The sequence below is a fragment of the Streptomyces sp. NPDC003023 genome (assembly GCF_042888225.1).
Taxonomy (GTDB): domain Bacteria; phylum Actinomycetota; class Actinomycetes; order Streptomycetales; family Streptomycetaceae; genus Streptomyces.
Genome location: NZ_JBIAPL010000006.1, coordinates 159,903 through 275,245 on the forward strand (window position 1 = coordinate 159,903; position 115,343 = coordinate 275,245).

General features: G+C 72.1%; 89 protein-coding genes and 1 tRNA gene (2 of these 90 cut by a window edge). 45 read left to right on the forward strand and 45 right to left on the reverse strand.

Annotation, left to right across the window (positions count from 1 at the left end):
* The 3 genes in view from ACFYV1_RS21030 to ACFYV1_RS21040 are tightly spaced (at most 21 nt apart) and all read right to left on the reverse strand, a layout consistent with a single transcriptional unit that may run on beyond the window.
* Window positions 1–83, reverse strand: the start of a protein-coding gene (locus tag ACFYV1_RS21030; protein ID WP_389397033.1) for a hypothetical protein. The gene continues 148 nt to the left of window position 1, outside the view; the window shows 83 of its 231 coding nt (coding positions 1–83); its start codon is at window positions 81–83; the stop codon falls past the left edge of the window.
* Between the two features lie 21 nt (window positions 84–104).
* Window positions 105–2,441 carry a 4-alpha-glucanotransferase gene (gene malQ, locus ACFYV1_RS21035; RefSeq protein WP_389397034.1) on the reverse strand — a complete coding sequence of 779 codons (2,337 nt, stop codon included), beginning with the start codon at window positions 2,439–2,441 and terminating at the stop codon, window positions 105–107.
* A 10-nt stretch (window positions 2,442–2,451) separates the two neighbouring features.
* A complete protein-coding gene (locus ACFYV1_RS21040) occupies window positions 2,452–2,733 on the reverse strand; it encodes a hypothetical protein (RefSeq protein ID WP_389397035.1) in 282 nt (93 codons plus the stop codon).
* A gap of 241 nt (window positions 2,734–2,974) precedes the next feature.
* Between ACFYV1_RS21040 and ACFYV1_RS21045 the strand changes: the two genes are divergently transcribed.
* Complete coding sequence (locus ACFYV1_RS21045) at window positions 2,975–5,938, forward strand: beta-N-acetylglucosaminidase domain-containing protein (protein ID WP_389397036.1); 2,964 nt, start codon at window positions 2,975–2,977, stop codon at window positions 5,936–5,938.
* Window positions 5,939–5,998: 60 nt separating this feature from the next.
* On the opposite strand, the gene ACFYV1_RS21050 is transcribed toward ACFYV1_RS21045, so the two are convergent.
* Window positions 5,999–6,535 (reverse strand): HNH endonuclease, encoded by a 537-nt coding sequence (locus tag ACFYV1_RS21050; protein ID WP_389397293.1) that lies wholly within the window; start codon window positions 6,533–6,535, stop codon window positions 5,999–6,001.
* A gap of 285 nt (window positions 6,536–6,820) precedes the next feature.
* Here ACFYV1_RS21050 and ACFYV1_RS21055 point away from each other — a divergent pair, with 285 nt between their 5' ends.
* From ACFYV1_RS21055 to ACFYV1_RS21140, 18 genes are all read left to right on the forward strand, one after another.
* Window positions 6,821–7,891 (forward strand): mechanosensitive ion channel family protein, encoded by a 1,071-nt coding sequence (locus tag ACFYV1_RS21055; protein WP_389397037.1) that lies wholly within the window; start codon window positions 6,821–6,823, stop codon window positions 7,889–7,891.
* A 238-nt stretch (window positions 7,892–8,129) separates the two neighbouring features.
* Window positions 8,130–9,338 (forward strand): ROK family protein, encoded by a 1,209-nt coding sequence (locus tag ACFYV1_RS21060; protein ID WP_389397038.1) that lies wholly within the window; start codon window positions 8,130–8,132, stop codon window positions 9,336–9,338.
* Between the two features lie 65 nt (window positions 9,339–9,403).
* Window positions 9,404–10,741, forward strand: a complete 1,338-nt coding sequence (locus tag ACFYV1_RS21065; protein WP_389397039.1) for an ABC transporter substrate-binding protein — start codon at window positions 9,404–9,406, stop codon at window positions 10,739–10,741.
* On the forward strand, window positions 10,741–11,703 hold the full coding sequence (locus ACFYV1_RS21070; protein ID WP_389397040.1) for a carbohydrate ABC transporter permease: 963 nt from the start codon (window positions 10,741–10,743) through the stop codon (window positions 11,701–11,703). The genes ACFYV1_RS21065 and ACFYV1_RS21070 overlap by 1 nt, the downstream gene beginning before the upstream one ends.
* Window positions 11,704–11,714: 11 nt before the next feature.
* On the forward strand, window positions 11,715–12,620 hold the full coding sequence (locus tag ACFYV1_RS21075; RefSeq protein WP_389397294.1) for a carbohydrate ABC transporter permease: 906 nt from the start codon (window positions 11,715–11,717) through the stop codon (window positions 12,618–12,620).
* 12 nt (window positions 12,621–12,632) lie between these two features.
* On the forward strand, window positions 12,633–13,898 hold the full coding sequence (locus tag ACFYV1_RS21080; protein WP_389397041.1) for a 6-phospho-beta-glucosidase: 1,266 nt from the start codon (window positions 12,633–12,635) through the stop codon (window positions 13,896–13,898).
* The gene (locus ACFYV1_RS21085) at window positions 13,895–14,893 is read left to right on the forward strand and encodes an N-acetylglucosamine kinase (protein ID WP_389397042.1); all 999 of its coding nucleotides are present in this window, start codon (window positions 13,895–13,897) and stop codon (window positions 14,891–14,893) included. Before ACFYV1_RS21080 ends, ACFYV1_RS21085 begins: the two co-directional genes overlap by 4 nt.
* Window positions 14,894–15,118: 225 nt before the next feature.
* Window positions 15,119–16,498, forward strand: a complete 1,380-nt coding sequence (locus ACFYV1_RS21090) for a hypothetical protein (protein ID WP_389397043.1) — start codon at window positions 15,119–15,121, stop codon at window positions 16,496–16,498.
* Window positions 16,499–16,509: 11 nt separating this feature from the next.
* Window positions 16,510–17,541, forward strand: a complete 1,032-nt coding sequence (locus ACFYV1_RS21095; RefSeq protein ID WP_389397044.1) for a glutamate ABC transporter substrate-binding protein — start codon at window positions 16,510–16,512, stop codon at window positions 17,539–17,541.
* An 80-nt stretch (window positions 17,542–17,621) separates the two neighbouring features.
* Complete coding sequence (locus ACFYV1_RS21100) at window positions 17,622–18,965, forward strand: hypothetical protein (protein WP_389397045.1); 1,344 nt, start codon at window positions 17,622–17,624, stop codon at window positions 18,963–18,965.
* Window positions 18,962–21,625 carry a tetratricopeptide repeat protein gene (locus ACFYV1_RS21105; protein WP_389397046.1) on the forward strand — a complete coding sequence of 888 codons (2,664 nt, stop codon included), beginning with the start codon at window positions 18,962–18,964 and terminating at the stop codon, window positions 21,623–21,625. Before ACFYV1_RS21100 ends, ACFYV1_RS21105 begins: the two co-directional genes overlap by 4 nt.
* 3 nt (window positions 21,626–21,628) lie before the next feature.
* Window positions 21,629–23,128 (forward strand): protein phosphatase 2C domain-containing protein, encoded by a 1,500-nt coding sequence (locus tag ACFYV1_RS21110; protein WP_389397047.1) that lies wholly within the window; start codon window positions 21,629–21,631, stop codon window positions 23,126–23,128.
* Between the two features lie 251 nt (window positions 23,129–23,379).
* Entirely contained in the window at window positions 23,380–24,738 is a 1,359-nt protein-coding gene (locus tag ACFYV1_RS21115; protein WP_389397048.1) for a VWA domain-containing protein, read from the forward strand.
* Window positions 24,739–24,799: 61 nt separating this feature from the next.
* On the forward strand, window positions 24,800–26,119 hold the full coding sequence (locus ACFYV1_RS21120; RefSeq protein WP_389397049.1) for an FHA domain-containing protein: 1,320 nt from the start codon (window positions 24,800–24,802) through the stop codon (window positions 26,117–26,119).
* A gap of 182 nt (window positions 26,120–26,301) precedes the next feature.
* The gene (locus ACFYV1_RS21125; RefSeq protein ID WP_389397050.1) at window positions 26,302–26,706 is read left to right on the forward strand and encodes a globin; all 405 of its coding nucleotides are present in this window, start codon (window positions 26,302–26,304) and stop codon (window positions 26,704–26,706) included.
* Window positions 26,707–26,910: 204 nt separating this feature from the next.
* Window positions 26,911–30,303: an FtsX-like permease family protein gene (locus tag ACFYV1_RS21130; protein ID WP_389397051.1), complete on the forward strand. Its 3,393-nt coding sequence runs from the start codon at window positions 26,911–26,913 to the stop codon at window positions 30,301–30,303.
* The gene (locus tag ACFYV1_RS21135; protein ID WP_389397052.1) at window positions 30,303–33,107 is read left to right on the forward strand and encodes an FtsX-like permease family protein; all 2,805 of its coding nucleotides are present in this window, start codon (window positions 30,303–30,305) and stop codon (window positions 33,105–33,107) included. The genes ACFYV1_RS21130 and ACFYV1_RS21135 overlap by 1 nt, the downstream gene beginning before the upstream one ends.
* Complete coding sequence (locus ACFYV1_RS21140) at window positions 33,104–34,051, forward strand: ABC transporter ATP-binding protein (protein ID WP_389397053.1); 948 nt, start codon at window positions 33,104–33,106, stop codon at window positions 34,049–34,051. The genes ACFYV1_RS21135 and ACFYV1_RS21140 overlap by 4 nt, the downstream gene beginning before the upstream one ends.
* A gap of 460 nt (window positions 34,052–34,511) precedes the next feature.
* Here the strand turns inward: ACFYV1_RS21140 and ACFYV1_RS21145 are convergent, their stop codons facing one another.
* From ACFYV1_RS21145 to ACFYV1_RS21175, 7 genes are all read right to left on the reverse strand, one after another.
* Window positions 34,512–35,177, reverse strand: a complete 666-nt coding sequence (locus ACFYV1_RS21145) for a hypothetical protein (protein WP_389397054.1) — start codon at window positions 35,175–35,177, stop codon at window positions 34,512–34,514.
* A gap of 8 nt (window positions 35,178–35,185) precedes the next feature.
* Entirely contained in the window at window positions 35,186–35,626 is a 441-nt protein-coding gene (locus tag ACFYV1_RS21150; protein WP_389397055.1) for an acyl-CoA thioesterase, read from the reverse strand.
* 8 nt (window positions 35,627–35,634) lie between these two features.
* On the reverse strand, window positions 35,635–37,299 hold the full coding sequence (ettA, locus tag ACFYV1_RS21155; protein WP_389397056.1) for an energy-dependent translational throttle protein EttA: 1,665 nt from the start codon (window positions 37,297–37,299) through the stop codon (window positions 35,635–35,637).
* Between the two features lie 350 nt (window positions 37,300–37,649).
* Window positions 37,650–39,005 (reverse strand): LAETG motif-containing sortase-dependent surface protein, encoded by a 1,356-nt coding sequence (locus ACFYV1_RS21160; RefSeq protein ID WP_389397057.1) that lies wholly within the window; start codon window positions 39,003–39,005, stop codon window positions 37,650–37,652.
* 331 nt (window positions 39,006–39,336) lie between these two features.
* Window positions 39,337–39,792 (reverse strand): single-stranded DNA-binding protein, encoded by a 456-nt coding sequence (locus ACFYV1_RS21165; RefSeq protein WP_389397058.1) that lies wholly within the window; start codon window positions 39,790–39,792, stop codon window positions 39,337–39,339.
* A 120-nt stretch (window positions 39,793–39,912) separates the two neighbouring features.
* Complete coding sequence (locus tag ACFYV1_RS21170; protein ID WP_389397059.1) at window positions 39,913–41,793, reverse strand: GTPase; 1,881 nt, start codon at window positions 41,791–41,793, stop codon at window positions 39,913–39,915.
* Between the two features lie 6 nt (window positions 41,794–41,799).
* A complete protein-coding gene (locus ACFYV1_RS21175) occupies window positions 41,800–43,410 on the reverse strand; it encodes a dynamin family protein (RefSeq protein WP_389397295.1) in 1,611 nt (536 codons plus the stop codon).
* Window positions 43,411–43,725: 315 nt separating this feature from the next.
* Here ACFYV1_RS21175 and ACFYV1_RS21180 point away from each other — a divergent pair.
* Window positions 43,726–43,798 (forward strand) — tRNA-Arg (locus ACFYV1_RS21180).
* A 221-nt stretch (window positions 43,799–44,019) separates the two neighbouring features.
* Here the strand turns inward: ACFYV1_RS21180 and ACFYV1_RS21185 are convergent.
* The gene (locus tag ACFYV1_RS21185; RefSeq protein WP_389397060.1) at window positions 44,020–44,634 is read right to left on the reverse strand and encodes a flavoprotein; all 615 of its coding nucleotides are present in this window, start codon (window positions 44,632–44,634) and stop codon (window positions 44,020–44,022) included.
* Window positions 44,635–44,717: 83 nt separating this feature from the next.
* On the opposite strand from ACFYV1_RS21185, the gene ACFYV1_RS21190 reads away from it, so the two are divergent.
* The 3 genes from ACFYV1_RS21190 to ACFYV1_RS21200 all read left to right on the forward strand — a co-directional run bounded on the left by ACFYV1_RS21190 (window position 44,718) and on the right by ACFYV1_RS21200 (window position 48,603).
* Window positions 44,718–45,161: a cytidine deaminase gene (locus ACFYV1_RS21190; protein WP_389397061.1), complete on the forward strand. Its 444-nt coding sequence runs from the start codon at window positions 44,718–44,720 to the stop codon at window positions 45,159–45,161.
* 160 nt (window positions 45,162–45,321) lie between these two features.
* On the forward strand, window positions 45,322–47,247 hold the full coding sequence (locus ACFYV1_RS21195; RefSeq protein ID WP_389397062.1) for a DEDDh family exonuclease: 1,926 nt from the start codon (window positions 45,322–45,324) through the stop codon (window positions 47,245–47,247).
* A 693-nt stretch (window positions 47,248–47,940) separates the two neighbouring features.
* Complete coding sequence (locus ACFYV1_RS21200; RefSeq protein WP_389397063.1) at window positions 47,941–48,603, forward strand: DUF4142 domain-containing protein; 663 nt, start codon at window positions 47,941–47,943, stop codon at window positions 48,601–48,603.
* 194 nt (window positions 48,604–48,797) lie between these two features.
* Here the strand turns inward: ACFYV1_RS21200 and ACFYV1_RS21205 are convergent, their stop codons facing one another.
* Together ACFYV1_RS21205 and ACFYV1_RS21210 are read right to left on the reverse strand one after the other, a co-directional pair.
* A complete protein-coding gene (locus ACFYV1_RS21205; RefSeq protein WP_389397296.1) occupies window positions 48,798–49,298 on the reverse strand; it encodes a MarR family winged helix-turn-helix transcriptional regulator in 501 nt (166 codons plus the stop codon).
* A gap of 97 nt (window positions 49,299–49,395) precedes the next feature.
* Complete coding sequence (locus ACFYV1_RS21210) at window positions 49,396–50,400, reverse strand: PP2C family protein-serine/threonine phosphatase (RefSeq protein ID WP_389397297.1); 1,005 nt, start codon at window positions 50,398–50,400, stop codon at window positions 49,396–49,398.
* 341 nt (window positions 50,401–50,741) lie between these two features.
* Between ACFYV1_RS21210 and ACFYV1_RS21215 the strand changes: the two genes are divergently transcribed.
* Window positions 50,742–51,242 carry a nitroreductase family deazaflavin-dependent oxidoreductase gene (locus ACFYV1_RS21215; RefSeq protein ID WP_389397064.1) on the forward strand — a complete coding sequence of 167 codons (501 nt, stop codon included), beginning with the start codon at window positions 50,742–50,744 and terminating at the stop codon, window positions 51,240–51,242.
* 216 nt (window positions 51,243–51,458) lie between these two features.
* Here the strand turns inward: ACFYV1_RS21215 and ACFYV1_RS21220 are convergent, their stop codons facing one another.
* The 4 genes from ACFYV1_RS21220 to ACFYV1_RS21235 all read right to left on the reverse strand — a co-directional run bounded on the left by ACFYV1_RS21220 (window position 51,459) and on the right by ACFYV1_RS21235 (window position 57,712).
* Window positions 51,459–51,929 carry a DUF1772 domain-containing protein gene (locus tag ACFYV1_RS21220; RefSeq protein WP_389397065.1) on the reverse strand — a complete coding sequence of 157 codons (471 nt, stop codon included), beginning with the start codon at window positions 51,927–51,929 and terminating at the stop codon, window positions 51,459–51,461.
* 140 nt (window positions 51,930–52,069) lie between these two features.
* Window positions 52,070–53,650 (reverse strand): von Willebrand factor type A domain-containing protein, encoded by a 1,581-nt coding sequence (locus ACFYV1_RS21225; protein WP_389397066.1) that lies wholly within the window; start codon window positions 53,648–53,650, stop codon window positions 52,070–52,072.
* Between the two features lie 211 nt (window positions 53,651–53,861).
* Window positions 53,862–54,749 carry an ABC transporter permease gene (locus ACFYV1_RS21230; RefSeq protein WP_389397067.1) on the reverse strand — a complete coding sequence of 296 codons (888 nt, stop codon included), beginning with the start codon at window positions 54,747–54,749 and terminating at the stop codon, window positions 53,862–53,864.
* Complete coding sequence (locus tag ACFYV1_RS21235) at window positions 54,746–57,712, reverse strand: alpha/beta fold hydrolase (protein ID WP_389397068.1); 2,967 nt, start codon at window positions 57,710–57,712, stop codon at window positions 54,746–54,748. The genes ACFYV1_RS21230 and ACFYV1_RS21235 overlap by 4 nt, the downstream gene beginning before the upstream one ends.
* A 352-nt stretch (window positions 57,713–58,064) precedes the next feature.
* Between ACFYV1_RS21235 and ACFYV1_RS21240 the strand changes: the two genes are divergently transcribed.
* Window positions 58,065–59,255 (forward strand): S8 family peptidase, encoded by a 1,191-nt coding sequence (locus ACFYV1_RS21240; RefSeq protein WP_389397069.1) that lies wholly within the window; start codon window positions 58,065–58,067, stop codon window positions 59,253–59,255.
* Window positions 59,256–59,358: 103 nt separating this feature from the next.
* On the opposite strand, the gene mmsA is transcribed toward ACFYV1_RS21240, so the two are convergent.
* Genes mmsA through iolC form a run of 5 tightly spaced genes read right to left on the reverse strand, consistent with a single transcriptional unit; the run spans window position 59,359 to window position 65,513 of the window.
* On the reverse strand, window positions 59,359–60,861 hold the full coding sequence (gene mmsA / locus ACFYV1_RS21245) for a CoA-acylating methylmalonate-semialdehyde dehydrogenase (RefSeq protein ID WP_389397070.1): 1,503 nt from the start codon (window positions 60,859–60,861) through the stop codon (window positions 59,359–59,361).
* 13 nt (window positions 60,862–60,874) lie between these two features.
* Window positions 60,875–62,743, reverse strand: coding sequence for a 3D-(3,5/4)-trihydroxycyclohexane-1,2-dione acylhydrolase (decyclizing) (iolD, locus tag ACFYV1_RS21250; RefSeq protein ID WP_389397071.1), 1,869 nt, complete (start codon window positions 62,741–62,743; stop codon window positions 60,875–60,877).
* The gene (gene iolB, locus ACFYV1_RS21255) at window positions 62,740–63,564 is read right to left on the reverse strand and encodes a 5-deoxy-glucuronate isomerase (RefSeq protein ID WP_389397298.1); all 825 of its coding nucleotides are present in this window, start codon (window positions 63,562–63,564) and stop codon (window positions 62,740–62,742) included. Before iolB ends, iolD begins: the two co-directional genes overlap by 4 nt.
* A gap of 15 nt (window positions 63,565–63,579) precedes the next feature.
* Entirely contained in the window at window positions 63,580–64,470 is an 891-nt protein-coding gene (locus ACFYV1_RS21260; RefSeq protein ID WP_389397072.1) for a deoxyribose-phosphate aldolase, read from the reverse strand.
* Complete coding sequence (gene iolC, locus ACFYV1_RS21265) at window positions 64,467–65,513, reverse strand: 5-dehydro-2-deoxygluconokinase (protein WP_389397073.1); 1,047 nt, start codon at window positions 65,511–65,513, stop codon at window positions 64,467–64,469. Before iolC ends, ACFYV1_RS21260 begins: the two co-directional genes overlap by 4 nt.
* Before the next feature lie 137 nt (window positions 65,514–65,650).
* On the opposite strand from iolC, the gene ACFYV1_RS21270 reads away from it, so the two are divergent.
* Entirely contained in the window at window positions 65,651–66,562 is a 912-nt protein-coding gene (locus tag ACFYV1_RS21270) for a sugar phosphate isomerase/epimerase family protein (protein ID WP_389397074.1), read from the forward strand.
* Window positions 66,563–66,775: 213 nt separating this feature from the next.
* Window positions 66,776–66,973 (forward strand): helix-turn-helix transcriptional regulator, encoded by a 198-nt coding sequence (locus ACFYV1_RS21275; RefSeq protein WP_389397075.1) that lies wholly within the window; start codon window positions 66,776–66,778, stop codon window positions 66,971–66,973.
* Window positions 66,974–67,058: 85 nt separating this feature from the next.
* Here the strand turns inward: ACFYV1_RS21275 and ACFYV1_RS21280 are convergent, their stop codons facing one another.
* Window positions 67,059–69,458 (reverse strand): MMPL family transporter, encoded by a 2,400-nt coding sequence (locus ACFYV1_RS21280; protein ID WP_389397076.1) that lies wholly within the window; start codon window positions 69,456–69,458, stop codon window positions 67,059–67,061.
* 163 nt (window positions 69,459–69,621) lie between these two features.
* Here ACFYV1_RS21280 and ACFYV1_RS21285 point away from each other — a divergent pair, with 163 nt between their 5' ends.
* The 3 genes from ACFYV1_RS21285 (at window position 69,622) to ACFYV1_RS21295 (ending at window position 73,126) form a co-directional block, all read left to right on the forward strand.
* Window positions 69,622–70,326 (forward strand): TetR family transcriptional regulator, encoded by a 705-nt coding sequence (locus tag ACFYV1_RS21285; RefSeq protein ID WP_389397077.1) that lies wholly within the window; start codon window positions 69,622–69,624, stop codon window positions 70,324–70,326.
* Window positions 70,327–70,467: 141 nt separating this feature from the next.
* Window positions 70,468–70,791 (forward strand): heavy-metal-associated domain-containing protein, encoded by a 324-nt coding sequence (locus ACFYV1_RS21290; RefSeq protein WP_389397078.1) that lies wholly within the window; start codon window positions 70,468–70,470, stop codon window positions 70,789–70,791.
* Between the two features lie 118 nt (window positions 70,792–70,909).
* A complete protein-coding gene (locus ACFYV1_RS21295; RefSeq protein WP_389397299.1) occupies window positions 70,910–73,126 on the forward strand; it encodes a heavy metal translocating P-type ATPase in 2,217 nt (738 codons plus the stop codon).
* A 614-nt stretch (window positions 73,127–73,740) separates the two neighbouring features.
* Here the strand turns inward: ACFYV1_RS21295 and ACFYV1_RS21300 are convergent.
* From ACFYV1_RS21300 to ACFYV1_RS21335, 8 genes are all read right to left on the reverse strand, one after another.
* A complete protein-coding gene (locus tag ACFYV1_RS21300; protein ID WP_389397079.1) occupies window positions 73,741–75,030 on the reverse strand; it encodes a citrate synthase in 1,290 nt (429 codons plus the stop codon).
* A 244-nt stretch (window positions 75,031–75,274) separates the two neighbouring features.
* Complete coding sequence (locus tag ACFYV1_RS21305) at window positions 75,275–77,491, reverse strand: ATP-dependent RecD-like DNA helicase (protein ID WP_389397080.1); 2,217 nt, start codon at window positions 77,489–77,491, stop codon at window positions 75,275–75,277.
* Window positions 77,492–77,786: 295 nt separating this feature from the next.
* The gene (locus tag ACFYV1_RS21310; protein ID WP_389397081.1) at window positions 77,787–78,506 is read right to left on the reverse strand and encodes a hypothetical protein; all 720 of its coding nucleotides are present in this window, start codon (window positions 78,504–78,506) and stop codon (window positions 77,787–77,789) included.
* Window positions 78,503–79,021 (reverse strand): SigE family RNA polymerase sigma factor, encoded by a 519-nt coding sequence (locus ACFYV1_RS21315; protein WP_389397082.1) that lies wholly within the window; start codon window positions 79,019–79,021, stop codon window positions 78,503–78,505. Before ACFYV1_RS21315 ends, ACFYV1_RS21310 begins: the two co-directional genes overlap by 4 nt.
* 107 nt (window positions 79,022–79,128) lie before the next feature.
* A complete protein-coding gene (locus ACFYV1_RS21320) occupies window positions 79,129–79,800 on the reverse strand; it encodes a hypothetical protein (protein WP_389397083.1) in 672 nt (223 codons plus the stop codon).
* 108 nt (window positions 79,801–79,908) lie between these two features.
* Entirely contained in the window at window positions 79,909–80,706 is a 798-nt protein-coding gene (locus ACFYV1_RS21325; protein WP_389397300.1) for a sugar phosphate isomerase/epimerase family protein, read from the reverse strand.
* A gap of 32 nt (window positions 80,707–80,738) precedes the next feature.
* Window positions 80,739–81,893 (reverse strand): dihydrodipicolinate synthase family protein, encoded by a 1,155-nt coding sequence (locus ACFYV1_RS21330; RefSeq protein ID WP_389397084.1) that lies wholly within the window; start codon window positions 81,891–81,893, stop codon window positions 80,739–80,741.
* Window positions 81,890–83,041 (reverse strand): Gfo/Idh/MocA family protein, encoded by a 1,152-nt coding sequence (locus ACFYV1_RS21335; RefSeq protein WP_389397085.1) that lies wholly within the window; start codon window positions 83,039–83,041, stop codon window positions 81,890–81,892. Before ACFYV1_RS21335 ends, ACFYV1_RS21330 begins: the two co-directional genes overlap by 4 nt.
* Window positions 83,042–83,180: 139 nt before the next feature.
* Between ACFYV1_RS21335 and ACFYV1_RS21340 the strand changes: the two genes are divergently transcribed.
* From ACFYV1_RS21340 to ACFYV1_RS21350, 3 genes are all read left to right on the forward strand, one after another.
* Window positions 83,181–84,254 carry a LacI family DNA-binding transcriptional regulator gene (locus ACFYV1_RS21340; RefSeq protein ID WP_389397086.1) on the forward strand — a complete coding sequence of 358 codons (1,074 nt, stop codon included), beginning with the start codon at window positions 83,181–83,183 and terminating at the stop codon, window positions 84,252–84,254.
* 535 nt (window positions 84,255–84,789) lie between these two features.
* Window positions 84,790–85,611: a sugar phosphate isomerase/epimerase family protein gene (locus ACFYV1_RS21345; protein ID WP_389397087.1), complete on the forward strand. Its 822-nt coding sequence runs from the start codon at window positions 84,790–84,792 to the stop codon at window positions 85,609–85,611.
* 223 nt (window positions 85,612–85,834) lie between these two features.
* On the forward strand, window positions 85,835–86,446 hold the full coding sequence (locus ACFYV1_RS21350; RefSeq protein WP_389397088.1) for a DUF6058 family natural product biosynthesis protein: 612 nt from the start codon (window positions 85,835–85,837) through the stop codon (window positions 86,444–86,446).
* On the opposite strand, the gene ACFYV1_RS21355 is transcribed toward ACFYV1_RS21350, so the two are convergent.
* Window positions 86,427–86,723: a DUF1266 domain-containing protein gene (locus ACFYV1_RS21355; protein ID WP_389397089.1), complete on the reverse strand. Its 297-nt coding sequence runs from the start codon at window positions 86,721–86,723 to the stop codon at window positions 86,427–86,429. The two genes, ACFYV1_RS21350 and ACFYV1_RS21355, sit on opposite strands and share 20 nt — an antisense overlap.
* Before the next feature lie 7 nt (window positions 86,724–86,730).
* Window positions 86,731–87,639 carry an EamA family transporter gene (locus tag ACFYV1_RS21360; RefSeq protein WP_389397090.1) on the reverse strand — a complete coding sequence of 303 codons (909 nt, stop codon included), beginning with the start codon at window positions 87,637–87,639 and terminating at the stop codon, window positions 86,731–86,733.
* 96 nt (window positions 87,640–87,735) lie between these two features.
* Here ACFYV1_RS21360 and ACFYV1_RS21365 point away from each other — a divergent pair, with 96 nt between their 5' ends.
* The gene (locus ACFYV1_RS21365) at window positions 87,736–88,671 is read left to right on the forward strand and encodes a LysR family transcriptional regulator (RefSeq protein WP_389397091.1); all 936 of its coding nucleotides are present in this window, start codon (window positions 87,736–87,738) and stop codon (window positions 88,669–88,671) included.
* A gap of 653 nt (window positions 88,672–89,324) precedes the next feature.
* Entirely contained in the window at window positions 89,325–91,148 is a 1,824-nt protein-coding gene (locus ACFYV1_RS21370; protein ID WP_389397092.1) for a glycoside hydrolase family 3 protein, read from the forward strand.
* Between the two features lie 72 nt (window positions 91,149–91,220).
* Here the strand turns inward: ACFYV1_RS21370 and ACFYV1_RS21375 are convergent, their stop codons facing one another.
* The 4 genes from ACFYV1_RS21375 to ACFYV1_RS21390 all read right to left on the reverse strand — a co-directional run bounded on the left by ACFYV1_RS21375 (window position 91,221) and on the right by ACFYV1_RS21390 (window position 97,608).
* Entirely contained in the window at window positions 91,221–92,654 is a 1,434-nt protein-coding gene (locus tag ACFYV1_RS21375) for a S28 family serine protease (protein WP_389397093.1), read from the reverse strand.
* An 89-nt stretch (window positions 92,655–92,743) separates the two neighbouring features.
* Window positions 92,744–93,157, reverse strand: coding sequence for a hypothetical protein (locus ACFYV1_RS21380; protein WP_389397094.1), 414 nt, complete (start codon window positions 93,155–93,157; stop codon window positions 92,744–92,746).
* Window positions 93,158–93,331: 174 nt separating this feature from the next.
* On the reverse strand, window positions 93,332–93,676 hold the full coding sequence (locus ACFYV1_RS21385; protein WP_389397095.1) for a hypothetical protein: 345 nt from the start codon (window positions 93,674–93,676) through the stop codon (window positions 93,332–93,334).
* 170 nt (window positions 93,677–93,846) lie between these two features.
* On the reverse strand, window positions 93,847–97,608 hold the full coding sequence (locus tag ACFYV1_RS21390; protein WP_389397096.1) for an ABC transporter ATP-binding protein: 3,762 nt from the start codon (window positions 97,606–97,608) through the stop codon (window positions 93,847–93,849).
* A gap of 285 nt (window positions 97,609–97,893) precedes the next feature.
* Between ACFYV1_RS21390 and ACFYV1_RS21395 the strand changes: the two genes are divergently transcribed.
* The 3 genes from ACFYV1_RS21395 to ACFYV1_RS21405 all read left to right on the forward strand — a co-directional run bounded on the left by ACFYV1_RS21395 (window position 97,894) and on the right by ACFYV1_RS21405 (window position 100,984).
* A complete protein-coding gene (locus ACFYV1_RS21395) occupies window positions 97,894–99,978 on the forward strand; it encodes a TerD family protein (protein ID WP_389397097.1) in 2,085 nt (694 codons plus the stop codon).
* Window positions 99,979–100,037: 59 nt separating this feature from the next.
* Entirely contained in the window at window positions 100,038–100,535 is a 498-nt protein-coding gene (locus ACFYV1_RS21400; protein ID WP_389397098.1) for an NUDIX hydrolase, read from the forward strand.
* A 71-nt stretch (window positions 100,536–100,606) separates the two neighbouring features.
* Window positions 100,607–100,984 carry a hypothetical protein gene (locus tag ACFYV1_RS21405; protein ID WP_389397099.1) on the forward strand — a complete coding sequence of 126 codons (378 nt, stop codon included), beginning with the start codon at window positions 100,607–100,609 and terminating at the stop codon, window positions 100,982–100,984.
* A gap of 81 nt (window positions 100,985–101,065) precedes the next feature.
* On the opposite strand, the gene ACFYV1_RS21410 is transcribed toward ACFYV1_RS21405, so the two are convergent.
* Window positions 101,066–102,760 carry a thiamine pyrophosphate-binding protein gene (locus tag ACFYV1_RS21410; RefSeq protein WP_389397100.1) on the reverse strand — a complete coding sequence of 565 codons (1,695 nt, stop codon included), beginning with the start codon at window positions 102,758–102,760 and terminating at the stop codon, window positions 101,066–101,068.
* The gene (speB, locus tag ACFYV1_RS21415; protein ID WP_389397301.1) at window positions 102,757–103,728 is read right to left on the reverse strand and encodes an agmatinase; all 972 of its coding nucleotides are present in this window, start codon (window positions 103,726–103,728) and stop codon (window positions 102,757–102,759) included. Before speB ends, ACFYV1_RS21410 begins: the two co-directional genes overlap by 4 nt.
* A 135-nt stretch (window positions 103,729–103,863) precedes the next feature.
* Between speB and ACFYV1_RS21420 the strand changes: the two genes are divergently transcribed.
* Complete coding sequence (locus ACFYV1_RS21420; protein WP_389397101.1) at window positions 103,864–105,303, forward strand: PucR family transcriptional regulator; 1,440 nt, start codon at window positions 103,864–103,866, stop codon at window positions 105,301–105,303.
* Between the two features lie 11 nt (window positions 105,304–105,314).
* On the opposite strand, the gene ACFYV1_RS21425 is transcribed toward ACFYV1_RS21420, so the two are convergent.
* Entirely contained in the window at window positions 105,315–105,740 is a 426-nt protein-coding gene (locus ACFYV1_RS21425) for a YybH family protein (RefSeq protein ID WP_389397102.1), read from the reverse strand.
* 66 nt (window positions 105,741–105,806) lie between these two features.
* Between ACFYV1_RS21425 and ACFYV1_RS21430 the strand changes: the two genes are divergently transcribed.
* The 3 genes from ACFYV1_RS21430 to tesB all read left to right on the forward strand — a co-directional run bounded on the left by ACFYV1_RS21430 (window position 105,807) and on the right by tesB (window position 108,353).
* Window positions 105,807–106,178: a winged helix-turn-helix transcriptional regulator gene (locus tag ACFYV1_RS21430; RefSeq protein WP_389397103.1), complete on the forward strand. Its 372-nt coding sequence runs from the start codon at window positions 105,807–105,809 to the stop codon at window positions 106,176–106,178.
* A gap of 127 nt (window positions 106,179–106,305) precedes the next feature.
* Window positions 106,306–107,463 (forward strand): acyl-CoA dehydrogenase family protein, encoded by a 1,158-nt coding sequence (locus ACFYV1_RS21435; RefSeq protein WP_389397104.1) that lies wholly within the window; start codon window positions 106,306–106,308, stop codon window positions 107,461–107,463.
* Between the two features lie 14 nt (window positions 107,464–107,477).
* A complete protein-coding gene (gene tesB / locus ACFYV1_RS21440) occupies window positions 107,478–108,353 on the forward strand; it encodes an acyl-CoA thioesterase II (protein ID WP_389397105.1) in 876 nt (291 codons plus the stop codon).
* Between the two features lie 208 nt (window positions 108,354–108,561).
* On the opposite strand, the gene ACFYV1_RS21445 is transcribed toward tesB, so the two are convergent.
* On the reverse strand, window positions 108,562–109,644 hold the full coding sequence (locus ACFYV1_RS21445; RefSeq protein WP_389397106.1) for a sensor histidine kinase: 1,083 nt from the start codon (window positions 109,642–109,644) through the stop codon (window positions 108,562–108,564).
* The gene (locus ACFYV1_RS21450) at window positions 109,641–110,315 is read right to left on the reverse strand and encodes a response regulator (protein WP_389397107.1); all 675 of its coding nucleotides are present in this window, start codon (window positions 110,313–110,315) and stop codon (window positions 109,641–109,643) included. Before ACFYV1_RS21450 ends, ACFYV1_RS21445 begins: the two co-directional genes overlap by 4 nt.
* Before the next feature lie 226 nt (window positions 110,316–110,541).
* Between ACFYV1_RS21450 and ACFYV1_RS21455 the strand changes: the two genes are divergently transcribed.
* A complete protein-coding gene (locus ACFYV1_RS21455) occupies window positions 110,542–110,835 on the forward strand; it encodes a hypothetical protein (RefSeq protein ID WP_389397108.1) in 294 nt (97 codons plus the stop codon).
* A gap of 249 nt (window positions 110,836–111,084) precedes the next feature.
* On the opposite strand, the gene ACFYV1_RS21460 is transcribed toward ACFYV1_RS21455, so the two are convergent.
* Together ACFYV1_RS21460 and ACFYV1_RS21465 are read right to left on the reverse strand one after the other, a co-directional pair.
* Entirely contained in the window at window positions 111,085–111,873 is a 789-nt protein-coding gene (locus ACFYV1_RS21460) for a phosphatase (RefSeq protein ID WP_389397109.1), read from the reverse strand.
* 82 nt (window positions 111,874–111,955) lie between these two features.
* Entirely contained in the window at window positions 111,956–112,549 is a 594-nt protein-coding gene (locus ACFYV1_RS21465; protein ID WP_389397110.1) for a TetR/AcrR family transcriptional regulator, read from the reverse strand.
* A gap of 88 nt (window positions 112,550–112,637) precedes the next feature.
* Between ACFYV1_RS21465 and ACFYV1_RS21470 the strand changes: the two genes are divergently transcribed.
* Together ACFYV1_RS21470 and ACFYV1_RS21475 are read left to right on the forward strand one after the other, a co-directional pair.
* Window positions 112,638–114,254: a carboxyl transferase domain-containing protein gene (locus ACFYV1_RS21470; RefSeq protein ID WP_389397111.1), complete on the forward strand. Its 1,617-nt coding sequence runs from the start codon at window positions 112,638–112,640 to the stop codon at window positions 114,252–114,254.
* Window positions 114,255–114,274: 20 nt separating this feature from the next.
* A protein-coding gene (locus ACFYV1_RS21475; protein WP_389397302.1) for an acetyl/propionyl/methylcrotonyl-CoA carboxylase subunit alpha crosses the window boundary here: on the forward strand, window positions 114,275–115,343 show its 5' portion. Its footprint extends 917 nt past the window's final position; the window shows 1,069 of its 1,986 coding nt (coding positions 1–1,069); the start codon lies at window positions 114,275–114,277; its stop codon lies beyond the right edge, outside the window.

Consider the following 115,343-nt stretch of genomic DNA (forward strand, 5'->3'; position numbering starts at 1 on the left):
AGCGCGGGGGACGACATGAGCAGCATCATCAGCGTCGTACCGGCCGCGACGGCGCCGGCGCGCAAGGCGTTCTTCTTGTCCACGGTCCCCAACGTAGCGAACGGCTATGACGGCCGCGCGTCCGGGGGTGCCGTACGGGCCGCGAAGACCTCCAGCAGGCGGTGCAGCCGGGGTGAGGCGGCAAGCTCCTCGAGGCCCACGGGGCGCCCCTCGGCGTCGGACACGGGCAGCCGCCAGTTCGGGTACTGGTCCCAGGTGCCCGGCAGGTTCTGCGGCCGGCGGTCGCCCACCGTGTCCGGCAGCCAGATGCCGACCATCCGGGCCGGTGTGCGCAGCAGATAGCGGTAGACGGCACGGATCCCGCCCTCCTCGTCGTCCGCGCCTTCGGGCAGCAGACCGAGGTCGCCGAGCAGGGCGAGCCACTCGGTCACGTCCGCCGTGTCCTCGGTGCGTTCCTCCTCCAGAGGACGGCCCAGCAGGCCCAGCCGGTGGCGCAGCTCCACATGGCCGCCGGTCAGCCGGGCCGCCGTGGACGGCAGATCGTGGGTGGTGGCGGTGGCGACGCAGCCCTCGCGCCACTTGGCGGGCGGCAGCGGCCGCCGGTCGCCGTCCCAGTCCCGCTCGAACCAGAGCACGGAGGTGCCGAGCACGCCCCGCCGGGAAAGCGCCTCACGCACTCCGGGCTCGACGGTGCCCAGGTCCTCCCCTATGACGACGGCGTCCGCACGGTGCGCTTCGAGGACGAGGACCGCGAGCATCGCCTCCGCGTCGTACCGCACATAGGCGCCTTCGGTCGGGGGGCTGCCCGCCGGTACCCACCAGAGCCGGAACAGACCCATCACATGATCGATGCGCAGGGCGCCCGCGTTGCGCAGGATGCCGCGCAGGAGTCCCCGGTACGGGGCGTAGTCCGACGCCGCCAGGGCATCCGGCCGCCAGGGCGGCAGCCCCCAGTCCTGACCGTGGGCGTTGAACGCGTCGGGCGGGGCGCCGACCGACATGCCCGCGGCGAACGCGTCCTGCTGCGCCCATGCGTCGGAGCCGCCGGGATGGACCCCGACGGCGAGGTCGTGGACGATGCCGACCCGCATCCCGGCCTCTCGTGCCGCCCGTCCGGCGGCGGCCAGCTGTTCGTCGGTCAGCCAGACCAGCCGGCTGTGGAAGTCGACCCGGTCGGTCAGCTCGGTCCTGGCCGCCGCCGTCTCCGGTGAGCGGGGGTCACGCAGGCCGGCCGGCCAGTCGTGCCACTGGGAGCCGTGCACCTCGGCCAGCGCGCACCAGGTGGCGTGGTCCTCCAGCGCGCGGCCCTGCTCGGCGAGGAAGGCGCAGTAGGCGGCGTGGCGTCCCGGACCGAGGGGGATGCGGTGCACGATCTCCAGCGCCTCGCGCTTGAGCTCCCAGACCGCGTCGCGGTCGATCAACGCACCCTTGGCGAGCACCGATTCACGCAGCTCCGCCCCCTTGTCACGCAACTCCTCCAGCCGCCGACGGGCGGGCGGGGCCGCGTACCCGTACTCGGGGACGTCCTCGACGCGCAGATGGACGGGGTCCGGGAAGCGGCGGGAGGAGGGGCGGTACGGGGAGGGGTCGGTGGGCGCCCCGGGTACGCCGGCGTGCAACGGGTTCACCTGGACGAAGGACGCGCCGAGGGCGCGTCCCGACCAGGTGGCGAGTTCGGCGAGATCGCCCAGGTCGCCCATGCCCCAGGAGCGGGCGGACAGAAGGGAGTAGAGCTGGACCAGGAAGCCGTGCGATCGCCCTTCGAGGCCGGGGGCGCCGTCCGGGGCGACGACGAGGGTGGCCCGGGCGGAGCGCCCGTCCGGCGCGTCCGCGCTCAACCGGTGGACACCGAGCGGCAGTTGCGGCCACGGCGCGGGGTCCGCATCGCCGTCCTCGGCCTCCGGGTCCCAGTGATCCGGGGCGGCAGGCCCCTGGGGTGGGTGGTCCGGCGTGGCAAGCCCTCGGGGCGGGCGAGCGGGAGCCGTGCCGGGGACGCCCAGGCGCAGCCGCACGGGCTCGACGCCGGCGTCGGGGTCGACGTCCGGGGCGGCGTCGGCGTCGGTGTCGGTATCGGGGGCGGCGTCGGTGTCGGGGGCGGCGCGGGGATTTTCCGGTGGGGCGGTCCAGGAGAGTTCCTCCCCCGACTCCAGCGCCACACGGAGCACCGTCCCGCCCGGCAGGACGCTCAGCTCCGGAGGAAGCCCCGGCCCCTGGCCGTCCGGGCCCTGCCACACGACCACCGTGCGCGGCAACAGCCGCTCCGTGGCCGCGCGCTCGGCCCGGTCGAGCGCCGCCCGCACCGCCTCCGGCGTGGACGCGTCGATGTCGAGCGCGGCGAGAACGGCCACGACAGTGGCGTCCGGGACCGCGACGGTGACGCCCTCGGACGGCGAGAACGTGGTGGCGACTCCGTGCAGCTCGGCAAGCCGGGCAAGGCCCATACGGACTCCTTCAGACTCCTGGCGACTCCGCACCGCCCGCCGTGCCGTGAGCGGTCGGCTCGCTGGTGAGAGGCGCGATGTCGGCGAGCGGCGGCTCGCTGGTGAGGGGGGCGGCGTGAGCGAGGGGGGGCTCGCTCGTGAGCGGAACGTCGCAGGCGAACGGCGGCTCGCTGGTGAGCGGAACCTCGTGTGCGAGCGGGCAGGCACTCGCGGCAGGTTTGGACGGGCCGGGAACCTGGCCGGGAACCTGTTTGGACAGGGCGGAGAGCAGCAGGTGTGCGGATGCGGCCACTTCGATCACTCCAAGCTGACATGAGGGGTCACAGCAGCCCTACCCAACGGGCGGGACCGCAGACGTACACGATCGGCCGACGTGTTCCGTGTCACATTCGCCTGCCTGTCATCAGGTGCCTCCGATCATTCACCACGCACGGCAAAAAGGGCACAACGGCCACGCACATTGACACTCCGACGGTGGTGGTGGTGGGCTCGAAACCGACCGGAATGGCAGGGGAGACCGAGGGGAGACGGCCGTGCGGCTCGGAGCCAGGAGGCGTACGGCGGCAGCCGTCGCGGTTGCCGTCATCGGCGGTCTGCTCGGCAGCGCGTCAGGCGCGCACGGCGCGACCCTCCATCCGCAGGAACCCGGCTCCCCGGCCGGCACCTCACAGGACCCCGAGGACTCCGCCGGGACCACCCCGTCCGTGTGGCCGCGCCCGCAGTCGCTGCGCGCCCAGGGAGAGGCGGTACGGCTGGGCGACGAGGCGACCGTCGTCGCCGACCCCTCCTCCGACCCGTACGCGGTCGAACTCCTCGAGGAGCGGCTGCGCGCCTCGGGCGTACGCACCGTGCACACCGGTCTTCCCGGCCACGGCCCCGTGGTGTTCGTCGGCGGCGGCGATGCCGCGTCGGCGCTGCGCTCCCTGCGCGCGCCGGAGCGCGCCGACCTCCCGTCCGGCGGGTACCGCCTCGCCGTGGGCCGGGTCGCGGGCCGGGACACGATCGCGCTCGACGGCGTCGGCGAGGACGGCCTCTTCCACGGCGTGCAGACCCTGCGCCAACTGGTGGACGGCAAGGGGTCCGTGGCGGGCGTCGTCGTACGCGACTGGCCGGCGACGGCGCTGCGCGGCATGACGGAAGGGTTCTACGGAGAGCCCTGGAACCCCGAGCAGCGGCTGGCGCAGCTCGACTTCATGGGACGTACCAAGCAGAACCGCTATCTGTACGCGCCCGGTGACGACCCGTTCCGGCAGGCCCGTTGGCGCGACCCGTATCCGGCGGCCCAGCGGGCGGAGTTCCGTGAGCTGGCGGATCGGGCGCGCCGCAACCACGTCACCCTCGCCTGGGCCGTCGCGCCGGCACAGTCGATGTGCCTGGCCGACGCGGGGGACGTGAAGGCGCTCACCCGCAAGATCGACGCCATGTGGGCACTCGGTTTCCGCTCCTTCCAGCTGCAGTTCCAGGACGTGAGCTACAGCGAGTGGCACTGCTCCAAGGACGAGGAGACCTTCGGTTCCGGACCCGAGGCAGCGGCCGAGGCGCACGCGCGGGTGGCGGGACAGGTCGCCCGTCATCTGGCGGAACGGCACCCGGAGGCGGAACCGCTGTCCGTGATGCCGACCGAGTTCTACCAGGAGGGCGCCACCGACTACCGGAGCGCTCTCGCGGAGCAGCTGGACGGCACGGTCCGCGTGGCGTGGACCGGGGTGGGCGTGGTGCCGCGGACCATCACCGGCCGCGAACTGGCGGGCGCACGGGACGCCTTCGAGCATCCGCTGGTCACCATGGACAACTATCCGGTCAACGACTACGCGCAGGACCGGCTGTTCCTCGGCCCGTACACCGGCCGGGAGCCGGCCGTGGCGACCGGCTCCGCCGCGCTGCTCACCAATGCGATGGAGCAGGCAGCCGCGTCCCGCATCCCGCTGTTCACCGCCGCCGACTACGCCTGGAACCCCAAGGGTTACCGGCCCCAGGAGTCCTGGCGGGCCGCGCTCGACGATCTGGCCGGCGGCGACGCCGAGGCTCTCGAGGCGCTGCGCGCACTCGCGGGGAACGACGCGTCCTCGATCCTGGACCCCGACGGCGAGTCCGCCTATCTGCGGCCGCTGCTGAACGAGTTCTGGCGTTCGCGCTCCACGGCCGACAGCAAGGCCAGGGATCGCGCCGCGACCGCACTGCGGGCGGCCTTCACGGTCATGCGCGAGGCTCCGGACCGGCTCATGGACACGGCGGACGGCCGGCTCGTGGCCGAAACGCGCCCATGGCTGACCCAGTTGGCCAGATACGGGCAGGCGGGCGAACTCGCGGTGGACATGCTCCAGGCGCAGGGCCGGGGCGACGGCGAGGCCGCTTGGCGTGCCTCGCTGGCACTGGAGCCGCTGCACACGGACACGGCCCGGAGCCGGGCCACCGTGGGCAAGGGTGTGCTGACCCCGTTCCTGGACCGGGCCGTGAAGGAGTCACAGGCGTGGACGGGCGCCGCCCAGGCGACGGCCGGCGGGCGGGGGGAGGACGTCGTGCACCTGGCACGGCCCCGGCCGCTGGCGGCCGTGACCGCCATGACCGCGCCCATGACCGGCTCGCCCCGGTCAGCGGAGTCCGCGGGCCGGCTCGAGGTGCATGTTCCCGGTGAGGGCTGGCGGTCTCTGGGGCCGCTGTCGGCCGGGGGCTGGACGCAGGCCGACGCCAAGGGGCTGCGGGTGGACGCCGTACGCGTCACCACCGGCAGCGGCGACCGGCCGGCCGTGCGCTCCCTGGTGCCCTGGTTCGCGGACGGACCGGCGGCCGGCCTGGACCTCGAACGCGAGACGACCGACGCCGAGATCGGCGGCGGGCCGCAGCGCACCGGCGTCCGGCTGACCGCACAGCGCCCGGGCGAGGTGCGCGGCGAGCTCACCGCGAAGGCACCGGCGGGCATCAAGGTCAGCGTCCCGAAGGAGACGACTGTGCCGCGCGGGGTGCGCACCACGGTGCCGGTGGAGGTCACGGTCCCCGAGGACACCCCTGCGGGCGAGTACCGGGTGCCGTTCTCCTTCGCCGGGCAGGAGCGCACTCTGACCGTGCGCGCCTTCCCCGCGACCGCGGGCGGTGACCTGGCGCGTCAGCCGGGAGCGAGGGCGTCCTCGTCCGGTGACGAGACGGCCGACTTCCCCGCCGCCGCCGCGATCGACGGCGACAGCGGGAGCCGCTGGTCGTCGCCGGCGGGCCCGAGCGCCTGGTGGCAGGTGGAGCTCGCCCGCCCGGCGCGGGTGGGACAGGTGGCGGTCCACTGGCAGGACGCGTACGCGACGCGCTACCGGATACAGGTCTCCGCCGACGGCAGGATCTGGCGCACGGCGGCGACGGTCACGGACGGCGCGGGTGGCCGGGAGTCGGTCCGCATGGACGCGAAGGACACGCGCTTCATCCGGGTGCAGGGGGACGAGCGGGCGACGGAGTTCGGGTACTCGCTGTTCACCGTGGAGGCGTACGCGGTCGCACCGGCCGCCGACTGACGGCCGGCCCCGCGCGGGGCCGGCGGCGCGACCGGGCCGGGTCGCGCCGCCGTCAGGTGTTCACGCGGAGATGCCGTCGATGCGGGTGATCGCGTCGTCCGCTCCGTACGGCTGGAGATAGGGCAGCCACCGTGGGTCCCGGTGCCCCGTTCCGATGATGCGCCACGCGAGCCCGCTCGGCGGGGCCGGCTGCTGGTGCAGCCGCCAGCCGAGCTCCCGCAGGTGCCGGTCGGCCTTGACGTGGTTGCAGCGGCGGCACGCGGCCACCACGTTGTCCCAGGCGTGCTGCCCCCCGCGACTGCGCGGTACGACATGGTCGACGCTGGTTGCGACGCCACCGCAGTACATGCAACGCCCGCCGTCGCGGGCGAAGAGCGCTTTGCGGGTAAGAGGAACGGGCCCCCGGTAGGGGACCCGCACGAACCGTTTGAGTCGCACGACGCTGGGCGCGGCGATCACGCGCGTCGCACTGTGCATGAAGGCGCCGGACTCCTCGAGGCAGAGAGCCTTGTTCTCCAGGACGAGGACGAGCGCGCGGCGGAGCGGTACGACGCCGAGGGGCTCGTACGACGCGTTGAGGACCAGGACGTGCGGCACGGTGGATGCCTCCTTGTACGCCGGCGGCGCGTGGCTCGCGCCGGGACGATCTGTCATCAGTTTCCACTCATCGCCGCTTCCTGCGCCACCACGTATGCGTAACGGGCTCGAGGTGTTTTCCGCCACAGGGCCGGTGTCCGGTTCCGCGTGCGGCCCGGCGCCCTTGGCGCAGGCCTGCCGGGGCGTCCGGTGAGCCTCGTCTCCCGGCCGCCGGAAGGCCCCGAAGAGGGCCGGACCCCCGGTTAGTGTTGTTGGTCTGCCATCGCAAGCCTGGAGGTTCCTCCCGTGACCGCCTTCTGGTCGTCCGCCCTGCTGAAAGCCGGCCCCTCCTCGGGCCCTGTCACGCTCGACGAGGCCGCGCAGCGCGCGGAGAACGCGGCCGGCTGGGTGGAGGAGAACTGGTCCACCTGGCTGAACACCGGACTGCGCATCGCGCTGATCCTCGTGGTGGCGCTGGTGCTGCGGATGCTGGTGCGGCGGGCGCTCACGAAGCTGATCGCGCGGATGAACCGCTCCGCGCAGGCCGTCGAGGGCACGGCGCTGGGTGGTCTGCTGGTCAACGCCGAGCGGCGCCGACAGCGCTCGGAGGCCATAGGGTCGGTCCTCCGTTCGATCGCGTCGTTCGTGATCCTCGGCACCGCGGGCCTGATGATTCTCGGTGCTTTCAAGATCGATCTGGCGCCGCTCCTCGCCTCCGCCGGTGTGGCGGGCGTCGCGATCGGTTTCGGTGCGCGCAATCTCGTCACCGACTTCCTCTCCGGCGTCTTCATGATGATGGAGGACCAGTACGGGGTCGGGGACTCGGTGGACGCGGGCGTCGCGTCGGGCGAGGTCATCGAGGTGGGGCTGCGCGTCACCAAGCTGCGCGGCGACAACGGCGAGATCTGGTACGTGCGCAACGGCGAGATCAAGCGCATCGGCAACCTCAGCCAGGGCTGGGCCACAGCGGCCGTCGACGTCACGGTCCGCTCCTGTGAGGATCTGGACCACGTCAAGTCCGTCATCGGCGAGGTCGCGGACGACCTGGCGAAGGCGGAGCCGTGGAACGAGCAGCTGTGGGGGCCCGTCGAGACGCTGGGCCTCACCGAGGTGCTGCTGGACTCGATGACGTTCCGGGTCTCCGCGAAGACGATGCCCGGCAAGGCGCTGGGCGTGGAGCGGGAGGTGCGCTGGCGGATCAAGCGCGCGTTCGACTCGGCGGGCATCCGGATCGTCGGCGGGCTGCCGCAGCAGGCGGAGCAGGCCGCGGCGGACCCGACCGCCGGGATGTCGGCCCCTTCGGCCTTCGCGTCGGAGCGGTCCCCGCAGTCGATCGCGGCTTCGCCGATAGCCCCGCCGGCGAACCTCTCGAAGTAGCCGGCCGCCGCTCGCGGATGAACGGGCCTGGGTGATCAGTCGGGCAAGAGGCCCGCACGAGACGCCCCCTTGGGTAACGCTTTGGTTGCCCGGGGGGCGTTTGCCATTGACGGGTGCCTGACCTGCGTCCTACTTTCGTTCCACGCAATAGGAAACTTTCCTAACAGTGCAGGTCGAACGGCGGGCCGGTTCTCGGACCCGGCCCGACGGCCGGGTCCGAGAGGCAGGTGCAACCGACGTGGCCGGAAACACGCCCGGTACTCCGCGCGTTCTGCGCGCCATGAACGACCGTGCCGCGCTCGATCTGCTGCTGGAGCACGGCCCCCTGTCCAGGACCAGGATCGGCAAGCTCACCGGCTTGTCCAAGCCCACCGCCTCGCAGTTGCTGGCCAGGCTGGAGGCCGCGGGACTCGTCCTCGTCACCGGCACCACTGAGGGGCGGCCCGGCCCCAGCGCCCAGCTGTACGCGCTCAACGGGCGCGTGGCCCACGCCGCGGGTCTCGACGTCACCCCCGAGCGCATCCGCGCGGCCGTCGCCGACATCACCGGCCGGGCCGTCGGCGAGTTCGAGCTGCCCACGCCGGGTCGGCGGGCCGACAGCGTCGTACGGCAGGTGACCGACGCCCTCGACGGGGCGGTCAAGGCCGCCGGACTGACCCGCGCGGACGTCCACCGCCTCGTCATCGGCACCCCCGGCGCCTTCGACCCGTCCACCGGTCGGCTTCGCTACGCGTCGCACCTGCCCGGCTGGCACTCCCCCACCCTGCTCGACGAACTGGCGGCCGCGCTCGTGATGCCGGTCGAGTACGAGAACGACGTGAACCTCGTCGCCGTCGCCGAGCAGCGCCTCGGCGCCGCCCAGGGCCACGAGAACTTCGTACTGCTCTGGAACGAGGACGGCCTCGGTGCCGCCGTGGTCATCGGCGGCCGGGTGCACCGCGGCTTCACCGGCGGCGCGGGCGAGGTCGGCTTCCTCCCGGTGCCCGGCACCCCGCTGGTCCGCCAGGTGACCAAGGCGAACAGCGGCGGTTTCCAGGAGCTGGCCGGCGCCCAGGCGCTCCCCCGGCTGGCCCGCGAGCTGGGTCTCGGCGCCGAGGAGATCGGCAGCGGCCCGCACGCCGAGGTCGCGACCGCCCTGGTGGCAAGGGCCGCCGAGGTCGACTCGGGGCCGTACGGGCGACTGCTCGACGCGTACGCGACGGGCCTCGCGACCGGTCTGGCTTCCATGGTGGCCGTGCTCGACCCGGAGCTGGTCGTCCTCTCCGGCGAGGCCATCACAGCCGGCGGCGAGCCGCTGCGGGCGCGTGTCCAGGCAGAGCTGACCGAACTCGCCGCGTCCCGGCCTCGTCTCGTGCTCGGAGCCGTACGCGGGCATCCGGTCCTGCGCGGCGCGCTGGAGAGCGCGCTGGCCACCACCCGCGACGAGGTGTTCGACACCTCCCGCTGACCGTACGACCCCGTACCCGCTTCTCCCCTTCCCCCGACCCGTCCTTGTCACAGGGAGACACCGCCATGCCCAGAAACAACCGGACCGCGGTAGTCGCGCTCGCCGCGACCGCCGCGATATCGCTTCTCGCAACGGCCTGTACGGGATCCGCGGACAGCGGTGCCGCGGACGACCCGAACGCGCGGACCACGCTCACCTTCTGGCACGGCTGGTCCGCGCCGAGCGAGGTCGCGGCGATCGAGGCGAACATCGCGTCCTTCGAGAAGGCGCACCCGAACATCGAGGTCAAGACCGTCAAGGGCATCACCGACGACAAGCTCAACCAGGCCCTGCGCGCGGGCGGTTCGAACGCACCCGACGTCGTCTCCTCCTTCACCACCGACAACGTCGGCCGGTTCTGCTCCACCAACGCGCTGGCCGATCTGAAGCCCTTCTTCGAGAAGTCGGGCATCGACCCGGCGAAGACCTTCCTGCCGCAGATGGCCAAGTACACGGAGCACGACGGGAAGCGGTGCGCCGTGCCGCTGCTGGGCGACGCCTACGGGCTCTACTACAACAAGAAGGCGTTCGAGGAGGCCGGCATCACCGAGCCCCCGAAGACGCTCTCGGAGTTCGACGAGGCCGCCAAGAAGCTCACCAAGGTCAAGGGCGACGGCTACGAGCAGCTCGGCTTCATGCCGGCCTTCCAGGGCTACGAGACCACCTTCGAGCACTACGCCTCGCAGTTCGGCGTCCAGTACTTCGACGCCGAAGGCAAATCCAACCTGGCGAACGACCCGGCCGCCAGAGCCCTGTTCACCTGGCAGAAGAACCTCGCCGACGAACTCGGCGGCTACAAGAAGCTGGAGAAGTTCCGCACCGGGCTCGGCGACGAGTGGGGCCCCAAGCACCCCTTCCACACCGGCCAGGTCGCCATGCAGCTCGACGGCGAGTGGCGCGGCAAGATGGCCAGGGACGCCGGCCTGGACTTCGAGATCGGCGCGGCCCCCTTCCCGGTCCCCGACGACCAGGTCGCCGACTACGGCAAGGGCTATCTCGCGGGCACCATCCTCGGCATCGCGAACGTGAGCGAGAAGCAGAACGCTGCCTGGGAGCTGGTGAAGTACCTCTCCACCGACACCGAGGCGGTCGTCTCGTTCGCCAACGCCATCCACAACGTGCCCTCCACCGTGGCGGCGCTCAAGTCGCCGAAGCTGAACGACGACCCGCTGTACCGCACGTTCGTGGACATCGCACAGCACCCCAAGAGCGCCCACGCGCCGTCCTCCGTCAACGGCGGCGCGTTCCTGCTCACCGCCCAGGACCTGGGCGTGCGTTACGAGGCCGGCCGTGAGAAGGACCTCGCCACCGGTCTGAGGAAGACCGACGCCCAGGTCGACAAGGACAACGAGCAGGCACGCTGATGGCCGCCACCGCCCTCCGTCCGGAAAGCAGCGCGCTGCGGTCCAGGCGCCGCCGGTCGAATCTGCGCACGCTCGGCTTCCTCTCCCCCTGGCTGGTCGGGTTCGCGGTCTTCTTCGTCTACCCGCTGGTCTCGACCGTCTACTTCTCCTTCATGAAGTACGACGGGTTCGCCCCGCCGACGTGGGTGGGCCTGAAGAACTGGGCGTACGTCTTCGGTGACTACCCCTTCTTCTGGCCGGCGCTGCGCAACACCCTGTGGCTGGTCGCCGTCATGGTGTCGCTGCGGGTCCTGTTCGGCATCGGCATCGGGCTGCTGATCACAAAGATCAAGACGGGAGCGGGGGTCTTCCGGACGCTGTTCTATCTGCCGTACCTGGCGCCGCCGGTGGCCGCGACCATGGCGTTCGTCTTCCTGCTCAACCCCGGTACGGGACCGGTGAACACGATCCTCGAGGGGATCGGGCTGCCTGCCCCCGGTTGGTTCACCGATCCGTCCTGGTCCAAGCCGTCCCTGACGATCCTGGCCCTGTGGGGCATCGGCGACCTGATGGTGATCTTCATGGCGGCGCTGCTCGACGTACCGAAGGAGCAGTACGAGGCGGCGGAGCTGGACGGCGCCCGCTCCTGGCACCGGTTCCGCTACGTCACCCTGCCGAACATCTCTCCCATCGTCCTCTTCGCCGTGGTCACCGGGGTGATCGCGACGATGCAGTACTACACGGAGCCGCTGGTGGCCGCGAAGGTGGCGAGCGGGGTGATCGGCGGTTCCGGGCAGCAGTTCGAGCCCGGATATCCGGACAAGACCACGCTCACCGTCCCGCAGACCGTCTACAACCTCGGGTTCCAGCGCTTCGACACCGGCGCGGCCTGTGTGGTCGCCCTGGTGCTGTTCGCGCTGGCCATGGCGTTCACGGCGTTCCTGATGCGACGGCGTTCCGGCTTCATGTCCGCGGAGGACTGACGATGACCACCATGATCCAGAGCCCTGCCGGGGCCGCCCTCGAGGCGGCGTCGCCCGGCCGGGGCGGCACCGGCGCCCGGCGCGCCGCACGGCGTCGGGCGGCGCTGGAGTGGATCGCGATCCACTCGCTGGCGATCGCCGCAGCGCTGTTCTTCCTGCTGCCGTTCGTGTTCGTGTTCCTGACCGCGGTGATGAGCGACGATCAGGCGCTCACCCGCGAACTGTGGCCGCACACCTGGGAGTGGGGCAACTTCGCGACCGTCTGGAACACCCCCGGATTCCTGACCTGGTGGCGCAACACCCTGCTGTACGCGGGGCTCGGCACCGTCCTCGCCGTCGGTTCCAGCATTCCGGTGGCGTACGCGCTGGCCAAGTTCCGCTTCCGCGGGAGGAATCTGGCGATGATGCTGGTGATCGCGATGATGATGCTGCCGCCGCAGGTCGTCGTCGTTCCGATGTACCTCTTCTGGGCGAAACAGCTGGACCTGGCGGGCACGCTGTGGCCGCTGATCATCCCGTTCGCCTTCGGCAACGCCTTCACCATCTTCCTGCTGCGGCAGTTCCTGCTGACCATCCCGAAGGAGTACACGGAGGCGGCGAGGATCGACGGCTGCGGCGAGTTCCGCACGATGGTGCGGATCGTCCTGCCGATGGCGAAGCCGGCCATCGCGGCGGTGGCGCTGTTCCACTTCTTCTACTGCTGGAACGACTACTTCGGGCCGCAGATCTACGCCTCGGAGAACCCGGCCGCCTGGACCCTGAGCTACGGCCTGGAGTCCTTCAAGGGCGCCCACCAGACCGACTGGAACCTGACCATGGCCGCCACGGTGATGATCATGGCTCCGGTGATCGTGGTCTTCTTCTTCGCACAAAAGGCCTTCATCGAGGGCGTCACACTGACCGGCGTGAAGGGCTAGAGAGGCCAGTTCATGAAGCTCGCTGTCGTGGGGGGCGGTTCCACCTACACCCCCGAACTCATCGACGGTTTCGCGCGGATGCGCGACACCCTCCCGATCGGGGAACTCGTACTGATCGACCCCGCGGCCGACCGGCTCGAACTGGTCGGCGGCCTCGCCCGGCGGATCTTCGCCAAGCAGGGCCACCCGGGGAGGATCGTCACCACCCCGGACATCGACGCGGGAGTCGCCGACGCCGACGCCGTGCTGCTGCAACTGCGCGTGGGCGGCCAGGCAGCCCGCAACCAGGACGAGACCTGGCCGCTGGAGTGCGGCTGCGTCGGACAGGAGACCACCGGCGCGGGCGGCCTGGCCAAGGCGCTGCGGACCGTACCGGTCGTCCTCGACATCGCGGAGCGGGTGCGCCGCGCCAACCCCGGTGCCTGGATCATCGACTTCACCAACCCCGTGGGCATCGTCACCCGCGCGCTGCTCCAGGCGGGTCACAGGGCCGTCGGGCTGTGCAACGTGGCCATCGGCTTCCAGCGGAAGTTCGCCCGGCTGCTCGGCGTCGCACCGGCCGACGTCCACCTCGACCACGTCGGGCTCAACCACCTCACCTGGGAGACCGCTGTCAGGCTCGGCAGTCCGGAGGGCGAGAACGTGCTGCCACGGCTGCTCGCCGAGCACGGTGACGCCGTCGCGGGCGATCTGCGCATGCCGCGGGAACTGGTCGACCGCCTCGGCGTCGTGCCCTCGTACTACCTGCGCTACTACTACGGCCACGACGAGGCCGTACGCGAGATGCGGACCAAGCCGTCCCGTGCCGCGGAGGTCGCGGAGATGGAGAAGCAGCTGCTGGAGATGTACGGCGACCCGGAGCTCGACGAGAAGCCGGCGCTGCTCGCCAAGCGGGGCGGCGCGTTCTACTCGGAGGCCGCCGTGGACCTGGCCGCCTCGCTGCTGGGCGGCGCGGGCTCCCCGTACCAGGTGGTGAACACGTACAACAACGGCACGCTCTCCTTCCTGCCGGACGACGCCGTCATCGAGGTGCAGGCGGCCGTCGGCACCAAGGGGGCGGCACCACTGCCGGTGGGCGAACTCGACCCGCTGTACGCGGGCCTGATCGCCAACGTGACCGCTTACGAGGACCTGGCGCTCGAGGCCGCGCTGCGCGGCGGGCGCGACCGGGTCTTCCGGGCGCTGCTGTCCCACCCGCTGGTCGGTCAGTACGAGTACGCGGAGAAACTCACCGAACAGCTGATCGCACACAACCGGGAGCACCTCGCGTGGGCGTGACCGATCCTCACGGGGGCACCGCGGCCGGGCCCCCCGGAACCGTCCTCGCCGTCGACGCGGGGAACAGCAAGACCGACGTGGCCTTCGTCGGCGCCGACGGCTCCGTGCTCGCCTCGAGCCGCGGCCCCGGCTTCCAGCCGCCGAGGGTCGGTGTCGCGGCGGCGATCGACACTCTTGCCGCGACGGTCGAGGAGGCCAGGGCCAGGGGCAACATCACCGGCCGCGTCGAGCATGTGTCCGCGTGTCTCGCCAACGCCGACCTGCCGGTCGAGGAGAGGGAGTTGACGGCAGCCCTGCACGAGCGGGGCTGGGGGCGCACCACACAGGTGCGCAACGACACCTTCGCGATCCTGCGGGCCGGGGTGGACGAGCCCCGCGGGGTGGCCGTCGTGTGCGGCGCGGGCATCAACTGTGTCGGCATGCTGCCCGACGGGCGCACCGCCCGCTTCCCCGCCCTCGGGAAGATCTCCGGGGACTGGGGCGGCGGCGGCGGTCTCGCGGAGGAGGCGCTGTGGTTCGCGGCGCGGGCCGAGGACGGCCGGGGTGAACCGACGGCTCTCGCCGCCGACCTGCCGGCGCACTTCGGCCTGGACTCGGTGTACGCCCTGATCGAGGCACTGCACCTGGGCCGTGTCCCCGCGGGGCGCAGGCACGAGATGACGCCGGTGCTCTTCGCGGCGGGTGCGGACGGCGATCCGGTGGCCCGGTCGCTGGTGCACCGGCAGGCGGAGGAGATCGTGGCGATGGCGGCCGTCGCCCTGGAACGGCTGGGTCTTCTGGACGAGGAGGTACCGGTGCTGCTGGGCGGCAGTGTGCTGGCGGCCCGTCACCCCCAGCTGGACGGCCCCGTACGCGAGTTGCTGGCGGCCAGGGCGCCGAAGGCAGTCGTCGAGGTGGTGACGCAGCCGCCGGTGCTGGGGGCGGCGTTGCTGGGGCTGGACCATGTCGGGGCCCCTGCCGCGGCGAGGACGGCGCTGCGCGCGCACTACGCGTAGGAGGGACACCCGTTCGGGGGGAACCGATCAGGTCCGGGAAACGTATTCATGGTGGGGACGGAACGGGGAAGTCACGGGGAAGGTGAAGTCCGGCGTCCGTCGTCGGTGGCAAGATCGAGTCGATTGTGGTGTGAGACGGTCCCCTGCGGCCATACTGCTGGCCGGGAGTAGTCCCAGGACCCGCCGGGGGGCGGGCCCGACGTCAGCGACCAAGGGGGAGGTCACGTGACACACCCGCCCGATGTGCGCACAGCGCCTCAGCCGGCTCCGGCCCGTGCGCCCGCCGGTCCGCCCGCGGGACGCGGGGCCTGGGCCGAGGGCCGTCGGCGGCTGCGCGCCGCGGCGACGACCGAGCCGGGGCGGCTGCGGATCATCGGCGCCGTCCTGGCGGCGCTGGTGGTGGCGTTCGGCGCGGTGACGGCGTTCGAGATCTCCTCCCGAGCGGCCGCCGCGGACGATGTGGTGAACCGCAGCCAACCGCTCAGCGCCGACGCCGCCTCGATCTACCGCTCGCTCGCCGACGCGGACACGACCGCGTCGAGCGGCTTCCTCGCCGGCGCGGAGGAACCGCCCGCCGTGGCCGACAGGTACGACAAGGACATCGCGCTCGCGTCCCGGCTGCTGATCAAGGCCGCGACGCACACGGACAGTTCGAGCGAGTCGGGCCGTCAGATAGCCAGGCTCAACGAGGCTCTGCCGCAGTACACGGGCCTGGTCGAGACGGCCAGGGCAAACAACCGGCTGGGCCGGCCGCTGGGCGGCGCCTACCTCCGTTTCGCCAACGACCGGATGACCCGGGACCTGCTGCCCGCCGCCCAGAAGCTGTACGAGGCGGAGACGGCACGGCTCCAGCAGGACGACGACGACGCCCGCTTCCGGCCCGTGCTGTCGACGGTGACCGGTGTGGTGGCGATCGGCGCCCTGGTGTGGGCACAGCGGCGCAACTACCGCCGTACGAACCGTGTCTTCAACCACGGCCTGGTCGCGGCGACCGCGGCGTCGACGGTCCTGCTGCTGTGGCTCGCCGTGGGCCACACGGTCACCCGGGCCCAGCTGCACGACGCGAGCGTGCACGGCCGGCAGTCCCTCCAGGTGCTGGGCGACGCGCGGATCAATTCGCTGAAGGCCCGGGCCAACGAGAACCTCACCGTGATCGCGCGGGGCGCTGTACTGACCAACGACGGCAAGAGCGACAAGTACGAGACGGAATACACCGCCGGTATGAAGGCTCTCGGGGAGCAGCTGCACCGGGCGCAGCGGCTGGCGGACGACGCCGCGGGCCGTGGACCGGTCGAGGCCGCCGTCGCGGGTTCCGCCGAGTGGCAGGAGCGCCACAAGGAAGTCGTCAGGACCGACCAGGCCGGTGACTACGACGGCGTGCTCCGCAAGGTCATCGGCGCCAAGGGCTCCACCGGCGAGTCCTTCGACAAGGTGGACGCGGCGCTGGAGCGGGCACTGGCACACGAGCAGCGCGAGTTCGAGGACGCCGCGAACGACGGGCTCGGGGCACTGTCCGGGCTGCCGGTGGGCGCCGCCGCGCTGGGTGTCCTGGGCGCGGCCGCCGCTGTGCTCGGCATCAACCGCAGGCTTTCGGAGTACCGGTGAGAGGGGGAGCGATGAAGGACACCCAGGCCGGCCGGAGCGGTCGGCGGGCTCCCCGCCGGGCACGCGGCTGGGGCGGCGTCGCGGCCATGGCGGCGGCCTGCGCGCTGACCGCCGCCGTGACCCTGCTTCCGCTGTCCCGGGGCGGCGCGGACGCCCTGACGCACGGCACCGGCGGGAAGGTGTCCTCTGCCGTGACCGCCGAGGCCGACACCTGCGAGAACCCCGAGGCCTCCCTCAGGCCGTCGACCGCCGGAGGGCCGAACATCGACGCGATCAAGGAGCGCGGGAAGCTGATCGTCGGCGTCGACCAGAACAGCTACCGCTGGGGCTATCGTGATCCGGCCGGGGACGGGCTCGAGGGCTTCGACATCGACCTCGCCCGCGCCATCGCCGAGGACATCGTCGGCAGCCGCGACGCCGTCATCTTCCGCGCGATACCCACGAACCAGCGGATACCGGCCCTCGAGAACGGCACGGTGGACATCGTGGTGCGCACGATGACCATCAGCTGCAGCCGCATCGAGCAGGTGGCCTTCTCCACCGCCTACTTCCAGGCGGGTCAGCAGGTACTCGCGCCCAAGAGCTCGACGATCACGGGCTACGACACGTCGCTCAAGGGCAAGCGGATCTGCTCCGCCGAGGGCTCGACCGCGTACGAGGCGCTGGAGAGGAACAGTTTCGGCGCGACCTACCGGGACGAGCACGACGGCGGGGCCGCCGACGAGGACCTGTACACGGTGCCCAACCAGCTGGACTGCCTCGTCAGACTCCAGCTCGGCCTGGTGGACGCGATCGTCACCGACAACGCCCTGGCGGCCGGTCAGGCCGCCCAGGACCCGGCGGTGGAGCTCAAGGGCGAGGCGCCCTTCACCACCGAGTACTACGGCGTGGCCACCAAGCTCGGCAACGACGACCTCGTGCGACGGATCAATCAGGTGCTGGTCGAGTACCGCAGGAGCGCCTGGATGCAGGCGTACGACGACTGGCTCGCGGCCGACCTGCCGGGGATCACCGGGCCGCCGCAGCCCAAGTACCGGGACTAGACCGCACGCGGCTCACACGACTCGCACGACTTGCACGACTCGCACGACGCAGGCAGTACGGACGAAGGGAGAGGTGATCGATGGGCGTCGCGGGACCCTTCCCCGACTCGGCGGGGAGACCGCACGGGCCGGTGATGGACCGGGACGAGGTGGACCGTGCGCTGGCACGGCTCGGTGCCGAGCACGAGGCGGTCGAGACCTCGCTGCTGGCGCTGCAGGACCACGCGGGCCGAAGACTGCTCGAAGGCGCGGAGCTGACGGGCGTCACCAAGGACCGCTGGGCCACCGCCGAACAGCAGATCATCCTGCTGTGGAGCTACTTCGACGCGTACACCGCAGCGCTGACCGGCATCCGTGAACTCCGTGCCCGGCGGCGCTGGTCCAGCCGGGAGGACCTGGCGGAACTCACCGAGCGGCTGCGCGGCCGCAGTGTCACCGTACCGAGCCGTGCCGCACAGCCGGCTCCGCCGGTCACCGGGCCCGCCAAGCTCTCGGAGGAGTTCACCCTCCAGGAACTCGTCGCCAGGATGAACGAGCTGTACGCGTCGTCCCTGGACATGGTGGTCACGGCCGACGCGGTGTGGTCGGCGCTGCCCGCCCGTATCGACCTGCTCTCCGCCGAGCTGCGGCGCACCCGTTCCCTGGCGCACTCCGTCGGTGTGCGGCCCGGCGAGCACCCCTCGGGCGACGACCTGGAGTCCATCACCCACGAGCTGTCCACCCTCCGCGATCAGGTGGTGTCCGACCCGCTCGCCTTCTGGCGCCCGGGGCCCGGCAGTTCCGCCCCTGGTGGCGGCCGGCCCGACACCGACCGCTACGACCGGGCGGCGCGTGCTCTGGAGGACGTGCGCCGTGAGGTCGAGGCGGTGCTCCAGGTCCGGCAGGACTCGGAGGAGCGGCTGATGCGGCTGCGCGACGTGCTCTCCCGCGCCGACCGGACGCTGTCGGAGGCGAGAGCGGCGCGAGGCGAGGTGCTGGCGAAGATCGCCGCGTCCGAGGTCCCCGCCGTGAGCGGCCCGCCGACCGCGCTGCAGGAACGGCTCTCCACGGCAGCCGAGTACCGCCGGCACGCCCAGTGGCACCGGCTCTCGCCACTGCTCGACTCCCTGGAACACGAGGCGGAGGACGAACTGCTGCGCGCACGCGATTCGCTGACAGCCGTCACCGCTCCGCTGGCCGTCCGTGCGGAGCTGCGGGGCCGCCTGGACGCGTACAAGGCGAAGGTCGCACGGCACGGCATGGCGGAGGACCCGCTGCTGATCGAGCGGTACGACGCGGCACGCCGCATGCTGTGGAGCGCGCCCTGCGATCTGCGCGCCGCCGAGCAGATGGTTCTGCGCTACCAGCAGGCCGCTGCCGAAGTCCTGGCGCCCAGGCAGGAAGAGCCCGAGTCGGGGCCCACCGACCGCAGGGGGGAATCATGAGCGAGAACAAGAGCTGCCAGCGCCCCGGCTGCGAGGGCGTGTACGAGGACATGGGCGGCGGCGAGCTGTACTGCGGCACCTGCGGCCTCGCCCCTGTGGTGTCGCCGACCGGCATGGTCTCCTCGCCGCCCACCGGCATCGCCGGCGGCGGGCGGGACTCCTCGTCCGCGCGCGGCAGTTCACGCTCCTCCCGGGCCTCGTCGCGTTCGGCTTCTTCGCGCCGCTCCGTCTCCGGACGGCTGTCGCGGTCGCTGACCGGGAACAGCACATCGGCGCGGTCGGTCTCGGTCCGCAGTTCCGGCTCGTCCTCGGGCTCATCGGCACGCAACCGGCTGGGCGCGGGGCTGGTGACCGTACCGGACGTTCCCCGTCCGGATCCCCGCTCGGCCGTCATGGCGAATCCCGAGGTCCCCGAGCGCAAGCGGTTCTGCTCCCGCTCCGACTGCGGCGCTCCCGTGGGACGGGCACGCGGCGACCGGCCCGGACGCACGGAGGGCTTCTGCACCAAGTGCGGCCACCCGTACTCGTTCGTGCCCAAGCTGAGCGGCGGCGACATCGTGCACGGCCAGTACGAAGTGGCGGGCTGCCTCGCGCACGGCGGTCTCGGCTGGGTCTACCTGGCCGTGGACCGCGCGGTCTCCGACCGGTGGGTGGTGCTCAAGGGCCTGCTGGACACGGGCGATCAGGACGCGATGGCGGCCGCCATCTCGGAGCGGCGCTTCCTCGCCGAGATCGAGCACTCCAACATCGTCCGCATCTACAACTTCGTCGAGCACCTCGACCAGCGCACCGGCTCCCTCGACGGCTACATCGTCATGGAGTACGTCGGCGGCAAGTCGCTCAAGGAGATCGCCAACGGGAGACGCGGCCCGGACGGCCGGCGCGATCCGCTGCCGGTCGACCAGGCGTGCGCGTACGGCATCGAGGCGCTGGAGGCGCTCGGGCACCTGCACAGCAGAAACCTTCTGTACTGCGACTTCAAGGTCGACAACGCCATCCAGCAGCAGGACCAGCTCAAGCTCATCGACATGGGCGCGGTCCGCAGGATGGACGACGACGAGTCCGCCATCTACGGCACGGTGGGCTACCAGGCCCCGGAGGTCGCGGACATCGGCCCCTCGGTCGCCTCCGACCTGTACACGGTGGCGCGGACGCTGGCCGTGCTGACCTTCGATTTCCAGGGCTACACGAACGTGTTCGTGGACTGTCTGCCGGACCCGGAGAACATCGAGGTCTTCCGGACCTACGAGTCGTTCTACCGGTTCCTGGTGCGGGCCACCGACCCGGACCCGGGACGGCGGTTCGCCTCCGCGCAGGAGATGGCCGAGCAGCTGACCGGGGTGCTCAGGGAGGTCGTCGCGATGCACACGGGCCGGCCGCGCCCGGCCGTGTCGACGCTCTTCGGGCCGGAACTGCGCGTGACGGACACGGAGTTGTTCGCCGAGCAGTCCGGGGACGTGTCCCGGCTGGGCGCCAGGGCCGCGATGCGCGGCAGGACGTCCGGCAGAGCGAGTGGCAGAGGGAGCGGCAGAGCGAGCGGCACAGGGCCTGACGGGCACACCGTGCCTAACACGGCCCTCGGAGCCGTAGCCGGCCGCGTCCCTCCGCAGCCCGTCACGCCGCCGCCCACAGGTCCCGCACCGTACGCGGCGGTCCCCGCGCCCCGTACGCCCGCCGTGCCGCAGCCAGGCACGGCAGCACCGGGCCAGGCGCACACGGCCCACCTCGCCGTGCTCGACGCGCGGGCGGCCTCGCTGGCACTGCCGGTGCCCCGCGTGGATCCGAACGACCCGAACGCGGGCTTCCTGGCCGGACTGGCGGCGTCGGCGCCCGCCGAGCTGATCGCGGCACTGCGCGCGGCGGCCGCGAGTTCGCCGGAGACCCGGCTGCGCGAACTGCGCGCCCGTCTGGAGACCGGTGACCTGACCGCCGCGACGACGGCGCTCGCCACCATGGAGAAGTACCAGCCCGACGACTGGCGGGTGGTCTGGTACCGGGGCGTCACCTCTCTGGTGACCCATGACTTCGAGGTCGCGGCACTGTCCTTCGACGCGGTCTACGACGCGTTCCCCGGCGAGCCGGCGCCCAAGCTGGCCCTCGGGCTGTGCGCGGAGGTTCTCGGCCAGCTGGACAACGCGGCGGACTACTACCGCCTCGTGTGGACGACCGACCCGAGCCATGTGGGCGCGGCGTTCGGACTCGCCCGAGTCCAACTCGCCGCGGGCGACCGGCCCGGTGCCGTACGGACGTTGGAGTCGGTGCCGGAGGCATCGATCCACTACACGGCCGCGCGGGTCGCCGCCGTACGGGCGAGACTGCGGCGACGCGCCGCGCACGAGCCGTTGCTGGACGACCTGTCGGCGGCCGCCGCGCAGGTGGTGGCCCTCGAGGGCTTCGGACTGGACGCCGTACGGCGCGAGCAGTTGTCCACAGAGGTACTCGGCACGGCGCTGGACTGGGTACTCTCCGGAAGTCCCGGAAGCGGACCGTCCGTTCCGCCGGCCGCGAGCACACTGCTCGGGAGCTCGCTGGACGAACGCGGTCTGCGCTTCGGGCTGGAACGCTCCTACCGGGTGCTCGCCCGGCTCGCCCAGCGCGGCGAGGAGCGGATAGAGCTGGTGGAGCGGGCGAACCGCTACCGCCCCCGGACGTGGGTGTGATTGATGGCGCAGAAGCACCAGCCGACCGCCGGGTCGACGTGCCCGGGCTGCGACGAACCCGTGGAGCCGGGTGACCGGTTCTGCGGGGCGTGCGGGTACGACCTCTCGGCCGTTCCCGCCTCCGTGCCGCAGGACCGCCCGACCGTGGCCATCGGCACCCCCGTCGAGTGGCCGGCGGCCACCGGCACGGACACCAGGGGCACCCCCACCCCGACGCAGCGTGCCGCCGACGTGCCCGGCACCGACTCAGACGGCGGCGACCTGGCCCCGGGGACGGCCGCCGGTCACGCCGGCGCCGCGGAATCCGGCGTACCACCGCGGCCCTCCCACGCCCCGACCGCCGGTGACCTCGGCCACCCGTCCCCGGGTCCGGCGCCGCACGACGGCCATGAGCGCGCCGACGACGGCGCGGCACCCGACGGCAGCCCTGCCGGGCCGAGCGGGGACGGTGTCCGGTTCGACACCCCGCCCTCCGGGGACTTCGAGCTGGCCGCGCCCGCGGCGGGGCACCCCGCCGCCGACCCCCGGGTGGCAGCCGCCCGGCCCGCAGAACCGGGCGGGCAGGCCGGTGCCAAACTCTGCGTGGCCTGCCGGGCCGGTCATGTGGACACCGACGGCTACTGCGAGAACTGCGGTCACGCCCAGCCCCGCGAGCGCGACCACATGGAGCAGGAACTCGATGCCGTCGCCGCGGTCAGCGACCGAGGCCTGCGCCACCACCGCAACGAGGACTCGTTCGCCGTCTCTTCCACCGCGCTGCCCGACGGCTCGCCGGCCGTCGTCGCCGTGGTCTGCGACGGTGTCTCGTCGGCGACCCGGCCCGACGAGGCGTCGGCCGCCGCGGCGAGCGCGGCCAACGAGCTGCTGCTGGAGGCACTGCCCCGAGGCACCCATCCGCAGCAGGCCATGCACGAGGCGATCGTCGCGGCCGCGGAAGCCGTCAACTCCCTGGCCGTGCAACCGGAGACGGGGCAGGGTGACGAGCCTCACCGCCACCAGAACGCGCCGGCCTGCACGATCGTCGGCGCGATCGCGGCGAGCGGTCTGCTGATCGTCGGCTGGGTCGGTGACAGCCGTGCCTACTGGGTTCCCGACGACCGTTCCGGGCCGCCCGCCCGCCTCACCGAGGACGACTCCTGGGCGGCGCAGATGGTGGCGGCCGGTCTGATGAACGAGGCCGAGGCGTACGCGGACGAGCGGGCCCACGCCATCACGGGCTGGCTCGGTGCCGATGCGTACGAACTGGAGCCGCACACCGCGGCGTTCAAACCGGATCGTCCCGGCGTGGTGGTGGTCTGCACGGACGGCCTGTGGAACTACGCGGAGGGCGCCGAGGAAATGGCCCTCGCGGTCCCGGCGGACGCCGCGGAGCGGCCGCTGCACAGCGCGCAGGTGCTGGTGGGCCACGCACTCGACGGCGGGGGCCACGACAACGTAACAGTGGCGGTGCTGCCGTTCGCGGTGCCGCGGCAAGGGGCAGGATCGGCCTACGACATGGCCTGACCACCCGACCGCCGTCGCCTGCTGCCCTGGCACCTGTCGCCGGATCCGACCGCCGGCACCGACCACTGCCACCAGTGTCACCACCGGTATCGGCACCGGTATCGGTATCGGTATCGGCACCGGTATCGGCATCGGTGACCGACCGCCGTCGCCGACCTCGTCAACCTGCAACCGACCCCTACCGCTTCCGTCGGCCCCTGCCCGTGGGGCCACTTCCCTCTGCCCAGGCGGAGTCCCGAGGAGCCGATCAGATGGCCGTTTTCTCCAAGTCGCAGGTGCCGCAGTTCTCGGTCGAGGTCTACCAGAACGAATACCTCCCGGAGGGCGGGCGAGACGTCAACGCGATCGTCACGGTCACCTCCACCGGGGGTGGCACCACCGGCGGAGTGCCGCCGCGGGAAGCGCCGGGCACGCCCGCGGGCATGCCGGGGCAGGTGCCCGCGGCCGGTGTGGTGATCATGGTCGACTGCTCCGGCTCGATGGACTACCCGCCGACGAAGCTGCGCAACGCCAGGGAGGCGACCGCGGCAGCGATCGACACCCTGCGCGACGGCGTCGCCTTCGCGGTGGTCGCGGGGACCCACAGGGCGCTCGAGGTCTATCCGGGCGGCGGCCGGCTCGCCGTCGCGGACGCGACGACACGTGCCCAGGCGAAGGGCGCGCTGCGGGCGCTCGCGGCCGGCGGCGGCACCGCGATCGGCACCTGGCTCCGACTGGCCGACCGGCTGCTGTCCTCCGCCGACCTCGCGATCCGGCACGGCATCCTGCTCACCGACGGACGCAACGAGCACGAGTCGCCGGAGGATCTGCGAGCCGCTCTAACCTCCTGCACCGGCCGCTTCACCTGTGACGCCCGCGGCGTGGGCACCGACTGGGAGGTGAAAGAGGTCACAGGCATCGCCTCCGCCCTTCTCGGCACGGCGGACATCGTCGCCGACCCGAGCGGTCTGTCCGCGGACTTCACGCGGATGATGGAGAACGCGATGGGCAAGGGGGTCGCGGACGTGGCGCTGCGGCTGTGGACACCGGTCGGAGTGGACATCAGGTTCGTCAAGCAGGTCGCGCCGGCCGTCGAGGACCTCAGCGGGCGGCGTACGGAGGCAAACCCTCGTGCCGGTGACTATCCGACCGGTTCCTGGGGCGACGAGTCCCGCGACTACCACATATGTGTGCGGGTGCCGGAGGCCGGGATCGGCCAGGAGATGCTGGCGGCGAGGGTGTCGCTGATCGTCCCGGGTACGGGCGGCGGCGCTCCCGAGGTGCTCTCGCACGGCCTCGTACGGGCGGTGTGGACGGACGACATGGCCGCCTCGACCTCAATCAATCCGCAGGTGGCGCACTACACGGGCCAGGCGGAACTGGCCCGGGTGATCCAGCAGGGTCTGGAGGCCCGGAAGGCCGGCGACCTCGGCGGGGCGACCGCGAAACTGGGCCGTGCGGTGCAGTTGGCGGCACGTTCCGGAAACGAGGACACTGCGAAACTGCTTTCGAAGGTGGTGGACGTCGTGGACGTGGCGACAGGTACTGTGCGACTGAAGGCGAAGGTCGCGGACGCGGACGAGATGACTCTCGAAACGCGCTCCACCAAGACGGTTCGCGTCAAGAAGTAGCACGCAGGGACACGAAGTGAGCGGCCCTCGGGCCGGATGAAGGAGAGGGGGACGCGCCGACATGCCGACCTGCCCGAACGGACACCAGTCGGGTTCCGACGACTGGTGCGAGGTCTGCGGCCACCGCATGGCTCCTCCCGGCGCTCCCACGGGCGCCGTACCGCCCCCGCCTCCCCCCGGCTACGGCTTTCCCGGCCCGGGCGACCCGAACGCCACGGCCCAGGCCGAGTTGTGCCCGCAGTGCCGCACCCCGCGCGAGGCCATGGCCCCGTTCTGCGAGGAGTGCCGGTACAACTTCCTCACGCACACGGCGACGTCGTACACGCCGCTGGCACCGCCGCAGCCGCAGGGCGGGCTGAACCTCCCGCCGGGCTTCCAGTCGCAGCCGCCGGGCCCGCCGGCACAGCCGGGCCCTCCTGCCCCGCCCGCGCAGCACGGTCCGCCGCCGCCTCCCGCGCAGCGTGATCCTTTCGAGTACCAGGGCTCGCGGCCGTCGCAGATCAACCGGCCCGCCGAGCCCCTGGGGCAGGAACCGCCCGCTCACCAGCAGCAGCCGGGGGCGTTCCAGCCGCAGGGGGGTCCGCCGCCGCCACCTCCGTTCCAGCAGCAGCCCGGACCTCCCGCGCCGCCCTCGTTCCAGCAGCAGGGTCCGCCGGCGCCTCCCCCGTTCCAGCAGCAGCCCGGGCCTCCGGCGCCGCCGTCGTTCCAGCAGCAGTCGGCTCCGCCCGCGCCGCCGCAGTCCCAGCAGACGGGCGGCGACGACTGGATGCTGTCCCCGCCCTCCCGTACTCAGTCGCCCCCGCCTCCGCCGGGGAACCAGGGGAACCAGGGGCATCAAGGTCACCAGGGGCCGCAAGGTCATCAGGGTCCGCCGCCGTTCCAGCAGCAGTCGGTACCGCCCCAGCACCAGCACGGCCCCGGCATGCAGGGTTCGCACCCCGGTCAGCAGCAGCCGCCCGGACACCAGGCCGCCCCGGCGGGCTGGACGGCGGTGATCGGACCGGACCGCCAGTACTTCATGGCAATGATGCAGCGCAGCGGTCCCGAGGCCACGGGGCTCAACCTGCCCGCGTTCTCCCCCGAGCAGCAGCTGCCGCTCACGGGAGGCCAGATCACCATCGGCCGCCGCCGGCAGTCGACGGGCGAGTCCCCCGACATCGACCTGTCGGTGCCCCCGGAGGACCCGGGTGTCTCGCACCAGCACGCGGTGCTGGTGCAGCAGCCGGACGGATCGTGGGCGGTCGTCGACCAGAACTCCACCAACGGCACCACGCTCAACGGCGCCGAGGAGCCGATCCAGCCGTACATCCCCGTTCCGTTGAACGACGGCGACCGGGTGCATGTCGGCGCCTGGACGACGATCACCGTCCGCCGCGGCTGAGAGGTACCGCCGGGGCGGACGGCGATCCCGCTGCCGACGCTTATTGATACGTGGCGCGGACCCCTGTCGTTCAACCGCCGGACGGTCCTGCTCGCCCGTGCCCTGTGCGAGCCTCCGGGCCGAGTGAGGGAACGGGTCCCAAGCCCTCCGTACTCGGCCGGTCGGTCTGAGAGCATGGGGGCGTGAATGAGATTCCGCGCGGCACGCTTCAGGAGCAGACCTTCTACGAGCAGGTCGGCGGCGAGGAGACCTTCCGGCGCCTCGTCCACCGCTTCTACGAGGGCGTCGCAGAGGACCCGTTGCTGCGGCCGATGTACCCGGAGGAGGACCTGGGCCCGGCGGAGGAACGCCTCGCCCTGTTCCTGATGCAGTACTGGGGCGGGCCGCGCACCTACAGCGAGAACCGCGGGCACCCCCGGCTCCGGATGCGCCACGTACCGTTCACCGTCGACAGGGCCGCGCACGACGCATGGCTGAAGCACATGCGCGCGGCGCTGGACGGCCTGGGCCTCGCCGAGGAGCACGAGCGGCAACTGTGGGACTACCTGACGTACGCCGCCGCCTCGATGGTGAACACACCCGACTGAGCGTGCCGGGGCACCGCCCCCGGCTCCCACCCCGGCCCTTCCGCCCCGCCTTCTGGAGCGGAATCCGGGAATCCGTCGCCGGATAACGGTCACGATCGGGTCAAGGTCCCGTCGTAAGCGGTTTCCACGAACCCGTGTCCTCTGAAAGCATCCGGGAACGACCGACGTCGGGGGACGCCGGGGGGACTGCTGGGTGGGGGACGGGTGACGGGGTTCGTACTACTGCGCGTCAGAGCGCACCGGCTGCTGCTCGCCGCAGCCCTGCTGGCTGTGCTTCTCACCACCTGTGTGCTCGCCTCGCTCGCCGCGTTCTCCGGGTCCGTGGGTGACGCCGCGCTGCGGCACACGCTGGGAGGCCGGGACGCCGCCGCCGCGGCGCTGACCGTGACCGCCCAGGTCCCCCAGGAGCGGCGCCGGGCGGCTGAGGAAGCAGTGGTCCGCGGCGCCAGGCAGTCCTTCGACGGGCTTCCGGTGACCGTGCGCAGGCTGGAGCGCTCCGGGCCGTACGCACTGCCCCGTTCGCTCCAGGACCCCGAGGCCCGCAAGGGCGAGCCGGACCTCACCCACTTCGCCGCCCTCGACCGGAGCCGCGTCACGATGCTGTCCGGTTCGCTGCCGGGGCCCGCCGCCGACGGAGTCGTACCGGTCGCGCTGCCCGAGACCGCCGCGAAACAGCTGGGGCTGACGGCCGGCGCGCGCCTGACCCTCACCGACCGGCTGACCGACAAGCCGCTGACGGTCCGGGTGACCGGCTTCTACCGGCCGTCGGACGCCACGGAGCCGTACTGGCAGCTCGACAGCCTCGGCGGCCGTGGCGTGCGGACCGTCGTGTTCACCACGTACGGCCCGCTGCTCGCCGACCCGACCGTCCTCGCCTCCGGCCGTGTCGCCGCCGGCAGTACGGCGTGGCTGGCGCGCGCCGACTTCGGCGGCGTCACCACCGACCGCATCGGCGCCCTGCGCGACACGGCCACGAGCGGCCCCGAGGCCCTCGGCAAGGACCCGGCGTTCGCGGGTGGCGCGACCGTGACGACGTCGCTGCCCACCGTGCTCGCCCAGAGCGAGCGGGCGCTGCTGGTCGCCCGTTCCACGCTGGTGATCGTCGCCGTGCAGCTGGTGCTGCTCGCCGCGTACGCGCTGCTGCTGGTGGCCCGGCTGCTCAGCACGGAGCGGAGCGGCGAGACCGACCTTCTCCGTGCCCGTGGCGCGTCGCGTCGGCGCATCGTCTCGCTCGCCGCCCTCGAGGCACTGCTGCTCGCCCTTCCCGCGGCGCTCTGCGCGCCGCTGCTGTCCGGCCCGCTGACCCGTCTGCTGGCCGAGCACTCCACCCTGGCCAGGAGCGGCCTGCGGCTGGGCGACGCCCCGACGGCGCAGGTCTGGCTGGTGGCCGCGGCGGTCGCGGTGTGCTGCGCGGCGGCGGTGGTGGCTCCCGCGCTGGCCGCGACGGCCGGTGCGCTGCGGCTGCGGCCCGCCCGCGGCCGACCGCTTCCCGCCCCGGTACGGGCCGGGGCCGACGTGGGGCTGCTGGCCGTCGCGGCGGTCGCCTACTGGCAGTTGGACCGGCAGACCGGGGCGGGCGGCAGCGGCGCGCTCAGCGGCGACCGCGAGGGCGATCTGGGCATCGACCCGCTGCTCGTCGCCGCACCCGCACTGGCACTTCTGGCCGGTACCGTCCTGACCCTGCGTCTGCTGCCGCCGGCGGCACGGCTCGCCGAACGACGTGCCGCCGGCGGCCGCGGACTGCCGGCCGCCCTCGCGGGATGGCAGTTCAGCCGCCGCCCGCTGCGCGGCGCGGGCCCGGTGCTGCTGCTGGTGCTCGCGGTGGCGATGGGCATGCTGGCGATCGGGCAGAGCGCCTCGTGGGACCGGTCGCAGAGCGACCAGGCCGACTTCAGGGCGGGCGCGTCGGTGCGGGTGACGGACAGCAGCACGGGCCGGCCCGGAGACGTCGGCCAGTACGCGGCCGTCCCCGGAGTGCGCGAGGCCGCTCCCGCGCACCGCGCGCCCCTGAGTCTTTCCGGGAACCGGACGGCGACCGTGCTCGTGCTCGACACCGCACGGGCCGAGCAGCAGCTCCTGCTGAGGGACGACCTCGCCGACGAGCCGCCCGGCGCCCTGCTCGGGACCGGCTCCGCCGCGAAGACCGCCCGCGCCGGGCTGATGCTGCCCGACGACGCACGGCGCCTCACCCTCGACCTGCGGATCACCGGCACGAAGACACCCACCGACGAGGCCTCCGCGCAGCTCGCGTCGCAGGTCACCCTGATGCTGGAGGACCGTTACGGCCTCACGTACCGGATGTCCGCCGGCACTGTGGCGGCGGACGGCCGCGCGCACTCGGTGACCCTCGACCTCGACGAGACCTCTTCCGACGGTCATGCGGCCCCCGCCGGTCCGCTGGCCCTGACCGGCCTGCGGCTCGACGGCGAGGTCCCCGCCGGGCCCGCCCTGCCGCGGCGCCTCGCCCTGGAGCGGCTGCGGACCGCCGACGCGGCGGGCGCCACGCGTCTGGTCACGCCGCAGGCGGGCCTGCGCTGGGAGGGGAGCTACATCCAGACCGAGGACGGGGTGCCCCGTACGCCGAAGCCGCTCCGCCCCGCCGTCTTCGGCGGGCAGCCGCTCACCCTCGACCACGTCATCGGCCCCGACCCCATGGCGACCGACAGGTGGGGCGGATACGTCCCTTCCCAGTTCAGCGTCAGCGTCACAGCGGCCCGCCCGGCCCCGCCGAAGCAGCGGCTCACGGCTGTGGCCACGGACGAGTTCCTCCGCGCGTCGGGCGCCCGGCGCGGCGACACCATCGACGTGACAGTGGCGGGCGAGGCCCTGCGGGTCGAGATCGTGGGCACGGCGCGGCACCTGCCCACGACCGGACCGGGCTCAGCGGCCGCCGGGGTGGCGACCGCGCCCGGTGACCGGACGGCAGGCGGGGAGGAAGGCGGGCAGCAGGACACCGACGGTGGAGCCCTCCTGCTCGACCTGCCCATGGTCAACACGGCGCTCGCCGCCCGGGGAGACTCGTCGCTCAAGCCCACGGAGTGGTGGCTGAGCACCGAACCGGGCAAGGCCGACGAGGTCGCCCGGGCCCTTCGCCAGCGGCCCGACGCCGTGCCGGGGCAGGTGCTCGTACGGGACGAGGCCGCCGACGAGTTGCTGGGCGACCCGCTCGGCGCAGGTCCCCGCTCCGCTCTGATGGCGGTGGCCGTCGCCGCGGCCGCGCTCGCCGCGGTCGGCTTCGCCGTCAGCGCGGCCGGTTCGCTGCGGGAACGATCCGCCGAACTCGCCGTACTGCGCGCCCTCGGCGCACCGCGCCGCCGGCTGGCCCGGCTGGTCGCCGCCGAGCAGGGCATCCTGATCGGCATCGCGCTGCTGGTGGGCCTCGCCCTGGGCGCCGTGCTGACGCGGGCGGTCGTACCGCTGATCGTCCTGACCGGGCAGGCCGCCAAGCCCGTACCGCAGGTGCTGGTCGAACTGCCGGTGAACCAGGTGGGCCTGCTCCTCGCGGGCGTGGCCGCGCTGCCGCTTCTGATCGTCGCCGTCATCGCCCTGCGTCGCGCGGACCCCGCGGTGACTCTGCGCCACCGGGGGGACAACTGATGAATCCGCGCTCCAACAGGACGGGAGTACGCCGGCATCGTGCGGTGGCACCCTGGGTCAGGACCCGGCTGCGCACGGCGCCCGGTGCCGCGCTCGCGTTCGGTGTGCTCGTCCTGCTCACCGCGTTCCTCGCGTCCGCGTTCCCGCGTGCCGTCGAGTCGTACGAGAACCACGGTCTGAGGCACGACCTGGCCGACGCCTCCGCGTCCCGCAGCGTGCTGGAGGTGAGCACGCCTCAGCCACCGCTCGAACTGCCGGAGAGCGCCAGGGAGAAGTCGCTGCTCCCCGCCCGTCTCGAGAAGGCCCATCACGCGATCGCCGGGCTGCTGCCGGCGCCGCTGCGGGTGGACACCGCACAGTCCGCGTACGGCGTGGAGACCGCCAAGCCCCTGGAGGGGCAGGACCGTTGGCTGCCGCGTCCCCAGGGCGCATCGCCCGAGTTCTCCCTCGTGGCGCAGAGCCGGCTCGCCAGGCACTCCACCATGCGTGGGGGCCGCCTCCCGCAGGCGGGCCGTCAGGTCACCGCCGCGACCCGGGAGATCGAGGCCGCGGTCTCCGTGCTGACGGCGGAGAAGCTGGGCATCCGGATCGGCTCCGTGCTGCACCTGGGCAGCACCGGGGTGCCGGTCCTCGCCGTTCGGATCACCGGCATCGTGGAACCCCGCGACCCGCAGGGCGGCTACTGGTCCGCCGACCCACGGCTGAACGCCCCGGGTCTCCTCGTCCAGCCCGGCAGCAGCCCGCCGTCGGTCTACTGGAACGCCTCCCTGCTCATCGCGCCCGAAGCGGCACCGGCACTGCTCGGCACTCTCGGCGAACCCCAGCCGTACTGGCGCTTCGCCCCCGACACCGGCCGGCTCACCGCACGGGACGTGCCCGCTCTCACGGAGCGCATCGCGTCCCTCGAAGGCGGACCCGCGCTGCTCGGCATCAAGTCCGCCGTCGACGAGAACGCCTCGCTGACCACGGACATGGACGGCATCCTCGCCTCCTACACCACGATGCGTGACGCCATCACGCCGGTCGTCGCCGTCGCGGCCGTCGGAATCGGCACCGTCGCCGCCGTCGTGGTGGCGATGACGGGCGGGCTGTTCGCGGCCCGGCGCCGGGCCGAACTCGCCCTGCTGCGCTCGCGCGGCGGCTCGCTGAGCGGCATCGGCGGTCGGCTGCTCGCCGAGACCGCCGTCGTAGCCCTGCCCACCGCGGCCGTCGGCCTGCTTCTCGCGGTTCTCGTCGTCGACGACGCGCGAACCGGGCCCGCGGTGATCGGCGCGGCCGCCGTCGCCGTCGCGGCATGCGCCGCGCTGCCGGTGCGCGCCATGGTGCAGCACCGCAGGCCCCGCGTGCCCGGGGAACGCGACGACATGATGCTCGCCAGACCGTCCAAGCGCCGCACGATCGCCGAACTCACCCTGCTGGTACTGGCCGTGGGCGCGGTCGTGGCCCTGCGCCGGCGCGGCACCTCCGACGGCGCCGACCATCTCGTCAGCGCAGCGCCCGTGCTGGTCGGCCTGATCGCCGCGCTCGTCCTGGTACGGCTGTACCCGCTGCCGCTGCGCTGGGCCGCGCGGCCCGCGGGCCGGCTGCGGGGCGCGGTCGGGTTCCTGTCACTCGCCCGCACCGGGCGCTCGTCCGCCGCCGGTGCCCTGCCGCTGCTCGCCCTGCTGGTCGCGCTCACCACGGCCGCGTTCGGCGGTTCGGTACTGGCGGGCGTCGCCGACGCCCGGGACCGGGCGGCACTGCTGGCGACGGGCGCGGACGCGCGGGTCGCCGGGCCGAACGACGCGGTGGCACTGCCCGCGGACGCGGAGCGGGCCGTACGGGACGTTCCCGGCGTGCGGGACGTGACAGCGGTGCAGATCGAGCACGCGCTCAATCTGCCCGCCCGCGACCAGGCCCAGCGTTCCGACCCGCTGGCCGCCACCCTCGTCGGCGCCGACCCCGGCGCGTACGCCCGGCTGGCCGGCTCCCTCGGGCTGGGCGGCTTCCCGGCCGACGCGCTCAGGGTCTCCCCGGCGGCGGACGGTTCGGCGAGCGGGCCCGTACTGCACGCCGTCGCCTCGCCCGGGGTCGCCGAATGGCTCGGCACGGGCCGGCACCTGATCAAGTCGATGGCAGGTTCCTTCACCGTCGAGATCACCGCCGTACGGTCCCGGACCCCGGCCGTGTCGTCCGCGGAGTTCCTCGTCGTCGACGGCTCACGGCTCACCCACCGCGCGCCGACCGCGCTGCTGGCCACGGGCTCCGGCATCGACGCCACGGCGCTCCGCGCGGCCGTCGGCGGCGTGGACGACGTCCTCGACGTACGGCTGCGTGCACAGGCGCGGGCGACGTTCACCGACTCGCCGCTGCAGTCCGGCGCGGAACGGATCTACACGGCCGCCATCGCCTCCGGCGCGGGCTACGCCGTTCTCGCCCTGCTGCTGTCGCTCATTCAGTCCGCGCCCGAGCGCACCACCCTGCTGGCCCGGCTGCGCACGATGGGTCTCACCACCCGGCAGGGCCGGCAGCTGCTCGGCCTCGAGGCGCTCCCGCAGGCGCTGCTCGCCGCGATGGGCGGCGTACTCGTCGGCTGGGCCACGATCCGTCTCCTCGCGCCGGGAGTCGACCTGGTCCAGCTGGCGCTGGCGGCCGCGCCGGGCGTCGCCCCCGTGGACAGCGCCTCGCTGCGGGCCGACCCGTGGTCCCTGGCGGTCCCCGCCGCCGCGGTGGTGCTGCTCGCGGGAACGGTCGCCGCCGTACAGGCATGGTGGGCGGGGCGGCGCGGATCGATCACCGAACTCAGGGCAGGAGACACGCGATGACCGACACCACCCTGGAGCAGCTGGAGGAACGCGCCACTGCCCACCGCGACCGGCCCTCGTACGGGCACGACGCGCTGATCAGCTGCGACCGTCTCGTACGGATCTTCGCCTCCGACGGTGTGGAGGTGCAGGCCCTCCAAGGGCTCGACCTCCTCGTCAAGGAGGGTGAGCTGATGGCCCTCGTCGGCGCGTCAGGCAGCGGCAAGTCGACCCTGATGAACATCCTCGCCGGGCTGGACGTCCCCTCCGCGGGCGCGGCTCGGGTCGCGGGGTGCGACCTGCTCGCCATGGACGCCAAGGCGCGGCTGCGCTACCGGCGCGAGGTCGTCGGCTTCGTCTGGCAGCAGACCGCCCGCAACCTGCTGCCGTACCTGACCGCCGCGCAGAACGTCGCCCTGCCCATGCAGCTGCGGGGCGGCCCACGCGATCGCCGGCGTCGCAGGGCCGAGCGCGTACAGGAGCTCCTCACCATGCTCGGCGTCGCCGACTGCCACGACCGGCGTCCGCAGCAGATGTCCGGCGGCCAGCAGCAGCGCACGGCGATCGCCGTCGCCCTCGCCAACGCGCCCGCCGTGCTGCTCGCGGACGAGCCGACGGGCGAACTGGACTCGGCGACGGGCGAACAGGTCTTCGCCGCCTTCCGCCGTGCCAACGAGGAACTGGGCACGACGATCGTGATCGTCACCCACGACCAGGCGGTCGCGGGCGAGGTCCGGCGCACCGTGGCCATCCGGGACGGCCGCACGTCCTCCGAGGTGCTGCGGCGCACGGAGGTCGACGCGGAGGGCCAGGAGTCGGTGGTGGCCCGCGAGTACGCGATGCTGGACCGGGCCGGCCGCCTCCAGCTGCCCGCCGACTACACGGCGGCGCTGGGCATGGAGCAGCGCGTGCTGCTGGAGCTCGAACAGGACCACATCGGCGTCTGGCCGGACGACACGCCCTGACCCGGGCCCTGGGCGCCGCTCTGTCACGGTGGGCGGATCCGGTCCGGCGGACCGCGGGCGGGCGCTTGCCGACGGCGTCGGCATCGGCGTCGGCGTCGGCATCGGCATCGGCATCGGCTTGAGACGCTGTCGAGCGGCTCGACGTCCCATGACCGGCAGAAGGATCCAGCCCGGCACCCTGAGAACATCCGACGGGCACGGGCCGACCCCTGCCCGTCGGAGGGCATCGTCCTGTCCGGCCCAGGGTCTTTCGTTCGGATCAGGTCGGATGAGCGAGTGGGGCAGGTTCCTGTGCGTGCAGGCGCGAGCCGCACGAAGGAGCCCTCACGGAGGGGGCGCCTCCCGTGCCCTCCGGGCACAGGAGAGTCGGCGACCGACGACAACGCGGCACGGCGGCGCCCACGCCGAAGGCTGTGGAGGAGTGCCGCGGCACGCCGGCCCGGCAACCGAACGAGAGGTCCTAGGGGCCCGTCGGGGTGAGGGAGAGACCGCCCAGGCCAGTCGTGCGGACGGCGATCGACCCGTAGGGGGTACGGAGCCTCAGCCACGTACCGGCGGACATCAGCGCCACCGGCATACCGGGCCGCAGGAAGCCGAGCGACTGAGCCGCGTGTGCCGCACGCAGCGGCAGGCCCGTGCCGGCGACCGTGCGCGACCAGATCTCGCGGCCGATGCGGTCCCGTTCCGCCCGGGTGCGCCGCTCCACCGGGAGCGCCTCGTCACGCGCGCGGAACTCGGCGACGGCCGCGCTCACCGCGCCCCGCATGGCGGACACGTCCGGAAGGCCCGGCACTTCCTGCCAGCCGCCGCGCGGCGGGAGGACACCGGCCCACGGCGGGCCGGTGACCGGCGCCGGTACGGCGAAGTCCGCGCCGCCGCCCAGAGAATCGAGCAACTCCCCCGCGGAGACGGTGACGTCCAGCTCGACGCCCTCCGCGAGCCGCGCCGTGCGGATCGCGAGGACCTCGAAGGACGGCGGACGGCCGAAGACCGCGAGCGCCCCTTTGCCCGCCTGCAGCCTGACCGCCGCCGCGCGGTCGTAGTGGATCAGCCGGGCGAGGAAGGCGGAGAGATCCTCCGCCTCCCTCGCGTCGGCGAGACGCAGACTGCGCACGGGTACAGGCATGGGCACGGTCATGCGGCGAGGGCGCCCTCGGCCGCGTCGTCGAGGTATTTCTCGAGGAACGACTTCTCCTCGGCGGTGATCCGCCGAGGCCGCTGCGCCTCGAGGTTGAACGGTACGACCACCGTCGAGGCCCGCACATACACCTGCGTGGGGTCGTCGGCCTCCTTGACCTCGTAGGCGATGGTCAGCGACGCCGCGGTGATCTTCGTGACCCACGACTCGATGACGACCGGCTCGTGCCGGTGGACCAGCGGCCGCACGTAGTCGATCTCGTGACGTGCGACCACCGAGCCTCCGGAGAAGGACGGCGAACCGTTCCCCGGCGCCAGCCGGAACATGAAGTCGATCCGGGCCTCCTCCAAGTACCGGAGGAAGACCACGTTGTTGACGTGCCCGAAGGCGTCCATGTCCGACCAGCGCAGGGGGCAGCGGTAGATGTGACGGGCCATACGCGGCATCAGCCCCGGGTGAGCTTCTTGTAGGTGGCGCGGTGCGGACGGGCCGCGTCGGCGCCGAGACGCTCGATCTTGTTCTTCTCGTACGACTCGAAGTTGCCCTCGAACCAGTACCACTTGGATTCGCCCTCGTACGCCAGGATGTGCGTGGCGACCCGGTCGAGGAACCAGCGGTCGTGGGAGATGACCACGGCCGCGCCGGGGAACTCGAGCAGCGCGTTCTCCAGGGAGGACAGCGTCTCGACGTCGAGGTCGTTGGTGGGCTCGTCGAGGAGCAGCAGGTTGCCGCCCTCCTTGAGCGTCAGCGCCAGGTTGAGGCGGTTGCGCTCACCACCGGACAGGACACCGGCCGGCTTCTGCTGGTCCGGGCCCTTGAAGCCGAAGGCGCTGACGTACGCGCGGGACGGCATTTCGACCTGGCCGACGTTGATGTAGTCCAACTCGTCGGAGACGACGGCCCACAGAGTCTTCTTGGGGTCGATGTTGGCGCGGCTCTGGTCGACGTAGGAGATCTTGACCGTGTCACCGATCTTGATCTTGCCGGCGTCCGGCTCCTCCAGACCCTGGATCATCTTGAACAGCGTGGTCTTGCCCGCACCGTTCGGACCGATGATGCCGACGATGCCGTTGCGCGGCAGCGTGAAGGACAGGTCGTCGATGAGGACCTTGTCGCCGAAGGCCTTGCTGAGGTTCTCGACCTCGACGACGACCGAACCCAGCCGGGGGCCCGGCGGGATCTGGATCTCCTCGAAGTCCAGCTTCCGCATCTTCTCCGCCTCGGCGGCCATCTCCTCGTACCGGGCGAGACGCGCCTTGGACTTGGTCTGGCGTCCCTTGGCGTTGGAGCGGACCCACTCCAGCTCTTCCTTCAGCCGCTTGGCGCGCTTCTCGTCCTTGCGGCCCTCGACCTTGAGGCGCGCGGCCTTCTTGTCGAGGTAGGTGGAGTAGTTGCCCTCGTAGGGCAGCGCGCGGCCGCGGTCGAGCTCGAGGATCCACTCGGCGACGTTGTTCAGGAAGTACCGGTCGTGAGTGACGGCGACGACGGCGCCCGCGTACTTCGACAGGTGCTGCTCGAGCCAGTTCACCGACTCGGCGTCGAGGTGGTTGGTGGGCTCGTCGAGGAGGAGCAGGTCCGGCGCCTCGATCAGCAGCTTGCAGAGCGCGACGCGGCGCTTCTCGCCACCGGACAGGTTGACGACCGGCCAGTCGCCGGGCGGGCAGCCCAGGGCGTCCATGGCCTGCTCGAGCTGGGCGTCGAGGTCCCACGCGTTTGCGTGGTCCAGGTCCTCCTGGAGCTTGCCCATCTCTTCCATGAGCGCGTCCGAGTAGTCGGTCGCCATGAGCTCGGCGACCTCATTGAAGCGCTTGAGCTTGCCCATGATCTCGGCGGCGCCGTCCTGGACGTTCTCCAGCACGGTCTTCGATTCGTCCAGCTGCGGCTCCTGCATGAGGATGCCGACGCTGAAGCCCGGCGTCAGGAACGCGTCGCCGTTCGACGGCTGCTCCAGACCGGCCATGATCTTCAGCACGGTGGACTTACCGGCGCCGTTGGGGCCGACCACACCGATCTTCGCACCGGGCAGGAAGCTCAGCGTCACGTCATCGAGGATGACCTTGTCGCCGTGCGCCTTGCGCGTCTTGCGCATCGTGTAGATGTACTCAGCCAAGAGAAACCGTCCGGCAGGAAGTGGGTGGGCAGATACACCCATCTTGCCGTACGCCGCCCCCTGGACGGAAACCGCGTCCGTGGCCTTTGGTGACCGGGCAGCGACCGTGCTCCGGGCGCGTCGGCGTGGCGCCGTGGGCGCGTCGGCCGTGGCGCAGTGGGCTCGGCGGCCCGGCCCGGCACGGTACGCGGCGGACACGGCACGCGGCCGGAGACGGGGAGGCGCCGCGCGCTGCGAGCGGCCCGGCACGAGACGCGAGCACCCGAAAAGGCCCGACACGGAAGAGGGGCCCGGCACGTCCCCGTGCCGGGCCCCTGTTCAGCGGACTGTCACCGCGCGCAGCGCTGCGGTCACTGCTGTGCCGCCGTCTTCTTCTTACGGAGGAAGAAGACCGCGCCGCCGCCGACCAGCACGAGCGCGATCGCGATGCCCGCGATCATCGGCGTGGCGCTGGAACCGCCGGTGGCGGCCAGGTCGCCCTCGGGGCCCTCGGAGCCCGCAGAGGTGCCACCCGCGGTGGCGGGGCTGGGCTGCGAGGACGGGGCCTCGGTGCCCGGCTCCTGCGGAACGCTCGCCGTCTTGCAGTCGAGCACACCCTTGAAGTTCTTCTTGAACCCGCCGGGACCGTTGATCGTGAAGTCGTACGCCTGGTCCTCGGCGACCGGCACCGTCACCGTCCGGGACTCGCCGGCCTGGATCGTGTGCTCGACGCCTGCCAGCGAGAAGGTGAACGGGGCGTCGCCCTTGTTGCCGGCCGTGATGTCCACGCCGCCCTTGGCGCAGTTCTTCTTCGCGGAGAGCGAGGGGATGGCCCCCTGCTTCGCCCAGGTCGCCGTGGCCTCCGCGGTGACCGTGGACCGGCTGGAACCGGCCAGGATCTGCGTCTGGCTCTTGGTGGCGCTGGCGAACGCCCGGCCCACCGGCACCGAGGTGCTCGCCTGGACGCTCAGCGAGGCCGAGCCCTCCGCCGCGTCCTCGGGAACGTCGAAGTACAGCTTGGTGCCGTTGGAGGCCGAGGTGACCGGCTTCCCGGCCTCGTCCGTGATCTTGATGCCGCTGACGGCCGCGTCGGCGGGCGGCGCCACCGTGACCTCGCCGGCGTCCGTGCGGACCGTCACCGGGCCGAGACGACCGCCCGGCTTGCCGGAGACGGCGTTCGGCTCGAGGGTCAGCGAGGCCTTCGGCTCCTCGACGTCCGTTGCCGACTTCTCCAGCCAGTCGGCGAGCTTCTCGGCGGCGGGGTCGACCGCCTCCACCTCTGCGCCGTCGGAGAAGCGCCAGATGGCGACCTGGGTGCCGACCGCGGCGCTCTTCTCGTTGAGCTCAGCGCCCTCGATACCCGCGCTCTTGGCCAGCGCGCTGAAATCGTTCACCTGCGGGAACGAGTGCTGCAGGATCCAGCGGATCTTGCCCGCCTGATCGTTGCTGCCCAGCGAGGTCTGGTCCCACGGCGTCTCGACGTACTTCGCCCGGTCCTGGGTGGGGTTGTGGATGTCGATGCAGTAGGTCTGCAGCAGGCCACCCCCCACGACGCTCATCTCGAAGAGACCCGCGGAGATCCTTTGCTCCTTGCCGTCGGCGCGCAGCACCACCGGGCCGGAAGCGTCCTTCTTCAAACCGTCGAGCGTGGCGACCGCACCGCCCTGGTGCTGAATGGCGTCGTCGGCGACGGCGGCGCCGGCGCCGGCTATGGACCCGGCGGCCATCAGACCGGAGACCACCGCCGTGGCGGCCAGACGACGTGCAGCGCGTCGCCTGTGAACGGCAGACGCAGAGAACACAGCAAACACAGAATTCCCCTCCGGGCGAGACCTTTTCACGTGAGACGTGTGGGGGAGGTGTCTCGCCAGCAGACTCAAGTGCCCCGTGAGTACGCGGGAATCCTATGGACGGCGCGCAGCCCAATCCCCGGTCATGCGATCAGATAAGCATTCCGACTCGAAATCGTTACCCCAACTGGTCGGTTCACGCCTGATCACCCCCTTTTCAGGCCTGATCCGCTCGTGCCGCGATCACACCCGATTCCCCCAACCCCCGTCAGGACGCGGCCAGAACGGGTGCCCTGGTCGCCTCGCCCCCGGCACTGTCCGCCGGCGGCTCCCCTTCCCCCTGACGCGCTGTCAGCCCCGGCCTGCTCTTCACCACACGCCGGAACGCCGATGTTCCGCGGGTCAGATCATGGCCCGCCGCGAACGCGTCGATGTCGACGAACGTCCTGCGCCTGCCGTCCGCCTCCTCCTCCCGCACCTTCAACCTGCCGTGCACGACCAGCGGTTCCCCCACGGCGACGGAACCGGCCAGATTCTGGGCGAGCGACCGCCACGCGAATACCGTGTAGAAGCTCGTCGGCCCGTCCGTCCAGCCGCCACTGCCCCGGTCCCAGCGCCGCGACGGCACCGCGAAGCGAAATCGCGCCATCCCTCCCGTGGCGGTCTCCCGGTACTCCACATTCGTGGCGACATTCCCCACCACCGTCACCATGGTGTCGTTCATGACGGTCACCTCCCCGTCCGGTTGTGTTCACCCGGTCGTCCTCGACCGGTCTCCATACTGGACCGGACGGGAGGATCCCGCCGACACCTGTGGAAGAACCCACCGTTGTGGACAATTCCGTCACCCGATCCGGGAAGGCTCCCGCCCCGGCGCACTGCCGGAACCGGTCCGCGCGACAGTCCCGGAACCGGTCCGCGCGACAGCGCCGGCCCCGGATTCCGTCTGCGCCACCCCGGAAACCGTCGCGTACTGCTCCCGCACCTCCCGGTACCGCATGAGTTCCGCCGCGATCGGGTCGAGCACGTTCGCGCGCCCGCACCCGGCCGCGGCCTCGTGCAGCCGGCGCCGCGCGTCCTGCCCGTACCGCCGGGCGGGTCCCTTCGTCGCGGCCGCGCACGCCCACTCCACCAGCGGCCCGCCCACGATTCCGGCGAGCATGACCAGCGCCGGAGGAACCAGGCCGGGCTCCAGTACGCCGACGATCTGCCCCACCAGCCACAGCCCGCCGAAGATCTGCAGCAGAGTCATCGACGCCTGCGCCAGCACCGCCGCCGGCCACCACGCGGGCCGCAGAGGCCGTCCCTTCGTCTCGGCCGTCTCCCGCGCGGCCAACTCGTCCAACGCCTTCGGAAGCCCCTCCGCCCCGCGCGCCGCCGCCTCCCGCACCGCCTGCGCCCACGGCGCGGGCAGTCCGTGCGCGGCCTCCTCCGCGACCGTCCGCACGGCCTGCTCGACCCTCTGACGCGCCGTCGCCTCCTCCTCCACGGGCACCGCCGGTTCGACCGACGCCGCCCCGGGCACCCGCTTGCGCTCGTACCACCGCCACAGCCTCAACCACGGCGTACCGCACGCCCGGCCCGCGTTCCTGCGCCACTCCCGCTCCGCCGCCTCGCCCGCCGCCGTCGCTCCGATCGCGTCCGCCAGCCGGGCGGAGAAGTCCTCACGGGCACGCTCGTCGAGACCGGTCCTGCCGTCGGCGACGTACACGGGCCGCAGCTTCGCCGCCGCGGCGTCGACGTCGGCGGACAGCCTGCGCGCCGACGCGCTGCGCTCCTGCACGAAAGCGCCGACCATTTCGCGCAGTTCGCCGACACCCTCCCCGGTGAGCGCCGACAGCGCGAGGACCGTGGCCCCCGGTTCGCCGTGCTCCCCCAGCGCCATGCCGTCCTCGTCGAGGAGCCGCCGCAGATCGTCCAGGACCTGGTCGGCGGCCTCACCGGGCAGCCTGTCGATCTGGTTGAGAACGACGAAGGTGATCTCCGCGTGCCCGGCCAGCGGCCGCAGATAGCGCTCGTGCAGCGCCGCGTCGGCGTACTTCTCCGGGTCCACGACCCAGATCACCGCGTCGACCAGGGCCAGCACCCGGTCGACCTGCTCCCGGTGCCGCACGACGGCGGAGTCGTGGTCCGGCAGGTCCACCAGTACGAGGCCGTGCAGCAGTTCGTCGCCGTCACCACCCGCGAGGGGCTTGCGCCGCAGCCGTCCCGGGATCGCGAGCCGGTCGAGCAGCCCCGCCGACCCCTCCGACCAGGTGCAGGCGATCGGTGCGGACGTGGTGGGCCTGCGCAGCCCGGTCTCCGCGATGCGCACTCCGGCGAGGGCGTTGAACAGTGTCGACTTGCCGCTGCCCGTCGCCCCCGCGATGGCCACCACGGTGTGGCGGGACGACAACCGCTGGCGCGCGGCCGCCTCGTCGAGCACGCGGCCCGCCTCCGCGAGGGTCTTTCCGTCCAGCCGGGTCTGGGACAGGCCGAGCAGCTCGCGGAGGGCGTTGAGCCGGTCCCGCAGCGCACCGCCGTACATCCCGCCGATGGGCAGATGGTCCTCGCCGACGAGAAGGCTGCCGTCGAGGCCCATGTCCGGCCCGGCGCCGCCGTCCGGCCTGCCCGCGCCGTTCTCCCCCTCGGGGTCGTCCGGCCGCTGACCGGCCGACCGGCGGGCGATCAGACCGTCGTCCCAGCGGTCACCGGTCTCGTTCTCGTCGTCGGTGATGGCGGTCACCCGCGGTCACCTCTCCTTCTGCAGTAGGGACAGCGCGGCAATCAGCTCGGCCTGCGGTTCCGGGCTCACCTCGAGCTTGTCGAGAGGCGCGAGGCGCCGTTCCCGCTCGCCGTTCAGTACGTCGTCGATGTACGTCGTCGCCAGCTCACCGCCCTTGTCGCGCAGCCGCAGCGCGCCCTGCGCGCCGATCCGCTCGGCGAGCCGCTCACCCGCGGCACGCGCCCGCCGTCCGCCCAGGAGGGAGGCCGCCAGCAGCGCCGCCACCGTCTCGGCGTCGGGCGCGGCGTTGCGCTCCATCCCGCGCACCTCCTCCTCCGCGAGCTCCTCGAGGACCCGCCGCCAGCGCCGTACGGCCATACCGATCCGCTCCCCCACCTCCAGGTCACGCCCGCGGGTCGGCGTGACGGCGGCGGCAGCGGGCTCGCGCCGCCAGGCGTTCTCCACGCGCTCGTCGGCGGCCGCGACGGCGCACTGAAGGAGCGCGGACAGGCCGGCGACCAGGGAGTCCAGCAGCTCGGCGGCCGAGCTGTCGCGCGGATAGCCGCGCCAGCGGGTGCGCGCGTCCCCGGTCAGCACGGCACCTGCCCGCAGCTGACCGCGTACCCGTGCGCGTTCCGTCTCGTACGCCTCCTCGACCGCACCGGTCAGCCGTACGGCCGCCGCGTACTGGGCCGCGACCGCGGCGGCGAGCTCCGGCATCCGCGCGTTGAGCGAATCGATCACACCACCAGCCGTACGGCCCATGGCCTGCTGGCGCGCCGCCGGGTCCTGCGCCCGGTGGGCGAGCCAGGCGAACAGTCCCGCGACGGCCGTGTTGGGCAGCAGTCCGTGCGCGCCCCCGGCCGATTCCGGCAGCTCCGGGATCGTGAACCGGGGGACCTCCCCGAGACCCGCCTTCGTCAGCAGCGCGGCGTACTGCCTCGAGACCTCCTCGACCACCTGGTGCGGCACCCGGTCGAGCACGGTGACCAGCGAGGCGTTGTACTCCTTCGCCGTGCGCAGCAGGTGCCACGGCACGGCGTCGGCGTACCGCGAGGCCGTCGTCACCATCACCCACACGTCGGCGGCGCAGAGCAACTCTCCCGCCAGCAACCGGTTCTCGACGACCAGCGAGTCGATGTCGGGCGCGTCCAGCAGGGCGAGCCCGCGCGGCAGTGAGGACGCGGTCTCGATCCGCAGCGCCTTCTCCTCGACCGGGGCGGCGCCCGCCCTGTGCGGCAGCGGGTCGTCCTCCACCTCGTCCTGCGGCGGCAGCCAGACTCTGGTGAGTTGCGGCAGCACCCGCATCCCGGCGAACCAGTGGTGGTCGTCGGGGTGACACACCAGCACCGGCGTACGGGTGGTGGGCCGGAGCACCCCCGCCTCGCTGACCCGCCGCCCCACAAGGGAGTTGACGAGCGTGGACTTCCCGGCGCCGGTGGAACCGCCGATGACGGCGAGCAGGGGAGCGTCGGGTTCTCTGAGACGGGGAACCAGGTAGTCGTCGAGCTGGGCGAGCAGCTCGGCCCGCGTCTGGCGCGCTCGTGGCGCACCCGCGAGGGGAAGCGGTAGACGCACGGCGGCGACACGGTCGCGCAGGGCGGAAAGTGCGTCGATCAGCTGAGGCCGTGCATCCAGAGTCACCACAAGCGAAGAATGCCCAATTTTGGCGGCTTTTTGAAGCGTATGACGATCTCTGCGCGCCGATCCGGCAGACGGGACACTTGGGACGAGTGGGACGCAGGCATAACGAGTGCACAACACCCGCCGCGTGAGACGTCAAAAGCGATGCACGAATCGCACCTGCCTGCGATTATCGGTTCGCTTCACCGAACCTCCACATCGTGCCACGCAGGTGAAGCAACCGGGCCAAGGCGATCGGAGCCCTATCCTTGTGCCCGGCAAGGTCACGGACCACCCGATTGGGGCTCCAGGCCACCGAGGCCACCACCGGCCCCCGTAGCTCAGTGGATAGAGCAGGCGCCTTCTAAGCGCTTGGCCGCAGGTTCGAGTCCTGCCGGGGGCGCTCACCGCAGCGCACCATCGAGAGGCCCTCCGACCAGGAGGGCCTTTTCAGTGGTCAGCGGCACCCTAGCGGGCGGGGCGTAGCGGACGCGTAAGCGCCGAACCGGTCTCGGGCGGTCCCGAGAACAGGGCGGGCGCGGTGCGGTCGTCACTGGATCCCTTCGGATGGGCCCGTCGAGTCCGCGGGGGTCCGGCTCGGCGCGCGGCCGGAGGCCGGAGGCGTCAGAGTCCGAGCCGCCTCGCCGAAGCCAGCAGGTCCAGGGCCTCTTCCCAGCGGAAGCCTTCCGTGCCGCCGCCCTCCTCGGGCCGGTACGAGCCGACCAGGACGCCCATCTCCCGCAGCCGGTCCAGGCTCCGCGCATAGGCGGGGTGGGCGGCCTGGGCCGCGTTCAGGTACGGCAGGACCGCGGTCGGGATCCCGGACCCGTACGCCTCGCACAGGATGCCGAGTGCGAGCGTGTCGGAGATACCGGCGGCCCACTTGTTGATCGTGTTGAAGGTGGCCGGCGCGACCGCGATGGCGTCGGCCGGGGGCAGCGGTCGCGGGTCGCCCGGTGCGCGCCAGGCGGAGCGGATCGGGTAGCCGGTCTGCGCCTCGATCGCCGCGGGGTCGATGAAGCGGAGCCCCTGCGGCGTGGCGATGACGCCCACGTCCCAACGCCGCGCCTGGGCAGCGGTGATCAGCTTGCCGACGTCCCCGGCCGATCCGGACGCGCAGACGACGACGTAGAGGAACGGCCTTCTCGACGGGTCGGTCCCCTTGCTCCGGCCGGCGGCCTGTTCGGCGTTCCGGTCGGCGCTCCGGTCGGCGCTCTGGTCGGCGCTCTGGTCGGGCACGCGAGTACTCCTCGTTCGGCGGCCGGCAAAGGTGGCGTGCCCGGGAAGCGTACGACTCCGACCGCCGTGCCAGACTCCCGCACATGAAACTCGATCAGGAACTCGTGGACGCGGCCATGGAACTCATGCACCGGCGCTGGCCGGCCGCCGAACCCGGCGGGGCGGCTGCCGTGCGCCTCGCGGACGGCGGGATCCTGACCAGCGTCGGTCTGGACAACATGCACGGGTCGGTCGCCCTCTGCCAGGAGACCGGGGCCTTCATCCAGGCCTACACGCAGGACCGCGCGGTGACCGCCTCCGTCTGCGTCTGCCGGGACCTCGACCACGGCAGGGTTCTGATCCTTCCCCCCTGCGGCATCTGCCAGGAACGGCTGGCGCTCTGGGGTCCCTCCGTCGAGGTCGCCGTACCGCGGGAGGACGATCCGACCCGCTGGGAGTCCCGCACACTCGCGGAGGTCAACCCGTATTACTGGGGGCGCCAGTTCGCCGACGGGCAGTGGCCTTCGCACGCGCAGCACTCCGAGTGACCGGCTCGCACGGCCCGGCTCTCCTCGGTGCCGCCCGGCTGATCGGACAGGGGCGCGCGGGGGACGGAGATTTCCCGTCGGAGCATCCACGCGCCCCGCATAACGGGAGAAATCCACATCCGGGTTGAAGAATATGTGAAGACTGAATCATCCTTCCGCCATGACTCTCGCCGCCGCGGACCTCGACGTGTCCAACTTGCCCGATTACGCCCATGACTGGGCCCTTGTCGACGTGGAGACCTCCGGACTCGTCGCGCGACGGGACCGGGTGCTGTCCGTCGCCGTGGTGACCGTCGGGCCGGACGGGGAGCGGACCGGGGAGTTCTCCACCCTGCTCAACCCCGGCTGTGACCCCGGGCCGGTGCATGTGCACGGGCTGACGGCAGAGCGGCTGCACGGGGCGCCGGCGTTCGAGGACGTCGCGGAGCGGATCTCGGGCATGCTCGAGGGCCGGGTACTGGTCGCGCACAACGCGCAGTTCGACTACGACTTCCTCGCCCACGAGTTCGCCCGCGCCCGTACGTGGCTGCCGGTGTCCAGGCGGCTGTGCACCCTGGCGCTGAACCGGCGGGTGGACCCGCCGACCGACGACCTCCGGCTCGGCACGCTGGCCGCGCACTACGGGGTGCCGCAACTGCGGGCGCACGACGCACTCGACGACACGCGTGTGCTGGCCGGTGTGCTGCGCGCCTCCCTCCGGGAAGCGGCGAGGCTGGACCTGCCGCTGCCTCTGGTGTCCTGCCCGCCCAGGCAGAACTCCCAGTTCACGCCGAGCCCGCCCAAGACGCCGTGCGCCTACCGCAATCCGGGGCGGATGACGGCGGGCGGACCTCTCGTCCAGGGCATGAAAGTCGCGCTGACGGGCGAGACCGCCACGGCCCGGGCTGAGCTGGTGGCCAGGGCCGTGGCGGCCGGGCTCAACGTGATGGGCTCCGTCAGCCGGCACACCAGTGTCCTGGTCACGAACGACGTGTCCTCCGGCTCGGCGAAGGCGCGGCGGGCCGTCGCCGAGGGCGTGCCCGTCGTCGACGAGCAGGCGTTCCTCGGGCTGCTGGGGGACGTACGGCCGGGCGAGGCGCACGACGTGCCGCCGCCCGTGATCGTCCCGGCGGCCGCGACCGGTCCGGCTCCGGTGGCCGAGGTCACCGTCCCCGCCGCACGAGAGCCCGAGGACGACCGGCCCTCCCCCACCGCCGCGCCGCCCACGGCCGACACACCCATGGCCGGCACGCCCACGGCCGGCACGCCCGTGGGCGCCGCGCCCGTGGCCGCCGCCAAGGCGGGCGCCGCCAAGCCGCTGCGCGGGCGGCGGGTGCTGGTGCTGGGCGGATCGCATCCCGACGCGGCGTCCGCACGCGGCCGCGTCGTCGAACTCGGCGGCGCCGCGGCGATCAACCTGTCCGCGGGCGTCACCGACGTGGTCCTGCTGGCCGGCGGGGACACCGACCGCCGTATGCGCCGGATCTCGACGCTCCGGATCCCGACGTACGACGACGGATGGCTGGACGCGCCCACCATCGCCACCGTGCCCGACTGGAGCGAGCGGCGGCAGGGCCCGCAGGTGCTGCCGCGGGGCGGTGTCGTGGACCTTCCGGGCCGGCCGGCCGGATCCCTGTGGAGCGTCAGCGCGGGCTGGGCCCAGCAGACGACCTGCGAGATCGACCTGGTCGCGTTCGTCGTCGACGAGGACGACCAGGTCTCCTGCGACGAGGACTTCGTGTTCTACGGTGCGCCGGAAAGCCCGGACGGGACCGTACGGCTGCTGACCGACGGTCCGACCGAGCAGACGATCACCGCCGACCTCGCCGCGCTGCCGCCGGCGGTCCGCCGGGTCGTGATCGCGGCCGCGATCGACGGCACGCCGACGTTCGGCGACGTGGGCGCGATCCAGGTCACCACCGGCCCCGGCGGCAGCGCCGCTCCGCTCGCCCAGGCGGCCCTCGACGCCGCCACGACGGAACGCACGATGCTCGTCGCGGAGCTCTACCGCCGCGGCCCGCTGTGGCGCTTCCGCGCCGTCGGCCAGGGTTACGACCACGGGCTTGCGGCGCTCGCCCGCGGCTACGGGGTCGATGTGGCGGACTGACCGGTTCCGACGGCTGCCCGCCGCCCGCAGGCCGGCCCCCGGCCCCTGTTCCGAGGCCGTCGCCAGGCGGGCCGCGAGGCGGGGCCTGAGCGAACGGCCCCAGGCGCCTCCCTGTGCGGGTCCGGCGTCCGGCCCGAGGCCGTCTCCCGGGGGGTTCCCTGGGCGAACCCTGACGCACCTCCCTGCGCCGTCCCGGGCGGCGGGACGGGTCCCGGCCCTCGGTCCCGCGTCCGTTCCCGAGGCTGCGCCGACCTCCGCCCCAGGCCGGCCCCGGGCCCCCTCCCGAACCCGCCCTTGGCCTGCGTCCACAAGCAGGACCCAAGGCGGACCTTGGCGCACCCCTCCGGGCCGTCCCGGGGCGGCAGGACGAGCCCGGTTCCGGCCCCGGTCCCGGTCCCGGTTCCGGCCCCGGGGTGGTCTCCACGGGGTGGTTTCCCCCGGGCCCGCCTCGGAGTTGCCCCATGGGGCCGCCTCGGAGCCGTTCCCGCGATGCCGACCTCCGGGCCGGTCCCGCTCCGCTTCCGCTCGTACGGCGCGTGTTGAACATCCCGGCTCTCGCGCCCGTACTCACCCCTGCGTGCCGTGCCAGCCGCCACAGCAGCTCCCAGAGCGCCGTTCAGCAACCCTTTCCCAATGCCGAGCCGGGAGGCATCAGTGCATTCCAACCGACGCGCAGCGCGCTCCGGAATATCGATGAAGGTCGTCGCAGTCGTCACCGCCGCCATAGCCGCGGTCGCTCTTGTCGTCGTCTCGCTGCAGACCGGCAGTGGAGAGGCCACCGCGGGCACCACCGCCGCGGGTGGGACCGCTCCGCACGGTGCCGGGCATGCGGGTGCCGGGTTCTCCGGGGCGACGGCCGCGGAAGCCGCGGGGCCGCAGCGGGTGACCGAGGTCGACAGGACGTTTCTCGTGAAGGTGCGGCAGGCGGGGCTCTGGGAGATCCCCGCCGGGCGACTGGCCCAGACCCATGCCTCCAGTGAGGCGGTGAAGCGGGCCGGGCTGCATCTCCTCGACGGCCACAGCAAGCTGGACCAACTCGTGCGCGAGGACGCCAAGATCCTGGGTGTGGAGCTCCCCAACGAGGCCACCGAGGAGCAGCAGGGCTTCGTGGAGCAGTTGGAGAACGCCCAGGGCGCGGAGTTCGACCGGCTCTTCGCGAATCTGCTGCGCTCGTCGCACGGCAAGATCTTCGCCACGATCGCGGAGGTCAGGGGTGCTACGCAGAACGATCTGATCCGCCGTCACGCCCGCCAGGCGAACCAGACGGTGCTGGACCACCTGGAGGTCCTCGAGGACACCGGTCTGGTCGACGCCGCGACATTCGCGGAGGTCGAGGCGGCGGTGGCGCCCAAGTAGGGATCCCTCGCCGGAGCCGGCGGACCCCGCCGTCGAAAGGGCGGTCAAATCCCTTGCACTGTGCAATGCTTCTCGCGGTGGAGGACCCGGCGCCCGCCGGCCTCTGCCCGGGAGCGGCACTGGCACGGTGACACAGCTCGACCACCGCACGCCGGCGAAGCCGACCGGGTCCTCCCCGCCCAGCCCGAACGGTGTCAGCGAGCCGGCCGCGGGCCCATGTCCGACCAGCCGAGCGGGTACAGCTCGCCGTCCTCGTCGGGGACCGACGGCTCACCGCCGGCCTCCGTGAAGGCGGCGAGCGCGCCGATGAGCGCCGCCCGCTGCGCCGGGTCGAGCCGTTCGACGATGGCCGCGACCTCCTTGCGCCGCTGTGCGGTGACGTCCTCGACGATGCGGCGGCCGTCCGCCGTCAGCCTCAGCACCGTCTCGCGCCGGTTGTCCGGGTTGACCTGCCGGTCGGCCAGGCCCGCCGCGATCAGGCGGTCCATCATGCGCATGGCGGTCGACGGGTTCACACCGAGCCGGTCGGCGAGTACGACGAGCTTCGCCGGGCCTTCCTGCAACAGCACGACCAGCAGCCGGAACTGGGGCAGCGTCACCCTGTCCTCCACAGCGGCGAGCGAGCGCGCCGAGAGGGCGACGAGCAGTCGGGACGCGGTCAGCACCGCACGGGTCACGGCGTCGACATCGTCCATCCCCCGCGAGGAGTACGAGGCGTGCGCTGGTTCGGTCATTTCTTCTTTGTACCGTGCGCGCCCCTCTGGCCGCCTCCCGCCCCGTGCGCCGCGGCCCTCACGCACGGCGGTACCGGATCAGCAGCATCGCGGCGTCGTCGTGCGGCGAGGCCTGCGCGTACTCCTCCAGGTCCGTGCGCAGGGCGCCGAGCGCGGCCTCCGGGTCGTCCGTCTTGAGCAGGTGACCGCGGTCGCCGAGCGGATAGAACCGTCCGGCGTGGTCACGGGTCTCCGTGACCCCGTCCGTGTAGAGGAACATCTGGTCACCCGGTGCGAAGTCCGCCGTGAACGGCTCCGGGGCCGTCGTGCCGTGGATGCCGAGTCCGAGCGGCAGGGCACGCCGGGGCGGCTCGGCGAAGGAGACGGAGCCGTCCGAGCGCACCAGCATCGGTGCGGGGTGTCCGTAGTTGAGGAGGGTCGCGCCCTTGCCCGGCTCCAGTTCGGCGAGCACGGCGGTCACGAACTTCTCACCGCCCAGCAGCTCCCGTTCGAGAGCTCTCTCCAGTCTTTCGCCGACGCCCGCGAGCTCGTCCTCCTCGTGCGCGGCCTCGCGGAAGGCTCCGAGGACGACGGCCGCCGTCTCGACCGCCTCGAGCCCCTTGCCCTGGACGTCGCCGACGATGACCCGCACGCCGCCGGGTGAGCTGACCACCTCGTAGAGGTCGCCGCCGATCCGGGCTTCCGCGACCGCCGACGTGTACGAGACCGCCACCCGCAGATGGCCCGCCGTGCGCGGCACGGGCCTCAGCAGCACGCGCTGCGCGACCTCCGCGATGGAGCGCACGCTGGCGAGTTCCGCCTCCCGCCGCTGCCGCATCACGGCCGCAGCGATGCCCGCGCCGGTCACGCCGGTGACGGAGGCCATGGCGGAGTACCAGCGGCGTTCACCGAGAACGCCGTCGTAGATGCCGAGGCCGAGGCAGAACCCCAGCGAGAGGACGCCGATCATCGCTGTACGCCGCCACCCGCCGACCAGTCCGGCGAAGGCGGGTCCGAGGGAGACGAGTGCGAGGAATCCCACACTCGATCCGGCTGTCACATCGACCAGGGCGACTATGCCCATCACCACGAAGGGGAGGGCGGAGAGCAGCCTGAAGCGCGACGGAATCTCCTCGGCCAAGTCGCACTCCAGAGGTCGGTCAGGGATGGCAGGGGTTGCCTCCGCCGGCCGCACGGCCGCACGGTCGCGCGGCGGCCGTCGGGCGGAGGCAGGGAGGCAGGGAGGCAGTGGCTCCGCCACCCCCGTCGACCTCGCCACCACTTTTAGACTATGCAAAGGTTGCACAGTCGAATCGTCCCGATCAGACCCTGTTACCGAATCGAGGCCGCTCTCAGAGAACTCTCAGATCCGCCGGACCGGGTCGAAGGCCCGCACCCTCGCCAACGCTCACGAAAGGCAGGTTCGTGACTGCTCCGCACACCCCACCACAGCGCCCGCCACTCCCCGCAGGCTGGAAGCGCTTCGTGGCCAGGCTGCCCGTCCACCTGTACCGGATCGGCCTCGGGCCCCTGTTCGGCCGGCGTCTGCTGCTGCTGATCCACACCGGTCGCTCGTCCGGGCTGACCCGCAAGACCGTCATCGAGGTCGTGGAGCACGACCGGGTGGGCGGGTCGTGGACGGTGGCATCGGGATTCGGTCCCCAGGCGCAGTGGTACCGCAACCTCCTCCACACGCCGCAGGCCACGATCCAGGTCGGCCGCCACTACTACCCGGTGACGGCGCAGCGGGTCACCCCGGAGGAGGGCGGCCGTCTCATGGCCCGTTACGCACCCCGCCACCCCTTCGCGGCGCGTCAGCTCTGCCGGTTCATGGGCTACGACGTCGACGGCAGCGAGGCGGCCTATCGGCGGGTGGGCGAGTCGGTCCCGTTCCTGCGGCTGGACGCGGCGCCGGGCAGCTTCTGACGGTGCGCCGTGGCGGGGGCACGGAAGCAGGTCGGCGTGCGGACCGTGAGGACGTGCACTGCTTCCGGGCTTCCGGGGCGTGAGCCGCCCATGTGTCCTGCTTCCGGGGCGTGAGCCGCCCGCGTGCCCTGCTTCCGGCGTGAGCCGCCCATGCGACCTTCCAGGCGTGAGCCGCCCAGTCCTGCTTCCGGGCGTGAGCCGCCCCGCCGCGACGCCTCAGGGCGTCGCGGCGCAGACAAGGAGGACGAAGGCGGCGAGGGCGAAGAGGGTGCGGACGGCGTGGAAGGCGTTCCACTTGGACTCGAACGCGGCCCTCGCCTCCCGCGCCGGAGTCCGGCCGGAGCTCTCGGACGCGGCGAGGGCGTTGTTCAGCGGCACGTTGCCGGCGCTGGTGATGAGATGTCCGACGATCGCGCAGACCAACGCGGCGATGACCAGCCACCGGTCGGTCTCGGTCCGGCCGTCGACCGGGACGAAGAGTGCCGCGACCGGAAAGCCGACGCTGCCGAGGAAGGCCAGCATGAAGGTGCCACGCGGCACCCTCTCGTTGATGCGGGCCATGGCGGGCACGAACTGGTCGTCGGTCAGGCGCGCGAGCGCGGGCATGATGCCCGTCTGGAAGATCACGAAGAAGCCCGCGTACAGACCTGTGGACACGACGGCGAGGGCGAGCAGAAGGGTGGCCATGCCGTTCATGATGTCGTGAAGCGACGGGTGGCGCGCCGTGTTTTCGGACGGCGCGGGGTGGTTCGAGGCCGGTTTCCCACCGCCGTCGAACCACCCGCGAACGTCCTTCGACTCACACTCGAGCGGGCCTCGGCCCGGGCTCAGTCCCTGGCCCTCCGGTTGGCCTGCGCGATCGCGTCGGCCAGGTCCTCGACGGCCTTGTCCTCCGTCGCCCCGGCCAGCCTTCGTGCCCGGTCCTCCAGTACCCCGAGGCCCGGCGCGCCCGGCAGCGCGCCGCCGCGCAGCGACTCGGCGAAGTACGCGGCCACCGCAGTGATCTGGAGCCGCTCGGACGAGGCGTCCCAGAGCGTTCCGTCGATCGCGTCGGTCTCCACGGAGCCGCTCTCCTCGTGGGGGGCGCGGGTCTTGGGGTCGAGCCAGCGTACGGTCGCGGTCGCGACATGGCCGCTCGCGCCGTCCTTGAGGCGTACGGCGTAGAGGGCCGTGACGGTGTGGCCGGGGCCCACCTCGCCACCGTCCACCCGGTCGTCACGGAAGTCCTCGTCCGCGACCTCGCGGTTCTCGTAGCCGATGAGCCGGAACTGCTTGACATTCCGCGGGTCGAACGCGACCTGCGCCTTGGCGTCCCGCGCCCGCAGTTCGACGTGGCGGGGCAGCTGGTCGACGAAGACCTTGCGTGCCTCCTCGTCGGTGGAGACGTAGGTGGTGTGGCCGTCGCCCTTGTCCGCGAGGCGTTCCATCAGGTCGTCCCCGTAGTCGCTGCCGACTCCGACGCCGAACAGGGTGATGCCGTGGTCTCGCCGGGCGCCGTCGATCCGCTCGAGGATCGCCTCCGCCTGTGTCTCACCAGTGTTGGCGAGGGCGTCGGACAGCAGAACCACACGGTTGGTGGCGCCCTTCCTGTGCCCCTCGACGGCCTCGTCGTAGCCGGTCGTGACGCCCGCCTCCACATTGGTGGAGTCGGTGGGTTCCAGCTCGTCGACGACGGAGTGGACTCGGTCGCGGTTGCCGGCGAGACGGGTCATGGGCAGCCGGGTCTCCGCCTCGCCGCTGAAGACCACGACTGCGATCGAGTCGTCGTCGCGCAACTGGTCGGTGAGCGTGCCGAGCGACCTCTTGACGAGGTCGAGCCGCCCGGTCTCGGCCATCGAGCCGGAGATGTCGATCACGAACGTCAGCGCGGCGGGCGGCCGGTCGCCGTTCTCCGCGGGACGGGTGGAGAGCCCGACGCGGACCAGTGACCAGTTGTCGCCCTCGTATCCCGAGGTGTCGCCGCCCGAGGACTTGATCTCGCCGTCACCACCGCCGGCACCACCGCCGTCCGGCCGCGCTCCGTCGACGGTCACGGAGAAGCCGTCGCCCTTGGGGCGCGGGTAGTCCTGGCGGAAGCTGTTGATGAACTCCTCCGGCCGGACCTGCCCCCGCGAGGGCGTCCCCCCTTCCTTGAGAACGCGGCGTGCGTAGTCGTAGGAGGCCGTGTCCACGTCGAGAGCGAAGGTGGAGAGGTAGTCGGCCGGCGGGGCGAAGTCCCGCTGCTCCTCCGCCGTGCCGTCCGGCGCGCGGGTCGCCGGGCCGCCGTCGGGCGCGACGGGCGCGGGAGCGCGGTCGGGCGGCGGCCTGTGTCCTTCGGAGCTGTCGGTCGTCATGTTGTCCGAGCCCGAGCAGCCCGCCGTCAGCAGCACACCGCCGGCCAGAAGGGCCGCGGCGAACCCCCTGCCCATCCTTGTGACCGGTCCTGTACGAATCCTCATCCGGACTCCCCCTCGTATCGTCGGCACTTGTGAATGTGACGTCCGAGGCGGCCGGTTGGACCGGTCGTGGGCGTTGCGGAAGGGTCTCGATGCGGCAACAGCACTGCTACTGGGTCCGCTGCCGCCCACTGTGGCCGCTGTGCCCGCTGTGCCCGCTGTGCCCGCTGTGCCCAGAAACGACCTACGACACGATGTCCTTGCGGGAGAAGTTCCGGAACGCGAGCGCGAACAGGACCAGTGCGTAAGTGACGGAGACCGACGCCCCCTTGAGCATCCCGCTCCACTCGAGCTGGGGCTGCAGCGCGTCGATCCAGGCGAACTGCCAGTGCGCGGGGAGGATTTCGCGCCAGGCACCCAGCGCCGTGACGGCATCGAGCACATTGCCGATGATGGTGAGCCCCACGGCGCCGCCGACAGCGCCCAGCGGGGCGTCGGTCTTGGTCGACAGCCAGAACGCCAGGCCCGCGGTGACCAGTTGAGAGACGAACACGAACGCCACGACGAGCCCGATCCGGCCCAGCGTCTCGCCGGCCGCCAGTGATCCGCCGGTGGGAAGCTCGAGCGGCCCCCAGCCGTACGCGATGGTCCCCGAGACCAGCCCGACCAGTGGCAGCAGCAGCATCGCCGCCGCGCTGAAACCGAGCGCCACGGCCAGTTTCGACCACAGCAGCCGGGTGCGCGGCACCGGGGCGGCCAGCAGATAGCGCAGGGAGGACCAGTTGGCCTCCGAGGCCACCGTGTCGCCGTGGAACAGCGCCACGGGCACCACCAGCAGAAAGCCGGCGGACACGAACAGGCAGGTCGCCGCGAAGTTCGCGCCGGACGCGGTGGCGGTGTCCATCAGGGTGATCCGGCCGCCCTCCCGGCCGCCCGGGGTGCCGCCGATCGCGAAGGCGACGATCAGGATCAGCGGCAGCGCACCCAGCACACCGGCCATCACCAGCGTCCGGCGGCGCTTCAGCTGCCGCACCGCCTCCACCCGCAGCGGCAGGGTGTGCCGGGCGCGGTAGCCGGGGGCGGACTCGACGAGCACGGCACTCGACGTACCGGTCTCCACGGGCACGCTCATGCGGAACCTCCGATCAGGGTGAGGAACGCGTCCTCCAGGCGGCGGTGCGGGCCGACGCCCGTCAGCGGCACGTCCAGGCGCACCAGTTCGGTGATCATCGCGGTGGTGGTCACTCCGTCGAGGCGTACGAGCAGTCCGTCGTCCGTGCGCACCGCCGAACCGATCCCCGGCAGCGCCGCGATCTTCTCGACGAGCGGTTCCGGCACCTCGCCGTCGGTGGTGACGAGCACCGTGTCGCTCCCGCCGGTGATCTCGGCGACCGGTCCGGCCTGGACGAGCCGGCCGCGGTCCATGACCACCAGATGGGTGCAGGACTGCTCGACCTCAGAGAGGAGGTGGCTGGAGACGATGACGGTCCGGCCGTCCGCGGCGTAACGGATCATCACGTCGCGCATCTCACGGATCTGCGGCGGGTCGAGACCGTTGGTCGGCTCGTCGAGGATCAGCAGGTCCGGCATGCCGAGCATTGCCTGGGCGATGGCGAGCCGCTGCCGCATCCCCTGGGAGTACGTGCGCACCGCGCGTGCCAGCGCGTCACCGAGGCCGGCGATCTCCAGGGCCTCCTCGATGTGCGCGTCGGCGGCGGGACGGCCGGTGGCCCGCCAGTACAGCTCCAGGTTGTCGCGCCCCGACAGGTGCGGGAGGAAACCCGCGCCCTCGACGAACGCACCGACCCTGGACAGCACGGGCGCGCCGGGCCTGATCGCGTGGCCGAAGACCCGGATCTCGCCCTCGTCGGGCCGGATGAGGCCCATCAGCATGCGCAGCGTCGTCGTCTTGCCCGCGCCGTTGGGACCGAGGAGACCGAGCACCTGGCCCTTCTCGACACGGAAGGACAGGTCCCGTACGGCGTACCTGTCGGCCGACTTCGCGTACCGCTTGGTCAGGGCGGTGATCTCGAGCGGCACGTCGGCGCGCTCCGGGTCGGGGGCCGGTGCGACGGTGCGGCGGCGGGCGGTGAACAGCAGCGCCCCCGCCACGACGACACCGGATGCGGGCAGACCCCACACCCACCAGGGCATGCCGGCGGCCTGGGTCCGGACAGCGGGGGCGGTGGGCACGGAGAGCTGCCCGGCGAGGGAGACGGTGTAGGTGGTGGGCGCGGCCGGGGAGGCGTAGCCGAGGTCGGTCGCCGACAGCACGAGACGCAGCCGGTGCCCGGCGTCGAACTCGTGATCCACGGCGGGCAGGGTCAGCGCGATCTCCTTGCCGGCCTTCGCGTCCTCGACCCGCACCGGGGCGACGAGCTGCGAGGGCAGCACCTGTTGCCGGCCGTCCGGTCCGACGTCGTAGATCTTGCCGAACAGGACCGCGTCACCGGAGGCCGCGGCCACCTTCACCCTGACGGTGGGCGAGCCGGTGACGCGGACGGAGGAGCCGAGCGGCTCCGACACGAAGCTCGCGAACTGGCCGGGGAAGTCGAGGGACAGGCCGACGCCGAGGGAGGACAGCGTGCCCGCGCCGCCGCTGAGCCCCGGCACGGCCGAGATGGCCGGCGGGGTGCCGCCCGCCGGGTTGGAGAAGCGCTGCTCGCGGCCGGCGAGCGTGAACTGCCGGGCGCCGTCGGTGAGACCGGGGTAGACCGGGCCGGTCGCACCGCGCAGCAGTGCCTGGCCGTCGGTGGAGTCGACGCCGCCGGTGCGGCTCACGCGGAACGCGGGGCCGGTGTCCACGCCCTCGTCCTGCTTCAGATACCGGTCGAACCAGTCGCCGATACGGGCCTCGACACGGTCGGTCTCCCGGTCACCGCCGTCGTGGCCTCCGGCGATCCAGTCGACCGCGACCGGCGCGCCGTTGGCACTGATCGCCTTCGCCATGGCGTCGGCGTGCGAGAGGGGAAAGAGCGAGTCGGACTGGCCCTGCACGATGAGGGCGGGCGTCCTGATGCGGTCGCCGACCGCGGAGGGGCTGCGGCTCTCCAGCAGTTCGAGCGCCTCGGCGTCCGGCTCCCCCGCGACCGCGACGCGTTCGTACATGGCGCACAGCACGGGCTGGAAACGGCCGCACCCCGCCGGGTTGGCGGGCGTGGGCGCGGCGGTGCGGCCGGAGGCCGCGGCGACGCGCGTGCCTGCATCGGCGGGGGGCGCGTCAGTGGCGGCCGCGGCGCCGGTCCGAGCGCCGGGAGCGGCCGCGTCGGACGCCGCACGGCCGGCGACGGAGGTGACGGAAGCGGACTTGGCGCCGCTTGTGTCCGCTGCCGCGGCGGCTCCGGTGTCGCTGTCACTGTCACTGTCGGGAGCCTGCCCGGCGGCCGGACGGTCCTGACCGGCCGGCGCCTCGCCCGCGGGCGGGTCGGCGGGGGTGTCCGGGTCGGCGGGGGTCTCGCCCCCGGGCGCCGTGCCCAACGACGCGGCGGAGCCGGTCGAGAAGAAGATCCCGGCCCAGAGCTTCTTGAAGACTCCCTGGGGGAACAGCGCGTCGGCGAAGTTCCAGTAGGTGATCTGCGGTGCGATCGCGTCGACCCGCTGGTCGTACGCCGCGCCCAGCAGGGAGACCGCGCCGCCGTACGAGGAGCCGCTCATGCCGACCCGCGGATCGCCGTCGGCGTCCAACCGCACCTCCGGCCGCGTCGACAGCCAGTCGATCAGCCGGGAGACGTCCTCGACCTCGTGCTCGGGGTCGTTGAGCCCGATCTGTCCGGTGGACCGGCCGAAGCCGCGGGCCGACCAGGTCAGCACGGCGTAGCCGTCACGGGCCAGCTTCTCGGCCTGTGCGCGGACGTCGTCCTTGCTGCCGCCGAAGCCGTGCCCGAGGAGGACGGCGGGCCGCCGGCCTTCGCCGCCGCCGGTGAAATACGAGGTGTCGATCTTCGCCCCGGGCATCTCGTGCACCCGGTCCTCGCGGTGCACGGCGGGCGCGGCGTCGTCGGCGACGGCGGTCCACGTACCGGCGCCGGCGAGGACGGCGAAGGCGGCGACGCCCGCGAGCCATCGGCCCCGCGGCCGGGGAAGTCGGATCTGCATGGTTGAAACCCTAAGCGCACGGCGGCCGGCCGGCGGCTGCCGCCAGGTGGAACCGCCGCGCCTCCTCGAGTAGTACGCGGCACGGTCCTCGTACACCGCACGCGGTACATGCCCACTTCGCGGCCGTCGTCACGACGGCACGCCGGCACCGGACATTTGAGACCCGTGCAGGGCGCACACAAGATCCACACCTGCTGATTCCGCCTCAGCGGGTGCATATTTCCGGCCAGTTACCGATCAGTCGCACTCTTGTGACGCAGGTCACATCGCGAGACCCTGGCTCTCACAACCGCACGTCCTGGCACCATGCACGACCGTACTTGCCCGTAACAACCGGTCAACGAAAGGTCAGGTGCACGAGATGAGAGCCACTGCCCGTCGCGCCGGGGCGCTGATAGCAGCAGCCGCCGCCGCGACCGGTCTCCAGTTCGCCGTCTCCCCCACCGCGCACAGCGCGATCATCGGCGATCTTCGTCTCGCTCCCACTGCAACTGCCATCTCCGACAGCTGGATCGTCGTCCTCAAGGACGGCAGTACCCGTGCCGCCGATCTCGGCGTCACACCGAAGCACACCTACAGCAACGTCCTCTCGGGCTTCTCCGCCGCGATGCCGGCCTCCAAGGCCAAGGCGCTCGCGGCCGACCCACGGGTCGCGTACGTCGAGCAGAACTCAACTGTCCGGCTGAACGACACCCAGTCGAACGCCACCTGGGGCATCGACCGCGTCGACCAGCGCGATCTGCCGCTGTCGAAGACGTACACCTACGACACGTCGGCGTCGAACGTGAACGCCTACATCATCGACACCGGGATCCGCACCTCGCACAGCGAGTTCGGCGGGCGTGCCAGCGTCGGCACGGACACGGTGGGCGGCGGCCAGAACGGCCAGGACTGCCAGGGCCACGGCACGCACGTCGCCGGCACCGTCGGCGGCAAGACCTACGGGGTGGCCAAGAGCGTCAACCTCATCGCCGTTCGCGTCCTCGACTGCGACGGCTCGGGAACGACCGCCGGCGTGATCGCGGGCGTCGACTGGGTCACCGCCCACGCGCAGAAGCCTGCCGTGGCCAACATGAGCCTCGGCGGCAGCGCGAGCGCCTCGCTGGACGACGCCGTGAAAAGGTCGATCGCCTCAGGCGTCAGCTACTCCCTCGCGGCGGGCAACGGCCTCCCGATCCTGGGCATCCCCGCCAACGCGTGCAACTACTCGCCCGCCCGCGTCCCCGAAGCCATCACGGTCGGTGCGACGGACTCCGCGGACCGGCGCGCGTCGTTCTCCAACTACGGAACGTGCCTCGACCTGTTCGCGCCTGGCGTGGACATCACCTCGGCCTGGAAGGACAACGACACCGCCACCAGCACGATCTCGGGTACGTCGATGGCGGCCCCGCACACCGCGGGCGTGGCCGCGCTCTACCTCGCGTCGAACCCCACGGCCACCCCGGCGCAGGTGCGGGACGCCCTGGTGAACAACGCGACCCCGGGCAAGGTCCAGAATCCGATGACCGGTTCGCCGAACAAGCTGCTGCACTCGCTGTTCTGAGCCGCTGACCCACTGGGCCGGCTGACCCACCGAGTCACCGAGTCACCGAGTCACCGAGCGCGAAGCGGTGCGCGGCCGGCAGGCCGCGCACCGCTTCGCGTCATCAGTGGTTGCGGGGGAATCCCAGGTCGACACCGGCGGGGGCGTCCGCCGGGTCGGGCCAGCGGGTGGTGACGACCTTGCCGCGGGTGTAGAAGTGCACGCCGTCGTTGCCGTAGATGTGGTGGTCGCCGAAGAGCGAGTCCTTCCAGCCGCCGAAGGAGTGGTAGCCCACCGGCACCGGGATCGGCACGTTCACACCGACCATGCCGGCCTCGATCTCCAACTGGAAGCGGCGCGCCGCGCCGCCGTCGCGGGTGAAGATCGCGGTGCCGTTGCCGAACGGGGAGGCGTTGATCAGCGCCACGCCGTCGTCGTACGTCTCCGCGCGCAGGACACACAGCACCGGGCCGAAGATCTCGTCGCGGTACGCGTCGGAGTCGGTGGAGACCTTGTCCAGGAGGGAGAGGCCGATCCAGTGGCCGTCCTCGTAACCGTCGACCGTGTACCCGGTGCCGTCGAGGACGACGTCCGCGCCCTGGGCGGCCGCGCCCTCGACGTACGAAGCGACCTTGTCCCGGTGGGCGGCGGTGATCAGCGGACCCATCTCGGACGTCGGGTCGGTGCCCGGACCGATCTTGATCTTCTCCGCGCGCTCACGGATCTTCTCGACCAGTTCGTCGGCCACGGCACCGACCGCGACGACCGCGGAGATCGCCATGCAGCGCTCACCCGCCGAGCCGTACGCCGCCGAGACGGCCGCGTCGGCCGCCGCGTCGAGGTCGGCGTCCGGCAGGACCAGCATGTGGTTCTTCGCTCCGCCCAGTGCCTGGACGCGCTTGCCGTTGGCCGAGGCGGTGGTGTGGATGTACCGGGCGATGGGAGTGGAGCCGACGAACGAGACCGCCGCGACGTCCGGGTGCGAGAGCAGTGCGTCGACGGCCACCTTGTCGCCGTGGACGACGTTGAGCACGCCTTCGGGCAGCCCGGCCTCGTGAGCGAGCTCGGCCAGGAGGTTCGCCGCGGACGGGTCCTTCTCGCTCGGCTTGAGGACGAAGGTGTTGCCGCAGGCGATGGCCAGCGGGAACATCCACATCGGCACCATGGCGGGGAAGTTGAACGGCGTGATGCCGGCGACGACACCCAGCGGCTGACGGATCGAGGACACGTCGACCCGGTTCGAGACCTGGGTGGACAGCTCGCCCTTGAGCTGGGTGGTGATCCCGCAGGCGAGCTCGACGATCTCGAGGCCGCGCGCGACCTCACCGAGCGCGTCCGAGTGGACCTTGCCGTGCTCGGCGGTGATCAGGGCGGCGATGTCGTCCCGGCGGGCGTCCAGCAGTGCCCGGTAGCGGAACAGGACCGCGGTGCGCTGGGCCAGCGACGAGGTGCCCCAGGTCGCGTACGCCTCGCGTGCCGCGGCGACCGCCGCGCCGACCTCGTCGGCCGAGGCCAGGGCGACTCGGGTGGTGACGGCTCCCGTCGCCGGGTCCGTGACCGGGCCCCAGTTGCCCGACGCACCCTCGACGGTCTTGCCACCGATCCAGTGGTTGACGGTCTTCGTCATGACGAAACGCTCCTTAGAGATGGCGGCGTCGGGCTCCGGCCTGCCGGTCGTACTCCTCGCGGGCCTTGACCGCCGACGGGCGGGTCGCGGTCTCGGCCACTGGAACATCCCACCACGCCTGTGCTCCGGGCGGGCCCGACACAGTGTCTGCCGTTTCGGTCTCGACGTAGACACATGTGGGCACGTCCGCGGCACGGGCCTCGGCCAGCGCTTCACGCAGGTCACGGATGCTTCGGGCGCGGATCACCCGCATTCCCAGGGACTGGGCGTTGGCCGCGAGGTCGACGGGAAGCGGAGTGCCGGTGAAGGTGCTGTCGGCGGCCCGGTGACGGTAGGCGGTGCCGAAGCGCTCGGAGCCCACCGACTCGGACAGGCCGCCGATGGACGCGTACCCGTGGTTCTGAAGGATCACCATCCTGACCGGCAGGCCCTCCTGCACGGCGGTGACGATCTCGGTGGGGTTCATCAGATACGTGCCGTCCCCGACGAGCGCCCACACGGGGCGGCCGGGGGCGGCCATCGAGACGCCGATCGCGGCCGGGATCTCGTAGCCCATGCAGGAGTAGCCGTACTCGACGTGGTACTGGTCCGCGGACCGGGTGCGCCACAGCTTGTGCAGGTCTCCGGGGAGGGAGCCGGCGGCGTTGATCAGGATGTCGTCCGCCGTCACAAGGGAGTCGAGGGCTCCGAGGACCTGCGACTGGGTGGGCGGCAGGCCGGGGTCGGGGGCGGCGAAGGCCGCGGTCACCCGCTCCTCCCACGCCGTTTTGGCGCTCCCGTAATCCTCCTCGTAGTGCGCGTCGACCCGATGGCCCTCGACGGCGGCGGTGAGTTCCCGGAGCGCGGCGCGGGCGTCGGCGACCAGCGAGAGGCCGGACATCTTGTGGGCGTCGAAGGCGGTGACGTTGATGTTGACGAAGCGCACCTGTCCGGCCCGGAAGAGGGTCGAAGAGGCGGTGGTGAAGTCGGACCAGCGGGTCCCGACACCGATCACCAGGTCCGCGTCGCGGGCCAGTTCGTCCGCCGTGGCGGTGCCGGTGTGGCCGATGCCGCCGACGTCGCAGGGGTGGTCGAACGGCAGTGATCCCTTGCCGGCCTGGGTGGAGGCGACCGGGACGCCGGTCGCGTCGGCGAAGGCCCGCAGAGCGTCCTCCGCCTCGGAGTGGTGGACGCCGCCGCCTGCCACGAGCAGCGGGCGGCGGGCCGCGCGCAGCGCCGCCGCGGCCTGCGTCGCCGCCTCCGTGTCGGGGCGCGTCCGGGGAACCCGCCAGGTCCGCTCGGCGAAGAACTCCTCCGGCCAGTCGTACGCCTCCGCCTGCACGTCCTGCGGCAGCGCCAGCGTTACAGCGCCGGTCTGAGCCGGGTCGGTCAGGACCCGCATGGCACGGAGGGCGGCCGGGATCAGCGCCTCCGGGCGGGTGATCCGGTCGAAGTGGCGGGAGACGGGGCGCAGGCAGTCGTTCACCGAGACGTCGCCGGCGTACGGCACTTCGAGCTGCTGGAGGACGGGGTCGGCGGGGCGGGTGGCGAACGTGTCGCCGGGGAGCAGCAGGACGGGAAGGTGGTTGATCGTGGCGAGGGCGGCGCCGGTGACGAGGTTGGTGGCGCCGGGGCCGATGGAGGTGGTGACGGCGTGGGCGGCCAGCCGCCGGGACTGGCGGGCGTAGCCGACCGCGGCATGCACCATCGCCTGTTCGTTGCGGCCCTGGACGAACGGCATGTCCTGCGCGGACTCGAGGAGCGCCTGGCCGATGCCGGCCACGTTTCCGTGGCCGAAGATGCCCCAGGTAGTGGGGATCAGCCGCTGCCGCCGACCGTCCCGTTCGCTGTACTGGCGGGACAGGAAACGCACCAGCGCCTGGGCCGTGGTCAACCGTGTCACCGGTAGCCCTCCGTGTGGTCGGGGTGGAAGCGGATCAGCCACTCGCGCTCGGCGCCGGGCCCCGCCATCACATTGAGGTAGTACATGGTGTGGCCCGGTTCGGCGATGGACGGGCCGTGCCAGCCGTCCGGCACGAGGACGGCGTCGCCGGTGCGGACCTCGGCGAGCAGGTCGCAGCCGCCCGGGCGGGACGGGGAGACGCGCTGGTAGCCGAGGCCTCCGCCGTCGATCTCGTAGTAGTAGATCTCCTCGAGTTCGCTCTCCTCGCCGGGGCGGTGCTCGTCGTGCTTGTGCGGCGGGTAGGAGGACCAGTTGCCGCCGGGGGTGAGCACCTCGACGGCGATCAGGCGGTCGCAGTCGAAAGCGCCCGCGGCGGCGAAGTTGTGGACCTCCCGGGCCTGGCTGCCGCTGCCGCGGGCTTCGACGGGTACCTCCGGCGCGGGGCCGTAGCGAGCGGGGAGCCTGCGCTCGCACCTCGCTCCTGCCAGGGCGAAGCGGCCTCCCGCACCGGAGGCGATCTGGGCATGGGCGTCACGCGGCACATAGGCGAAGTCGCTGACCTCGCCGAACACGCTCTGCCGCCCCTGCAGTTCGAAGGTCTCGCCTTGCGTGTGCACGGTGCAACCGCCGGCGAGCGGCAGCACGATCCACTCGCTGTCGCCGGCGGCGAGCAGGTGCACACCGCCCGGTTCCAGTTCGAGCACACGCAGGGCGGAGTAGTCCCAGCCGGCCTGCTCCGGTCCGACGGCCAGGGCGTACGGCGCGTTCGCGGCGCTGCCCGCCGGGACGTGAAGGCCGTACGACGTGCTGTTGTCGTCCATGTCCATGCCTTGTCCCTACCCCTGGAGCAGTCCGACGGCCGTGTCCACCGCGCCCGAGACGTCGCCGTCGACCGGATAGAGCAGCGAGCGCCCCACCACGAGTCCCCGGACCGTCGGCAGCCGCAGCGCGCCGCGCCACTTCTCGTACGTGACGTCCTGGTCGTGCCCTGTGTCGCCGCCGAGCAGCACCGCGGGCAGCGTGGAGGTCTCCATCACCGTCCGCATGTCGTCGGGGTTGTCGGTGACGGGCACCTTCAGCCAGCTGTACGCGGACGTACCGGCCAGTCCGGAGGCTATGGCGATGGCCCGGGTGACGGCCTCGGCCCCGAGATCGTTGCGGAGCCGGCCGTCGGTCCGGTGACAGATGAACGGCTCTATGAAGACGGGGAGCTGACGCTCCGCCATCTCGTCGACGGCACGGGCCGCGGCGTCCAGGGTGTCGAGGGAGGCGGCGTCGTCGTAGTCGATCCTCAGGAGCAGCTTGCCGGCGTCGAAACCGAGCCGCTCCAGGTCGCGTGCGCGGTGGCCGGTGAAGCGGTCGTCGAGCTCGAAGGAGGCGCCCGCGAGCCCTCCGCGGTTCATCGAACCCATGACGACCTTGCCGTCGAGGGCGCCGAGAAGCAGGAGGTCGTCGAGGATGTCGGCGGTGGCCAGAACCCCGTCGACGCCGGGCCGGGAGAGCGCGAGGCAGAGCCGCTCCAGCAGGTCGAGGCGGTTGGCCATGGCGAGGCGGCGGTCCCCGACGGCGAAGGCGCCGCGGGCGGGGTGGTCGGCAGCGATGATCATCAGACGCCCGCTGTCGCCGACGAGGCGTGGGCGTCGCCGCCGGCGCACGGCCGCCTCGGCGACCGCTTCGGGGTGGTGGGTCCGGATCCCGACGAGCTCGGTGATGTCGACTCTGCTCACGACCGCTCCCCGCGGGCCTCGCCGGAGGCCGGCTCCGGCGCCGGCGCACTGGGGTCGGACGTACTCGGGTCCTGCGTACTCGGGTCCGGCGGGGGCGGGCCGCCCGCGAGGACGGTCTCCACCTCCCGTGCGTAGGGCATCGCGGTCGAGCACGCGAGCCGCGACGCCACGATCGCCCCCGCGGCGTTCGCGTAACGCATCGTCTGCTCCAACTCCTTTCCGGCGAGCAGGCCGTGACACAGCGCCCCACCGAACGCGTCACCGGCTCCGAGTCCGTTGACGACATCGACAGGAACCGGCGGCACCTCGGCCAGGGTGCCGTCGCGGTGCAGGGCGAGCACGCCCTTGGGGCCCTGCTTGACGACCGCCAGCTCGACCCCGGCCGCGAGCAGGGCCCGGGCGGCCGCGTGCGGCTCCCGCTCGCCGGTGGCGACCTCGCACTCCTCCAGGTTGCCCACAGCGACGGTGGCATGGGTCAGGGCCTGCGCGTAGTACGGCCGCGCCGATCGCGGGTCCGACCAGAACATCGGCCGCCAGTCGAGGTCGAACACGGTGACACCGGATCTGGCACGGTTCGCCAGCGCCGCCAGCGTCGCCGAGCGGCTCGGCTCGGCGCACAGACCGGTACCGGTCACCCAGAAGACCCGTGCGTCGCGGATCTGCGGCAGGTCCAACTCGCTTTCCCGGATCTCGAGATCGGGCGCCTTCGGCCGGCGGTAGAAGTACAGGGGGAAGTGGTCCGGCGGGAAGATCTCGCAGAAGGTGACCGGTGTCGGATACTCGTCCACCGGTGTGACCCAGCGGTCGTCGACGCCGAACCCGGCCAGCGCCTGGTGCAGATACTCCCCGAACGCGTCGCGCCCCGTCCGGGTGATCACCGCGGTCCGCCTGCCGAGCCTGGCGGCGGCGACGGCGACGTTCGTCGCCGAACCGCCGAGAAACTTCCCGAACGTGTCGACCTGTGCCAACGGGACCCCGGCACGCAGCGGATAGAGGTCGACCCCGATCCGGCCCATCGTGATCACGTCATACGGCTGAGGCATGCGCGTCCCTTCGGTTCGACCCGCCGGTGCCGGCTGACACCAGGTCTAGCCCTCCCCGGCGAACCCTGTCAACAATTTGTCCTTACATTCGGACCAACCCTTGACACCTTTCTCGGACGGCCGGAAAGCTGGCCGGCATGACCTCCTCCGTACCCGCCCTGAACCGCATCCGGGTCGGCTCGGCCCCCGATTCCTGGGGGGTGTGGTTCCCCGACGATCCCCGGCAGGTCCCCTGGCAGCGCTTCCTCGACGAGGTCGCGCACGCCGGCTACGAATGGATCGAACTCGGCCCTTACGGCTATCTGCCGACCGATCCGGCCCGCCTGGCGGACGAGACCGGGCGGCGCGGTCTCAAGGTGTCCGCCGGCACCGTCTTCACCGGGCTGCACCGCGGCCCCTCGGTGTGGGACGACACCTGGGCCCACGTCTCCGACATCGCGGCCCTCACCCGGGCGATGGGTGCCTCGCACCTGGTCGTGATCCCCTCCTTCTGGCGCGACGACAAGACGGGCCGGGTGCTCGAGGACCGCACCCTGACCCCGGAGCAGTGGCGCGATCTGACCGTCCAGACCGAACGGCTCGGCCACGAGGTACGCGAGCGCTACGGGCTGGAGATCGTCGTCCACCCCCACGCGGACACCCACATCGACACGGAGGAGAACGTCGCCCGCTTCCTCGACGCCACCGATCCGGACCGGGTCTCGCTCTGTCTCGACACCGGCCACTACGCCTACTGCGGTGGCGACAGCGTCAAGCTCATCGAGACGTACGGGGAGCGGATCGGATACCTCCACCTCAAGCAGGTCGACCCGGCGATCCTCGCCCGAGTCGTCGCCGACGAGGTCCCCTTCGGTCCCGCGGTGGGCCAGGGGGTGATGTGCGAACCGCCGGCCGGTGTACCCGCGCTCGAGCCCGTACTCGCCGCGGCCCGGTCGCTGGACGTCGATCTCTTCGCCATCGTGGAGCAGGACATGTACCCCTGCGCCCCGGAGAAACCTCTTCCGATCGCCGAACGGACACGCGCCTTTCTCCGCTCCTGCGGCGTCTGACGGACTGCATCACATCTGTCACTGTTGTCGCCCGCGCATCACACATGTCTCCATTACGCGGTTCTTCCGTCACAGAGCCTCAACAGCCGTGCCCCCGGAGTCACCCGGTGTCGTTCACCGGGCACAGGCTCTGTGATCGCCAGCGTCCGCGCGGCAGCTCTCCCGACGGCATACCGACCGCCTCTGCTGCGCACGCAGGGAGGTGCCACACACATGACGGACAGAAGGCTCTGGTCCTACAAGGACATCGCCGCGCACATCAGGGTGCAGCCGGACACCGTCCGCTCGTACCGCAAGCACGGCCTTCTGCCGCCGCCCGACCAGGTGGAGGCCGGTAAGCCGTACTGGTACGCGGACACGATCCGCATCTGGGTGGCCAACCGCCCCGGAAACAGGGGTCGTAGAGAGTGAGGCACTGACGTACGCGCGCGTGGGAAGGGTGGCCCCGCACCGGTGACGGTGCGGGGCCACCCGCACAAGGCGGACGGCGTGCCCGTCAGACCTTCACCTCGTCCCGCCGACCGGCCACCGGGGCGGGGCCATCGGCCGTCCCACCCGACCGCTCCGGTATCTCCTCCATCTCCTCGCCCTCACTCAGCCCGAACCGCTCGTGGAAGCGGCGCAGTGGCCGTGGCGCCCACCATGTGGCGGCTCCCGTCAGCTTCATCACGGACGGGACCAGCAGGCTGCGCACCACCATGGCGTCCATCAGGACGGCAAGCGCGATCCCGAGTCCGAGCATCTTGGTGTTGGTCACGCGGGAGGCGCCTATCGCGACCATCACGACCGCGAGGATCACGGCCGCGGCGGTGATCAGCCCCCCGGTGCGCTGCAGCCCGAACCGGACGGCGTGCTCGTGGTCGCCTGTGCGGTCGTGCTCCTCCTTGATCCGGGAGAGCAGGAACACCCCGTAGTCCATGGAGAGTCCGAACGCGATGCAGAACATCAGCACCGGCAGGGTCGTCTCGATGTCTCCGGTGGAGGTGAAGGAGAGCAGCCCCGACAGATTGCCGTCCTGGAAGACCCAGACGACGGCACCGAACATCGCCGTCAGGCTGAGCGCGTTGAGCACGACGGCCTGGAGGGGGATCAGCACGCTTCCCGTCAGCAGGAAGACCAGCAGCAGCGTCACGACGACGATGATCCCCAGCGCGATGGGCAGCCGGTCGGCGATGGCGCTCTTGGAATCCTCCAGGACCGCGGCTCTGCCTGTCACCGACGTCTCGAACGGCGCCGGGACATCGCGCAGTTCATGGACGAGCCGCTGCGCCTCCTCCCCGACCGCTTCCCCGTCCGGGAGCACTGTGAAGTAGGCCGAGGTGCCCGAGGTGACGGGTCCGTCGACCCTCACGACGCCCGGCAGGGCGGCGATCCGCTCGCGGTACTGCGCGTATTGCGCGGCCGTCGGCTCGGAGGCCGTGCCTCCGGCCGGCTCGGTGAAGACCTCGAGGCCGCCGGTGGGGCTGCCGGGGAAGCCGTCCCGTATCTGCTGCTGGACGATGTGGGACTCGGCGTTCGACGGCAGTTGACGGTCGTCGGGCGTACCGAACTTGACGCCGAGGAAGGGCAGCCCGAGGAGGATCAGGCCGGTGACGGTGGCGAAGGCGAAGAGCGGGGCCCGGCGCATCACCAGTCCGGCGAACCTCCCCCATCCGGCACCGCCCACCGGGAACGCGGCCTCCACCGCCGCGGCGCCCCCATCGTCACGGCGGTCCCGGCCTCCGGAGCCCCTGCGGAAGAGGCGGCGCAGGTCCAGTGCGTTGACCCGATGGCCCAGGATCACCAGCGCGGCGGGCAGCAGGATCAACGCGGCGGCGGCAGCGAGCAGGACGACCGCGATCCCGGCGTACGCGAAGGAACGGAGGAAGTACTGCGGGAAGACGAGCATCGCGGCCAGTGACACGGCCACCGTCAACGCGGAGAACAGGACCGTGCGTCCCGCGGTACGCAGCGTGCGGCCCACCGCCTCGCGCACCTCAGCGCCGCCGGCCAGCTCCTCCCGGAAGCGGCGCACGATGAACAGCGCGTAGTCGATGGCGAGTCCGAGGCCGAGCGCCGTGGTGAGGTTCTGGGCGAAGACGGACACGTCGGCGAACTCGGTGATGCCTCGCAGGACGGCGTTCGTCCCGAGGATGGCGACGATGCCGACGCCGAGGGGCAGAAGCGCCGCGACCGCGCTGCCGAAGACCATGACCAGCAGCACCAGTGTCACCGGCAGAGCGATCATCTCGGCCCGGAGCAGGTCCTCCTGGATGATCGTCGTCATCTCGTGCTGCACGGCGACCGGGCCACCGATGGAGACGTCCACGGGGCCGTGCTCGCCACGGAAGCCGGGGGCGATTCGGTCCAGCACCTCCGCGGCCGTCTTCTCGTCACCCTCGATGCGGGCGGCGATCAGTGCCTGCCGCCCGTCCTCCGCGCGGAGCGCGGGCGCCCGGGTCTGCCAGTACGAACCGACGCCGGTGACGCCGTCCTCCCCTTCGAGCCGTTCCGCGAGCCGGGTGGCCTCCGCGGCGACCGCCGGGTCGTCGACGCCCGCCCGGCCGGCGTCCACGAGCAGCAGCAGATTCGGCTGGGAGGCGGGGAACGCCCGCTCGACGGCCTCCGTCGCGTACGTCGACTCGGCGGCCGGGTCCTCCCAGCCTCCGCTGCCCATGCGGTCGGCGACGCCACTGCCGGCGAAGACGGCGAGCGCGGTCAGGACCAGGGCGGCCAGCAGGGTGAGACGCGGCCGCGTCGTGACAAGGCGGGTCCACCCTCCGACGTGTACCGGCTCGCGGCCGCACGGGCTCTCGCGCGGGTGCTGCTCGCCGCCCCGCGCACGCCGCTCACCGTCGTGAGGGCCGTCGGCGCGCGTGGCGCTCGCGCGGCCGGGTGGCCTGTTGACTTCGGACATGGTGCGGTGTCCCCTTCACCGTGACCCGTGCGCAGGCTTCCCGGCAGGCAGCATGGGTCGAGTCGTTGCCATAAGCTGGCAAACACGAGTCATCACTCGCATTACTCAAGAATGCGAGTGACCGCTCGCGTTTGTCAACCGTTCCAGGAAGCTGGGGAACCACGTGCCGGAGCAGACCAAGCCGGAGCCCGCCGACACACCGGGGCCTGACACACCGGGACCTGACACACCGGGACCTGGCACGCCGAGCGCCAGACCGCGACGCCGTCAGGCCCGCGGCGAACGGCGCATCGCCCAGCTCCTCGACGCCGCCGCCAGCGTCTTCTGCACCACCGGCTACACCGCCGCCAGTACCAACGCCATCGCCAGGGAGGCCGGCGTCTCACCCGGCACGCTCTACCAGTTCTTCCCGAACAAGGAGGCCATCGCGATCGAGCTCGGAGACCGCCTCCTCCACCAGTGGCGCGACTCGCACGGCGAGGCACTGGCAGCCGCCACCCAGGACCTCCCGCTCGAGCAGCTGCTCGAGGCCGTTCTCGACCCGCTGATCACCTTCAATCAGGAGCACCCGGCTTTCGCCGTCCTGATGCACGGCCCGGACATCCCCGGACGCGTCACCCAGGAGTTCGACACCGTCCACGCGGGTCTTCTGGAACGGATCGAGGAGATCCTCGCGGGATACCTCCCGGACGCCGCCACCACGGACGTACACCGGATCTCGACCATGACCTTCGCCGTCTTCAAGGCGGGACTCGACCTGATCCTCGCCCACGAGGGCGCGGAGCGGGCGGCGTACACCGAGGAGCTGAAGACGATCATGTTCCGCTACCTGCAGCCGCTTCTGGACGAGTCCCGCCTCTGCAATTGATACCCCCTAGGGGTATAGTGGTTCTCGTGCTGGAAGGACGCGGCGGCTCGTCGCGCTCTCCTGGCGCACCATGTCTGTACGCCCCGCGTGTCACGCGACGCGCGCACGCAGGGCGTCGAAGCCGTCGAGAAGGAGAACGTCATGACCGCCGAGACCAAGACCGGCATCGAGATCGAGGCCACCCAGGCGACCGGTTCCTGCTGCTCGCCGACCGGCTCCTGCCACGACACCGCGGCGGACCAGCAGGCCGGCGGCGTCACCACGGTCTACCAGGTGACCGGCATGACCTGCGGACACTGCGAGGGCGCGGTCAGCAGCGAGATCTCCGAGATCCCCGGCGTCACCTCGGTGACGGCAGTCGCCGCGACCGGCCAGGTCACCGTCGTGTCCGAGGCGCCCCTCGACGAGGCCGCCGTGCGCGCGGCCGTGGACGAGGCCGGCTACGAACTCGCCGGCAGCGCCTGAGCATCGAGGCAGGAGCCGGGCCGCTGCCCGCCGGTCGGATACTGGTGGAGTACGGCCCGGCCCAGCTGCGTGGAGTCCCGACGTGGAAACATCCGAGGTAGAGCTCACCATCGGCGGGATGACCTGTGCCTCGTGCGCGGCTCGCGTCGAGAAGAAGCTGAACCGCATGGACGGTGTCAGCGCCACGGTCAACTACGCGACCGAGAAGGCGCGCGTCAGCTACCCGGTCGGCACCGAGATCGCCGATCTGGTCGCGACCGTCGTGAAGACCGGCTACACGGCTCACGAGCCACCGCCACCGGCCCCCGAGCCGGCCGCCGGCGCCCGCGGGGAAGCCGACCAGGAAGCCCGCCCGGACGCCTCACGGCCCGGCCGGCCCGACGGACTGCGGCAGCGGCTCGTCGTCTCGGCGCTGCTCGCGGTACCCGTCGTCCTCATGTCGATGATCGGTCCGCTGCAGTTCGACAACTGGCAGTGGCTCTCCCTCACCCTTGCCGCTCCGGTCGTCGTATGGGGCGGGTTGCCGTTCCATCGCGCCGCCTGGACCAACCTGCGCCACGGTGCGGCCACCATGGACACCCTGGTGTCCATCGGCACGCTGGCCGCCTTCGGCTGGTCCCTGTGGGCCCTGTTCCTCGGCAACGCCGGCATGCCGGGCATGCGCCACGGCTTCGACCTCACGATCGGCCGCGCCGACCCCTCGTCGTCGATCTACCTCGAGGTCGCCGCCGGGGTGACCGTCTTCATCCTGCTCGGCCGCCACCTCGAGGCCCGCTCCAAGCGGCAGGCCGGCGCCGCCCTGCGAGCGCTCATGGAACTGGGCGCCAAGGACGTCGCCGTACTGAGGAACGGCGCGGAGGTACGGATCCCCGTGGACCGGCTCGCGGTGGGCGACCGCTTCGTCGTACGGCCCGGCGAGAAGATCGCCACCGATGGCACCGTCGTCGAGGGCAGCTCGGCCGTCGACGTCTCGATGCTCACCGGCGAGTCCGTGCCCGTGGACGTGACGCCGGGCGACCCGGTCACCGGCGCCACCCTCAACGCCGCGGGCCGGCTCGTCGTCGAGGCCACCCGCGTCGGTGCGGACACCCGGCTGGCGAGGATGGCGCAACTGGTGGAGGAAGCCCAGAACGGCAAGGCGCAGGTGCAGCGGCTCGCCGACCGCATCTCCGCGGTCTTCGTCCCCGCCGTGCTGCTGATCGCTGCCGCCACGCTCGGCGCGTGGCTGGCGACGACCGGTGACGCGACGGCCGCCTTCACCGCCGCCGTGGCCGTACTGATCATCGCCTGCCCCTGCGCTCTCGGTCTCGCCACCCCGACGGCGCTGATGGTCGGCACGGGGCGGGGCGCCCAGCTCGGCATCCTGATCAAGGGTCCAGAGGTGCTGGAATCCACACGGAGGGTCGACACGGTCGTCCTCGACAAGACCGGAACGGTCACCACGGGCCGGATGACGCTACAGGGTGTGCACCCCGTGGAGACCGCCGGCGCGGAAGAACTGCTGCGTCTCGCGGGAGCGCTGGAGCACGCCTCCGAGCACCCCGTCGCGCGCGCCGTCGCCGAGGGGGCGGCAGCCCGCACACAGGGCCCGCTGCCGCCCGTCGAGCGATTCGTGAGCGAGCCCGGCCTCGGGGTCCGCGGCATCGTCGAAGGCCACGCGGTCCTGGTCGGGCGGGCGCGGATGCTGGAAGCAGAAGGTGTCGAACTGCCGGACGAGCTTCTCGCGGCAGCGGCGGGCGCGACCGGCCGCACGGCGGTGTTCGCCGCGCGGGACGGCAAGGCGCTCGGCGTCCTGACCGTGGCCGACGCGGTCAAGAGCGGCAGCGCGCAGGCGGTACGGGAGCTCCGGGCGCTCGGTCTCGATCCGGTGCTGCTGACGGGCGACACCAGGGCGGTGGCCGAGTCGGTGGCGACCGAGGTCGGCGTCGACAAGGTGTACGCCGAGGTGCTGCCGGAGGAGAAGGCAGGGGTCGTCGCGAGGCTGCGGTCCGAGGGCCGCACCGTGGCGATGGTGGGCGACGGGGTGAACGACGCGGCCGCACTCGCCACCGCGGACCTGGGCCTGGCGATGGGCACCGGGACCGATGTGGCGATCGAGGCGGGGGATCTCACACTCGTGCGGGGCGACCTGCGTGTGGCGGCCGACGCGATCCGTCTCGCACGGCGGACTCTGGCCACGATCAAAGGCAATCTTTACTGGGCCTTTGGCTACAACGTCGCTGCCCTGCCACTCGCGGCATCGGGCCTGCTCAACCCCATGATCGCCGGTTTCGCCATGGCCTTTTCGTCCGTTTTCGTAGTGTTCAACAGCCTGCGGCTGCGCTCCTTCTCGTGACTACAAACAGGTCACAAGACCTTCACAACGAGACCTAGATCACAGATATTTGGGGGTAACCATTCAGGCTCCTCGCGAGTCTGAATGGGCGATGCCGAGAACGTCTTGGGGGACGTTCATGGGATGTCTTGGGGGACGTCCCAGGCAAGCGTTGGCCGGGGCACGTGCCCGGGGAGCTTTGAGCGGCCCTCCCGTGCGTACGTACCCCGGCATACCGCGGGCCGCAGTGCACCGCAGACGCCCGGCCGGATCCCGTGGGGGGAATCCGCTGTCGGGGATATGGGAAGCGCCCCGCCCGTCGACCCGTGGGGGGATCGGCAGCGGGGCGCTTTCCGCTCTACGAACTTCAGGGCTCCGACGGCGCTCATGGGCCCGGTGCGAGGCTCGGGGCCTCCCAGCACGGACTCAGGCTTCCGGTACGGGCCCGGGCTTCCGGCGACGGCTTCATGAACCCGACGCAGGGCCCCGGCGTCCGGCGCGGGCCCCCCGGCCTCCGACGCAGGGCCCCGGCCTCCGGCGCGGGCCCCCGGCGTCCGGCACGGGCCTCATGGGCCCGGCGCGAACTGCCGGGGCCGGGACCGGCGCGGACTGCTCGGACCGGCGCGGCCGTGACGTCAGCGGGCCTCGACGGGGACGAAGTCGCGCAGGACCTCGCCGGTGTAGATCTGGCGCGGGCGGCCGATGCGGGAACCCGGCTCCTTGATCATCTCGTGCCACTGGGCGATCCAGCCGGGCAGCCGGCCGAGCGCGAACAGCACGGTGAACATCTCGGTCGGGAAGCCCATCGCGCGGTAGATCAGACCCGTGTAGAAGTCCACGTTCGGGTAGAGGTTGCGCGAGACGAAGTAGTCGTCGGAGAGCGCGTGCTCCTCGAGCTTCAGCGCGATGTCGAGCAGCTCGTCGGACTTGCCGAGCGCCGAGAGCACGTCGTGCGCCGCGGCCTTGATGATCTTCGCGCGCGGGTCGAAGCTCTTGTAGACCCGGTGGCCGAAGCCCATCAGGCGGACGCCGTCCTCCTTGTTCTTCACCTTGCGGATGAAGGAGTCGACATCGCCGCCGTTGGCCTGGATGCCCTCGAGCATCTCCAGCACCGACTGGTTGGCGCCACCGTGCAGCGGGCCCCACAGGGCGCTGATGCCGGCGGAGATCGAGGCGAACATGTTCGCCTGCGAGGAACCGACCAGACGCACGGTGGACGTGGAGCAGTTCTGCTCGTGGTCCGCGTGCAGGATCAGCAGCTTGTCGAGCGCGGAGACCACGACCGGGTCGAGCTCGTACTCCTGCGCCGGGACCGAGAAGGTCATGCGCAGGAAGTTCTCCACGTACCCGAGGTCGTTGCGCGGGTAGACGAAGGGGTGCCCGATCGACTTCTTGTACGCGTACGCCGCGATCGTCGGCAGCTTCGCGAGAAGTCGGATGGTCGAGAGATGCCGCTGCTTCTCGTCGAACGGGTTGTGGCTGTCCTGGTAGAAGGTGGACAGCGCGCTGACCACGGACGACAGCATGGCCATCGGGTGGGCGTCGCGCGGGAAGCCCTGGAAGAAGCGCTTGACGTCCTCGTGCAGCAGCGTGTGCTGCGTGATCTCGCCCTTGAAGGTCGCGAGCTCGTCGACGGTCGGGAGCTCACCGTTGATCAGCAGGGACGCCACTTCGAGGAAGGTGGAACGCTCGGCGAGCTGCTCGATCGGGTAGCCCCGGTAGCGCAGAATGCCCTGCTCGCCGTCGAGGTATGTGATCGCGGATTTATAGGCGGCTGTGTTGCCGTATCCGCTGTCCAGGGTGACCAGACCGGTCTGGGCTCGGAGCTTCCCGATGTCGAAGCCCTTGTCACCGACGGTGCTGTCGACCACCGGGTAGGTGTATTCACCGTCCGCGTACCGCAGTACTACAGAGTTGTCGCTCACGTCATCCCTCACCGACGTAGTGCCTCTTCTTCGAGGTGCCCTGACTGTCTCTACCATCCCCCATTTGGCTGAGGAGAGTGCACTCGGGGTCGCCATTGGGGCCATTGGCGGCACTCAGTGCCGCCAACCTGCTCATCTTGCCCCCTTCGCCCCGGTTCTGAAAGCCGGGACGGGGCCAGGGTGGTGTTTCCCACCTCCGGGTGCCCCCGAACCGTCCGTCCGCACCGCCCCGGGCGGTACGGGATCACGCCGACAGCCGGTACGCGAGCGCGGTGCATCGCCTGCCTGCGGAAACCGTCCGGACCGCCTGGCCTATCGCCTTGCGCGACCCGACCAGCACCACGAGCTTCTTGGCCCGGGTGACGGCCGTGTAGAGCAGATTCCGCTGGAGCATCATCCATGCGCCGGTGGTGACGGGGATCACCACCGCCGGATACTCGCTGCCCTGCGAGCGGTGGATCGTCACCGCGTACGCGTGCGCCAGCTCGTCCAGCTCGTCGAAGTCGTACGGAACCTCCTCGTCCTCGTCCGTCAGCACCGTCAGCCGCTGGTCGTCCGTGTTCAGCGAGGTGACGACCCCCACCGTGCCGTTGAAGACGCCGTTGCGCCCCTTGTCGTAGTTGTTGCGGATCTGGGTGACCTTGTCGCCGACGCGGAAGACGCGGCCGCCGAAGCGCTTCTCCGCGAGCTCCGGCCGGGCCGGTGTGATCGCCTGCTGGAGCAGTCCGTTGAGCGTCCCCGCGCCGGCCGGGCCGCGGTGCATGGGCGCCAGCACCTGCACGTCACGCCTCGGGTCGAGGCCGAACCTGGCGGGAATGCGGCGTGCCGCCACGTCGACCGTCAGCCGCCCGGCGTCCTCGGTCTCGTCCTCCACGAACAGGAAGAAGTCGGGAAGCCCTGTGGTGAGGGGCTGCAGACCGGAGTTGATCCGGTGGGCGTTGGTGACGACGCCGGACTGCTGGGCCTGCCGGAAGATCCGCGTGAGGCGCACGCTCGGTACGGGCCCGCCGTCCGCGAGCAGATCACGGAGCACCTCCCCCGCGCCGACGCTCGGCAGCTGGTCGACGTCCCCCACCAGCAGCAGGTGGGCGCCCGGCGCGACGGCCTTGACCAGCTTGTTGGCCAGCAGCAGATCGAGCATCGACGCCTCGTCGACGACGACCAGGTCCGCGTCCAGCGGCCGGTCCCTGTCGTACGCGGCGTCCCCGCCGGGCTTGAGCTCCAGCAGCCGGTGCACCGTCGACGCCTCCGCTCCGGTGAGCTCCGCGAGCCGTTTGGCAGCCCGCCCGGTGGGCGCCGCGAGCACCACCTTCGCCTTCTTCGCGCGCGCCAGCTCCACGATCGAGCGAACGGTGAACGACTTGCCGCAACCGGGGCCGCCGGTCAGCACGGCGACCTTGCTGGTCAGCGCCAGCCTGACCGCCGCCTCCTGCTCGGGCGCCAGCTCCGCGCCCGTACGGTCCGCGAGCCAGGACAGCGCCTTGTCCCACGCGACGTCCTGGAACGCCGGCATCCGGTCGTCCGGCGTGTTCAGCAGCCGCCGCACCTGTCCCGCCATGGACAACTCGGCCCGGTGGAACGGCACCAGGTACACGGCGGTCACCGGTTCGTCCCCGCCCGGCCCGGGGACCCGCTCCTGCACGACGCCCTCCTCGTCGGCCGCGAGTTCGGCGAGGCACTCGATGACCAGGCCGGTGTCCACGGCGAGCAGCTTCACAGCGTCCGAGATCAGCTGCTCCTGCGGCAGGAAGCAGTGCCCCTGGTCGGTCGACTGGGAGAGGGCGTACTGCAGGCCCGCCTTGACCCGCTCCGGGCTGTCGTGCGGTATGCCGACCGCCTGTGCGATGCGGTCGGCGGTGAGGAACCCGATGCCCCACACGTCGGCCGCCAGGCGGTACGGCTGGTTCTTCACGACGGAGATCGAGGCGTCCTCGTACTTCTTGTAGATCCGCACGGCGATGGACGTGGAGACGCCCACGCCCTGGAGGAAGACCATGACCTCCTTGATGGCCTTCTGCTCCTCCCACGCGGCGCCGATCAGCTTCGTCCGCTTCGGGCCGAGTCCGGGCACCTCGATGAGCCGCTCGGGCTCGCTCTCGATGACGTCGAGGGTGTCCGTGCCGAAGTGGTCGACGATCCGCTCGGCGATCTTCGGGCCGATCCCCTTGATCAGCCCTGAGCCGAGATAGCGCCGTATGCCCTGGATCGTGGCGGGCAGCACGGTGGTGTAGTTCTCCACGGTGAACTGCTTGCCGTACTGCGGATGCGAGCCCCAACGACCCTCCATCCGCAGCGACTCACCCACCTGCGCGCCGAGCAGCGAGCCGACGACGGTGAGCAGATCCGCGCCCCGCCCGGTGTCGACGCGGGCGACCGTGTATCCGTTCTCCTCGTTGGCATACGTGATCCGCTCGAGGACGCCCTCGAGCACGGCGGGTTGGAACACGACCGGATTGGACATGCCCCGACGTTATCGCCGCGGTCCGACATCCCGGACGCCCTGTGGACAACCCGATCACATCTCGGCGGGCAGGGCGGCTTCCGCCCCGGAAGCTGAAGGGGCCCGGTCCAGGACCGGGCCCCGCACGCGCCCCCGTCGTCGAAACCCGGTGCTCCCCCGGATGCGCTCCCCCTGAGCCCGACGACACATACGACTCCGGTCACTCAGAGATGGTTGCACGGTCGCAGGGAGTAGTTTCCGCCATGTTCTCGTACGGTTCAGGCCACACCGATCCGTCCCACCCGCCCCGCCTGCTTCATCCCGGGGACGCCACGACCCCGAAGTGACGCTCCACCAGTACAGAGCCGTCCGCCGCGTACGCGGTCACCGTCCAGCCGCCCTCGGTGTCATGGCCGACGGCGCCGAAGGCGTAGTACGTGCCCCAGTCCCCGGCGTCCGGAAGTCGCAGCATCCGGGCCGGGAGCCGCTCGCCCGATTCGAGACGGACCTCCATCCTGGCCGGGGCCGTGCCGGTGCGGAACGCGCCCTGGAAGAAGGAGGGTTCCCCGGCATCGGTGTCCCGACCCGAACTGATGCTGTCCGGAGGGATGCTGTCCCCCGAGTACGCGCGAGACTCCTCCACGGACGCGCGGATGTCGCCCCTCCCCGCGACGTAGTTCTGCCGGCCGTCCGGCAGCAGCGCCATGCTGTAGCCGTGTCCGACCGCCACCGGCTCGTACGGGCGGACCGTACGGATCTTGGGCGGCGGGGCGGGGGCCGGTGGGGCCGTGGCCGGGGGTGCCGTGGCCGGGGGTGCCGTGGCCGGGGGTGCCGGGTCCTGGGCGGGCGACGGCACACCGACGGTCCCGAAGGCCAGCAGCGCGGCCACCGCCGTCGCCGCTCCCGCCACCGCGGCGGTGCGGCGACGGCGCGCCCTGCGCCCCCTTAGCACCACGTCCTCGACCGGTGCCCGGCCCACGGGAACCGTGTCCGCCTCACGACGCAGGGCGTCCACGAGTCGCATGTCGTCGTTCACCGCTGCCGCTCCCCCGCCGCGCCGACCTGAACGATCGCCGGCTGCTCCCGCAGCTTCTTCAGCGCCCGGGCCGTATGACTGCGCACCGTACCCACGCCCGTGCCGAGCAGCCGTGCCACCTCGGTCTCACTGCGGTCCTCGAGGTAGCGGAGCACGACCACCGCCCGTTGCTTCGCCGGCAGCCGCCCGAGCGCCTCCATCAGTGCGCTGCGCTCGGCGACGGCGTCGGCCCGGTCCGGCGCCGCCGACTCCGGGAAGCGGGTGGTCAGCCATTCGCGGAGCCGTAGTCGCCGCAGTCTGTCGACGTTCGCGTTGATCATGATGCGCCACACGTAGGAGTCTGGGTCATCGGCGCCTTGTATCCGCTCCCACTTCACGTAGGCCTTGGCGAGAGCAGCCTGCACCAGGTCCTCCGCGTCGTGGTGATGTCCGGTCAGGAGATGGGCGGTACGGAGCAATCGCGGCCAGCGGTTGACCACGAACGCCCGGAATTCAGCCTCCGCGCTGCTCTTCAATCGAGTCCTCGTGTCGACCGTCCCATGGGGCATGTGCCGCGCTGTCGTGCCGCTCCCTCGTCACCGGCACGACAGCGTGGCATGGCCGCCCGCGGGCGGTTCTGTCGTCAGCGGCCGGAGGGGAAAGGCTTGAACGACAGCGTCGCCAGCACCGCTCCGTCGGCGCCGTACGCGGTGACCTCGGTGATGTCCTTAGGAGCACCGGCCCCGGCGGCGTCGAGGTAATACGTGCCCCAACCGGGTTCGCCCGGCAGTACGAGCACACCTGCGTCCTGCTCGGGGCCGCCGTCGACACGGACGGTGACGCGCGCGGGCACCGCGTCCGTACGGAACGCGCCGGTGAACAGGGCGTCCTCGCCGTCGATGCTCAGCCCGCCGCTGAGGCTGTTGGGACGGATGCTGTCGCCGACGTACTGCTTGGCCTGCGCGACGGACTCCGCGAAGTCGTCCCAGGCGACCACGTAGTTCTGCCTGCCCTGCGGCAGAAGCCCCATCCAGGCGCCCTGGCCTATGGCCACCGGCTCGTAAGGCCGCACGACACGCGGCCCGGAGGATTCCACGGCCCCGGCGGGTGCGGCATCGGCGGGTGCGGGCATCGCCGCGCGCACCGTCCCGGTCGTCCCTCCGGCCCTCTTCTCGGCGGCCGTCGCCGTGGTCCCGGGGGTCCCGGCCGCAGCCGCGGTCGGCTGGGCCGGGCCGCCGAGGGCGAGCGCCGTACCGGCGCCGCCCGCGAGAGCCATCGCCATGACCCCTGCCATGACGAGCCTCTTCGTCTTCATGTGTCCTCCGCTGATCGGGGCTTGCCTTCACGTCTCAGACGCAGGGCGGCCTCGGTACCTATGTCATCGCGGAGGGCCTTTTTCTCGCGGGCCCGAAGCAGGGGCGGCTCAGAAGGCGTGCCGCAGGAAACGTGCCGCCGTCTCCTCCAGCACCTCCACCCCGTCCCGCGCCCACAGCCCATCGTTGAACAACTCCACCTCGATCGCGCCCGTCCGGCCCGCCGCCTCCACGCGCTCCCGCCACAGGCGCAGGTCGACCGCGCCGTCGCCGAGCTGGCCGCGGCCGTTGAGGACGCCCGCGGGCAACGGGGTGGTCCAGTCGGCGAGTTGGAAGGAGTGGATGCGACCGGCGGCGCCCGCCCGTTCCACCGCTGCCGGGGCGCGGTCGTCCCACCAGATGTGGTACGTGTCCACGACGACGCCCACCTGGTCCGCCGGGAAGCGTTCCGCCAGCTCCATGGCCTGGTCGAGAGTGGAGACCACGCACCGGTCGGCGGCGAACATCGGGTGCAGCGGCTCGATCGCCAGCCGTACGCCCCGCTCTCCCGCGTACGGCGCGAGGGCCGCCAGCGCGTCCGCGATGCGTTCCCGCGCCGCCGCCAGGTCGCGGCTGCCGGCGGGAAGGCCGCCGGAGACGAGGACCAGCGTGTCCGTGCCCAGGGTCGCGGCCTCGTCGATCGCGGCGCGGTTGTCGTCCAGTGCGCGGGCGCGTTCCGCCGGGTCGGCCGCGGTCAGGAAGCCGCCCCGGCACAGGGAGGTGACCGTCAGCCCCGCGTCCCGTACGAGCTTCGCCGCGGCTTCGAGCCCGTACGCGGCGACCGGTTCGCGCCACAGGCCCACGGCCGGGATGCCGAGCCGGGCGCAGGCCTCCGTCAGCTCGGGCAGGGTCAGCTGCTTGACCGTCATCTGGTTGATGCTGAAGCGCGTCAGGTCGGGACTCACCGCGGGACTCCGTACACGTCGAGCAGGGACTTCATCCGGGATTCGGCCAGCGCCGGGTCCGGGAACAGGCCGAGCCTGTCGGCCAGTTCGTAGGCCCGTGCGAGGTGGGGAAGGGGGCGCGCCGACTGCAGGCCGCCGACCATCGTGAAATGAGACTGGTGGCCGGACAGCCAGGCGACGAACACGACGCCCGTCTTGTAGAAGCGGGTCGGCGCCTGGAAGAGATGGCGGGACAGTTCGACGGTGGGGTCGAGGAGCTTGCGGAAGCCTGCCGTGTCGCCCGTGTCAAGGACGCGTACGGCGTCCGCCGCCAGGGGGCCCAGCGGGTCGAAGATGCCGAGCAGGGCGTGGCTGAACCCGTGGTCGTCACCCGCGATCAGCTCCGGATAGTTGAAGTCGTCGCCGGTGTAGCAGCGCACTCCCTGAGGCAGGCAGCGGCGCAGCTCGACCTCTCTGCGCGCGTCCAGGAGCGAAACCTTGATGCCGCCGACTTTGTCGGGGTGCGCCGCGATGACCTCCAGGAAGGTTTCCGTGGCCGTGTCCAGGTCGGGCGAGCCCCAGTAGCCCTCCAGGGTCGGGTCGAACATCGGGCCGAGCCAGTGCAGGATCACAGGCTCCGACGCCTGGCGCAGCAGGTGGCCGTAGACGTCCAGGTAGTCGTCGGCGGACGCCGCAGCGGCGGCCAGTGCCCGTGAGGCCATCAGGATCGCCTGCGCCCCGGTGGACTCGACCAGGGCGAGCTGCTCCTCGTAGGCCGCGCGCACCTCGTCGAGCGACGCCGGGCCGGTCAGCTGATCGGTGCCCACGCCGCAGGCGATGGTGCCGCCGACGGCCTTCGCCTCCGCGGCGGAGCGCCGGATCAGCTCGGCGGCGCCCACCCAGTCCAGGCCCATCCCGCGTTGCGCCGTGTCCATCGCCTCCGCCACGCCGAGCCCGTGTGCCCACAGATGGCGGCGGAAGGCGAGCGTGGAGTCCCAGTCGACGGCGGCGGGGGCGTCCGGGCCGGCGTCCGCGTAGGGGTCGGCCACCACATGGGCGGCGGAGAAGACCGTACGGGAGGTGAGCGGGGCGCCGGGGGCGAGACTCAGGGGCTCGGCACGCGGCTCGTACGCGGTCAGGGTCCCGTCGGCGCGTGGCAGTCGGATCGTCACAGCGTCAGCTCCGGTACGTCGAAGCGCCGGCCCTCCGCCGACGAGCGCAGCCCCAGCTCGGCGAGCTGTACGCCGCGCGCACCGGCGAGCAGGTCCCAGTGGTACGGCTCGTCGTCGGCGACATGGCGCAGGAAGAGTTCCCACTGGGCCTTGAAGCCGTTGTCGAAGTCGCGGTTGTCCGGGACCTGCTGCCACTGGTCCCGGAAGGACTCGGTGACCGGCAGGTCCGGGTTCCACACCGGCTTCGGCGTGGCGGAGCGGTGCTGGACGCGGCAGTCGCGCAGGCCGGCGACGGCAGAGCCGTGGGTGCCGTCGACCTGGAACTCGACGAGCTCGTCGCGGTTGACCCGCACCGCCCAGGAGGAGTTGATCTGGGCGACCGCGCCGCCCTCCAGCTGGAAGATCCCGTACGCGGCGTCGTCGGCGGTCGCCGCGTACGGCTTGCCCTGCTCGTCCCAGCGCTGCGGGACGTGTGTGGCGACGTGTGCGCTGACGGAGGTGACCCGGCCGAACAGCTCGTGCAGGACGTACTCCCAGTGCGGGAACATGTCGACCGTGATGCCGCCGCCGTCCTCCGCCCGGTAGTTCCAGCTCGGCCGCTGCGCCTCCTGCCAGTCGCCCTCGAAGACCCAGTAGCCGAACTCGCCGCGCACGGACAGGATCTGCCCGAAGAAGCCGCCGTCGACGAGGCGCTTGAGCTTGAGCAGCCCCGGCAGGAAGATCTTGTCCTGGACGACGCCGTGCTTGATGCCCCGGTTCTCGGCGAGGCGGGCCAGTTCGAGGGCGCCGGCGAGGTCGGTGGCGGTCGGCTTCTCCGTGTAGATGTGCTTGCCCGCCGCGATGGCCTTCTTCAGGGACTCGACGCGGGCGGAGGTGACCTGCGCGTCGAAGTAGACATCGATGCTCTCGTCCGCGAGGACTGCGTCGAGGTCCGTGGAGAGCTCGGTCAGGCCGTGCCGCTCGGCGATCTCGCGCAGGGCGTGCTCACGCCTGCCGACGAGCACGGGCTCCGGCCAGAGCACCTCACCGCCGCCGAGGTCGAGGCCGCCCTCTTCACGGATCGCGAGGATGGAGCGCACCAGGTGCTGGCGGTGGCCCATCCGCCCTGTGACGCCGTTCATGGCGATCCGCACTGTCCTGCGTGTCACGAAGTGCCTCCATCTTTCATCTCGGTTCTCCCGAGTTCCCTCGATATGAGCGTAGCAAGCGCTTTCTACGCGATAAGAAGCTAGCCTGCCGACAGCGGCCCGGACAAGGGGGCCGCTCCATCTCCCGCGGAGGAAAGCGATGACAGTCACCCTGGCGGATGTGGCGGCCCGCGCCCGGGTGTCCCCGGCGACCGTCTCCCGCGTGCTGAACGGCAACTACCCGGTTGCCGCGTCGACACGGGAGCGGGTGCTGCGCGCGGTGGACGAGCTCGACTACGTCCTCAACGGGCCGGCGAGCTCACTCGCCGCCGCCACCTCCGACCTCGTCGGCATCCTGGTCAACGACATCGCCGACCCCTTCTTCGGGATCATGGCCGGAGCGGCCCAGACCGAGATCGGCGGGCAGGAGGGTACGGGGCGGGCAGGCGGCGAGAAGCTCGCCGTCGTCTGCAACACCGGTGGCTCACCCGAACGGGAACTCACCTACCTCACCCTGCTGCAGCGTCAGCGGGCCGCGGCCGTGATCCTCACCGGCGGCGCGCTGGAGGACGCGGACCACATCGCGGCCATGACCGCGAAGCTCACGAAGCTCGCCGACGCAGGGACACGGATCGTGCTGTGCGGCCGTCCGCCGCTGCCCGGCAGCGACGCCGTCCTCGCGTCACTCGCGTTCGACAACCGCGGCGGCGGACGGCGGCTCACCGAGCACCTGATCACGCTCGGCCACCGGCGCATCGGATACGTCGCCGGCCCCAAGGAACGGACCACGACCCGCCACCGGCTCGAGGGCCACCGGGCGGCGATGGCCGCGGCCGGTCTCGGCGGGGACGCCGCCGAGCAGGACCGGCTCACCGTGCACGGCCCGTACGACCGCAGGTCCGGCTACGACGCCACCCTCGAACTGCTGCGCAGGGCCCCCGACCTGACGGCGGTCGTCGCCGCGAACGACACCGTCGCCCTGGGCGCGTGCGCGGCGCTGCGGGACCAGGGCCTGCGGATACCAGGAGACATCTCGGTCGCGGGCTTCGACGACCTCCCCTTCTCCGTCGACGCGGTCCCCGCTCTCACGACGGTCCGGCTACCGCTGTTCGAGGCGGGCGCCAGGGCGGGGCGGCTGGCCATGGGCAACGAGGATCCGCCGCCGGGAGGCATCGCGACGATCGCCGCGGAACTGATGGCCAGGGACTCGACGGCGCCGCCGCGCGAGGGGTGACGCGACGGCGGGCCCGGTCCGGGCGCCCGCGCGTCACGCTTCGCCACGGAACTGGGCGCCCGCGCGTCACGCTTCGCCACAAAACTGGGCGCCCGCGCGTCACGCTTCGCCACGAACCCCGGCGCCTCAGGCTTTCGCCGCCGTGCTCGCCCCCGGCGGGCGAACCATGCCGACGTCGTCGACCGGGTCCTCGGCCTCCACGACGAATCCGTGACGCTCGTACAGCCGACGGGCAGCACTGCCCTGCGGCACGTTCAGGGCAACGGTCGCGCGCCCCGTGCGCCCGTCCGTCCCAGCAGGGCGCGCGGGGCGGTGGATCCACGCCCTCGGCCCTACCGGCCCGCGGCCCGGCCCGCGCGGCCCCCGAGCCGGGCGCGCCGCGCGGCCGACCGGCGCGCCCGTGATTACGCTCGCCGGGCCGGGTACCGGCACATGGTGTTGTGAACCCGTAGTCGTGGAGCCGCACCGCTCGTACGGAGCGGGCCGGCCGGTCGGAGCCGGTGCCGGCGGCGGTCACCGCAGGAAGGAACCACCGATGAAGTTCGCCTTCTCGACCCTCGGCGTGCCCGGCAGGCCGGTCACCGAGGTGGCCCGCCTCGCCGCCGACAGCGGTTATCAGGGCGTGGAGCTGCGCGCCCACCCGGAGGAGCCCGTGCATCCCGGCATCGGCACGACCGAACGGGCGGAGACGGTGCGGGAGTTCCAGCGGGCGGGAGTCGAGATCCTCACAGTCGCGGGGTACGCGCGCATCGCGGCATCGGGCGACGACGGCCCTGTGATCAAGGAGATGGAAGCTCTCTGCCGCCTGGCCAAGGACCTCGGCGCCCCCTTCGTACGCGTCTTCCCCGGCGGCGGGGACCTGGACGCGGCGGAGGCCGACGCGATCGCCGCCCGTCGGCTCGGGGCCGCCGCGGAGACCGCCGCGGGGCTGGGCGTACGGATTCTGCTGGAGACGCACGACTCGCACCGCACCGGTGCCGACGTGACCCGCGTCCTGGGCCTCGTCGGCCACCGGCACGCGGGGGCCCTGTGGGACGTGATGCACCCGTGGCTCGGGGGCGAGGCACCGGAGGCGACTCACGCGGCGCTGAGCCCGTTCCTCGGATACGTGCAGGTCAAGGACGTGGCCTCGCGTGACGACCTGACACCGCTCCCGCTGGGGCAGGGGGTCCTGCCGCTCGCCGAGTGCCTGGCGCTGACCGACCCGGACGGCTGGGTGTGCTGGGAGTACGAGAAGCGGTGGTATCCGACCGCACCGGAACTGCCGGGCCTGCTGACCGCGGGGAGGGAGCACCTGCTCGCCGTGGCCGGGAAGGGCCGGGACGGTTCGGCCGGTGCCGAACCGTCCGGCTCGTAGGGTCCTTCGTACGGATCGGGCCGGATGAGCGCGTGCGACGGCAACGCTGAGGAAGGAGCCCACCCGCAAGGGCTGTACGGGGGAGTCGGCGACCGCCGACACCGCGGCGTGGGGGTACCTCCCGTGCCGAAGGCCGCCGGGGGGTGCGGTGCCGGCACCCGAGCCCGGCCTGATCCGAACGAGAGGCCCTGGCCTGCGGGAACCACCCACGAAGGAGTCGTCCATGTACGAGCGCGAGTTGGCAGCCCGGTTCCGGCAGGTCAACGGCGACCATCCGATGTCCCCGGCGGACGACGCCTACGTCAGCGCCCAGTTCGCCGTCCTGGACGATCTTTGCCTGACGACCGGTCACGACTCCGGCGAGGTACGCCTGATGATGCTGGCCGGGCTGCTGCCGCTGCCCGGATATCTGCGCTCCGACGGCGCGGAGATGGTCCCGAAGGACCTTTTCGCATTGGCGGAGGCGGCCGGCGGCACGGAGAGGCTGGAAGCCTGGTTCGTCGCGCACTGGGCGGATCCGTCGACGGGACGGCAGGAGTGGGAGGCCTACCTGAGCGGCCGGTACGTCTGCCTGCACTCGGTCGGCCCGGCGACGATCCGGCGCAAGGAGCAGCTGACGGCCGCCATCATGGCGGCGCCCCACGACCCGGACGCCGGGTCTCCCGAGTGGTCGGCCGGGCTGCATGCGGCGATCGACGAACTCGACGCGCTGGAACCGGCCTTCACTCCTTACGACCGGCTCCGCTTCGGCGGCCCCACCTCGCGCGACCTGTGCATCGACGCGATGCGGGCCCGTTTCCCACGCGGTGCTGCCGCTACCGCCAGGGGACGGTGAGCCAGGGGCGGTCGGGATCGCTGGTGAGGATGCGGTTCATGTCCACCGGCTCCGTGTTCCAGGGGCCGAACTCCTCCTCGTCGAAACGCGGGCAACGGCCCAGCGCGTAGCCCGCCCCGAAGTCCTCCCACGAGCGGTACGTCTCCTGGCTCGACTTCGCCGCGCGGAGCACCGCGCCCTCGCCGGTGGGCACGTCGCAGAAGCGCGCGCCCACACCCCAGCGGGCCGTGTTGACCGCCCGGTCGAGGTCCCGGGCGAGGGCTTTCGGCGGGGGCACTGGGACGTCAGGTCCTGCCCGCGGTCAGCGGCTCCTCGTGCCGCACGGCGGGCCGCGGCTTGCGCCCGCCCGGGAGGGTCGTGAGGGCTACGCCGCCGACCAGCAGCGCCGCCGCGCACCATCGCAGGGGGCCGACCGGCTCGTCGAGGATCAGGTACGCAGAGGACATGCCGAAGACCGGTACGAGGAGGGAGAACGGGGCGACCGAGGACGCCGGGTGGCGGCGGAGCAGCAGGCCCCAGGCGCCGAAGCCGAAGATCGTGGTGACCCAGGCGACGTAGAGGACGACCCCGACGCCCGTCCAGTCCAGGGAACGCAGTGCGGCCAGGTCGCGGCCCGGGCCCTCGAGGAGCAGGGAGAGGCCGAGCAGCGGAAGGACGGGGACGGCACTGACCCACACCATGAAGTTCAGCGCGTCCGGCGGGGCCGCCTTCCGGGTCAGGACGTTGGAGACGCCCCAGCAGGCGGCCGCCGCGATGACCAGGGCGAAGCCGAGCAGGGGGCCGGAGGTGCCTTCGTCGACGGCGGCCACCGCGATGCCCGCCAGGGCCACGGCCATGCCGGCGAGCCGCAGGCGGCCCGGCCGCTCGCCGAGGACGGCGCAGGCGAACAGGGCGGTGAAGACCGCCTGGACCTGCAGGACCAGGGAGGAGAGACCGGCGGGGGCGCCGACGTCCATGCCGGTGAAGAGCAGACCGAACTTGGCGACGCCCAGGACCAGGCCGACTCCGACGATCCACTTCCAGGCGACCTTCGGCCGGCCGACGAAGAACACGGCGGGCAGCGCGGCGGCGAGGAAGCGCAGGGCGGAGAAGAGCAGCGGCGGGAAGTGGTCGAGCCCGATGTCGATGACGACGAAGTTGACTCCCCAGACGGCGGCGACCAGGGCGGCGAGGGCGATGTGGGCGGGGCGCATGGTGCCGAGCATCCCGCCGAGAGACTGTGCAGCACCAGCGCGGATTCCTTCATGGTTGGATGAAGTGCTGCTAACGGGACAAGGGAGGAGAGCCGCATGCTCGATCTCGGTCGGCTGCGCGCCCTGCACGCCGTCTCCGTCCACGGCACGGTCGGCGCGGCGGCGGCCGCGCTCGGTTACACGCCGTCCGCGGTCTCGCAGCAGATCGCCAAGCTGGAGCGGGAGACCCGCACCACGCTCCTCGAACGCGAGGGCCGCGGCGTCCGGCTGACCGACGAGGCGGCGCACCTGGCGGCTACGGCGCAGCAGCTGCTGTCACTGGTCGAGGAGGCCGAGGTGCGTCTCGAGGAGCGGCGCGGCGAGCCGACCGGACGGCTCTCCGTCGCCTGTTTCGCCAGCGCCGCCCGCGGGCTGATGCCGTACGTCCTCGCCGACCTCGCCCGCCGCCATCCCGACCTCGACGCCCGGCTCCACGAGGTCGACCCGCACCTGTCCGTCGACCTCGTCGCCCGTGGCGCGATCGACCTGGCGGTGGCGCACGACTGGGACATCGCCCCGCTGCCGACCCCGCCCGGCGTCGAGCAGGCCGTCATCGGCGACGACATGTGCGACGTGCTGGTGCCGGCCGACCACGCGCTGGCCGCGGTGGACTCCGTACGGCGCGAGGACCTCAAGGACGAGCGGTGGATCACCCAGCCGCCGGGCACGGTGTGCCACGACTGGCTGCTGCGCACTCTGCGCGCGGCAGGCTGTGAGCCGCTGATCGCCCATCAGGCGGAGGAGAACCACACGCAGGTGGCCCTCGTGGCCGCAGGGCTCGGCGTGGCGCTGGTGCCCCGGCTGGGCCGTGGGAAGCTGCCGCCGCAGGTCGCGGCCGTACGGCTGGCCCCCGTGCCGACGCGCCGGCTGCACGCCCTGTGGCGTTCCGGGGCGGCGAGGCGGCCCGCGATCACCGAGACGGTGCGGACGCTGCAGAAGCTCTGGCCCGAGGTCTCCGCCGCGCCGTGGGAAGGGTCACGCCGAGGGGCGTGACCACGCCCGTCACCTGCGCCCGGGGGCGAACCGAGGACACGTCCGCGGTCCGGGCCGGCGGCGACGTCGGTGCACAGGGCTGCGGCTACCCGCCGTGCGGGACCGCCCTCTCAGTCGCGACTGCCCGGCTCCGGGGGCACCCGGAGCGCGGGGCGGAGCACCCGCCGCACGGCCGGTGCACTGCTCCGCGGGCCGCGGCACGACATGGGCTGCCCGTGATCCTGGCGGACCGCCGGTCCCGTGCGGCAGGCGCGCGCCGCGGGCCGCGGCACCGATCGGCCCCGGACGCCGCCGGGTCCGGACCCGGCGCAGCCGCCCGAACGCAAACCTCAGCCGGTCCCGTCACGCAGGCGCGCGCCCCGCGGGGCGCCGGGAGGCATCCGTGGCGTGCCCGCGGCGCACGCCCCCGCAGTCCGGGTGGACCGCCCGTTCCGTCACGCAGGCGCGCGCCTCGCGGGGCGGCGGCAGGCCCCCTGGCCGTGCCCGCAACGCACGCCCCCGCCCCGCCGGTCCGGTGACGGTTGTGCGCGGGGCCTTGACCTGGCAGTTAGTTTCCGGATATCCGTGACACCTTGGCAGTTTCCTTCAACTCCGTTGTGCAACACACCTGTCGAGTATGTAGAGCATGCAGAGCAAGGCCGGAAGGAGCACCAGTGCACGACCGGAACCTCTCCAGACGCACTCTTCTCACCGCGACCGCCGTGGCCGCGGGCGCGATCGCCACGACGGCGCCCGGTTCAGCGGCAGCCGCCACCGCGTCCCGCGGCACACGATCCAGGCTCGAGCGGCTCATCTCGAAGATGAGCATCGAGGAAAAGGTCGGCCAGCTCTTCGTGATGCGGGTCTACGGGCACTCCGCCACCGAACCCGACCAGGCCGACATCGACCTCAACCTCGAAGAGATGGGCGTGCGCAACGCCGCCGAGCTGATCGCCGAGTACCACGTCGGCGGCATCATCTACTTCGCCTGGGCGCACAACACCCGTGAGCCGCACCAGATCGCCGACCTCTCCAACGGCATCCAGCGGGCCGGACTCGCCCAGCCGACCCCGCTTCCGTTGCTAATCTCCACCGACCAGGAGCACGGGATCGTCGCCCGTGTCGGCAAGCCGGCCACCCTGATGCCGGGAGCGATGGCGCTCGGCGCGGGCGGGTCGGCCTCCTCCGCCCGCAGAGCCGCGCAGATCGCCGGCAGCGAGCTCGCCGCGATGGGCATCGTCCAGAACTACGCGCCCGTCGCCGACGTCAACGTCAACCCGGCCAACCCGGTGATCGGCGTCCGGTCCTTCGGCGCGGACCCGGCCGCGGTCGCCCGGATGGTCGCCGCCCAGGTCAAGGGCTACCAGAGCGCGGGCATCGCGGCGACGTCCAAGCACTTCCCCGGACACGGCGACACCACCGTCGACAGCCACACCGGCATCCCGGTCATCACCCACACCCGCCAGGAGTGGGAGGACATCGACGCGCCGCCGTTCAGGGCCGCCATCGCCGCCGGGATCGACTCGATCATGACGGCGCACATCCAGTTCCCCGCCCTGGACGCGAGCAACGACCCGGCGACGCTCTCCCGCCCGATCCTCACCGGCATTCTGCGCGAGGAGCTCGGCTACGACGGTGTGGTGGTCACGGACGCCCTGAACATGGAGGGCGTCCGCGAGAAGTACGGCGACCACCGGGTGCCGGTGCTGGCGCTGCTGGCGGGAGTGGACCAGCTGCTCAACCCGCCGGACCTCGCCGTCGCCTGGCACGGGGTGATGGACGCGGTCAGAAGTGGCGAGGTCACAGAGGCACGGCTGGACGAATCGATCCTGCGGATCCTCCTCCTCAAGGAGAAGCTCGGTCTGTTCCGCGACCCGTTCGTCTCGCGACGGGACGTGGACCGCACCGTGGGCACCCGCTCGCACCTCGCCGCCGCCGACCGGATCGCCGAGGAGACGACCACGCTGCTCACGAACCCGGACGGGCTGCTGCCGCTGAGCCGCCGCAGCCACGGCGACGTCCTGGTCGTCGGCGCCGACCTGGCGTCGCCCAGCGGCACGACCGGGCCGCCGACGACCGTACTCGCGAACGCCCTCGGCGAGCTGGGCTTCCGGACGACCGCGCTCCCGACCGGGACCGCGCCGAGCAGCGCGAAGATCGCGGAGGCGGTGGCCGCCGCCGACGGCAAGGACGTGGTCGTCGTCGGCACGTACAACGTCTCGGCGACGAGCTCCCAGCGCACGCTGGTCGCCCGGCTGGTGGCGACCGGCGTGCCGGTGGTGGCGCTCGCCATCCGCAACCCGTACGACATCGCCCGGCTCGAGGGGGTCGCCGCCGCGCTCGCGGCCTACTGCTGGACCGATGTCGAACTGCGCGCCGCGGCGCGGGTGATCGCCGGACAGGCGGAGCCGGAGGGACGTCTGCCGGTGCCGGTACGACGGGCCGACGACCCGTCGCAGGAGCTGTTCCCGGTCGGCCACGGGCTGTCGTACCGGTAGGACGCCCGAAAGGGCCGTGCACCGCCGTTCGCAGGGAACGGCGGTGCACGGCCCTTCGGTGCCGCCGGTCCGCTACGGACGCAGCAGCGGCTCGCGCTCCAGGTCGCGCTTGTCGAGCTTCGCGTCGGCCTTGGCCAGTGGCCTGGCCTTCGCCGGGTCCTCCTGGACCGCGGCCGGGGCGACGCCCGCCCAGCGCAGGATCGCGGCGGTGGCCTCGGCCTTCTCGTCCGCCACCAGACCGGCCACGTTCGCACCGTGGTTGGCGCCCGGCGCGGTGTAGACGTGGCTGTCGCGGGTGTACTTGCCGACCCGGAACGGCTCGGCGCCCCACGGGTCGTTCTCTCCGTAGACGAACATCATCCGGTCGGCGTTGTGCCGCACCCAGGTGTCGATGTCCTTCATCACCCACGGCTTGAAGCGCATCGGGATGTCCTGCGGCACGAAGTTCCGCGGGGGCTGGTAGCCGTAGCGGCTGAGGCCGTCCAGGTGGGGCTGCGCGATGTCCGGGGAGCCCAGCTCGGTGCCCGCCTGGTAGTAGTACGGCGTGTAGTTGGAGAGCCCCTGGTCGGCGTAGGCCGCGAAGCCGGCGATCGCGTCGACGGTGTCGAAGATCTCCTGGTCGGACGCGGTGGCCGCGACCGGGATCGTCTCGCAGTCGGACAGGTTGCTGTACTGCCAGAACGCCCACACGAAGTCCATCACGACGGCCTCGTACGCCTTGTCGAGGCTGCCGACGGTGTCGAACGTGTACCCGTTGTCCGCCGCGTACTTCGTGTAGACGGCCTTCAGCGGCTCACGGCGCACCAGGGCCTCGCGCTGGACCGCGTTCAGCTTGTCGCGGCACTCCTTGGTGCCGACGTTGGCGAGGAACCGGTCGTATGCCGCGTCCTCGTTGTTCACGACGTCGTTCGGCGCGACGTACGCGACGACGCCGTCCATGTCACGCGGGTAGTGGCGCTCGTAATAGGTGGCGGTCATGCCGCCCTTGGAGCCGCCGGTGGAGATCCAGTTCCTGTCGTAGATCTTCTTCAGGGCCTTGAAGACCCGGTGCTGGTCGCTCGCGGCCTGCCAGATGTCCAGCTTGGACCAGTCGGCGGGCGCGGGGCGGGACGGCGTGAAGTAGCGGTACTCCAGGGAGACCTGGTTGCCGTCGATGATGGCCGTGGGCTCACTGCGGCGCGGCGTGGTGGACACGTGGTAGCCGGAGGTGAAGAAGACGGTGGGGCGGCTGGTGTCCTTGTGCAGCAGAGTGATCCGCTGCTTGAACGTGCCGGTCCACGGGTGCCGGTGGTCGACCGGCTGCGTGTAGTTCAGTACGAAGAATCGGTAACCCGGATACGGCTTCTCCTCGATGAGGCTCATGCCCGGGATCGAGAGAATCCGGTCCTTGATGTCCGTGCCGGCCGCCGGCCCGGCGGCGGTAGCCGCGTTCGCCGTGGCACCGGCCGCGCTCACGGTGCCTATGAGCACCACGAGCGACAGCAGCCATCTGAGCGCCTTGCGCATTCACCCTCCCGTTTGATCAAAAGCGGACGCGGGTGAACCTAGCGGTGGTAACACCGCCGCCGCCAGACCTGGTTGGGCTCAGTGGCGCATCAGCACAGGATCCATCCGGTGGAGGCGAAGACCCCGGAGACCGAACCGGTGGCGCGGACACAGCGATTGAGAGCGTGCACGGTGACGGGACCGGCATGCCGGGTGAACCTTCCGCTGTCCTTGGCGGCGCGTCCGCCACGGGACTGGAGGGAGACTGACATGGACCGCTGGGTGCCCGGCCGCTTGGCGAGGGTCACGGCGCAGGCGTAGTCGCCACGCTCGTAGACGCGCAGTTCACCGGTCGAGAAGGAGACCGACTTCACCAGCCGGCCGGGGCAGGGTGCGGCGGCCTCGGCCTGCCGGACGCCGGGGGCGGCGACGGTGAGCACCGCGACCGCCGCGGCCACGGCGAGCCCCCGCGCCGCGAGACGCCGCGGCCACTCCCTGCTGCTGCCCGCCGCCCCACCGAACACCCGTAACCCCCACTGACACTGTCCCCGTACATGCGTACGACGCAGCAGGGCACCGGACGGTTGCGTGCGAGCAGTGACTCCCGGGTGCGTGCCGGGGCACGCGAGCCGTGGGCCGGGGCACGCGAGCTGTGTGTGCCGGGGCACGCGAGCCCGGCACGGCCGGAACGCCGGCCCTCAGACCCAGTAGGTCGCGATCATCAGCAGTGTGAGGCATTCGAGCCCCAGCTGCGTCCGGTAGGCGACGGTGCGCACCGAGTGCGAGACCGCCCCGCGGGCCGGTGTGAGCAGCGCGACGGCCCAGGCGAGGACGACGCCGAGCAGTGTGATCAGCAGCGGCTGTGCGGAGTTGCCGGAGCAGCCCTCCCCGTACGTGAGGCAGCGGCCCGCGCTCTCGGAGGTGAGAGCGAGAACCACCGCGATCACGCTCGCCGGCACCAGCGCGAAGGCGGCCAGACAGGAACGGACCCGGATCCGGGCGGCGTTGCCGGAACGGGGCCCGGCAGCGTGGTCGGTGCTCATGACCCGTATTCCATCGCGGCCCGCGACCGCCGGACATCGTCTCGCGTACTCAGTTCCGTACGGTCGCGGGTGCGCCTATGTACTCAGGGGCGTCGATGCGCTCAGGTGCGCCGGTGCACTCAGGGGCGTCTGCGCTCGACAGCACCGACGTGCTCGACAGCGGCCGGGCGTCACACAGCCGCCGGCGATTCCTCCCCTATTCCCTCCATGCCCTCCCCGATGAACGTGCGCCACAGTGCGGCGTACCGGCCGTCCAGGGAGAGCAGTTCGTCGTGGGTGCCGTCCTCCACGACCCGCCCGTGGTCCATCACGACCACCCTGTCGGCACGGGCCGCCGTGGTGAGCCGGTGGGCCACGACGAGGGTGGTGCGCCGGCCCGTGAGCCGGTCCGTGGCCTGGTTGACCTGTGCCTCCGTCGCCAGGTCCAGAGCGGCCGTCGCCTCGTCGAGCAACAGCACGTCCGGGTCGACGAGTTCCGCGCGGGCCAGGGCGATCAGCTGGCGCTGGCCGGCGGAGAGGTTGCGGCCGCGCTCGGAGACCTCGTGGAGGTAGCCGCCGTCGAGGGTGGCGATCATGTCGTGCGCCCCGACAGCCCTTGCCGCGGCCTCCACCTCGGCGTCACTCGCGCCGGGGCGCCCGTAGGCGATGGCGTCACGGACCGTGCCCGCGAAGAGGTACGCCTCCTGGGGGACGACGCCGAGCCGGTGCCGGTACGCGGTCAGGTCCAGCTCCCTCAGGTCCCTGCCGTCCGCGGTGACACGGCCACCGGTCGGGTCGTAGAACCGTGCCACCAGCTTGACGAGCGTCGACTTGCCGGCGCCGGTCTCGCCGACGAAGGCGACCGTCTGACCGGCCGGAATACGCAGGTCGACGCCGGTCAGCGCCTCCTCGTCGTCGCCGTACGCGAACGACACGTCCTCGAAGGCGATGTCGCCGCGCAACTCCCGCACCCGCTGCGGTTCCTGCGGCGCGGCCGTCGACGTCGGCTCCCGCAGCAGCTCCTGCACGCGGCGCAGCGACACCGCGGCCTGCTGGTAGCCGTCGAAGACCTGCGACAGCTGCTGCACCGGGGCGAAGAACAGCTCGATGTAGAGGAGATAGGCGACGAGCGCGCCGGTCGTCAGCGTGCCGGCCTCGATCCTGCCCGCTCCCACGATCAGCACGGCGGCCGTGGCGACCGAGGCGAGCAGCTGCACGAAGGGGAAGTAGACCGAGATCAGCCACTGGCCGCGGACACGGGCCTGACGGTAGCTGTCGCTGCGGGCCGCGAAGTTCTCCCGGCCGGACCGCTCGCGGCGGAACGCCTGCACGATCCGCAGTCCGGACACGGACTCCTGCAGATCGGCGTTGACGACGCTGATGCGTTCACGGGCCAGCTCGTAGGCCTTCACGCTCTGCCTGCGGAAGAAGTACGTGCCGACGATCAGGACCGGCAGCGTCGCGAAGACCACCAGGGCGAGGTCCACATCGATGACGACGAGGGCCACCATGATCCCGAAGAACGTGACGACAGAGACGAACGCGGTGACCAGACCGGTCTGAAGGAACGTGGACAGGGCGTCCACGTCCGTCGTCATACGGGTCATGATCCGGCCGGTCAGCTCACGCTCGTAGTAGTCGAGACCGAGCCTCTGGAGCTGGGCGAAGATCTTGAGGCGCAGCGAGTACAGGACGCGTTCGCCGGTGCGGCCGGTCATCCGCATCGAGCCGATCTGACCGGCCCACTGCACGACGACGGTGGCCAGTGCCAGGAGCGACGCGACCCACACCGCGCCGAGCGCCGCCTGCTCGACACCCTCGTCGATGCCGTGGCGGATCAGCACGGGAAGCAGCAGGCCCATGCCGGCGTCGACCGCGACCAGGGCGAGGCTCGCCGCGAGCGGCACCCCGAAGCCGCGCAGCACGCCCCGCAGCCGGCCGCCCTCGCCGGCCGCCGCACCGGCCGGTTCGGGGCGGGTCGCCCGCGCCTCGTCGATGTCAGGGGTGTCGGTGGCCGGGGGCAGCGCCTCGACCTGCGCCAGCAGTTCCGGGGTGGCGGCCGGGTCCTTCGCCGCCTCCTCCGCGTTCTCGTCGCGCACCCACAGCCGCGGCGTGATGCCGCGCTCGACGTCGAACTCCGCGTCCAGCTCGTCCCGTACGGTGCGGTCCTCGTCCGGCTCGCGCACGGCCTGCGGCACGACATGGCCGGGCGAGACGCCGCCCAGCTCGTCCGGGTCGGTCAGCAGCCGCCGGTACAGCGCGGAGCGCCGCTCCAGCTCCTCGTGCGTGCCGATGTCGGCGAGCCGACCGCCGTCGAGGACGGCGATGCGGTCGGCGAGGCCCAGTGTCGAACGGCGGTGGGCGATGAGCAGCGTCGTACGCCCCGCCATGACGCGTGCCAGCGCCTCGTGGATCTCGTGCTCCACACGGGCGTCGACGGCGGAGGTCGCGTCGTCGAGGAGCAGCAGCCGCGGGTCGGTGAGGATGGCCCGGGCCAGCGCGATCCGCTGGCGCTGACCGCCGGAGAGGGTGAGACCGTGCTCGCCGACCGTGGTGTCGTAGCCGTCGGGCAGTTCCGAGATGAACCGGTCGGCCTGGGCGGCGCGGGCCGCCGTCTCGATCTCCTCCTGCGTCGCCTGCGGATGGCCGTACGCGATGTTCGCCCGGACCGTGTCGGAGAACAGGAAACTGTCCTCCGGTACGAGGCCGATGGCGGCGCGCAGCGAGTCGAACGTCAGCTCGCGCACGTCGTGGCCGCCGACGAGGACGGCGCCGCGGGTGGCGTCGTAGAAGCGCGGCAGCAGCAGCGAGACGGTGGACTTGCCGCTGCCGGACGCGCCGACGACGGCAACCGTCTCACCGGCGGCGATCTCCAGTGAGAACCCGTCGAGGACCGGCTTGCCGTCCGCGTACTCGAAGCTCACGTCGTCGAACTCGACGGTGGCCGGGGCGTCCGCCGGCAGTTCCTTGGTCCCGTCCTTGATGCCCGGCTCGGTGTCGATCAGCTCCAGGACCCGCTCCACGCCCGCCCTGGCCTGCTGTCCGACGGTCAGCACCATGGCGAGCATCCGGACCGGGCCGACCAGCTGGGCGAGGTAGGCGGAGAAGGCGACGAACGTACCGAGCGTGATCTCGCCCTTCGTCGCGAGCCAGCCGCCCAGCGCGAGCATCGCGACCTGGCCGAGAGCGGGAACCGCCTGCAGGGCGGGGGTGTACTTCGCGTTGAGCTTGATCGTCCGCAGCCGGCCCGCGAAGAGCTTCCCGCTCACGTCGCGCAGCTTGCTGGTCTCCTGCTCCTCCTGGCCGAAGCCCTTCACCACGCGCACACCGCTGACCGCCCCGTCGACGACCCCGGCGACGGCCGCGGCCTGGCTCTGCGCGTACCAGGTGGCGGGGTGCAGCCGGGTGCGGCTGCGCTTGGCGATGATCCACAGGGCGGGGGCGACGGCGAGGGCGATCAGGGTCAGGGGCAGCGACAGCCATGCCATGACGGCGAGCGAGATGGCGAAGAGAAGGAAGTTCCCGATGGTCATCGGGAGCATGAAGAGCAGTCCCTGGATCAGCTGCAGGTCGCTGGTCGCACGCCCGATGACCTGGCCGGTCGACAGCTCGTCCTGCCGCCGGCCGTCGAGCCGGCTGATCGTCCCGTACATCTCGGTGCGCAGGTCGTGCTGCACGTCGAGGGCGAGCCGTCCGCCGTAGTAGCGCCGGATGTACGTCATGACGTACACGGCGACGGCGGCGGCGATCAGCAGCCCGGTCCAGGTGTCCAGCGAGCGGGTCTTCGCGGTGATCACATCGTCGATGACGACCTTGATGATCAGCGGCACGAGCGCCATGACGGCCATGCCGCCCAGCGACGACCCGAGCGCGAGCACGACATTGAGCCGGTACCGCCATGCGTACCCGGACAGCCGCCGTGCCCATCCCTGCGCTGCTGGTGCCGCCTCCACGTGGTGCCTCCCCGTCGAACCTGATCTGCCGGAAGTCACCAACGCGGCAGATGGCGAATTTCATCCCGCAACGACGAATCCCGGTCCCTGGCCCTAGGACCACCGGCCGCGCCCGGGGCTCGACCCCTGTCCACGCGAAAGCGAGTCTTCACTTCATCTCCACACGAACGCCCTTCGGGCGCTACGGTGCACACAGTGCGCACGGAGAGTGCGAACGACGTCACAGATCGACGCATGACGGCAGCTTCGGCGTGCCCTGATGCGACTGCATGTCTGGGGGGCTCCATGCGGGAGATGGCCAAGGGATCCAACGTCGGCCTGGCGGCCCTCAGCGAGGACGTCGACTCGGTCGTCGTGAGCCTGAGATGGAACAGTGCGACGGGCGACGGGGATGCCGATGTCTCGGTACTGCTGCTCGACCCCGACGGCAAGGTCCGCAGCGACGCCGACTTCTTCTTCTACAACAACCCGGCCGCACAGGACGGCAGCGTGCAGTTGCTGGGTAAGACGCCGACCGACGACGGCAGCGAGGACCGCATCAGCCTGGATCTGTCCGCCGTATCGGCCGATGTCGACCGGATCGTCGTAGCCGCGAGTCAGTACGGCGGCTCGACGTTCGGGGAACTGAACGACCTGAGAGTGATCGTCTCCGACCGTGCGGGGGAACCACTGCTCGGCTTCTCGATCACTGACGCGAGTGTCGAGAGCGCGTTCATCTTCGGTGAGCTCTACCGGCGGGCCGAGGACTGGAAGTTCCGCGCCGTCGGCCAGGGGTACGAGACCGGGCTGGCTGGTCTGGCGACGGATTTCGGCATCACCGTGGACGAGGAGGGCGAAGAGGAGGAGAACGAAGAGGAGGGGACCTCCACGGCGGCCTCCGACGGGTCTCCGACGGTTTCCGGCCCCCTCCCGGCGCCCGGGCCGGCGGACGCCCCACAGGCTCGGCCGACCGTGATCCTCCCCGAGCAGTCCGGTCCCCTACGCCGGCCGGCCGACGAGGCGGCGGCCGCCGCGTCGACGCGCGGCCGCGGCCCCCGTACGAGCAAGAAGAAGGTCACACTGCCCAAGACGGTCAAGCCGTCGCTCGCCGAGAACGACTCCTGGACCTCCGCCCGGCTCTTTCCCGCGTCGTCGTTGAAGAGCGACAAGGAACGCGAGACACGGGCCACCTCGGTTCTGCTGTCCGTCATGGCCGAGGTTCCGGAACTGGGGCGCCGGCTCACCGCGGCGTTCGGCGCGCCTGCCGGACGCATGCAGACGTTCACGGAAGTCTCCCTCCCTCACGGGGACACGCCGAAGCGCCCGGACGGCGTGATCCGCGTGGAGCGTGCCGGAAAGCTCTGGACGGCTCTGATCGAGACCAAGACGAACGGGAACTCCCTCAAGTCCGAGCAGGTCCAGAACTACATGGACATCGCGGCACGACGTGGATACGAAGCGGTGATCACGCTCTCCAACGACGTGGCACTCGAGGGCCGACCGCTCGTCGAGGTGCGGACCGATGGGCGGCGCAAGCACAAGGTCGCTCTCTGGCACCTGTCCTGGGCGGAGGTGGCACACCAGGCGCAGATGCTCATTCGCCACGAAGGAGTCAGCAGCGCCACGCACGCGTGGCTCCTCCAGGAACTACTGCACTACCTCCAACACGAGAACTCGGGCTGTCACGGCTTCCAGAACATGGGACCGGCCTGGGTGCCCGTACGGAACGGCATCGACGCGGAGACCCTCTGCCAAGGTGACCGAAGAGCACTGGATGTCGTGGAGAGCTGGGAGCAGCTCGTGCGCCAGGTCTGCCTTCGCCTGGGCGGTGAGCTCGGCCGCAAGGCCCTTCCCGTGCAGCGGGCCAGACGCGGCGCCGACCCGCACGCACGACGGCTCGCGCAGGCGGACCGGTTGTGTGACGACGGCCGGCTGACGGCGGAGCTGCGGATCGAGGACACACCCGGTGTCGTGGCGATCGTCGCCGATCTCAGGACGGGCAAGCTGCGCACGTCCGTCGACGTTCAGCCGCCGGAGGGCAACTACCCCCTCACATCGGTCAAGCGCCTCGTCCGGGCTCTGTCCGAAGCACCGGCGGATCTCCATGTCGAAACGTTGGTCGAGGACGGCAAGGGCCCACGCGGAACGCTCGAACGTCTGCGTCCCGAACCGGGCGACCTCCTCCCGAAGGACGGCGCGCGCATCACAGGCTTCCGGCTGTCCCTGTTCAAGGGCATGGGCGCTACGCGCGGGAACGCCGAATCCGGCTTCATCCGCAGTGTCGACGACGCGGTCGACCGGTTCTACGCCGTCGTCGTGGCGCAGGTGTCCGCCTTCGAGCGACGGGCGGCGAGCCGGTCCCGGGGGGCGCGGGCCGCGGCCACCGGCTGATCCGCGGCCGGCGCCGGCCGGACCGAGGGGGCGATGGCTGGGCGTGATGAGGTACGGGGATGCGAACTCCTCGACGGGCGGCCCGTGTCGCCGTACTCGGTCCCGACCGCTCGGTCTTTCTGTTCCGCTACGACAACGAGGAGGTCGGGGTCCACTGGGCGATGCCCGGTGGTGGCCTGGAGGCGGGCGAGGAGCCGCGGGAGGGGGCCCGGCGGGAGCTGCGGGAGGAGACCGGGTGGACCGACCTGGAGCCGGGGCCGCTGCTGTGCACGTGGGAGCACGACTTCACCCGGGCCGGTGTTCCCGTGCGGCAGCACGAGCACATCTATCTGGCCCGGGGTCCGCGGCGGGAACCGACGGGGGACGTGGCCGCCGCACACGCGGAGGACAGGATCCTTCGCCGGCGCTGGTGGACCCCCGATGAGCTGGCCGGGGCGGCGGAGGCCCTGTGGCCGCCGCAGCTGCCGTCGCTGCTGGCCGGGCTGCCCGAGGGGCGTCTGCTGCCGCCCGAACCGGTCAACCTCGGCTTCGTGGCCCGAGGGACGGCTCGCGGCTGAAGGCGTTCCGCCGCCCCGCGTCGTGGGAGTGACTCACGGCGTCGCCGGACGGACCGGTGGGAAGGGGGGCGATGACGGCCGACGCCCGGCCGGCCGCGGCCCACTTGTGCGGGCGGCTGCACACCACGCTGTGGGCGCTCGATGCCATCGAGGCGGCCCGCCCGCCGGTGGGGGCCTCCTCCGGTCAGGAGGAGAGCACCGCCCGCTTCCCCCGGGTCGAGATCGAGCAGCGGTTGGCGGCGACCGGTGCGCACATGATCCGGGCCAAGGGCCGGGGCGGTGACCGGGCGGAGGCCGCGACCGAGGTGTTCCGGGAGATACCGGAGCTGATACCGGCCGTGGGGCTGCCGCAGAAGCGGTACACCAACCAGGAGACGCGGGAGTTCAGCAGTGGCGCCGCGGCCCAGCTGACGGCCTGCCGGGAGAAGTACGGCCCGTTCCTCCAGTGAGTGGCGGGGCCGGGCGGCGGAACCCGGCCCCGCTCGCCCGGGGGAGAGGACGGCGGGGCCGGGTGGTCATCGGAGCGGTGGTCAGAGGTGGGTCGGGGCGAACATGCGCAGCAGTGCGGGGAGGACGACCACCGAAGGGCCGGGCTCGGCAAAGGCCTTGACCAGGTCCTCGGTGAGGGACTCCGGACTCGTACGGACCGCCGGGACGCCGAAGGACTCGGCGAGGGCGACGAAGTCCGGGCGGGACAGCTCGGTCGCCGTGGCCTCGCCGAAGGCGTCGGTCATGTACTCGCGCAGGATGCCGTAGCCGCCGTCGTCGACGATCAGCCAGGTCACCGGCAGGTCGTACTGGCGGGCGGTGGCGAGTTCCGCGATCGAGTACATCGCGCCGCCGTCGCCCGAAACGGCGAGCACCGGGCGGGTGCGGTCGGCGACCGCGGCGCCGAGCGCGGCCGGGAAGCCGTAGCCGAGGCCGCCCGCGCCCTGCGCCGAGTGCATGGTGCCCGGCCGCCGGGCGTCGAAGGCCGACCAGGCCCAGTACGCGAGGATCGTCATGTCCCAGAAGCTGGGCGAGTCGTCCGGCAGGGCCGCGCGCACGGCGGCCAGGATCCGCTGCTCCAGGGCGAGTTCCTGGGAGTCGATCCGGGCCCGGACGGCCGCGAGCACGTCCGCCACGGAGGACGCCGCCGAGGACGCCGCCGACGGGTCCTCGCGCTCCGGCACCGTCTCCAGCAGGGCGGACAGGCCGAGGCGCGCGTCGGCGTGGATGCCGAGGGCCGGGTGGTTGGACTCCAGCTTGCCGAGGTCGGCCTCGATCTGGATCACCCGGCCGCGCGGAGCGAACGTGTGGTAGTTCGAGGAGAGTTCGCCGAGTCCGGAGCCGACGACGAGCAGCACGTCGGCCGACTCGAGGAAGTCGGTGGTGTGGCGGTCCTCCAGCCAGGACTGGAGGGAGAGCGGGTGCTCCCAGGGGAAGGCGCCCTTGCCTCCGAAGGTGGTGACGACCGGCGCGTCGAGCTTCTCCGCGAGTGCCAGCAGCTTGCCGGAGGCGTCGGATCGGACGACTCCGCCGCCGGCGATGATCATCGGCCGGTTGGCGTTCGACAGCAGATCGGCGGCGAGCGCGGTCAGTTCGGGGCGCGGCACGACCTCGTCGGGTGTGGCGTCCATGGCGGTGACGACGGGCAGGGTGGTCTCCGCGAGGAGGACGTCCTGCGGGATCTCCACCCATACGGGGCCGTGCGGGGCGGTCAGCGCCGACTCCCAGGCCGCCGCGATCGCGGACGGGATCTGGGAGGCGGTACGCACCACGTGCACGGACTTCACGATGTCCCGGAACGACGCCTGCTGGTCGCGCAGTTCGTGCAGGTAGCCGTGGCGGCCACCGCCGAGCCCGGCAGAGGGGACCTGGCTGCCGATCGCCAGGACCGGCGCCGACGCCGCGGCCGCCTCATGGAGCGCGGCCAGGGACATCAGCGCGCCGGGCCCGGTGGACAGCAGCAGCGGGGCCGCCTCGCCGGTGACCCGGCCGTACGCGTCGGCGGCGAAGCCGGCGTTGTTCTCGACGCGCAGGCCGACGTACGTCAGCGGCGAGCGCCGCAGCGCGTCGAACATGCCGAGGGCGTGCTGGCCGGGCAGTCCGAAGACCGTCGTCGCTCCGAGCCCGTAGAGGGTCTCCACGACGAGGTCGCCGCCGTTGCGCCCCGCCGGGGGGTTCAGCGCGGCCTCGGTCTGCGCGGCGGTGGGCCGCAGCACCACGTCGTGGTCGTGGGTCACCGCGGCGTCCTCGCGGCCGCGATCTGGCGGGACATGATCGTGGTCAGCTCGTACGCCGTGTGCGATGCGGCGACGGACGTGATCTCGGCGTGGTCGTAGGCGGGGGCGACCTCGACGACGTCGGCGGAGACCAGGTTGCAGGAGGCGAGGCCGCGCAGGATCTCCAGCAGCTCGCGCGAGGTCATGCCGCCCGCCTCGGGGGTGCCGGTGCCGGGCGCGTGCGCCGGGTCGAGGCAGTCGATGTCGATGGAGATGTACAGCGGGCGGTCGCCGATGCGCTGGCGCAGCTGGTCGGCGACCTCGTCGGCGCCGCGGCGGTAGACGTCCGCGGAGGTGACGATGCCGAAGCCCATCTTCTCGTCGTCGGTGAGGTCCTGCTTGCCGTACAGGGGGCCGCGGGTGCCGACGTGGGACAGGGCCTCGGTGTCGAGGATGCCCTCCTCGACGGCACGGCGGAACGGCGTGCCGTGCGTGTACTCGGCGCCGAAGTACGTGTCCCAGGTGTCGAGGTGTGCGTCGAAGTGCAGCAGCGCGACCGGGCCGTGCTTCTTGGCGACCGAGCGCAGCAGCGGCAGCGCGATGGTGTGGTCGCCGCCGAGGGTCATCATCCGGGCGCCGGTGCCGAGCAGGTCGTCGGCGGCGGCCTCGATGGTGTCGACGGCCTCGTTGATGTTGAACGGGTTGGCGGCGATGTCGCCCGCGTCCGCGACCTGGGCGAGCGCGAAGGGCGAGGCGTCCTGCGCGGGGTTGTAGGGGCGCAGGAGCCTGGACGCCTCGCGGATGGCGTTGCCGCCGAAGCGCGCGCCGGGGCGGTAGGAGACGCCGGAGTCGAAGGGGACGCCGACCACGGCGACGTCGGCACGGCCGACCTCGTCGAGCCTGGGCAGCCGGGCGAACGTCGCGGGTCCGGCGTACCGCGGGATGCGGGAGGAGTCGACGGGGCCGCGCGGCTGCTCGTTGCTGCTCATGCTCATCTGGAATGCCTTCTTTCCTGCGCTCCGGGGCGCTTCGCTGCGCCTCCAGAGACGACGGTAGGTGGCAGCGAAGCGTCCCTGAAGTGTACGTTTTATCCATTCCCCTCACCACGGATGGATGGAACGTCCATGCCGGAGCCCGCGGCGGCCCCGCCCACCCCGCCCATCCCGTTGGCCGCGCTCCTCGCCGACGGGGAGTTGGGGCTGCGGCAGCTCGCGGGCCCGTCGGCGGGCGGCGGCGCGGTGGTCCACATGGTCCACACCTCGGAGATGGCGGACCCGTACCCCTATCTGCTGGGCGGCGAGCTGCTGCTCAGCGCCGGCGTGCTGCTGGACGACCCGGACCGCTACGTCTCACGCATCGTCGAGGCCGGGGCGGTGGCGCTCGGATTCGGCGTGACGCCCGTGTACGACAAGGTGCCCGCCGGGCTCGTCGCGGCCTGCGAACGGCACGGGCTGGCGCTGCTCGAAGTACCGCCCGCGACCACGTTCACCGCTGTCGCGCGAGCCGTCTGGCGGCTGATGGCGGAGGCGCGCCACCGTGAGCTGCGCCGGGTGACGCTGGCCCAGCAGGGCCTGGCGGCGGCCGCCGCCCGCCCGGACCCGGTCCCGGCGGTGCTGCGCCAGCTCGCCGCACGGCTCGAGGGCTGGGCGGCACTGTACGGCCCCGACGGCACCCGGCTCCACGCGGCGGGCCGCGAACCGGCGGCCGACGTGGCGGCGGACCTCGCCCGGCTGACGCGCGTCGTGAGCCCGGGTACCGCCGAGCGCCCCGCCGCCGCGCGCCCCGCCCCGGCCTCCGCGACGGACCGGGGAGCGGGCGGGCACCTCGCCGCCTACGCCCTCGGCGGCAGCCAGGGCCTCGTCCTCGGCCTGGCGGCGCCCGCCCGCGAGCCCGGTGACCACACGGTGGCCAGGGTCGCCGTCGTGCTCCTCTCGCTGCTCACCGCACCGCACCAGGACGCGGACGCCTCCGCCCGCGGCGCCGCCCTCGTCCGGCTGCTGCTGGGGGCCGCGCCGGCCGAGACGGCCCCGCTGCTGGGTCCGGGCCCGTGGACCGTCGTCCACGCCCGCGGCGACCGCTCACCCTTCGCGGCCACCGAACTCGGCGCGGCCCTCGGCAGCGCGCTCGTCGACCGGGACGCGGACGGCTCCGTACGGATCCTGCTCCCGGCAGACCGGCAGGCGACGGCCCGGCCCGGCTGGACGCTCGGTGTCAGCGCCCCCGCCCGGCCCGGTGAACTCGCGGCGGCCGACGTCCAGGCGGCGCGAGCCGTCCGCCGCGCGGTCGCCACCCGCAAGGCACTCGTCCACCACCGCGACGCCGACCCCCTCTCACCCGACGCCGCCCGGCTGCGCCTCGCCCCGCTCGTGGACTCCCCCGCGCTCGTCGAGACCCTGCGCACCTGGCTCTCCCTGCACGGCAGTTGGGACCGCACCGCCTCGGCGATGGGCATCCACCGCAACACGGTCCGCCAGCGCATCGGCCGCTGCGCGACCCTGCTGGAGTCGGACCTGGACGACGTGGACGTACGGATGGAGCTGTGGTTCGCACTGCGGCACGGGTGACACCGTCCCTCTCAGCGCGCGGCCGCCGTGCCGAACGGGTTGTCGATCACGTACCGCCACAGGCCGTCCGGCCCGCGCCGGGCCACGTCCGTGGCGGTCCCCTCGATGTGGACGTGCTCGCCGCCTGGACCGGGGCCGTCGATGACCCAGTCGACGATCAGCAGCGCGATGTCGTCGGCGACGTAGGAGTGGCGCGTACGGACCTCGATGGGCAGTCCCAGCGCCTGGAACTCGGCGTTGGCGGCCATGAGTTCCCCGCCGCTGACGGGGGTGCCGGGGCTCGGCACGAACACCGCGGCGTCTTCGTAGACGCCGGCGACAGCCTGCGGGCTGCCGGAGTTGAACGCGGCGGCGAAGACAGCCGGGTGTTGCCCCGCCTCGGAGGTCAGGGCGACAGTAGGGGCATGACCGTGCACGGGATTCCTGTCGATGCTCATGGCACCAGCCAAGCGAGGCCCGACGAGGCTCACCAAACGGAAACCCACGCCTGGGACATCGAGCTGGTGCCCTCCGCACCCGGCCGCACCGCCCGGCCGGAGGCGGAATGCCCGGTCGAGATCGCCCTGGCCGCGGTCGCCGGCCGCTGGACGACCCTGGTCCTGCGCGAGTTGCTGCACACCTCGCTCTCCTTCGGCGGACTGCGGGAGAGACTGCCCGAGATCAGCCCCAAGGTCCTCGCGGAACGTCTGCACACCCTTCGCGAACGCGGCCTGGTCACCCAGGAACGGCTCCCCGGATTCCCCGTCCGGACGCGTTACACGCTGACCCCGGCCGGACGGTCCCTGCGCCCCCTGCTGGTCGAGCTCTACCGCACGGGTACGGAGCTGAGCGATCTCGCCGGTCCGCGCCCGGCGGCCTCCTCGCCTCGGACCTGAACAGCACGCGCGCGTGCGCAGCATCACTATGGACACTTTCAACAACCGCCCGGTAACTTAGACTGAGCAAGCGCTTAGACATTGCATCGCAGCGTACCCACACAGTCACTGTCACGAGGAGGCGTCCGTGCGCCGTACCGTTTTCAACGAGGACCACGAGGCGTTCCGGGACACCATCCGCGCCTTCATCGAGGCCGAGGTCGTCCCCGTCTACGACGAGTGGTTCGCTGCGGGTCAGGCGCCGCGCGACTTCTACCACAAGCTCGGTGACCTGGGCATCTTCGGCATCAACGTGCCCGAGGAGTTCGGCGGCGCGGGCATGGACACCCACAAGTTCGAGGCCGTGCTCTACGAGGAGACCGCGCGCGCCGGTGTCTCCTTCGGCGGATCCGGCGTGCATGTGCTGCTCGCCCTCCCCTACCTCAAGGCGCTCGCCACCGACGAGCAGAAGAAGCGCTTCCTGCCCAAGTTCGTCTCCGGCGAGGAGATGTGGGCGCTGGCGATGACCGAGCCCGGCACCGGCTCGGACCTGGCGGGCATGAAGAGCACCGCCAAGCTCTCCGAGGACGGCACGCACTACGTCCTCAACGGCGCGAAGACCTTCATCACCGGCGGCGTCCACGCCGACCGCGTGATCGTGTGCGCCCGTACGGCCGCGCCGACCGCCGAGGACCGCCGCCACGGCATCTCCCTCTTCGCCGTGGACACCAAGGCCGCGGGCTACTCGGTCGGCCGCAAGCTGGACAAGCTCGGTCTCAAGACCTCCGACACCGCCGAGCTGGCGTTCGTCGACGTGAAGGTTCCGGTCGAGGACCTGCTCGGCGAGGAGAACAAGGGCTTCCACTACCTCGGCCAGAACCTGCCGTCCGAGCGCTGGGGCATCGCGTTCGGCGCGTACGCGCAGGCCAAGGCCGCCGTCCGGTTCGCCCAGGAGTACGTGCAGGACCGCACCGTCTTCGGCAAGACGGTCGCCTCCTTCCAGAACACCAAGTTCGAACTGGCCGCCTGCAAGGCCGAGGTGGACGCCGCAGAGGCCGTCGTCGACCGCGCCACGGAGGCGCTGGACGCGGGCGAGCTCACGGCCGCGGAGGCCGCGTCCGCGAAGCTGTTCTGCACCGAGGTCGCGCACCGCGTCATCGACCGGTGCCTCCAGCTGCACGGCGGCTACGGGTTCATGAACGAGTACCCGATCGCCCGCCTGTACGCGGACAACCGCGTCAACCGCATCTACGGCGGCACCAGCGAGGTCATGAAGATGATCATCGCCAAGGACATGGGTCTGTAAGTACCGTCACCGTCATGAGCTCAGCACTCGAGGGTCTGCTCGACCTGCTCGACCTGGAGCAGATCGAGCAGAACATCTTCCGCGGCCGCTCCCGGTCCGCCGTCGTCCCCAGGGTCTTCGGCGGGCAGGTGGCCGCCCAGGCCCTGGTGGCCGCGGGCCGGACGGTCCCCGCGGACCGCACGGCGCACTCCCTGCACTCGTACTTCCTGCGCATGGGCGACCCGGGCGCGCCGATCGTCTACACGGTCGACCGCATCCGTGACGGCAGGTCGTTCACGACCCGCCGGGTCGTCGCGGTCCAGCACGGACAGCCGATCTTCCACCTGTCCGCTTCGTTCCAGACGTACGAGGAGGGCCTGGACCACCAGGCCCGGATGCCGGCCTCCCCCGACCCGGATTCGCTGCCGACGGCGGAGGAGACGCTGCCGCGCTACGCGGACCTGTTCGTCGACCGCGGCGTCGTCGACCGGTTCCTGGAGGCGCGTGCGTCGGTCGACCTGCGCTACGTGGACGAGCCGCCGTACGGCACGGTCGGCGAACCGCGCGAGCCGCGCTCCCAGGTGTGGTTCCGCACGAACGGCAAGCTCGCCGACGACCCGCTGCTGCACGTCTGCCTGGCGACGTACGTCTCGGACATGACGCTGCTCGACTCGGTGCTGCTGGCGCACGGCCGAGGCGGCTGGGCTGTCGGGGACGTGGTCGGGGCGTCGCTGGACCACGCGATGTGGTTCCACCGGCCGTTCCGCGCGGACGAATGGCTGCTGTACGACCAGGAGTCGCCGTCCTCCTCCGGCGGACGCGGTCTGGGCCAGGCCCGGATCTGGACCCAGGACGGGCGCCTGGCGATCACGGTCATCCAGGAGGGCGTGGTCCGGGTCCCCCGCGACTGACGTGAGACGAACCCACGCCCGTTGCTCGGGCAGCGGGCGTGTGCGCGTTGAACGCCACGCATGAGCTGTCGCGCCGTCCGGTTCGACGCTGAGCGCCGCGTCGAGGGCCCGCGCCGGGCTGCCGGCAGCGGCAACGTCGGCATGGTGCCCGTCCCTCGCGAGAAGCGCCCCTTCGAGGGAAGGGCGACGTCGCGTTGACGGCCTGGGATCAGGGGGGCGTCACCGACGCTCCTGGCGTCGCCGGCACCGGCAGGGTCGCGGAGACGACGAAGCCGCCGTCCGGCGTCGGGGCCGCCGTGAGGGTGCCGCCGAGGGCCGCCGCGCGGGTGCGGAGGCCGGGGAGGCCGTGGCCGCCGTCGTCCGGGGACGTACAGGGAGCCGGCGGCGGGGTGTTGCGGACCGTGATGCGCAGTACGTCCCCGGTGCGGCGGACCGAGACGTCCGCCCGGACACCCGGCGCGTGGCGGCGGATGTTGGTCAGGGCCTCCTGCACGACGCGGTACGCGGTGTGCTGGACCGCCGGTGGGCAGTCGCCGGGGTCCAGATCCACCGATCGCACTATGTCCGCCGCGGCCTCGAGGAGTTCCGGCAACTGCGCCAGGCCGGGGCCGTCGTGGCGGATGGCCCGGCGCAGATCGGCCGCGGCCCGGCGCCCGAGCTCGCCCAGGGCGGCGGCCTCCTCCCGGTACGGGGCGGACTCCGCGGCCGCCGCGAGGGCACCGCAGCGCAGGCTGATCAGGCTCAGGTGGTGGGCGGCGGTGTCGTGGACGTCACGGGCCAGCCGCTCCCGCTCCCGCAGCGCGGCCTGCTCCTCGGCGTAACGGCGTTCGCGCTCCCTCGAGAGCGCCAGCTCGGCGAGGCGGGCGGCGAGTTCGGCCCGGGCACGGCCGAGGAGGCCCAGGGCGGCGGGCGCCACGGCGAGCAGTCCGGCGAGCAGGACGCCGAGGGTGATGTCCGGCAGCGACCAGACGTCCCCGCCGAGGTCGCGCCACGGGACGAACGCCAGGACCGCGACGGCCACGGCCCCCGCGACCACCTCTCGGCGGCGGCGTTCGGTCGCGGCGAGCGCGTGGAGCGCGCACATCCCGGGCAGCCAGAGCACCCCGGTGGCGAGCGTGGGGAGTGCGACGGCGAGCACCGTACGGGGCAGGCGCCGCCGCAGGGGCAGGACGCAGGCGACGACGAGCGCGGCCACCGTCATCCAGTTCTCCAGCCAGGGCCGGGTGGCCAGCACCTCGGCGACGGCGCAGGTGACGACGAGGGCTTCGACGGCCCACAGGCGGGCCCTCATCCGGTGCCCCCGCCGCCGGTGGTCCGGTGGACGACGGCGGCCAGGCCCACCCTGCTGTTCACGGCGAGCTTCCGCTTGAGCGCCCCGACGTGTGTCTTGACCGTGGTCACGCCCATGCCGAGGTGCACGGCGATGTCGGTGTTGGACAGCCCCGCCGCGATCAGGGCGAGTACCTCGCGTTCGCGTTCGGTGAGGCCGGTGAGGTCGTCGGTGGCGGGCGGCACGGCGACGGGGGCGGAACCGGCGTGGCGGGCGAGTACGTCGGCACTGCCCGGAGGGGTGCAGACCACCCCTCCGGCGGCGAGCAGCCGCACGGCGTCGACGAACAGGCGCGGCTCCGTCGTCTTGAGCAGGAAGCCGGAGGCGCCGTCCCGCAGAGCGCGTTCCACATGGTCGGCGGTGTCGAGGGCGGTCAGCATGGCGACCGCCGGTGGACGCGGCAGTTCTCTGAGGGTGCGCAGCACGTCGAGGCCGTGCGCCCGTGGCATGTCGATGTCGAGGAGGACCAGGTCGGGCGTGAGTTCGCGGACCGCGTCGAGGGCGTCGGGTCCGTCGCAGGTCCCGGCGACGGTGACTCCCTCGGCCCGGCCGAGGATCTGGCGGAGCGCGGTGCGCACGAGTTCCTCGTCGTCGACGATGAGCACACGCACCGGCCTCAAGTCGTAGAGCAAAGGTCGTCCTGTGGTCTGAGCGATGCGGCGGCGGCGACTGAGAGCCTGGGTGCAGATCCTAGGGACTGTCCGGAACGCATCCCCGCGCGCCCCACACGCGCGGGGCGGCGGGACTTCTCGGACACGACTGCGGAACGCCACAGGCGCTCCGTCGGATCCCCGGGGGACGGACCAACCCCCGGGACCATGCCGCCCGGGCCGCTGTGCCCGTCCCGAAGGTTGACCGATGAGTGCGGTTTCCCGAGCCGAGGAGGAACCGTCGTACGCCGATGAACCGGCGCACGACGCGGCCGGGACCGCCGGATGGGCGAACGCGTCCCCCCATGCCCGGGCGGCATGGGTCCTCGGCGGGGTCGTACTGATCATCGGCTCGGTGGTGCTCTTATTCGTCCTGCGCGACCGGGTGATCGAGCTCGGTACCGGCCGGCGGTACGGGCTCGGGCTCGTCCTGCGCGGTGCGCTGTCCCTGACGCTGTTCGTCGGGACGTACTGCGTGGTGCGCGGCCGCCGGCGCGACTGAGCCGAGAGCTCGTCCCGCCGTCCGGCCGAAGGCACCCGCGGCGGTGACACTCCCGGCAGGGCACCCGCCCCGGTCCCGGCCGAGGGGCTCGTACCGTGCACCGGACGCAGGCACTCGTGCCGCGGGCCGCGCCGCGGGCTCATGCCGCGGTCCCGGCCGACAGCACACACCGCGGGCCGCACGCGCCGCAGGACACACTCCGTGAGCGGGAGCGAACACGCGAGCCCGCCGGCCGGCCGGCCCGAGGGCTCACTCCGCGGGCGTGAGGCCCGCCGCGTCCAGCAGGTAGTCCGTCATCGGCTCGTAGAAGCGCGGGTCGGTGACGTGGTCGTCGAGGGGGACGGTCACCTGGAGGGTGCCCTCGGCCTCGCCGATGAACAGGGCGGGGTCGTTGCAGTCCGCGTAGCCGATGGAGTCCAGGCCTCGCTGGCCCGCGCAGCCGGCCCAGCCGTGGTCGGCCACGACCAGGTCGGGAAGTGGCCTGCCCTCACGCGCCAGGCCGTCGAGGATCGCGGCCATCGGCGTCGGCGAGTGGGTGTGCCACAGGGTGGCGCCGTGCTCAAGCACCGCGACGTCGGCGAACTGGAAGACCATGCCCTCCTCGGTCATCAGCCCGCCCGGGATGCGCACGATCTCGCATCCGGCCGCCCGCAGTGCCGCCGCGGTCTGCCGGTGCACGTCGAGGAGTCCGCCGGGGTGCCCGGTGGCGAAGAGCACGCGCTCCTTGGCGTCGGCCGCCTTGCGGAGCCGTGCCGCCATGCGCTCGAGGGCGTCGACGGTGAGCTCGGGGTCGATGGTGTCCTGGCCGTGCCGGTGTTCAGGGTCGTCGCTCACGCCGCACCGCTCGGCCATGACTGCCAGCACGTCCTGCTCGTCGCTCCAGCGGTTGCCGAGTTCGAGACCGAGCCAGTAGTGCCGGTCGCCGTTGGCCAGCTTGCGGTAGTGGGAGAGGTTGTTGTCGCGGGGCGTGGCGACGTCTCCGGCGATACGTGAGCGGACGAGGTGGTCGACAAGAGCGGCGCGGCTGGGTATCGGCATGGACCCATTGTGCCGTGGGGTGCGCGGAGCGTGTCGACCGTATTGCCCGCTGGGACCCCGGGCGGCGGGGCCCGCCGCCCGGTCAGCCGGCCAGTGAGGCGAACGCCCCGTGCGCCAGGCGCCTGAGCAGCGTCTCTGTCGCCGCGCGGCCCAGTGGCCCGCCGCCGTTCGCCCCGAGGTGCGGGGTCGAGTTCAGCAGGCCGAAGACGGCGTGGACCGCCGTCCTGGCCTCGGACTCGGCGACCTCGGGGTGCAGCTCGCGCACCACCGTCACCCACAGTTCCACGTACTGCCGCTGCAGCTGCCGCACCAGTTTGCGGTCACTGTCGCGGAGGCGGTCCAGCTCCCGGTCGTGCAATGTGATGAGCGGGCGGTCGTCCAGCGCGAAGTCGATGTGGCCGTCGATGAGGGACTCGAGCAGGGCCTCAGGTGCTGCTCCGGCCTCCTCGACCCGCAGCCGCCCCCCGTCCAGGAGGCGCTCGCTGATGCCGACCAGCAGCTCCGCCAGCATCGCGTCCTTGCCCGCGAAGTGGCGGTACAGACCGGGGCCGCTGATGCCGACGGCCGCTCCTATCTCGTCGACGCCCACGCCGTGGAAACCGCGCTCGGCGAAGAGGCGGGCGGCCGCCTTGAGGATCTGCTCACGGCGGGTCGGGGCCGCGGTCCTGGTGCTCATGAACATTCATTCTAGACAGCCGGGTTAGCGGTCGTTAACCTGGACGCAACACGTTAACGCTCATTAACCGAGCAAGGGAGCTCGATCGATGCAGCAGGCACCAGTGCTGACGAGCGCCGCGGACCCGGCGTCCGAGGCCTGGCAGGCCAATGAGGCAGCACACCAGGAGCTCGCCGACGGCCTGCGGTCCCGCCTCGCGGCGGCCCGCCTCGGCGGCGGCGAGAAGGCGCGCGCCCGTCACACGGCGCGCGGCAAGCTGCTGCCGAGGGACAGGGTGGACAACCTTCTCGACCCCGGCTCGCCCTTCCTGGAGCTGGCCCCGCTGGCGGCCGAGGGGATGTACGAGGGGCAGGCGCCCGCCGCCGGTGTCATCGCCGGCATCGGCCGGGTCAGCGGCCGTGAGGTCGTCGTCGTGGCGAACGACGCGACCGTCAAGGGCGGCACCTACTACCCGATGACGGTGAAGAAGCACCTGCGGGCGCAGGAGGTGGCGCTGGAGAACCGGCTGCCCTGCGTCTATCTGGTCGACTCGGGCGGCGCGTTCCTGCCGATGCAGGACGAGGTCTTCCCCGACCGCGAGCACTTCGGGCGCATCTTCTACAACCAGGCCCGGATGTCCGGCGCGGGCATCCCGCAGATCGCGGCCGTCCTCGGCTCCTGCACGGCCGGCGGCGCGTACGTCCCCGCGATGAGCGACGAGGCGGTGATCGTGCGCAACCAGGGCACGATCTTCCTCGGCGGTCCGCCGCTGGTGAAGGCGGCGACCGGCGAGGTCGTCACCGCGGAGGAGCTCGGCGGCGGCGAGGTCCACTCCCGCGTCTCCGGCGTCACCGACCACCTCGCGGAGGACGACGCGCACGCGCTGCGGATCGTGCGCAACATCGTGGCGACGCTTCCGGAGCGCGGCCCGCTGCCCTGGACGGTCGAGCCCGCCGAGGAGCCCAAGGTCGACCCCGCCGGGCTGTACGGCGCGGTGCCGGTCGACTCCCGCACCCCGTACGACGTCCGCGAGGTCATCGCCAGGATCGCGGACGGCTCCCGCTTCTCGGAGTTCAAGTCCGAGTTCGGCCAGACCCTGATCACCGGCTTCGCACGGATCCACGGCCATCCCGTCGGCATCGTCGCCAACAACGGCATCCTGTTCGCCGAGTCCGCCCAGAAGGGCGCGCACTTCATCGAGCTGTGCGACCAGCGCGGCATCCCGCTGCTCTTCCTCCAGAACATCTCCGGCTTCATGGTCGGCAAGGACTACGAGGCGGGCGGCATCGCCAAGCACGGCGCCAAGATGGTCACCGCCGTGGCCTGCACCCGTGTGCCCAAGCTGACGGTCGTCGTCGGCGGTTCGTACGGCGCGGGCAACTACTCCATGTGCGGCCGGGCGTACAGCCCCCGCTTCCTGTGGATGTGGCCCAACGCCAAGATCTCGGTCATGGGCGGCGAGCAGGCCGCCTCCGTGCTGGCCACCGTCAAGCGGGACCAGCTGGAGGGCCGCGGCGAGCAGTGGTCCGCCGAGCAGGAGGAGACCTTCAAGGATCCGATCCGCGCCCAGTACGAGACACAGGGCAACGCCTACTACGCGACGGCCCGCCTGTGGGACGACGGCGTGATCGACCCGATGGAGACCCGGCAGGTGCTGGGGCTCGCTCTGACCGCGTGTGCCAACGCACCGTTGGGAGACGCCGGCTTCGGCGTCTTCCGGATGTGAGGGACCTCAAGACGATGACGATGTTCGACACCGTTCTGGTGGCCAACAGGGGCGAGATCGCCGTACGGGTCATCCGCACCCTGCGGTCCCTCGGCGTGCGCTCCGTGGCCGTCTTCAGCGACGCCGACGCCGACGCCCGCCATGTGCGCGAGGCGGACACGGCCGTCCGCATCGGCCCCGCGCCGGCCGCGGAGAGCTACCTCTCGATCGACCGGCTGCTGGACGCCGCGACCCGCACCGGCGCCCAGGCCGTCCATCCGGGCTACGGGTTCCTCGCGGAGAACGCCGGCTTCGCCCGGGCCTGCGAGGAGGCCGGTCTGGTCTTCATCGGCCCGCCCGCCTCCGCGATCTCCCTGATGGGCGACAAGATCCGCGCCAAGGAGACCGTGAAGGCGGCCGGCGTCCCGGTCGTGCCCGGCTCCTCGGGCAGCGGTCTGAGCGACGAGGAACTGGCCGCGGCGGCCCGTGAGATCGGCATGCCGGTGCTGCTCAAGCCCTCGGCGGGCGGCGGTGGCAAGGGCATGCGGCTCACCCGCGTCGAGTCGGCCCTGATGGACGAGATCGCGGCGGCCCGGCGGGAGGCGCGCGCCTCCTTCGGCGACGACACGCTGCTCGTCGAGCGCTGGATCGACCGCCCCCGGCACATCGAGATCCAGGTGCTGGCCGACGGCCACGGCAACGTGGTGCACCTCGGCGAGCGCGAGTGCTCGCTGCAGCGCCGCCACCAGAAGATCATCGAGGAGGCGCCGTCCGTCCTGCTGGACGAGGCGACGCGTGCGGCGATGGGCGAGGCGGCCGTGCAGGCCGCCCGCTCCTGCGGCTACCGCGGCGCGGGCACGGTGGAGTTCATCGTCCCGGGCACGGACCCCTCGCAGTACTACTTCATGGAGATGAACACCCGTCTCCAGGTCGAGCACCCGGTCACCGAGCTGGTGACGGGCCTGGACCTGGTGGAGTGGCAGCTGCGGGTGGCGGCCGGCGAGCGGCTGGTGTTCGCCCAGGACGACATCACGCTCACCGGGCACGCGGTCGAGGCCCGGATCTGCGCCGAGACTGTGTCTTTCAAAGCGGGCGCCCGCGGCTTCCTGC

What these genes read in the sequence shown, in the direction of transcription:
- malQ (WP_389397034.1), bottom strand. Translation starts at nt 2,441, where the DNA reads ATGGGCCTTGCCCGGCTTGCCGAGCTGCACGGAGTCGCCACCACGTTC.
- ACFYV1_RS21065 (WP_389397039.1), top strand. Translation starts at nt 9,404, where the DNA reads ATGCCCAGAAACAACCGGACCGCGGTAGTCGCGCTCGCCGCGACCGCC.
- ACFYV1_RS21070 (WP_389397040.1), top strand. Translation starts at nt 10,741, where the DNA reads ATGGCCGCCACCGCCCTCCGTCCGGAAAGCAGCGCGCTGCGGTCCAGG.
- ACFYV1_RS21075 (WP_389397294.1), top strand. Translation starts at nt 11,715, where the DNA reads ATGATCCAGAGCCCTGCCGGGGCCGCCCTCGAGGCGGCGTCGCCCGGC.
- ACFYV1_RS21080 (WP_389397041.1), top strand. Translation starts at nt 12,633, where the DNA reads ATGAAGCTCGCTGTCGTGGGGGGCGGTTCCACCTACACCCCCGAACTC.
- ACFYV1_RS21095 (WP_389397044.1), top strand. Translation starts at nt 16,510, where the DNA reads ATGAAGGACACCCAGGCCGGCCGGAGCGGTCGGCGGGCTCCCCGCCGG.
- ACFYV1_RS21100 (WP_389397045.1), top strand. Translation starts at nt 17,622, where the DNA reads ATGGGCGTCGCGGGACCCTTCCCCGACTCGGCGGGGAGACCGCACGGG.
- ACFYV1_RS21105 (WP_389397046.1), top strand. Translation starts at nt 18,962, where the DNA reads ATGAGCGAGAACAAGAGCTGCCAGCGCCCCGGCTGCGAGGGCGTGTAC.
- ACFYV1_RS21110 (WP_389397047.1), top strand. Translation starts at nt 21,629, where the DNA reads ATGGCGCAGAAGCACCAGCCGACCGCCGGGTCGACGTGCCCGGGCTGC.
- ACFYV1_RS21115 (WP_389397048.1), top strand. Translation starts at nt 23,380, where the DNA reads ATGGCCGTTTTCTCCAAGTCGCAGGTGCCGCAGTTCTCGGTCGAGGTC.
- ACFYV1_RS21120 (WP_389397049.1), top strand. Translation starts at nt 24,800, where the DNA reads ATGCCGACCTGCCCGAACGGACACCAGTCGGGTTCCGACGACTGGTGC.
- ACFYV1_RS21135 (WP_389397052.1), top strand. Translation starts at nt 30,303, where the DNA reads ATGAATCCGCGCTCCAACAGGACGGGAGTACGCCGGCATCGTGCGGTG.
- ACFYV1_RS21140 (WP_389397053.1), top strand. Translation starts at nt 33,104, where the DNA reads ATGACCGACACCACCCTGGAGCAGCTGGAGGAACGCGCCACTGCCCAC.
- ACFYV1_RS21145 (WP_389397054.1), bottom strand. Translation starts at nt 35,177, where the DNA reads ATGCCTGTACCCGTGCGCAGTCTGCGTCTCGCCGACGCGAGGGAGGCG.
- ACFYV1_RS21150 (WP_389397055.1), bottom strand. Translation starts at nt 35,626, where the DNA reads ATGGCCCGTCACATCTACCGCTGCCCCCTGCGCTGGTCGGACATGGAC.
- ACFYV1_RS21160 (WP_389397057.1), bottom strand. Translation starts at nt 39,005, where the DNA reads ATGGCCGCCGGGTCCATAGCCGGCGCCGGCGCCGCCGTCGCCGACGAC.
- ACFYV1_RS21165 (WP_389397058.1), bottom strand. Translation starts at nt 39,792, where the DNA reads ATGAACGACACCATGGTGACGGTGGTGGGGAATGTCGCCACGAATGTG.
- ACFYV1_RS21190 (WP_389397061.1), top strand. Translation starts at nt 44,718, where the DNA reads ATGAAACTCGATCAGGAACTCGTGGACGCGGCCATGGAACTCATGCAC.
- ACFYV1_RS21195 (WP_389397062.1), top strand. Translation starts at nt 45,322, where the DNA reads ATGACTCTCGCCGCCGCGGACCTCGACGTGTCCAACTTGCCCGATTAC.
- ACFYV1_RS21200 (WP_389397063.1), top strand. Translation starts at nt 47,941, where the DNA reads ATGAAGGTCGTCGCAGTCGTCACCGCCGCCATAGCCGCGGTCGCTCTT.
- ACFYV1_RS21205 (WP_389397296.1), bottom strand. Translation starts at nt 49,298, where the DNA reads ATGGACGATGTCGACGCCGTGACCCGTGCGGTGCTGACCGCGTCCCGA.
- ACFYV1_RS21210 (WP_389397297.1), bottom strand. Translation starts at nt 50,400, where the DNA reads ATGGGCATAGTCGCCCTGGTCGATGTGACAGCCGGATCGAGTGTGGGA.
- ACFYV1_RS21220 (WP_389397065.1), bottom strand. Translation starts at nt 51,929, where the DNA reads ATGGCCACCCTTCTGCTCGCCCTCGCCGTCGTGTCCACAGGTCTGTAC.
- ACFYV1_RS21225 (WP_389397066.1), bottom strand. Translation starts at nt 53,650, where the DNA reads ATGGGCAGGGGGTTCGCCGCGGCCCTTCTGGCCGGCGGTGTGCTGCTG.
- ACFYV1_RS21230 (WP_389397067.1), bottom strand. Translation starts at nt 54,749, where the DNA reads ATGAGCGTGCCCGTGGAGACCGGTACGTCGAGTGCCGTGCTCGTCGAG.
- ACFYV1_RS21235 (WP_389397068.1), bottom strand. Translation starts at nt 57,712, where the DNA reads ATGCAGATCCGACTTCCCCGGCCGCGGGGCCGATGGCTCGCGGGCGTC.
- mmsA (WP_389397070.1), bottom strand. Translation starts at nt 60,861, where the DNA reads ATGACGAAGACCGTCAACCACTGGATCGGTGGCAAGACCGTCGAGGGT.
- iolB (WP_389397298.1), bottom strand. Translation starts at nt 63,564, where the DNA reads ATGGACGACAACAGCACGTCGTACGGCCTTCACGTCCCGGCGGGCAGC.
- iolC (WP_389397073.1), bottom strand. Translation starts at nt 65,513, where the DNA reads ATGCCTCAGCCGTATGACGTGATCACGATGGGCCGGATCGGGGTCGAC.
- ACFYV1_RS21270 (WP_389397074.1), top strand. Translation starts at nt 65,651, where the DNA reads ATGACCTCCTCCGTACCCGCCCTGAACCGCATCCGGGTCGGCTCGGCC.
- ACFYV1_RS21275 (WP_389397075.1), top strand. Translation starts at nt 66,776, where the DNA reads ATGACGGACAGAAGGCTCTGGTCCTACAAGGACATCGCCGCGCACATC.
- ACFYV1_RS21280 (WP_389397076.1), bottom strand. Translation starts at nt 69,458, where the DNA reads ATGTCCGAAGTCAACAGGCCACCCGGCCGCGCGAGCGCCACGCGCGCC.
- ACFYV1_RS21290 (WP_389397078.1), top strand. Translation starts at nt 70,468, where the DNA reads ATGACCGCCGAGACCAAGACCGGCATCGAGATCGAGGCCACCCAGGCG.
- ACFYV1_RS21295 (WP_389397299.1), top strand. Translation starts at nt 70,910, where the DNA reads ATGACCTGTGCCTCGTGCGCGGCTCGCGTCGAGAAGAAGCTGAACCGC.
- ACFYV1_RS21305 (WP_389397080.1), bottom strand. Translation starts at nt 77,491, where the DNA reads ATGTCCAATCCGGTCGTGTTCCAACCCGCCGTGCTCGAGGGCGTCCTC.
- ACFYV1_RS21320 (WP_389397083.1), bottom strand. Translation starts at nt 79,800, where the DNA reads ATGAAGACGAAGAGGCTCGTCATGGCAGGGGTCATGGCGATGGCTCTC.
- ACFYV1_RS21325 (WP_389397300.1), bottom strand. Translation starts at nt 80,706, where the DNA reads ATGACGGTCAAGCAGCTGACCCTGCCCGAGCTGACGGAGGCCTGCGCC.
- ACFYV1_RS21340 (WP_389397086.1), top strand. Translation starts at nt 83,181, where the DNA reads ATGACAGTCACCCTGGCGGATGTGGCGGCCCGCGCCCGGGTGTCCCCG.
- ACFYV1_RS21345 (WP_389397087.1), top strand. Translation starts at nt 84,790, where the DNA reads ATGAAGTTCGCCTTCTCGACCCTCGGCGTGCCCGGCAGGCCGGTCACC.
- ACFYV1_RS21350 (WP_389397088.1), top strand. Translation starts at nt 85,835, where the DNA reads ATGTACGAGCGCGAGTTGGCAGCCCGGTTCCGGCAGGTCAACGGCGAC.
- ACFYV1_RS21360 (WP_389397090.1), bottom strand. Translation starts at nt 87,639, where the DNA reads ATGCGCCCCGCCCACATCGCCCTCGCCGCCCTGGTCGCCGCCGTCTGG.
- ACFYV1_RS21365 (WP_389397091.1), top strand. Translation starts at nt 87,736, where the DNA reads ATGCTCGATCTCGGTCGGCTGCGCGCCCTGCACGCCGTCTCCGTCCAC.
- ACFYV1_RS21375 (WP_389397093.1), bottom strand. Translation starts at nt 92,654, where the DNA reads ATGCGCAAGGCGCTCAGATGGCTGCTGTCGCTCGTGGTGCTCATAGGC.
- ACFYV1_RS21385 (WP_389397095.1), bottom strand. Translation starts at nt 93,676, where the DNA reads ATGAGCACCGACCACGCTGCCGGGCCCCGTTCCGGCAACGCCGCCCGG.
- ACFYV1_RS21395 (WP_389397097.1), top strand. Translation starts at nt 97,894, where the DNA reads ATGCGGGAGATGGCCAAGGGATCCAACGTCGGCCTGGCGGCCCTCAGC.
- ACFYV1_RS21400 (WP_389397098.1), top strand. Translation starts at nt 100,038, where the DNA reads ATGCGAACTCCTCGACGGGCGGCCCGTGTCGCCGTACTCGGTCCCGAC.
- ACFYV1_RS21405 (WP_389397099.1), top strand. Translation starts at nt 100,607, where the DNA reads ATGACGGCCGACGCCCGGCCGGCCGCGGCCCACTTGTGCGGGCGGCTG.
- speB (WP_389397301.1), bottom strand. Translation starts at nt 103,728, where the DNA reads ATGAGCAGCAACGAGCAGCCGCGCGGCCCCGTCGACTCCTCCCGCATC.
- ACFYV1_RS21420 (WP_389397101.1), top strand. Translation starts at nt 103,864, where the DNA reads ATGCCGGAGCCCGCGGCGGCCCCGCCCACCCCGCCCATCCCGTTGGCC.
- ACFYV1_RS21425 (WP_389397102.1), bottom strand. Translation starts at nt 105,740, where the DNA reads ATGAGCATCGACAGGAATCCCGTGCACGGTCATGCCCCTACTGTCGCC.
- tesB (WP_389397105.1), top strand. Translation starts at nt 107,478, where the DNA reads ATGAGCTCAGCACTCGAGGGTCTGCTCGACCTGCTCGACCTGGAGCAG.
- ACFYV1_RS21445 (WP_389397106.1), bottom strand. Translation starts at nt 109,644, where the DNA reads ATGAGGGCCCGCCTGTGGGCCGTCGAAGCCCTCGTCGTCACCTGCGCC.
- ACFYV1_RS21455 (WP_389397108.1), top strand. Translation starts at nt 110,542, where the DNA reads ATGAGTGCGGTTTCCCGAGCCGAGGAGGAACCGTCGTACGCCGATGAA.
- ACFYV1_RS21460 (WP_389397109.1), bottom strand. Translation starts at nt 111,873, where the DNA reads ATGCCGATACCCAGCCGCGCCGCTCTTGTCGACCACCTCGTCCGCTCA.
- ACFYV1_RS21465 (WP_389397110.1), bottom strand. Translation starts at nt 112,549, where the DNA reads ATGAGCACCAGGACCGCGGCCCCGACCCGCCGTGAGCAGATCCTCAAG.
- ACFYV1_RS21470 (WP_389397111.1), top strand. Translation starts at nt 112,638, where the DNA reads ATGCAGCAGGCACCAGTGCTGACGAGCGCCGCGGACCCGGCGTCCGAG.